This window comes from Paenibacillus sp. FSL W7-1088 (genome assembly GCF_037969855.1).
In the GTDB taxonomy this organism is placed as follows: domain Bacteria; phylum Bacillota; class Bacilli; order Paenibacillales; family Paenibacillaceae; genus Paenibacillus.
The window spans coordinates 6,917,120-7,032,462 of record NZ_CP150216.1; the positions used below are offsets into that span (position 1 = coordinate 6,917,120).

A 115,343-nucleotide genomic window follows, 5' to 3' on the forward strand; every position below is an offset into this window, starting at 1 on the left:
CAGTGAGGTTTACTTTAACCCCCAGCTCGCTCCACTCAGCCTGAATGGTCTCAGCCATCGCTTTCTGAATCGGGTCCGTTTTGTCAAAAATCATCTCGAAATCAAGCTGCTGACCGTCTTTCTCACGAACCGTACCACCAGCCGGCAGCTTCCAGCCCGCTTCATCCAGTAAATCTTTGGATTTCTCCACATCATACGTGATCGGTTCCAGGTTTACATTAGTGTACGGGTAGTTTTTGGATAATACCGTATCGGCTGGTTCTTCCAAACCGGAAGTGACGCCTTCAACCATCGCTTGTTTGTTAAACCCTTGCTGGAGCGCCATCCGTACTCTGACATCGGATAACTTTGGATTGGATGAGTTCAGCAGCAGACTGCGTGTGCCCACCGGATCAGACAATTGGGTCACATATTCATCGTTGTCACGAAGCTGTTGGAATGCATCCAGACTGATCACACCTTCCCCGTAGATCAGGTCGAGATCGCCTTTTTCAAAAGCAAGGACACGGGTTTCACCGTCAGGAATGATTTTGACCGTAATCTGATCTACCTTTGGTGCTGTTCCCCAATAATTCGGGTTACGTTTGAAAACAGCATATTCGTCCTGCTTGTAATCAGCCAGCATCCACGGGCCTGTTCCAATCGGCTCTTTGATACCTTGGGAAGTATCTCCATCATCCGGGAATCCAGCTTCACCCAGGAAGCGGAAAGGACGAACCACCGACAAGTCCTGAAGAACAGGATAATATGGCTCTGTGAGTGTCAGTCGGAAAGTCTGGTCATCCACAACCTCCGTCTTGTCGAGCACGCCTACAATGCCCAGCCAGCTATGTGTGTCTTTATTTTTCATCACAGCATCAAAATTCTTTTTCACGATCTCAGCATTAAATGGCGTACCATCTGAAAATTTCACACCTTGGCGAAGCTTGAATGTATATACCTTGCCGTCATCGGAGATGGTCCATGATTCTGCCAGCGCAGGTTCCAGTTTTCCGTCCTTCTGGTAACTGATTAGCGGCTCATAGAGCATGGATTGGGCAAATAATTGCGAAGGATTGTACGTGTGCGGATTCATTGTACCGATATCACGTGGCCATGACATCGTAATCGACTTCGTAGACGTTTGATCCGAAGCAGCAGATGAGGATTCATCTCCACTTCCTGTATTGCTGCAGCCCACGATAACGAATAGCAACAAGAGCATCGTTGCCAGCGTGAGGGCCGAAGATTTGCGATGTTGTACAGACATGGATGTAGAACCCCTTTTCTCTATTTCATGATAATGATTATCATATTCATCCATTAAGAATAGGCAGGAGTCCTTCTTTTGTCAACAAAATTCGATATTGTATATGTGGTTTATTAAAACAGCCAAAAAACCCTTCCTGCAGGCGGGAGGACGGGCTTCTTGACCTGATTGAGATTCATATTCAGATATGTCTCCTGACTTGCGTTTAAACTTCTACTTAAATGCACTCATAGAACTGGCAAATCACCTGCTCAGCAGGTTTACCGTCAACTTTGTATCCGTCCCTGCAATGAACATCTCAAAATCTCCCCTTCCACACATCCAGTCAAATGTAAATTCCTTAATGCTCGATATGCATTACAGCTTGCCTTCCTCACGGTCTCCTGCAATGACTTCGTCGGTCTCAATGACGTAGTTCACGATCTCTTCGACAGTGGTATAAGCTACTCCAACGTATGTGTCGGCTGCACCATAATAGATGGCAATCCGTCCGGTCTCTGCATCATGCAATGTGGCGCACGGGAAGACGACATTGTCTACAAACCCTTGCTCCTCGTACCACTTTTCCGGTGTCAGTACAAAGTTGGAGGAACGATATTTTACTTTCGATGGCTCCTCCAGATCCAGAATGACCACACCCATGCTGTAGACAAAACCATTACAAGTCCCGGTTACGCCGTGGTAGAACATCAGCCAGCCTTCGGACGTTTCGATCGGTGCCGGACCGCCGCCAATTTTGACCGACTGCCACCAGCCCTGACCGCCTTTGCTCATGACATGACGGTGCTTGCCCCAGTACACGAGATCCGGACTTTCGCTCAGAAAAATATCCCCGAACGGCGTATGTCCACTGTCGCTTGGTCTGGACAACATCACATAGTTATCATTCATTTTGCGCGGGAACAACACGCCATTACGGTTAAACGGCAGCATCGGGTTTTCGAGACGGACAAACGTTTTGAAATCCTCGGTCTTGGCCAGACCCAGCGCAGCACCGTAGAAATCGGTACACCAGATGATGTAATACGTATCTTCCACTTTCACCAGACGTGGGTCGTATGCATAGTTCGGCATGAAGGGATCGCCCTTCTCATCCACAAAAGTAATACGTTCCTCTTCAATTTTCCACTCCAGACCATCCTCACTCGATCCCATGTGCAGGTGTGGGCGGCCATTGATCGTTTCTGCGCGGAATACTCCGATGAATTTCCCTTCATAAGGAATCACTGCACTGTTGAAAATACGGGCAACTCCTTTGATCGGGTTACGCGGCACAATCGGGTTGGCGGAGTGTCTCCATACTGGACCTTCCGTTCCCTCCGGTTTATCCTCCCAAGGCATATTCGGCAATGCCTCTCCAACAATGTGTACATTTTTCATATCGACAACTGTCATTGTTTCATTTCTCCTTTTGTTTTTTTATTTAACTGAGCCTTGTGCGAAGCCGTTGTAGATGTACTTCTGTAGCAGCAGGAAGATGATCATCGTTGGAATGATGGCGATCATGATGCCTGCGCTGATAACTTCCCACTGTGACCCGAATGGCCCCTTGAATTTGAAAAGAGCCGTGGATATGACCTGCAAGTCCGTCTTGGGCATGTACAGGAATGGTGTGTAAAAATCGTTGTAGATGTTGACGCCCTTCACGATAATGACCGTTACAATCGCCGGTTTCAGGAGGGGCAGAATGATTCTCCAATAGATCGTGAAGTAGGAAGCACCGTCCAGCATGGCGGATTCATCCAATGCATTCGAGATGGAACCCAGGAATTGCAGGAAGATATATACCGCGATGATATCTGTACCTAGGTACATCACAATGGCTGCCCAGCGAGTATTGAACAGGTCGAGCGCATTGATGATCTGAAATGTAGCGACCTGCGTTGTCACACTCGGGATGAGGGTAGCGAGCAGAAACGCGGCGACCATGATTTTCTTGCCTTTGAATTTGAACCGGTCCAGCACATACGCGATCATGGAACCCGTTAAAGTGGCACCCACGATGGAGATGATCAGGATGATAATCGTATTTTTAAAACCGACCAGCATGTTGCCGTCCACAAAAGCCTTGGTATAGTTCGCAAAGTTAAGCCAGTTGGCTGGTGGAGCCAGCGGACTGCTGGTCGCGTACTCTGCATTGGTTTTGAGTGATGCAAACAGCACCACAACGATGGGTACAAGCGCAATGAACGCTGCGAGAATGAGTGAAGCATATTTAAATATGCTCGCAAGAGTGTATTTGAATGATTGCACGTTCATTCCTCCCCTTTCATGGTGACACGCTGAACCAGCGTAACAAGAATGACAATAAACAGCAGCACAACAGCCATTGCCGATGCCAAGCCCAGCTTGCCGTACTTGAATGCCAAGTGAACGGTCTGAATCACAAAAGTCTCACTACCGTTGGAACCATCGGTCATAATATATGGAATATCGAACGCACTGATTGCGCCGCTAATCGCCAAAATCAGGTTGAGCTGCAGGATGCGTGTAATACTCGGCAGGATGATATGGCGGAACTGCTGCCAGCGATTGGCCCCGTCAATATCCGACGCTTCATAGACATCTTTTTGAATGGAAGAGATCGCACCCAGGAAGATGATGAAGTTAAAGCCCATGTATCTCCATACCGATGCGCCTGCGAGCGACACGTTAATTATGTTCGGATTCCCAAGCCAGAGCTGGGTGTATTGTCCAAGCCCTACGGCCTGCATGAGTGTATCGAGGGTACCATCTGGTTTGAAGAAAAAGAGGAAGATAAATCCGATGGCTACGCCATTCAGCAGATAGGGGAAGAACAATATGCCTTTGAAAAAGTTTTTGCCGCGGATTTTGAAGCTCAGAATCGTTGCAAAGTAGAGGGCCAAACCCATTTGTACGAATGTGGCTACAAAATAATACAAACTGACAATAAACACTTTAAAATACTCAGGGTCACTGAATATCCGCGTGTAGTTTTCAAATCCGACATAGTCAAACCTTTTGCTGTATCCGTTCCAATCGGTGAAGCTGTATTTGAACATGTTAATGACAGGCAAATAAGCAAACGTGAACAGCAGTGCCAGTGGAATGATCGAGAAGGCACAGATGATAAATATGCGTTGCGCTGAGTAGCCCCAATTCGAAATCTTCAAGTATTTCATACTCTCCACACCTCCAAGCGGTTCTGCCGCTTTTATATCGAAAGACTCCCGTCCAAATAACAAATGCCTGAGTAATCAACCACCGAAGGTGGCATTTCACATCTGATTTTCGCTGCATCCAGATGCAAAATGCCGTATGAAAAGGGAAAACCTCTCCCTTCAGCCAGGGCGTTCTGCCTGGCTTCATTTCAGCGATGGTCGGACATGGGTAGCGCCTTTACAGATCGATGTATACCCATAATCTGCTTATTTCGTCAGTTCTGTCCGCGCTTTAACCCATTTGTCATTCAGATCCTTCATAATGTCGTCATACGATTCACTGCGGTTACCGATGGCAGCTTCGATAATGCGTTTCTTGAAGTCAGGCTGCCAGAGGCCGATCTCGCCTTCGTTGTCGATTTTGTCAACCAGACCTTCCTGTCCTTCTTTGGCAGGAGTCAGCGTGGAGAATGTAACGTCTTTGTATTGATCCAAAATCGGCGGCAATTCCGCATTTTTGTCTGCGCTCATGCCCCCGCCTTGCTCAACCGCGTAATTCGATTTCGCCAGGAACCAATCAATCCAGGCTTTCGCAGCAGGTTTGTTCTCGCTGTTCACGTTCATGCCGATGTTATAGTCTGCTGCGAGCGGAACGACTACATCACTTGCATTCGTAGGGAATGGCAAGAATCCGATGTTGTCTGGTGTATCCGTCAAGCCTTGAATTTGGGTAATCGCCCATGATCCAAGTGCCATCGTTGCAATTTTCCCATTCGCCAGATCAGCCTTGGAGCTTTCCCAGTCGGTTGTAGTTGGATCTTTCTCAATCAGGCCATTCTTGGCTGCATCATAAAGCACTTTGTACAATTCATAGTGCGGCTTGCCAGCCACAAAGTTTTCATCCGTGTTCGGTTGGTCAATGTTTACGTAATCCACACTGCCTGCAACCGTCGGCAGATCAGCTTCCCATTGTGTCAAAGCCCAGCCGGATGCATAGTTGGTATACAGTGGAATGGCGGCTGTATAGTCTTTCACCAGTTGGAGTGCAGCCTGAAATTGCTCAGGTGTTTTGGGAACTTCCGCAATGCCAGCATCCTTGAACACCTGCTTGTTATAGATGATGCCGGAGAACGTGATAACGGTTGGAATACCATAGACTTGGCCGTCAACCATACGCTCTTCAATGGCTGTGTACTTATCTTTCAACTCATCGTACGTGCCCAACGGTTCGAAAAAGTCCGGAATGTCCGCAATCGGTACGCTGGTGGGGATCATCAGCACGTCACCATAATCTTTGGTACTCATACGAATCTTCACTTGTCCCTCATAATCGGCCAGTGCCTGGAAGTTTACTTTGACATCCGGGTATTCCTTATTGAACTCCGCAGCATAGTCTTTGAATACGGTATCCACAATATCGGTACGCTGTGTAAGGACGGTGATTTCTCCCTTGATATCCGCAGGATCTGTGCTAATTTCCTCTCCTGCCTGTGAGGAACCACCTCCAGAAGAGCATGCTGCGAGCAGAGAAGTGATGAGCAGCATGGTGAGCAGCAACATCCAACCTTTGTTTTTATTCAATTGATCCGACCCCTTTCTTAAGTTAATTTAAGTTATCGTTAAGGTTACAAAATGAATTTTATTATGGTAACGCTTACCTGTCAATTAAATTATTTATTACTTAACAACAAGTTTTTATCCCCGGACGCGTTGACAATGCTTTTTCCCGACACTAGTATTATAAAATAAAGTTAACGTTAACTTAATTAAACTTTATCCCTGCACTTTGAAGGAGCGCTCACTTATGACTCACATCAATGACATCAAAACTGAAATAAAAGAACACTGGGAAGGTCATATTCTGCCATTCTGGTCTGCCCTCAAAGATCATAACAACGGCGGATTCTATGGTTGGGTTGGCAATGACCTTCAGGTCGATCCACTCGCTCCCAAAGGCGGAATCGCCACGGCACGACAATTATGGTCCTTTGCAGCTGCCTACCGGGTAACCGGAAATGAAATCTGGCGTGATCACGCTGAACATGCTTACCGTTTCCTTGTGGATCATGTGATGGATACGGAATATGGCGGCATGTACTGGATGGTCCACGCCAATGGAGAACCAATGGACACAAGCAAACATGTGTATACGCAATCCTTCGGCGTCTACTCATTGAGTGAGTACTATCGTGCCACCGGGGATGCAGCTGCTTTGGAACTTGCGAAAACGCTTTTTGCTCTGATTGAGGATCGAGGGCTGAATGCCGAACTACCTGCATATAAGGAACAATTTGACCGCCTTTGGAAGGAACAACCCAATGAAATGCTGAGCGAAAATGGTGTGATTGCGGATTACACGATGAATACGCATATTCACGTGTTGGAGGCCTATACCACGCTCTACCGAGTGTGGCCAGATCCGCAGGTGAAGACGGCGCTGGAACGCCTGCTCGGCATCTTATATGAACGAGTGTATGACAAGGACACAAAGTTTCTCGGTGTATTTTTCAACAAGGATTGGCAATCCATCATCGATCTGCGCTCATTCGGGCATGACATTGAGGCCAGCTGGCTGATTGACGAAACGTTAAAAGTGCTGGGCTTGGACCAACACCCGGAGTATTCCGCGATGGTTACGGATATTGCCTATAACATTTCCAATGTGGCAGTACAGGACGATGGCTCCCTGATGAATGAACAAGAGGGCGATCATGTGGATGAGAAGCGAATATGGTGGGTTCAGGCCGAGGCAATGGTCGGATTTTATAATGCTTATGAGCGTACAGGTGACCCTTTGTTTTTGGAGAGAGTAGAACGCTTGTGGACCTATACGAAGGAACATATTGTCGATCACCGAGCTGGCGGGGAATGGTACTGGTCGGTAGACGGGGACAGCACGCCGGATCAAAGCGAAATCGCCGGACCTTGGAAATGCCCGTATCACAACAGCAGGTTTTGTATTGAACTAATGGAGAGGATGGGATAGTGATGATACACCCCAAATACAATGAATTGTTGGAGCAACAGGAGCAGCTGCTTACACGCCAAAATGAAATTGATCCTTCCTTCTACAACGGCGTATATGATCGGTACCGTTATCCGGTAATCACGCGCCATCATGTACCGCTGCACTGGAGATTTGATCTGGACGAAACGACGAATCCCCACTTCATGGAGCGTCTGGGCATTAACGCTACGCTTAATCCGGGCGCCATCTATTTCAATGGCAAATACGTGATGGTCATCCGTACCGAAGGATTAGACCGTAAATCCTTCTTCGCTCTAGCTGAAAGTGATAACGGCATCGACGGATTTCGCTTCACAGGCAAACCATTAGTGTGGGAAGATATCGATGCTGACGAAACCAACCAGTATGATATGCGATTGGTTCAGCATGAAGATGGCTGGATTTATGGCATCTACTGCTCGGAGCGCAAAGACCCGGGAGCTCCGGCATTTGATACATCCAGTGCCGTAGCCCAGGCTGGGCTTGTGCGGACACGTGATCTGGTCAGCTGGGAGCGTCTACCCAACATCAAGACCAACTCCCCTCAACAGCGAAATGTTGTACTGCACCCCGAATTTGTAAAGGGTAAATATGCCTTCTACACCCGTCCACAAGACGGATTCATCTCCACAGGCAGCGGTGGCGGGATTGCCTTTGGTCTGTGCGATGATATCCTGAATCCAGTGATTGAGGAAGAGACAATCATCGATGAACGGAAATACCATACTGTATACGAAGTGAAAAATGGCCAGGGCCCTGCTCCGCTCAAAACGGATCGCGGCTGGATTCACATTGCCCACGGGGTTCGCAATACGGCAGCGGGCCTTCGTTATGTGCTGTACACGTTCGCTACGGATCTGAATGATCCCGCACGCATCATCGCCAAGCCGGGTGGGCATTTCATTGCTCCTTATGACGACGAGCGTGTGGGCGATGTGTCCAATGTTATCTTTTGCAACGGTGCAGTGGTCAACGAACAGGGTGAGGTTTTCATTTATTATGCATCCAGCGATACGCGCTGTCATGTGGCGGCCACAACGCTTGATCAATTGATTGATTACACCTTCAATACCCCGGCCGATCCGTATCGTTCCCTAGATTGCGCCAGCCAGCGCAGTGACCTGATTGAGCGGAATGAGAAGCTTCTCCAAAAGCAATTGGTATAAACCGACGATCAGCGTTCAGGCGAAAAATGGAGCATGCTGAAAAATTAGCGCAGCGCTAACCAGAATTTCTTTATTCCATGTGGGTAACGATGTATACTAATATGGATTGTTGTTATGTTTGAAGGAAGCGTTAACCATAATGACAGCACATTGTACGTAAACCGGCTTGAAGGAGGCGACCAAAGCTGAAGAACAATATCACCATGCGGGATATCGCCGACAAGCTCGGAGTTAGCAGTGTGACGGTCTCGAAAGCATTAAACGACAAAGATGGCGTCAGTGGCGAATTGAAGGAAAAAATTAAATTGCTTGCCGTTCAGATGGGCTATCGGTATAACGCCGCGGCTCGTTCGATGAAGGAAGGCTTAACTCATAATATTGGTGTTATTATCCCGGAGCGGTTTACCGGACCTACACAATCGTTCTATGTACGTGTATTCCAGCGCATCACCAAACATCTGGAGGATCAGGGATACTACGGCATTCTGCATATTCTGAATGTGGAGGACGAAGAGGAATTAATCCTGCCAAAGCTCTATAGTGACAACAAAGTGGATGGTTTCATTGTGCTTGGACAAGTCAGCAAGGAATATATCGAGCTGGTCCAGTCGATGGAGGTACCTAAAATGTTTCTCGATTTCTACGATGAGCATTCTGATATCGACTCTGTCGTAACCGATAACTTTTACGCTGCCTATGAGCTGACAAACGTTCTGGTACAGCAGGGACACCGCCACATCGCTTATGTGGGGAATCTCTATTCGACAAGCAGCATTCAGGACCGGTTCCTCGGTTATTACAAATCATTGCTGGAGCATCGGTTGCCGATGAATCCGGATCTCGTGCTTAATGACCGCGATGAGCGAGGTACGTTTATTGAAATTGATCTGCCAGAGCAGCTGCCTACGGCTTTTGTATGCAACTGTGATCAGGTGGCCCATCTGCTTGTTCAAAAACTGACTTCACTGGGTATTCAGGTGCCTGCACAATGCTCTGTGGTTGGGTTCGATAATGATATCTATGCCACACTCTCCGAACCCAAATTAACGACGGTTGAGGTCGATGTGGAACAGATGGCGCGTACTGCGGTTCATTCCATGCTCAAAAAGATTGATAACCCGAGTCGCAGCTTCGGCCGCGTACACGTGAAGGGCAATATCATTTATCGTGATTCCGTGAGTGCTGCACCTGCACTTTCGGATGACGAATCTAACTAAAAAGGAACGAAGACTCTCCGTTCCACAAAAAGAGTGCTCCCGGCCATTACGGCTGCAGGAGCACTCTTTGCTTATGAAAAAACGATAACGTGGCTTAAAATCCTTGTAGGCACAGCCATTCGTTTCAACACCCGGATCCTGTTGCTGCCTAGCCTAGTAGCTCGTCTTCAGCCAGTTGTCTTTGGACCAGGATAATTTGCCTGCACCTGCTCCGCTTGAACCGGTGAGGCGTGCATTCAGCGTCGCTGTATCATCGGTAGTGTAGCTGTAAGGAAGTGTCGAGAATCCGTTCCAGGAGAAAGCTTTCACTGCGGCCGGAACCGGGCTGAGCGGACTGCCGGATGCATCACTGTTTCCACGGAATGAGCTTCCATCCAGAGAATACATCGTGTCATTCACCTGAATTTTACCTGTATACGTTGCATCGGCCGGATCGGTCTGGTTATTGCGGACCGGGAACAGTACGTCCTTGATCACGGATTTTTCGACCAGCACTGCACCATCTTCAGTGGAAATCGCTCCGTTGCCGATGATATCAAAATGATACCCTTTGGACGAAATCGCCGCTGCCATCGCAGAAGTGATTCTGGATTTGGCTGCACGCGCCCCTGTCGCATCCATCACAATATTGTAGGCATGCGCATTGCCTCCGCGCAGACGCGGCATGCGATCCTGGATATCTTTGTACAAGTTATGGTGCAGGGTTATGGACAGATTGGCATTGGCCGATTCGAAGCTGGTCGAACCTACCAGATGACCTTTTTTCTGAGGAGATGAAATGGCAATGATATCGGCTTTGCTGAGCCCAACCGCGCTGCTGCGCAGGTAGTTGTACATTGGATAGGAAGCCTTGTTCGCTTCCAACTCGTTAACCTGCTGGGTAACCCAGCTGTTTGAGCTGCCGTCATCGCCCTTGAAGGTAGACCAGGAGATGGTCACGCCGCTTGTTCCTTTTTTCGAATCAACGAGTCCGTCATAGGCTTTGTTAAATGTACAGTGATCAATCCACACACCGCTGCTCTCCTCCAGAGTGATGTAATCCCAGTCGTTCTTATCATAATCACCCTTGGTGGATTCATCCCACTCCCAGAGCTCATCAAATTCGAGGTTACGGATAATGACGTTGGAGCTTCGTTTCACGCTAATGGCAGCATGTTTGATTTTGGAACCGTTAGCGGAGAAAATAGTGAGTCCATTAAAACCGTCAATTGTAATCTTGCTTACGCCAGTCTGTTTCAATACAGGATGCGTTAAGGCATCATTGTGTTTGGCAAAAGGTGATGTCTGCGCGGCACTCGGAATTTCGTTCCACCCTAGATTCAAATCATTCATAATCTCCACCACTTTGACGCCGGAGTTCTTCTTCAACGCCAGTGCCAGGTCAGTCGCATTGTATACCTTCTTATACGTGGACGTGTTCGACTCACTGATGATGCCACCGCCCGTGTTACCTTGGGAGAATCCCGTGAGATTGTAATCTGCATTCCCTGCTGCCTGCACACTTGCAGGACCCGACATTAGTGTGATCCCCAACGTTACAGCCACGGCTGCACTGCACCAGCTTCTTAATTTTGTTTTCATCCCATTCATTCCTTCCATTTCATAATTGATAAGGCTCGTCCCTCGCTGCCATACCGTGTCATGAAGGACATGTCCTCACTGTATATTTTGAAAGCGATTACAACAATAATCTTAATCTCACATCCATGTGAAAAACCAAATCTGGTAAGAGGTTATACTGTAATCAACTATGAATCGTATAGGTTTAACTTGGTTTCAGGATGACTACATTTCCGATATATATAGTTAAGTCCTACTTCCTGTGATAAAGTAAGAGAGCAGCAGGCAATTCCACATTGTGGATAGAGTGTATTAATAGGACAAACAGCCGCTGACTTATCTATAAGTTACATAAAATGGAGTGAAACAGATGAAGTTTAGAAAGATGCTCTTGATATCGTTTATTTCTATTTTTATTTTTGGCAATTTGGGCCTTCACAGCGTAATTGTGCACGCTGCTGATTCCCTTGAATTCAGGGAGCACGATGATTTAATCAATATTCTAAAAGATGGTGATGGAGAAAACCGCGTCTTCGGATTTACAACGAAGAACAAGTTGACCGCATCCAATACCACTTTGCGCTTGTATGTCAATGCGATAGAAGTGGACTCCAAGGACTATGTTGTGGATTATGCCAACTATAGCATCACCTTCAATAAAGCTCCCGACAGAGGTGCCGAGATTCATATTAAATACGGCATTATTCCCGGATTTGAGTGGGAAGAAGGTGCCAATATGGGTTTTGCCTTGCCTGAGGGAGATGGCTCCACACGGAATTTTCCAGTGTCGTTAAACTATACGCTAAATTCAACCAAACAGATCAGTCTTTCCATTGACCTAACGAAGGTAGCCACGTCCCGATTTACCTTCAACGCAACAACGAATACCGTAACCCTATCCGAAAAACAGCAGGTTCCGCACTCCGGTGTCAAAGTCTATTTCTATATCCCTAAGGCTTCTATTTCCAGTAAACCCTCTCCTTCCGAAGAAGTGATTGAGAGTCCGAGTCCGAGTCCGAGTCCAACTCCAAACAAACCATCGGAGCCTCTTGTTCAAATTCCAACAGGAGAGCGCTATCCCGGCAGTATTACGATCAGATCAGGCAATACCATTACCATCAAACTGTCTGAATCGGCCTCCGTTTCCGGGTACACCTCCTATTTAATGGTGAAAAATGCAAGCGGGCAAGTGGTTAGGCAAATAAAGATTGAGCCAGGAAAGACCTTCAGTTTCTCACTAAGAAAGATGGGGCTTCCAACAGGCGGATATTATTTTTACCTAAAATCGGCCAATCAGTCAGGTGAATTGTCTGCTTCTATTCCTCAATTCGTTATAATCAACCATGAGCCTACGAATATTCAGGTGTTTATTGAAGGTGAGAAGCAGGTTTACAAGCAACCCCCGACTAATTTCAAGGGGAGTGTGCTCGTGCCGCTTCGAGGAATCTTCGAATCGTTGGGAGCCGATGTTAAATGGAACAGTTCCACTCAAACGGTTACGGCAATTAGAGAAGGCCGGACTATCGTGCTGACGATCGGCTCTAAAATTGCCTACATTAACGGTGTCGCTGTAACCTTAAGTGCAAAACCACAGATCATTAACGGCGTAACCATGGTGCCACTACGGTTCGTCAGTGAAGCATTCGGAGGAGAAGTAGAGTGGCACGGAGAAGCTGGTTCGGTTACCATTTTTCTAAATAAGCCATCCATTCCTACATCTGCTGAAAGCGAAGAACCGGCTTCGGGAGCAACAAAAACAACAGAATCTGGGTCTTCAAGTACCTCGCCTATTTTAAATAATATATCGAAGGGAATTAATACTCCGTCTGATATTATATTTGTTATAGACGTGACGGCCAGTATGGGTGAAGTAATCGACTATATCAAAGAAACGGTTAAGAGCTTCGTTGATTCCGTACCTGCCGGTTCGAATTTTGCGGTTATCACCTATCGGGACGTTAACATTTACAGAAATGGCGATTACAATTTGAAGTTCTTTGATTTTACCCAGGATAAAGATAAGTTAAAGGGGGATTTGAATACATTGGTGGCTTCTGGCGGAGGGGATATAAGAGAATCGGGACTGGAGGCTATTAACTTAGCTACTAATAAGCTCTCGGAGTTCAGCAGCGACAACGCCAAACGGATTATATTCATTACCGATGCCCCTGTCCATGAGTCACTTCCCTTGTCTTCCTTTAGCATTAAAGAAATAGCTGATAAACTGAAAGCAGACGAGATTGTATTTGATGCCATCGCCCCATCAGACGGTGATGCCTACAGACAGATTATCCAACTCGTTAAAAGTACCCCTGACGGAGTTCTCTATGATATCAAAGATGCTTCGGTACTCTCGCTGAACAAGTGATACGTTAGCTGTGCGATCTCTCCCATTCATAAATGAAACGGAATCCCGGACATGATGTGCCGGGATTCCTTTTTGTTCGCGGTTATGGTAGCACACAAATTTATGGTTATAAATGCACCCTGAAGTGGTACATTAACCATAACATATAACCTACAGGTGTGATAAATAGTGTATCTTATTCAAAAAATTAAAGAAGTGACTATGCAATATAACGATGCCAGAAAAGTCATTGGCGAGTTTTTTGATTCTACCATGTTGCATCATTACAAGTTATCGCTTAATAGAACGTGTCCAGAAGCCACCATGGAATTGTTTTGGCTCCACCGTAATAACGAAGGCTTTGGGGTCTAACCCGAGAATCGTCTGGTAGAGCAGCTTTTGGTTTTTGCGTTTCGCCAAAATCTCCATCACCAGTCTGTCCCCATCGCGCCCACTGCCTACCCATGCGGTAACGCCATATCCTTTGTCCCGCAGAGAATTGGCGACATTGCCATCCATCTGATTACAGATCACCTTCACCGTAACATAGCCAAGCGCAATCTTCTCCTCAATCCAAGCACCTAGTAACACACCAAGTCCATATCCTACTGCATAAACAATGAGTGCAACCGTCTGATCCAGATAGCTCAGCACCAAGTTCAATCCGAGTACATAGATCACAATCTCCCCCGTACTGATCAGTGCGGCGATGTATTTCTGACCTTTAAGCGTCAGTATCATACGCAGCGTGTACGCCGATACGTAAACAATTTGAATCAGAAAAATAAACACGAGTATTTTAAACAATTTGCATCCCTCTTTCCTAGGGCGTGTCTGAAAACTCCGCAGGACGCAGATTTTGCCGAATTTCCGTTCCAAGTCAGGAAGTTTTCCGCAGGCGTGCCGAGGCACATCAAGGGAGACTGACGCAGCAAGGGGCGAAAAGGCGGTGAAAGATACACTTCAGCAAGTTTTGAGACACGTCCTAATGATCAGACCTGTTACTGCCAGCCTAAGTTCCTGATCTTCCGTTTGCTCTCAGACTAACCAAGTATTATTAATTCTTATCTTCATCATTGGACGTTATGGTGTGATTTTAAACGGTCTACTTGCAATCGATATGATGCCAGAACTGCCATTATAGAATTGTTTACTGCGATTATCAACCCGGTAACAGACCTAGGGGCGAAAGGCTCTATCGTTGAATATGCTGAAGCATTAGTAATCGCCGAACACCATGGGATACACCATGCGAACAATCGATACCCATCAATGATACATCAAAAAGGGGGGAGCATCCATGCAGCTATGGCAGGAGATGGAGCAGGAAGGGATGGAAGAACTCCTATTTTGTCACGACCCAAGTAGCGGGCTGAAAGCAGTGGTCGCAATTCATAGTACGGCACTCGGGCCAGCGCTCGGAGGATGTCGCTGCTGGGCATACGCCTCAGAAGAGGATGCAATCCGCGATGCTATGCAGCTTGCTAGAGGTATGACCTATAAATCAGCCGTTTCCGGTCTGCCTTATGGCGGCGGGAAAGCGGTTGTCTGGAATATCCCCACGGAGTGGAAGGTAAACACTTCCCCTGCACAGCCTAAATCCCAAGCTAGTTCTTCATTCCCCATTGAGAACGTCGTGGATTCCGATTCTAGTTCCCATCAACTCACCATTCCCAACACCAACACAGGGCGAGCCCATATCTTTCGAGCCCTTGGACGTTTTCTTGAACGACTGAACGGTCGCTATATTACCGGTCTTGATCTAGGCACCACGTCCACTGACATGGATCAGATCCGATTGGAGACTTCCTATGTGACCGATATGACCGGATCACTGGGCGCACAGGATGACTTCACCGCCGAGATGACCGCTTACGGTGTGTACACCGGCATCGTGACCTCGCTAAGTCATCAAGGCATCGCCACATTACAGGGCATTCCCATTGCTGTCCAGGGACTGGGCAAGGTTGGGTATGCCCTGTGCCGTCACCTGCATGCAGTTGGGGCACGGCTCATCGTGGCAGACGTTGTACCGGAGCGTGTACAACGTGCCCTTCTGCAGTTCAGCGGCGCCACCTCGGCCGATCCGGCCCATATTCACGCCGCTGACTGCAAGGTGTTCGCCCCCTGTGCCCTAGGGGGCGTGTTAACCCCGGCATCGGTGGAGGAGCTGCGCTGCTCCATCGTTGCCGGGGCGGCGAACAACCAGCTCAGCCACCGGGAGCTGGTTGTTCGCCGCTTGCAGGCGCGCGGCATCCTGTACGCGCCTGACTATGTGCTCAACGCAGGCGGAATCATCAGCACCGCCTACGAGCTGGAAGGCGCAGGGCCCGACCTGATCCGCCAAAAGGTGGCGGGGATTGCGGGCACGCTGTCCAAGGTCTATGCGATAGCAGCGCAGTCTGCCCTCTCCACGGCGGATGCAGCCGATCAGCTGGCAGTGGCTGTCCTGCAAAGCGGAAACCCCCATGCTTAACAACCAATGCTACCGATTTAGCACACTAATTCAATCTTCTAATCTTTTAAGGGCTCCAGAATCGAGATCTCTGTTACCGTTCGCCCTATCATTTATTTTCTCCATTTTTAAAATTCAGCGAGTCACATAAAAAATGGGAAATAACGCAAAAAGCCAATCCAGGTCATCAAAACCGGATTGGCTTTAGGCTTTAAGCCACTTTTCTTCACATACACATCTTCTACACTTCACATTCAATCTCAATCTGCTACCGTCCGCCTTACCCTTCAACCGTTACAGAGGCCCGCTTCACCCGATGCAGCATCGCCCAGAACAGCATATTGATCACGACCAGGAGCGCTACATAGATCCAGATGCCTGCTGGTAGGGTGCGGATAAATACATGTAATCCCCATAACAAACCCATGAGCGGAAAGAAGGCAAAGACGAGCCAGCCATCACTCTGCCCGGCCACACTAAAGGATTGGGAGAACGGCGGTTTTCGCATCAACAGCTTTCCAGACAGCGGGATAAGTGCGGTTGCCACTAAAAATATAACGACCAAATCAGGAAGAACTCTTAACCCAAAGGTCCACACAAATACAATAGCGTTCAATATAAATACGGGCAGAAACATATTGCATAAGAAAGCTTTCAGCGCTCCGCTATATAACACATTCTCGTTGGCCAGAGGGGCCGCTCGGAAGGTCCAAAACGCCTTGTATTGGCCGGAATACTTCAGCATGGTCACAACAGACACAATCAGCAAGAGCACAATATATAGCGTGTAAAAGAAGGAGCTTTCCCTGAATTCTGCCCACGAAGAACTCTGCAATTGGGTGAACCAGAATACATAGGGCAATACAAAAGCTAAACCAACTGAAGGGTATACCTTCAGCTTAAACTCCCTTTCACTTCGCATCATACTGGCAGATAAACGAAAGCACGCTTGCTCCTCTCTGGAACGGGAGAATACCTTCGCCATGATGCGATCCCAACCCCCACGTCTTCGTCCAGAGGCCTGACCTGCGTGTGCCATTTTCTCCAAATACAATTCGAACGAAGGCATAAGCTTCACGTACACCAACAAACTGACCAGCGGAACGATCACAGCAAGCGCCGAGAAAGTATACAGCCAGGCATTTCCCTCGCCGCCGAACAGCAGCTCAAATGCTGCTGCATACCATACCGGAGGCAGCAGCAACTGCCACCAGGCAGGTGTGAACACCATATTAAAATCGATGATACTAAATGAACGTATGACCAGCTGATAACCTGCAGCGATCCCGATGGAGAGCAGAATCTGCACCATATTGATCATGTCCTTCAGTTTCTCCCCATCCAGAAACTTCATCATGAATAGATAGATCAGGGACGTGGTCACCAGAATTAACATATTAATCAGAATCAGTTCCACCAGAAAAAGCAGGAAAAAGCCGATTCCGTGGGTAATCAATCCCGCTATCAGCGGTGCAGCCGTCAGGGAGCCTGTCAGCAGCAGCAGATAAACTCCTGCGTGGATGGCACGGGCCAAGCCAACAGTGCGTCCATTTACCGGCTTGGTCATGATAATATTACGATCCCGAATATCGAGCAGCACCGAAGAAAAGTCGGAGATCATGGAGGTCATGATCATAAACATCAGCATGGCAGTCACTAGACCCATCTGGAGCATATAATGTCCCGTATCCCAGACAACAAACGGAACCATAATCAGCCCCATCAGTGCATACAACCAGAGGGAACGCAGATACAGGTTGCCTTCTTTCTGCTCCTTATTGCCATTGCGCGCTGACAATACCGTTGGCACCCTCCGCTGATCCATCTGGAACTTCACCCGTAGAATCAAACGCAATACATCATAATCCGCCCCTGTTTTGACGATGACAGACCGAAAACGATCCAGAATCTTCAGCGTGCGGAAGTCGGAGGATTCCGCCATATCAGTACACCTCCTGCACGATGGACACGAAGCGTTCTGCAATTGCTCGATGCTCATTGAAGCCCGTCAGTTGATTGAATACTTCCTCTAGTGAGCCTTCCATGGATTGCTGCTGAAGCTGCCTGAACGTACCATCAGCCATCACACGTCCTTCGGCAATCAGAACGATTCGGCTGCTGATCTTCTCCACCACATCCATGATGTGTGACGAATAGAATATGGTTGTGCCTTTGGCCGACAGCTGTGTCAAAATCTCCTTTACCACCATTACACTGTTGGCATCCAGACCGCTGAGCGGTTCATCCAGGAACAACAAATCCGGGTCATGCAGCAGCGCGGAGATCAGCAGCACCTTCTGACGCATGCCTTTGGAGAAGGAAGCAATGCGGGAATGATATGATTTTTCCAGTCCAAAACAGTCCATTAACCGCTTTGCCTTATAATCGGCATCTTCATAGGACAGCCCGTACAATTCTCCTATAAAGGTCAGATACTCTGCCGGGGTTAATTGCTCGTATAGCTCCGCGACTTCCGGTACATAACCGATTCTGCGCTTATATTCCGCGTCACCATCCGCGATATCCTTGCCAAAGATGCGGACCGTACCCACATACCCCTCAACCAGTCCGAGCAAAATCTTGACCGTTGTGCTTTTACCCGCGCCGTTCGGACCGATGTATCCGATCATCTCCCCCCGATTCACTTCCAGATCAATCCCATTGAGCACATAACGCCCGTTATACCGCATACGCAAGCCTTCAATTGACAGTACTTGTTTTTCACTCACTTCGTTATCCAGCCCCTGTCTCTATTATTTCTACAATTCTACTAGTTTACCACAGATTGGGATGTTCATGATCGGAAATACATTGCAACACATGAAATCATCTGGATATCTTCTCAGTATCATTATTCACGTAACAGGGGTGAACACACGAAAAAACCCTTGTCTCACCTAGAGGTGCCGGACAAGGGCTTCACAAGATCATCTCGATGAATAATCTCTCACCTTAAAATAAACTCTTCTTGAACCTTAACAATCTGGAAGTGTTGATTCGTACCGCCATTATCGGTCCACTGGATTGCAGCAGCGCCGTCTGCCAGAGATTGTCCTGAAATATCAAGCACCTTGCCTGTGCTGCGGTTTTTCAATTTATAATAACCACCGCCCACACTAACCAACTGCCATTGCTGACTGGCCCAGCCGCCATCGTTCCACTGCTCGATAACAGCTCCATCCGCTGTGGAACCATTTTCTACACCGATCAGCTTGCCGCTGGAACGATTAATGATTTTGACATAACCACCACCTGCATCCGTGATCTGCCACTGCTGGCTGGTTGTGCCGCCGTCTGCCCGCTGCTCCAGATCCGCACCATTATCCGCAGAACCTCCGATGACACTAAGCAATTTATTGCTTTTGCGACTAATCAACTGATACGAGGCGTTCGGGTCCCAGACATCGGGCGTATCCACTCCGGTTACGGAACCCGTGGCTGCATCAATGATAACCGTGCTTGCCCAGTTCATCGCCAGACTGGTTGCACTTGGGAAAGACACCGGCAGCCATACATACTTGGAATCCTGCACTGGCCCGCTCCAGGCGCCAGCCCAGCGATCACCCATATAGAGATAGGATGTTGTCTGTGAGCCTTCGACCGGAAGCACGTATGCGGATTGGGAACCGTAGGTTGTACTATCTCCAAAGTTGCTCAGGCCGCTCCAGGTGCCCGTTATGCTGGTAGCGGTCGCATATTTGGCCTGATTCGGATTCCATCCCGTAGCCCCGGATGTGATCAGGAAGTAGACGCCACCCTTTTTGAACATGGCAGGCGCCTCACGATATTGACCCGGCCACAGCGTCGTTACGAGCGATTCCACACCGAGGAAATCAGGAGTCAGCTTGTAAATATTCAGGTCGGCATTCACTTTGGTCGCGGAGATGAGATAAGCCGTTCCGTTGTCGTTGTACACCGTCATGTCTCTCGAATCATAGCCAAGCGGACGATAGCTGCCCACATACGTATAATTGCCATCCACTGTACTTGAGGTGGCTACAGCCACTCTGGCTTCACCATAGTCGACTCCGTTTTCCTTATGCATCCAAAGAACATACTTACCTGTTGCACTGTTATAGATGACTTTCGGACGTTCGATGTTGGAAATGTTCAACTCGGCAGCCGAGCTGCTGGTGAGCACATCATTGCGATACTCCCAGTTTTTCAGATCTGCTGAGCGGTATACAGAAACCGCCTTGAACGTCCCATTAGGATTGCGATTCTCCCCAAACCAGTAATAATACCCGTTAGCCTTAATCATCCCGCCCCCATGGGCATGAATGACATTGCCGTTTGTATCCTTGAACTGTACCCCGTTGGTCACACTGAGTGGAGCAGCGGAAGCCTGTTGTCCCGGAGCGACCAGCATGCCCAGCGATTGCAGCGCCAGGATTAGAGCAAGCAGATAACATAGACGACGAGTGAAACGATGTGAATTTGTTTTCTTTTCCAACCAACTCTCATTCATGGAATGATACACCTCCGTAATTTACTTATAAAGCGCTTACAATAAAATCGATACGTCTCTTCTTCCTCCGATCGATGATGCATTTCATAGACTACCTATATCTCAGATTGGCTCGGCACTCACCTCCTGATTACGATTGTATCCGCCCTCCTCCTGCTCGAATAGTGAACAATACGGCGGAACATGTACGATTACACACTGAACTTATGGAGTGAACAGTAAAAAGACGCTTCATCCGAAGCGTCCTCTGTTATACATAAGCCAAATCCCTATAATATACGTTATCTCCAGCTAAACTTAGATTAGCTGCAACAACATGTTGTTCATATTCGTTAGCTTGTGTAATAACATTGTCCTATGTGCTAACGCTTTTCTTAATTTTCGTCGTCAAAATCCTGGTCAACCGACAGCACTTTGCCTGTATTGGCATCGATGTCTACATCGGCTTCGCCATTTGCAGTTCTCAGTTCCACTTCATAAACATAACGGCCGTTATCATGATCCAGTTCGATTTCGGTTACTTTTCCGCCTGTCACCTGTTTCAGGGCAATGTTCGAAGCTTGTGCCTCTGTCAGTTTAACCTGTTTTGAAGCAGAGTGATTGGAAGACGTACCTGCCACAGTGCCTTTATAATCATCGTCGTCATCGTAATCTTCATCATCGACTACTGCAAGGATTTTACCTGAGTAAGCATCCAAACGAACGACAACGTCGTTGCTTCCTTTTTTGTCGATTTCAACTTCATAGAACGTTTGGCCGTTTCTGCGCTCCAGATCCACATCATCCACTTTGCCATCCGTTGCTTTCAAGGCTGCTTCTTTTGCCTGTGCGACTGTCAGCAATGTATCTGTGTTCTGGGTCTGTGTTACTGATTGTGTAGTGGACGTTTGCGTAGGCTGAACCGATTGTCCATTTACACTCCCACTGGCCAGAGCGGCTGATCCTCCGAGCAGCACCGCTGCCGACAAGCTGCCAATCCATAGTTTATGTTTGTTCATCATCATTCATCTCCTCGTTGTTGTTCTCGTTCTCGTCTACAGTTATAGATTAACCTGTACGAATGAGAGATCAGCGAGAGTCAGATTAGAATTTGATGAGAAAAGGAGTGAGCACCTCACATTATTCCTTAGAATAGCAATGTGACTGGCTTCATGCAGAGTTTTAAACCATCGTGAAGTCCCTAATCCTCGTCCTCATCCCAAGTAACCGAACGAATCGCGCCTGAAATGGCATTCACCTGCACAATGGCCTCACGACCGTCCTCCAGGTCAATTTCAACCAGATAATACGGATTGCCACTATTCGTTCCACGGAGTTCGATATCATCCACTTCCCCGGGAACCTTAGCCAGTGCCTTCTGCTCTGCTTCTTTCTCGCTCAGAAATGAAGTCTTGGTGCCTTCCCCTGTCGTCGGGTCGGGTGAAGAGGATTCCAGCGTCTTTGAAGACTGTTTCACTCCGGTATACGGATCAATGGTCCATTGCTCCCGAGTATTGTTCTTCATCTTGAATACCGCCAGATACACCGGGCTTCCCTGCTGCTCGACGAGTTCAAGCGACACCAGCGCGGCATCCGTTTGTTTCAGCAATTCCGTCTTGATCTGTTCCCGGCTCCATAACGTCTTCTCCTCGGCTTGCGGGTTGGACTCCAGCCGTTTAATGGAATTCACGGTCGCCGTAACCGCATCAACTTGTACGTCATACAGTCCGGTTTCGGAGCGGAGCTGCATAATATAGGTTCCGTCCTTCAACGTGGAATTCACGATTTCTCCCGGATATTGATCCAAGATCGATTGGGCCGCTGCATCTGCTGTTAACATCACGCGGTCTGATTGCCACGGCTTCCACCACATGATCGCTATAACGGCAAGGAGAGCCAGGAATCCCGCACCCCACCAAAATGAACGTCTCGGCTTCGCCCATCCTTTGCGTCGTTGTTTTTCCCGTTTCATTTCCGGACGCCCCTCATGCTCTTCCATCATGGTTCCCCCTTACGCACTCTCTTATGATCCGAAATCGTACTATGTTTACCAGTATATAAGAGAAGAATGAGATTTTCATGAGAGTGATCCGTTCTGTACGGATGTGGGCAAAATAATCGAAGCCTCGGTTCCTCTGCCCTCGGTGCTGTTCAATTCAATACGCGCGCCCACGGCCTCTGCGATATCTTTGGCAAGGGATAGCCCCAAGCCCGAACCGCTTGCTCCGCCGCTGCGTGTTCTGGCCTGATCTACGCGATAGAAACGGTCAAACACCTTGGACAATTCCTCTTCACGCATGCCGATCCCCTTATCTACAATACGAATTCGGCATTCCTGCCCCTTTGCCTCCAGCCGAACTTCAATGGCATCCTCACTATACTTACGAGCGTTGTCCAGCAAAATAAAAAGCAGCTGCTTCAGCTTGCTCACATCGCTAATCGCCCATATCCTGCCTGGATCATCACAGTGGACTTCCCGATGATAGGCTTCGCGAAATGCACGTGTGGAATCCAGTGTAAGCTGGGTGATATCCACCCGCTCCAGCTGCACATTCCACTGCTCCGGCTGCTTTGCCAGCAATAGCAGCTGCTCGGTCATCTCCCGCATGCGCACGGATTCGGACAGAATGGCTTCCACCGCCTCGTCGAATACTTCGGGTCGTTCCTTACCCCTTCGTTGCAGCAGACTGGCATAACTTTCAATGATGGTTAAAGGTGTTTTCAGTTCATGAGAAGCATCGGAAACAAAGCGCTCCTGCCGCTCGAAGTTGGATTCGAGCAGATCCATCATACGATTAAACGTCTGCCCCATCGTTTTCAGCTCATCCTTTGATTTTTCGTCGAGCGGAAGGCGCTTGAACTGTCCGCTCGACTGAATATCACTCATCGTGCGTGTCATCTGCTGGATCGGCCGTGTCATCCGGTTCGCCAGAATACGGCTGGAGATGATGGCCGGAATCAGCGCGATGATGGTCACGGCAACAAGAACTGTACGAAGCACAGACAGGCGATTCTCGGTATCCTCTATGCTCTCGGTGACTTGTAGATTCACCACTTCTCCGTCCGGCCAGATCACTGGAACAGAGACCCAGACATAGCCGATTGGCCCAACGTGGGTGTATTCGGATTTTTTTTCGCTTTCGTACTTGTAGGACAGCTTGCTCAGCTGCTCCTCTGCCGAGGTCGTCACCGGCGGGGAGCTGGTGCCGTCTTCATTGACGATCCGCAGCATGCCGTCCAGCGGCGCGTAGGCCCGGAGCAAGTCATCCGGCGGAATGGAGCCGGCAGACTGACGCACTCCTTTTACAATAGACTCGGCCTCAGCCTCTACCCGCTTGATCTCGTTATCGATCGACATTCGTTCAAACACGATATACACCGACAGATTGACAGCAATCAGCAGTACGGCGAACAATACGGACGAGTATCCGTAGATTTTGCTGCGCAGGCTCATACTTGCTCCTTCAGGACGTAACCAACACCCCGAACGGTATGTATTAAGGGTGGTGTGAATCCGTTATCGACTTTTTTGCGCACATAACGGATATACACATCCACCACATTGGTATCTCCATAATAATCGTATCCCCATACGGCTTGGACAATCTGGTCCCGGCTCAGCACCTGGCGCTGGTTTTGCAGCAGATACACCAATAGATCGAACTCACGCGGGGTAAGCTCAATCGGTTGACCATCCCGGGATACCTCACGGGTTCCTTCATTCAGCTTCAATCCACCTGCGGTGAGCCAGCCTGTCTCATTATCCGCCGTGTGCTCCGATGATTGCGCTGTGTCCCGTGTGACCGAAGAGGAAGAATGGGCAGCAGCCGAGGCAGCACTCAGGCGCAGTGCAGCACGTACTCTCGCGAGCAGTTCTTCGATCCGGAACGGTTTTGTAATATAGTCATTGGCCCCCAGATCGAGTCCGGAGACTTTGTCTTCCACAGAGTCTTTGGCTGTGAGCATCAGAATGGGCACGGTCGCATCTTTGGCACGTATCCGCCGCAGCACTTCAATGCCACTCAGACCCGGCAGCATAATATCCAGCAGAACCAGATCCCATTGCCCGTTCCCATACATCTCCAGCCCTTCCGTTCCGCTGCCTGCCTTGCCTACCTGATATCCCTCATACTGTAATTCCAGTTCAAGCAGGCGTGCAATTTTGGGCTCATCCTCGATCACCAGCACCGCTTCATTCATGCAAAGCTCCCCCTCATTCCGTCATTCTATTCTCCCGTTATATTACAATACGAATTACAATTTACCTAAGGCATCCTCTACCAAGTCATCCCCGGCGATCAGATCAAAAGCCATTCGATACGTCTTCTCCTCCTGGAGGGAAGCAGCGATGACACGAGCCACATCTTCACGTGGGATACTACCCGGTTTCAAATCTGTTCCTACAGAGATTTTGCCGGTACCCGGCTCATTTTTCAAACCTCCAGGACGGATAATGGTGTAATTCAGATCACTTGCGAATAACGCCCGATCAGCATAATGCTTCGCCACGTAATACGGCTTAATGGCCTCTGACCATTTCTCCCGTTGATCTGCCCCAAACGCACTGACCAGAATATATCTGGTAATTCCCTGCTGCTGCGCCGCCTCCATGGTTTTGACTGCACCATCGAGATCTATGAGCAATGTTTGGTCTGCACCCGTAGATCCACCGGAGCCTGCTGTAAATACAATGGCATTGTGATCCTTCATTGCCTCGGCCAGATCATCCACGCTGCCTTCCAAATCACCAATTACGACATTGGCACCGAGCTGCTTAAGTAGGTCTGCCTGCTCCGGTTTGCGAATCATCGCGGTGACCTGATGTTTCCCTTCCTCCGCCAGTTGCTGCACCAGAAATTTGCCAATTTGTCCGTTCGCTCCAATTACGAATACGTTCATATATCATTCTCCTCCCGGTTTTCCTAATTTATAAACCAGACTTGTCTTTAATTTAAACGAAAGCCGACGCTTCTAAGCGCCGGCTGCTATGTATTACTACCGTTCAGCGCATCTGACAAGATGCGAATAACACGTCTTTCCTTTAATATACCATACACCCTATAGGGTTTATACCGAGCACTTTTTTTAGTAAAACATTTCAGATAACAACGATTACACTTCATATATCACTTCAAGGAGCTTAGTCCCTATGCCAGCCGATGTTGGTTAAAATAAAAAAGGCACCCCAGGAGGGGTACCTTTTGCTGCATGGCGTACAGGTATTAGTAAGCCAGTGCAAACAAACCGTGAATATGAGCAAGGTAACGGATGTTACTTGCTTCTTTCATCATGGTTGCTGGCAGACCTTTCAGACGAGTCTGGTTGCCACCGATCATGCCGACAGCATCCTTACGACCCAGACTTCCCAGTGTACCGGAGAATACTGGTGTGAAGGATTCCATTGCGCCACCTTTGAACATTACGCCCAAGTTGTGACCAATGGTTTCACCCATTTGCCAAGCCAATTGTGCTGTTGGAGGGTATGGGCGAGCGCCTTCGCTAGGGAAGACCACTGCACTGTCACCAGCAACAAACACGTCTTTATGAGATGTGGATTGCAGTACTTCCGTAACTTTCGCACGGCCACGATCCACTTCAATTCCGCTGTTGGCAACAACTGCATTACCTTGAACGCCACCAGTCCATACGAGTGTGTTCGTAGGGATCGAGCTTCCGTCTTTCAGCAGAACTTCATTTTCTTTCATTTCGGTAATCGCTACGCCAACGATGAAGTTAACGCCACGTTTTTCCAGACTCGATTTTGCACGCTCAACCAGTTCTGGCGGGAATCCTGCCAGGATGGAAGGACCTGCTTCAACCGTGTACAGGGAAACTTCTTTGAAGTCGATACCTTTTTCTTGGCATACAGCCGGAAGAAGGTCTGCGAATTCACCAACAAGCTCGATACCTGTCAAACCACCGCCACCGATAACAAACGTAGCGTCTGCTTTGTTGCCGGATTGTTTGTAAGCATCCAAGCGAGCTTCCACGTGTGCACGAATGCGGTTAGCATCACTAACGGATTTCAGCGTGAAGCTGTACTCCTGCAAGCCCGGAATTCCGAAGAATGCCGTTTCACTGCCCAAGGCAACAACGAGTGCATCGTAAGAGTAAGTAGAACCGCTGGTCATGAGAACTTTTTTCTCGTCCGGCTTGATTGTGTCCACCGTATCGATTTTCAAGTTCACATTTTTACCACTCAGCAATTTTTCGAGTGGAAGGGCAACTGCTTTTTCAGCAATGCTTCCTGCTGCAAGACGGTGCAGTTCCGTAATAATTTGGTGCGTAGGGTAACGGTTCACGACTGTAATAGTCGCTTCTTCCGGTGTCAGGTATTGACGCGCAGTCAGCGCAGTCAACAGACCACCGTAACCTCCGCCCAAGATCAAAATTTGCTTCGACATATCCATCCTCCGTTCTTCTAATCTTAACGTTGCTGTTGTTGACGCTCGTTCAGGATGCTCAGGAATGATTGAGCAAAACGCAGCGTTTGTTGTACGTTTGGATCTTTAAGCATTTTGAGCATAGCGAACAAACCAACCGAAGTTTGCTCGGCTTGCGCACGATCATTCGCTTCGATGGCAGCAGAAGCTACACCTTTAGCTTTGTCTACAACAGGTTTAGCAAACTCGCCCATTGCGCTCATTGTGTCGCTGATCAGAACTTTGTCTGTAGCTACGCTTTGTGCAAAGTCATAAGCTTTGGTCATTGCAGTGACCATTTCAGCCAGTTTAGGCAGGTTCTCCACCAGAACGGTCAGAGACTCCTGTACCTCAGGCTTCATCAGTTGATCCAGTACGTCCAAGGACTGGCGTTGGGAAACGTCGGCACCTTCTGTAACCGGCACCTCTTGTTGAGTAGGCGATTGTGACATAAGAGAAAGTCCTCCTTTACTTTGGGATAGAAGTCCGCGACTTTCATGATGCCTGTCAAGCAGAGCCGAACCACAAATACATCCAATACAACTAAATGTACCAAATTTCACACAATAGAATGAGCATAGCCCAAGGGCCGTTCCCACATCGTGTATTGTATCTTGGGTCTATTGCGGACAACATGTGTTGACGCAAAACGACAAGCAGGCCGAAACCGAACTCTATACCCCTATATTACACCTCTTACACATGAACATGAAAAAGAAATTTTTTACACTTGTGAAGATATTGTGAACATTGTAACAAAATCGATTTTTTTGTCAAGCATTGCGGTCGGTTTAAAATCGACTATTCTCCTGTCCCAGATCCGTAATCCTACCACATGTGGTATGAAGACAAGATCCCATATGACCATATGTGCGATATGTACACAAGGAAGGATTTTTTCAACTGAATTTTTCAGGAATTGTTTTCCAAAACCATGAATTTCATGCAACGAAATTGGTCACTGTCGTTATTATGCAGCTAGGGGTGCAGCCTTATTCCTGAAATGACATCATTTCTTGTTCAAGTATGAACCTATCCTGGCATGAAAGCAAAAAAGACACAAAGAAGGCCTGACGAATCGTCCTGCCTCCTGATATTTGCTTTACTATTCGCCCGATTGGATCGTTACTTTAGGTCACACCATAACTATTTCTGGGGAATGCTGAGCCATTCCATCAAGCAACGCTTTTATTACAACGACAGCGGCACGCTCCAATTCCTCCACCTCCAGAAGTATCGAGATAGCCTGATCGGCATGAAGCTTCTCATTAGGCAGTCCTCCATCTGGAAAAGGACATAATTCCGCGAGTATATTTAACTTTTGGGACATGTTTCGATATAACTCTTCCGCCTGAAGACAGAATGGAATCAAGCTGGAATAGCGGGCAGTCGAAGCCCACTTTAGAGAAAGTTCTTTGAAAAACTCACTTGCATAACGTCTTGCATCCCACAAAACCGCAATGTTATAGGCATGACCGTTCGGTCCTACCCGTCTATATTCTAGGGCTTCTCTCCAGACCGCATAGGCAGCCAGACCACTGACTGTGTTCGGCAAGGTATACGGGTCCTCCCCACGATAATGAGCCAAAGCATCTGTCAGTGCCGCGTGCAAGTTCAGTTCTCGTATCATGCCATCTGATTCCGCTGCCAGTACAAATACTTCCTGATTCACACCCCGGCCTACATGATCATAGGCAATTGTTCCTGATTTAATGAAATCTGTACCGTATAGGGTCCGGGCTGCATCATCATAGCCATAGATCAATCCGAACTCGGGAATATGCAGGTCCCATACGACGGCCGGAATTCCCCGATGAATGGAGTAACGTATTAGGGAGAGGGCCCGAACAAGTCTTGGATTAAGCAACCTTTTCCCCTTCGCTTTCTCCTCTAGCATCGAAGGATCGACCAGATTGGCATTGAGTCCCGCTTGGCTCGCCAAAGCCTCAACCGCATGGGAACGATAACCCATATGTTGCAATCCTCTGGTAAGCACCTCTTTGAAGTTATAGGCGGTGGGGCCAGCGATATGTATATCCTGAGGTAGGATGGTTAGACGAAAAGAGAGTCCGCTCATCCCCATAACCATGGGGAGAGACGGAGATGGACCGATATAACCTAACATCTCGTGAATGGATGCTGCTGCCGAGTTCCAGGTTTGGGGAGCCCGAAACGAAAGGGGTTCCTCCAGAATCACTCGATTTTGCCCGAGTGAATTCCACTCTGCCAGCATTTCTTCTACAGATAAATGAATATGAAGCTGAGACACTTTTTTACGTGAACGGGACAGGATTTGATACACATTGGCAATTGTCAGATTGAATTTGCAGGCCATTTCTTGCGGTGACAGCTGCTCCATAGAATACGATGTGAAGACCTGTTGTTCTCTTTCATTCAGACAACCCAGCAGCATGTGGAGATTGTTCCTCATTTCCTGCTGAGCAACAGCTTGATACGGATCATAGCCTGTCTCCTGGGATCTCCGATCGGTGTCATTCAAAAGATGATTCAGCGTCATGTCGAGCGAGTCTTGATCGCTCCATGAAGCGTCATCGGCTCCAAATGCAAGGAACGAAGAAAAATGTTGTTCCCGCTGCTGTTCTTGGCGCTGCATATGTGAGTAAGCCTGATTACGCACAATGCGCTGCATCCAGGCCATGAAACGCTCAGCATTCTGAAGCTGTCCCATATGAATGAACGCACGAATAAGCCCATCCTGTAAAATGTCTTCTGCGAGATAAGAATCATGCGTAAGTGCTCGCACATAACGAAACAATTGCCCACGGTAACGGTGAATCAACTCCCCAAAGGCCTCTGTATCGCCAGTTTGGGCTCGTTGGATAAGCGCGATATCCGGCTCCTTTTGCCGATCCTCTAATGTCTCATCTTCCCCTGGCCTGATATGGCGATTGTCAGTTAATCCATCCATGTATATCTCCCTTTCTTATAGCCTCGCTTTACTTTCATTACTCCATCTTCACTCCATCTTCAAAATAGCAGCTTCGATCATGGCTTCCGTCTCCGCGAGTGCCACCATGATTGTCGCAGCAGCCTCCCAGTTCCGGGAGACAAGACGGGATTGGCATTCCCCGAATTGGCGAGATTGTGCGTATTTCAAAACAGAAAGGTCAGGATGGATTGTTTTAAAAAACAAACCATAATCATGGGCACGACGCGCGCCTACTGGCAGAGCAAAATACACATAATGAGCCCACTCATTACCATCGATTGCTCCAGCACGAACCTGTTCCGCCTTATGCAGAATGGCTGAAGCTCCGGTTCGTCCTTCCTGTGCAGCGATATCATGGAGCTGTTCTGTAAGGGTTGATTTGAACCAAGTAAACGCCCGGCGGTTAATCTCCTCCAGATCAGGCTGTTCAATGCGTTCAGGACTCCACCATCGTCGATACACACCGCTACTCCATGGGAATTCAGACTTCCATGCTTCCTCAAGTTTATCCAGTGTCAGAAAAACATTCGGAAATCCAGCCGGGTCATGCAGGCATATTTCATCGCCCTCCATATTCAGCGCCACTACATAATGATCGCAACCACCCAGGTTGGGAGAGTTGGGATTGTAGACGAGTTTGCCCATATCCAGCGGACCCATCATCACAGGACCCTGCTTCAAAGTCTCTCTTAGCTCATCTACAGGCATCTCTGTACCCCGTGATTGCACACTTTCGCGCACACGAAATCCCAGAATGCTCATCGCCTTGCTGATGGCCAGATCAGGACTAGAAGTACAGTTATCAAAAAAGAGAAGGTCTTCCTGCGTTCGAAAGGCCCCTAGTGAAAAGCCACCGATGGTTTCAAGCAGACCAGGGTCTACCTTTTCTCCAATGGACGACAGCAGCATTGAAGCTGAATTGGCGTAGCAATATGCACCATTTCCGATATAATTGCTCATATCATAACATCCTCTCATTCCTTTGATGAAGCACGCGATTATGCAATGCCTATACTTATACTGACTCTTCGTACAGATCATTTCTGACAGAATATTCAGAACAAATTTCTGCCCGCATAAAATAGCGAACGTTTAGAATGCGGACATCCCGGTTAATAAGAACTACACCAGAAACGAAGGAGATGTTCGATATGAGTAATTCAACTAGCGATAAAATCAAAGCAGGCGTAAACAAGGCTAAAGGCGAAGTGAAGGATCAGATCGGTAATGCAACGAATAACAGATCCCTTCAGGCTGAGGGTAAAAAAGACAAAGCCAAAGGTGCTGTGCAGGACAAAATTGCAGATGTTAAAAAACATCACTAGATCGATTCGTTTCAACGTGAACACGCACGATGATTCGTGTAGTAAATATAGAGTCATTGCCCGACCGTCCATACCGGTTGAAAGCCGGGATTCGACGGGGGCGCAAAAAAGCCAAGGAAGGTGTTATTCACTACACCCTTCCCTGGCTTTTTTTGTCCTGTTTAGATAGCCGGAACTGCATATCTCGCCATATCGATAATAAAGCTGCGTGCTTCTCTTGTCGTGTGGTATTCTCGGCTGAATTGTCTTACCCATTCGGGGTGTTCCTGATACCATCTAAAGGTCTGCTCCAGTCCCTGCTCCAGCGTCGTCTGGGGGAACCATCCCGTCTCTGATCGTAATCTTCCAGAGTGAACGACCAGGCTCGAACCTCTGGATTGGGTGGGCTCCTGCTCCCGAATCTCCGCCGTTCCATTAGAATTTTGCAGTTGTTGCAAAAGCCCTCCGATCTCTTGCATGGTCGTTCCTTGCCCTGTCGAAATGTTATAGATCTGCTGATCTTGTCCATTCAGCATAATCTGTTCAATCGCTCGCAGCGCATCATCCACATACAGAAAATCACGTACAGCCGATCCCTGAATATCCAGAGGAAGGCCATCCATCATTCGCCCAAAATTACGCGGGATAATCCGATCCGGCAACTGCCAAGGACCATAGAGATTGGTTAAACGAAATAATTTCACAGGAAGCTGGTAACATTGAGCGTAGGATCGTGCGAGCATCTCACAGGCTACTTTGGAAGCGGAGTAAGGGGATACCGGAGCATATTCATCGGATTCGTGATACACTCTGCCCATCTCCCCTCCGTATACCTCAACGGATGAAGCCAGCAGCACGGGAATATGGTGATCGGAAGCGTATTGCAGAATAGTCTGTGTACTGAGGGTGTTGTTACGAAACACTTCTCCGGGGTGATGATACGAATAATCTACGTGTGGCATCGCTGCCAGATGAATAATATAGTCTGTTTCGTGCGGCAAGCTGAATCTGTCCTTCGCGAGATCACAACGGATAAAGGCCATTTCATGAAGTGGAGAGCTATGTACAAGCCTCTGACAATAATCATCCTGATCCACCAGGGTGATTCGATGTCCTTTTTGCGCCAAATACTGAGAAAGGTTAAATCCTACAAATCCAGAAGCCCCTGTAATGACAATATTCAAGCACATTCCCCCTTGGATTAATACAACAAGTTCACTGAAGAGAGTCTATGTTCTGATTATAATCTTATAGTGATACATTTTGTATCATTTTACAATTGTTTTTTGTTCTTCTCCATAAATAAATGGGTAATGCCATAGGGAGGTGATACTTACGATGAAAGAGGACATGAACAATGTACAGACAATGTTATTCCAGGACGATGGTGTGATCCCCAATCATTCGAGTCTGCCTGTACTTCTGTATAAGGGAATTTGGGCAACAGATTCCTCTCGTGCGGAGTCGTTGCTGAACCAAAACGGATGGGGAAACAGTTGGATAAACGGCGTGTTTAATTATCATCATTATCACAGCAATGCTCACGAAGTACTTGCGGTGGTGAGTGGTTGGGTTGAGCTCATCCTTGGTGGGGAACATGGAAAGGTTGTGCGGCTTCAGGCAGGAGATGTCGTCGTATTACCTGCGGGAACCGGACATAAACGGCTGAGTGCGAGCCTTGATTTCCGCATTGCAGGGGCCTACCCAGGTGGCATGAGTTATAATACCCGAACAGGTGAACCGGGAGAGCGTCCCAAAGTTCTGCGTGAAATTCAGGAGGTTCCCATCCCGGATACCGATCCGGTCTATGGGCAAGAGGGGCCACTATTGGAGTTATGGAATCAGAACAAGACATGAAAGAATAAATGGACTGCTCCTGGATAAAAAAACTACCGGGAACAGTCCATATTTCGGTTACTGGGGAAGCCTCACACTGTAGAATCGCATGGCATGTGGCTTCCCTTCCATCTCAAGCCGTCCTTGTATGATCAACTGTCGAACACGGTATTCAATGAATGCGTCTCCGACAGCTTGTTCGAGATGGCCCAACACCTCACCTACGAGGCGGGCTGATTTTATAAACTCGCCCGGCTGTCTGGTTAACATAACTTCTCTGGCTTTCTGCATAATGTACTCATCAATCGCGTCTTCGGGCACACTCTGAATCTCGCCATCCTTCATTAATCGCAGAAGTCCAGGCTGTACAGCCAAATCCACCCACTCTTGCTCCATTTGTCTGCGTTCCTCCAAAGACAACGGTTCGGCATTCACACCGTGTTGCCACATCGCTAACAACTTCTCCGAAAAAATTTCACCTGTTCTAAGAACATCATGCTGAACTTCAGAATTATGAAATAATTCCTGATATAATGCACTGGTCTCGATCAAATAGATAGGCCCCAGCCTATCACGCAGCAAATGCATGGCATATAAAAGCCCTGTTCTCTCATGAGCATTATTCGCATACCAGATGATGATTCGGGTATCTTCATTAATTGAACTCACTACGCTGTTTAATTGAATCAGCTCATTCATGCCTTGGACGGCATAACTTCCATTCTCACTCAAATAAAGTTTCTCAAGTAGCCATAGGTGCCTGCGGTGTAAATCCGCCTTGTTCGTCAAATCGCCCAATGGACCGATGGCATAGTAGTCATTCATAGAGAAAAACCGCCGCTCCGAGCGCCCTGGAACCTTGCCCATCGCAACCTTAATGCTACCTAACGGCGATTCTCCAATCGCTATATGAATTTCACGTGGTTTCTGTGCCATCAATGCCTGTTTCTCAGCTTTCTCCCGGTTCCGATTCTCGTCCAATGTATTAAATATCGACTGAATTTTCGTTGCAAAATGATCGGAATGTTCTTTCGCTGACTGAACACTGACTTCCCTTTCTGCAATGAGATAAAGCATACGCAATAGCGAACGCAGCTCATCCTCATTCATAAGGTGCAGCTCCTTTTCAAAATCAAAGACATTGTCAATCATGTTTATCCCCCTCTAAACAGTCTTAACTGACCAGACGGTCTTCTCCGACTAAACCATACAAAATCAAACGTACGTATCTGTATCATCGTAAGTTTACGACGAAATAGACTTTCCAGAGGAGTGACTCAGATCATTCATTTCCTCACGATTGGATGACGAACGGGTGAAGTGCCGCTCCAGCTTCCGACTTGCCCACAGGGATACTACGATAAACAGCAACACGCCGCCCCACCGCACAGGGTGTTCCATAAACTGAGCTACATTGGAACCAATATACGTCACACAGAAGATCATAATGGCTTTGCCAAAACTCACCGCAAGCAGGAAGGACATTAATCTCATTCGTGCAATACCTGCCGCTACATTGATAATGACGAAAGGGCCAACCGGAAAAATACTCAACAAAAACACATAACTGAACGCATTCCGCCGAATCCATACCATGCTGCGCTGCACACGGGGTTTGTTAGCCCAACGTTCCACAAAAGCCGATTTTCCAATCTCTCTTACAATCAGAAATGTAACGGTACAGCCAAGGACCATCCCGATCCATGAATATAAAAACCCTGCCCATAGCCCGTACACGGCTCCGTTAACCCCAACAATGAGCAGCGTAGGCAGCGGGGGCACGAAGGATTTCATAAAGGTAAGCAAAATTCCCGGTAAAGGGCCCAGGGAGCGAAACTTCTCCAGCCAAAAACGAATATTCTCTTCCGTAATATAGGACATGATGTCCAAAGATGCCGGGTTCATCTGCTTCCCTCCAATCTATACAGTTCACATTTTCTAAAGAGGTGGTGCCCATAATAAAATACATCTGGTAAACCGATGTGAAGTTTCACGACTCACTTCCCCCAGTATAACGTACATATGAACGCTGTACCGTTGTCAATTTGAAGAAATTTCACCCGCGACGCTGAATAACAAAAAAGCACACCCGGACCTGTTCAGTCTTGGTGTGCTCTCTATATCGGATACCCCGCTTGAAACCCATGGTGAACAAGCTTAGGGCAGTATTTTGCTTACCGTTTATTCTAGCTGAGCTTCCTGCATTGCCAATTCATTCAGCTCTTCCTGATGCGCAGCATTCCACTCGGGAATACCGGAACGCATGAATTCCTCGGCATCCATCGCTGCTTTGGACTGATTGCACAGATTGCAGGCGCAGACACAGTTAAGTGGGGTAGTATGCCCACCTTTGGCTCGCGGCAGAAGATGGTCAATCGTATCTCCATACGAGCCACAGAAGTAACAGGTATAGTTATCACGGGTCAAAATAAACCGCTTGAAATCCTTGTTGCTAAACAATCGGCGGATCGTGTACCGATTAACCACAACAGCAGCTTTTTCCTTGACCAGCGTGACCGCCAGCTCCATATCTACTTCCTGATGCCAGCGCCGTCCTTTGTCCGTCTTGCCGCGCATGCGCACCATACCCTGCCGGTTCGTCCGAAGTGATGCCGGATCTTCCGGATCAATCGCTACAGGCACCGCCGGCGTATGACGGCGGGGGCGGCTTTCCGTTCCAGCCCCGTGACTGCGGCTGGAATGTGCTGGCGCCCGCTGCCCGGATGATCCGGCGCGGGCTGTGTCTTCGCCGCCCGCCTTAGGCGCACGCTCCTTGCGTGACGGGCGCGGCTTCGACCCGGGCGAGCCTGGCTGGCGCCCGGGTGCAGGAGGCGCAGCCTCCATGGCCGCGCCCGGCGCTTGGCCGGGCGCGGGCTGTGCAGCAGCGGCAGGCTGTGCGGCCGCTGCTGGGGGTCCGGCGACCGAGGCATCGCCACGGTCGCTCAGGCTCGGCGCACTGGCCTCAGCTATGCTGCGGGCCTGTCCTGCGCCGGACGGCAGCGCGGCAGCACGTTTGCGGCGCCGCTTGCGTTTGCGCTTGGCTGCGGTCGGCTGATCCGCAGCCCCTGGCTCTGCTGCCAGGCCTTGCGGCTTGGCGTGCAGCAGAGCCTTGGCCGCCGCAATCTCCTGCTCGGCGGCCTGATCCGTGTCAGCGGCTATACGCGCGCGGGCACGCTTCGCAGATGGATCAGCAATCGCTGTATGCACCTGCGAATCCCTGTCTTGCAGATCAGCCCCCGTCTGCGGCTGATCTACAGCCTCGCTCTCCACCTCAGTTCGGGAGAGCGATTCCTTACCGGTATGCAGCTCTGGTCGCTTCGCCTTTCTCCTCCTTCTCCTCTTCTTGCGGTTGCCCGAAGGGGAAGAGACAGTTGAAGAAGCAACGAAGTCAGCCGTTTCACCTTCCGACGAAGAAGATGAACCTGTGGATGCCTGTGACTCCTCGCGTCTTTGTGAAGTAGCAGCAATAGAAGGTGTTCCATTAACGGCATCGACGATCCGTTCAGCTCTATGATTCGCAGATGCAGAAGGTCTGGCAGCCGCAGCACCTTGATGGCTCTTTATCGCCTCATCCGAAGTCCGGAGTGAGGTGTTATCGTTATCCGCTCGTCCACCGAGCTGACGACAGTGGCGACAAGCGCCACGTCTGGCTCCCGGGCCAGCCCGCTTTCCGGTTCTTCGTCGAAATTCGGACAAAGGTCGCTTTTGCCCGCAATACATACATGTCTTGGTCAGTTGCGCTTCATGTTCCGTCATTTCCTGCCGGAAAGGGGCCGAGCCCGTCTCCATGTTGTCACCTCGGTTCCGTATGAATCCGGTTTCTTTCTATTGTATCACATCTGCTCGTTAACACACTCATAGCCAGATGTCCCATAGTCTTTTGTCTTGTACTCCTGCGTCTGTCCCACGCATTCGTGAAGGATGTGTTCCACATATTCCAATATATCTTGCATCGGTTTCCCGCATTGTTCACATGTTGTCATTGTTCTCACCTTAATCCTGTTCTTAAAGTTCTCTGCTTATAAAAAAATAATTGTGTTCCGCCTTCTCATTACCCTTCGCGTGTAAAAAAGAAACATCCGTTCCCCATATATAAATCAAATTGGGAATCAAAAAACCGTTTCCTGCTCAACCCTAATGGTCGACCAAGAAACGGTTTATTATTCCTGTATTGGTGTAAATCTTTTAACGAACGTCGAATTGTCCCGAGTTTTGTTGCGGTACCAGACGTGGCTTCGGTTTTGGCAAATTGCCGAAAATCACCCATGCAAACGGAATGAATTTTGCCGTGAGTCCAACCACAATCCAGGAAGCGATTAACGCCACACCAAAACCTCCGGCGTACCAAAGGTGAATCAGCCAGGAAACCCCGGTTTGTGGTGGAAAATTCCGATAGACCAACAGGAAGAATGGATGAATCAGATAAATACCAAAGGACAATGCCCCAAGCCGATTGAGCGGCTTAACAATCAGCGATGGTCCTTTGCGATAAAGCAGGTACGCGATTTGAATAAGCACCAACGCACATGCGAACGTATGCAGATTCCAGAAAAACTCGTACCACAGCGTGTTATACGTTGCGATCTTCATGCGAAGCAGATAATAAATGTACACATGACCGAGTCCGGCCAAAATCCATACCGCCCACAGCACAATCCATGAAACTACACGAGCTTTGGTTGCATTCTCCCGACTGATGACAAACCATTGTTTAATCTTCGGAAAATATACCCCGATAAAAGCACCCAGCATGAAATAGGAGAAATACGAGAACGCCCAACTTCCCTTGTTCGGCACCTGGAAACCATATTTATTACTTACGATAAATGCCCACTGAATGAGCAGCCCAATTGGTACCGACCATTTGACGACTGAGGGATATTTCTTGAGCAGCCACAATACCAACGGGAATAACAGATAGAATTGCATATTAATAAATACAAAGTACAGATGCGTATACGCCTTGCCCGTGAACAGTTTTGTTATGAAGCTTACTGTTGATTCTCCGAACGGACGGCCCTGATAATGCGTGAAGTGCAGGATTACAAAATACATTAATGAAAATAGGAAATACGGCAGTAAAATGTAAACAAATCTTTTTTTGTAAAAGTTGCTGACCAGCTTCTTGTCGAGCGGGCGAGAATAATAGTTATAGAACAGTACAAAACTGCTCATAAAAATAAACGTTGGTGTACCATATTTCATAAAAATATTAATAAAATTGTACAGCCAGTAATACCCTGAACTTGTCATGTCCACCGTCGCGTATGAAGTGGAATGTACACACAGCACACCGATGATCGCCATTGCCCGCACGAGATTCAGCTCTGGGATTCGCTCTCTTTTGATTGTTTCACTCATAATTAGCGTTTCTCCTTAATATGTTTCGTTGATATGTCTAAGATGACTTAATATGATAAGCTCTCTATCTATTAAAAAGCATAAAGCTTAAGATGGATAGTCCAAATTCTTAAAAGTTCCTAAATATTCAATATGTTTCATAGTCTTTTCATGTCTATATATGTAAAAAAAGACCGCTATCACGCGGCCTGTGGGCATGTTTCGTACCTGTCCAAAATATTGCTGGTTCACTGGGATGAAAATGGTAAACTTCAATGCTGACGACTGGCCAGAATCTGTTTATAGATCTCTATAGCCGACTGTCTTGATATTTTCAGATCAACAATGGCATTCTGACGAGGCTGATGAATCTCTTTGCTATGCAAATCCTTCAGGTCAGGCAGCCATTTGCGGATATAATCCCCTTGGGGATCATACTTCTCTGACTGTGTCACCGGATTGTTCACCCGAAAGTATGGAGCTGCATTCTCGCCAAGTGATGCACACCACAGCCAGTTGCCCCGATTTTGAATATTATCATAGTCACGAAGCTTGCGCCTGAAATACGCTTCACCCAGCGTGAATGGGCACTGCAGATTTTTGGTAAGGAACATCGCGGTCAGAATACGAAGCCGATTCGGCATATGTCCAGTCTCATTCAGTTCCGTCATCGCTGCGTCGATAATCGGAATGCCCGTATCGGCCTTGCACCATCGTTCAAAGTGGACCTCGCTGAGTGCCGACAGATCATAAACTTTTTCATATGTAAAATAATGACTCTCATATACAGCCCGATACAGATAGAAGTCGCGGAAACATAATTGCCTGATCCATTCATCCGAATGCTCCGTACGTTTTGCAGCATCGTACATCTTGCGAATGGATACAGCCCCCACAGCTACATATGAACTGAGACCACTCGGTTCATATGCTTCATATTCATCCCGATGATCTCCGTAATCGGCAATTCTGTCAGATAAAAAGCCATCCAACAATTGATGAGGTTCATTCAAATCCGAACCATCATATGCCAGCAATTGTTGTGGTACCTGGAATGTCTCTGGCCATTCTATCTGCTGATCACTGACCTTCACCTCTGCAACCGTAGTGGTTGAAGCTGGATTGGGATGCTCATTCATGAATTCCACCCAGCGTCGGTGGAAGGCAGCAAATACTTTATATGGCTCCGACTTGCCCGTAAAATCAGCAAACCCCTTCAAATCCATCAACAGATGATCCGTCAGCTGGGTAAATGTGACTTCTCGTTCCTCGGTTACCTTGCGTATTCCACGATCCCGTTCCATTGCATATGGGGTCATATCCCGATGAACAATAACTTCATCTATACGACCTTGCATCTGTTCGAGGATATAATCAATCACCTCAGCCGGTTTGCCATAAGCTACGTGCAGCTTGCGACCAGAATCGCGATACCGCTTACCAAGATCAACAGCATGCTGTAGAAAATTCACTCCGCTATGTTCCTGTTCACGACCCTGCCGCAGCAGAAATGGATCATAGATGAGCACATGCAGACTCTCTGCATCCTGGTGCCGCAAATAATCGAATGCCACCAGATCATCTGTACGCAAATCTTTGCGATGTATGAATAACTTCATGCTTCATCCCCCTGCCTGAGCTTCTGCCTACTTTGCCGTTAAATCTTCATACAGCCTGCTTGTCTCCGGCTCCGGTTGATGCCCCAGTTCCTCAAGCAGGGTCAGCTTAAATGACTGATATATTCTGAGTATGGCTTGTTGATCATCCATGGATGCACTTACTCTCATCATTAATCGGCAGATTTCTTCGGCGTACGGCTCCCGTTCCTGTAGTTCGCTCAATTTCTCCATCGCTTCCTTGCCCCGTCCATGCTCCATGTCCCATTCAGCGATATCCATAACCAGTGCTACATATTTACGTCTCAGATCTCTCGCTCTGGATTGAGCCCAGTGATAATCATGCTCCTCCAGATAATCACCGCGATAGAGCGAGACGATATCTCTCAGTTGATCCACATTATCTGACGTAACGTCCGCGTATGCCGTTCCTTGCTCGAACTGCTCTACATCACTTACCAGATTACCCGATAACAAACGATAACGGTTCATGTTGTATTCCAGCTTGCCCGTCATGTTCCATTCCCTCAGCAGTTTGCGGATTTGATAAACGGATGTATGCAGATGCGTTAGCCCTTTCTCTTGCGAGACATCCGCCCACAATTTATCAAGTAGAATCTCTTTGCTTACCCAATCTCCTCTATGGTGAAACAAAAAAGCAAACAATTCCTGCGATTTGGCTGTGCGCCACTTGTGCTTCTGTGCTTCCTGATCCAGGCTTCGGTAGATGTCCAGATGTTTAAAAGTAAGCAGTCCAGGCATGCGGGTATCCACCCCCACAGCCTCAGATTCCTGAACCTCGGCAGTTGCTGCAACCAGTGAGGATATGGACATCATTCCTGCGGCAATACGATCGATTGTTTTGCCAAGCCTCGCTGAACTTACCGGCTTGAGCACATAATCCAGCGCCTGGAGCTCAAAGGCTTCAACCGCATGATCAGCGTAAGCCGTTATAAATATAATACGAATACTGCTGTCCAATTGTTGTATATATTCAGCCGCTTCCAGTCCATTCATTTCCGGCATGCCAATGTCCAGAAACACAACGTCCACACGCTCTTTTGCCAGAAAATCCAGACCTGCACGGGCTGTCGAAAAACACTGCACGGGGGTAATCCGTCCATCTGATCGTAACAGACGCTCCAGATGAAGCTGCGCCGGCTTCTCGTCATCGATTACAATGGCTTTCATCGCTCTTCCAGCCTCCTGCCGTGAATTATTCAATAGGAATACCGCTTATATTGGCACCCGCTTATTAATCTGTTAACCAGAATTGCCTAAATCGGCCCATTATTTGGAGTTAATTTCCTTCTCCACAGGTATACGAAACCGTATTAGCGTTCCTTTCCCCGAATGACTCTGAATCTCAAGCCCTTGACCATACAAGGACAGCAGGCGTCGATTTATATTCTGTAGCCCTACACCCCCAGGACCTTCCGTTCGCCCTGAATTCACCTGAGCCAAACGCTCAGGAGGTATGCCTACTCCATCATCCTGTACCACAATGACGATGTGCTCGCCTTCCCTGGTAATGCCAAGGTTAACCGTGCCGCCTGCAGCACGCACCATTACCCCGTGACGAATCGCATTCTCCACAAGCGGTTGAATGCTGAGCGGTGGCAGGTAAAGACGCACATCTGGGTCAATATCATAACGGACCACCAAACGCTCCTCGAACCGTGCTTGCTCCAGATGTACATAGGACTCCACCAACTCCAACTCCTTCGCGAGCGGAACCAGTTGGTCACGGTTCTGGAAGTCGAAGCTCCCCCGCAGGTATTGACTCAGTTCAATAAGCAAATCGGTCGCTTTGTCTGGATTGACCGCGCACGTTGCAATAATGACGTTGAGCGCGTTATATAGAAAGTGCGGTTTGATCTGGGCTTGCAAGAAAGCCATTTCCGTACGAATAACTTCCTGTACGGAGGCACGCATCTCAATTAACGTCCTCACCCGGGCACGCAGTTCACCTGCATCCACAGGTTTGCTCAGAAAATCATTTGCTCCTGCCTGGAAACCCATTCTAATATCCTCAGGCAGCCCGCGAGCTGTCAGCATCAGAATAGGCAGTTCGGACAAGGAACTGTTCTCACGCAGCTTGCGACACAGCTCAAGCCCGGACATTCGCGGCATCATCCAGTCTGTAATAACAAGATCAATGGAGGGGTGTTCTTCACGAAGCTTCAATGCTGCTGCCCCACTATCCGCTGCAATGACACGATAACGTTCCGTCGATAACAAATTGAACAATACCTGTCGATTAACGGGATCATCATCCACAATTAGAATGGTATGCTCTGCTTCCAGGATATCATTCGTCTCATCCCAATCCATTGCTGCTGCCGTATCCTGCGCTCTTCTTTCTTGGGTAGACACATAATGGGCTGCAACAGGCCTCGAACTCGCTTGCAGCAAAGGAAACTGCACAATAGGCAGGGTAAAATGAAAGGTCGAACCCTCACCTGGCTCCGATTCTACCCAGATGGTTCCTCCCCCAAGTTCGACCAGTTTGCGAGTGATACTCAGTCCAAGACCAGTTCCCCCGTTAACCCTCTCACTTGTTCCGTTGCCCTGTTCGTAAGACTGAAATATGTCTTCCAATTTATCTGGGGTGATACCGACACCTGTATCGGCGACAGATACCGTTACCAGAGCTCCATCCACACGAGCATAGAGCCGAATCTCCCCCTGCTTCGTGTACTTATACGCATTGCCCAGCAGATTGTACAGAATCTGTCTCAGCCGATCCTCGTCCGCCTCAACCAGCGGTAACGCTGGAGGCCATTGCTGAATCAGTACAACCGGTTTATCTTCAAAGGTAAAACCAGAGACTTCAACGACCGTTCGGGCAACGGACTCGAGGTCCACAGCACTCCGTTTTAATTCAATTTCACCATTTTTAAGCTTCGAAAAATCCAAAATATCGTTTACCAGCAGTGAAAGCCGCTTTCCAGTTGAGGTGATCATGGACAAATTTTTGGCCTGCTTGGGTGTAACCGCCCCAGCCGCCCCTTCCAGCATCGATTGAGCAATATTAATAATGCCATGCAAGGGTGTCCTCAGTTCATGTGACGTATTCGCCATAAACTCGTCCTTGAGGCTGTCGATGGCAAGCAAACGTTCAGACAACGCTTCAACTTCACGGAATGATTGTGCGAATCGGATCGCAGTTAGAATCATCTGTGCAAAGACAAATAACAACAGCTCATACAGCGCTAGAAATGTCGTATCCACGGTAGTGAAAGCACCCACGGTGTGCAGCACAACCACCATAAATATACTCATCATGCTCATCAGGACAAAATGACCGTCATTCGGTCGATATTTCAGCCAAAGGAGCATAGCTCTCAGCGTGTAACCAATCACCACGAGTGAAATCAGCAGCATGGGCAGCTCCAGCATGGAGAACAGAACAGGAGACAATGTAACACCCACCGTGCATTGGACGAGTACCAGAACTACACCCAAGCGGACAAACCATTGATGAACTGCTCCAGGTACAAGCGCATCCATATAACGGAGCAAGAAATAATACGCAAGAGCCGCGCTGATTAATTGAATCCGCAGAATTTCATTATTCGGTAAAAACGGTAACAGGGTTCCCAGCAACTTCTCGCCATGAGTCAATGCGTACATCGCACCGGACAGGCTGAATAACCCCAAATAGTGAAGCTCTTTTTCACTGCGCCGCAGCCGGAAGAGCATCAGAAAGAAGGCCGCTGGCAGAATAAATCCGAACAGTGTCATCAGATCCTTGAGCCAGTCCTGCTGTTGACCTTTCAGAATGCTGTGCTCGTCTCCGAACAAAATGGATGCGATAATGCCGCCTGACGAGTAGCTGTAATTGGATACCTGAATGATAATATCTGCGATGTCGCCTTCTATAGAGGTAAATCCCGTAAAAGGCAAATTGAGCTGAATATCGGTATTTTCCGTTGCACCTGGCAGCCCTTTGCCGCCAATCTCTTTGCCATCGATGAATAAACGATGGGCCATGCGGATATTTTGCGTACGTATCCCATAATCGTTCTTCTCTAATCTCTGGGGAATGCGAACACGCAAATGATAAGTTCCATACCCGTGCGCCTCTCCAAGAGTGCCATTCCATCGGGATGGGACATGGATAGGGACAGGCTTGGAAAGCGGCTTGCGTCCGGATAAATCCGCCTCAAAGTCAACAGGTGTCAACAATTGGCCCGGATAGAAATCCCATGTACCATCCAGAGAAGCAGCCCCCTGCCTGTCGAAATTCCAGCCGGTCAGGTCCATGACCCCATCCCTCGCATGAGGGTTGCCGCGTTCGGTAAAATACGTTTGTACAATGAAACCCAGAGGAAAAACAACAATACATATAAAGCTAATGGTGAGCATAATCCAGTGTTTTCTCATCTATGTAATCCTTCCGCCTCTATAGCGAGAGACGTCTAATTTTGTCGTTTTATTCCTATAACTCCATGTTACACGTTTCTGTTGCTGACGGAAATAGTTCTCACATGATATTTTAACGCCAAAAAAGCCACAGGCTCTGCTGCCGGAATGAAGACCGGAGTAAGACCCGTGACTTTTTGAATTTGTTGAATATCTATTTTACTTTCTTGTTTCCTTACGCTTGTCCAACGACCTGAGCCAGTTTCTGCACAATTCCAGCCCAGCCCTGCTCCATTCGTTCACGAACCATGGCATGAGCTTGTCCGAATTCAGTCAGTTTGTCCGCGTCCCAGCCACTGTGAATCAAGGTAAAGTTCGTGTCTTGTCCTTGCTCCGTCAGTTCAAACGTAAGCGTCCAGTCCTTACCCCATTGGAATGACAGCTTGTGTAGTGGCTGAACTTCCGTGACTTTGCACGGTGATTTACCGAAGGGGCCTGCTTCCAATATAAATTCATGCCCTTCCACTGGCTCCAGATTGCTTGGCATAAACCACGATTCCAAACCTTTCGATGTCGATACAATCGCCCACACGTTCTCCACAGGTGCGTGAAGCAACAGTTGTTCCCGAATATCTGGCAATGCACTTGAAGATTCCATCATATCTCCTCCTAGATATATATCAGCATTTTGCATCATTCCATTTATATCTCATGGAATTGATGCAAAATCCCCTTTTATCTTATTGTTCGAATTTAAGTGATGAGTGTCAAATATATTCCGCTAACAACAGGTATTATGGCAGGCGCTTTGTTGACCGGCTCTCAACCTCACCCTATAATTGGAACATATTACATAAAAGGTGCGTGATTTCTTATGATAGTCTGCTCTGAAAAATTCAATTCCAACCGTTGCCGGAAGGGATAAACATCTCGTAGCTATTCCCTTCCACGTTCTCATTCTAATTATGTTGTGGAGGAAACGTTACATGTCTTTTAGTTATTATGGTCCATTATGTACCGAGGTTTACAATGCCACCAAGCCCGTTGGTCACTCCCTTGGAGGCGATATTGAATTCTACCGTGATTATCTGAAGAACTGCAATGGACGCATCCTGGAAGCGATGTCTGGCTCAGGTCGAATGCTGATTCCATTACTTGAGGCTGGTTTGAAGGTCGACGGTCTTGATTATTCAAAGGAAATGCTCGATTCATGCCGTGCTCTTTGCGACATACGGGGATTGCCCATGCCTGAATTGTTCGCTGCTGATCTGGAGACACTTGATCTTCCTTATCGCTATGAAGTCATTATCATCGCCGCAGGCTCCCTGCTGCTTATTCAAGACAGACTGGCTTCCATAAAGGCCCTGCGTAATCTGTATCACCATCTGGAACCGGGAGGCCGGCTTGTGCTGGACCTCTTTCTACCCGATGTAATGAATACGACTTCACACTACTCAGGTACCTCGACTGTTCAATTACCGGATGGCGATACGATCACAATGGAGAGCAAAGACATCGAAGTCAATATGCTTCAGCAGTACAAAGTAAGTCTGATTCGCTATGAAAAGTGGCGCCACGGCACCCTCATAGCCACGGAACTGCAACAGCTTGCATTACGTTGGTACGGTGTGGAGGAGCTGCGCATGATTCTGGAACAGATCGGTTTCATTAACGTTGTTGTATATGCAGACTTCGATCCCGAGCAGGCACCTTCGCGTTCTGATCAGAAATTTGTGTTTGAAGCTACACGATGAATACCCTCGGAAGTGGTTTCACTTTCAGATCAAAGCGCTAACAATCGACCGCACCGGGAAAGATCCAAGATCGAGGAAGTAACGTGCCTACGATTCGTTAATACGTAAACCTGTAAAAATTGCAGCTAATAACAGTTGCTCGGTTCGTTAGATTGTAATGATGCTAAAAAAGGGATGTCCTCCGTCATGTTCATGACTTATGGGACATCCCTTTATCATTGCATCTATATAAATGTTCTAATTAAGATCAGTATCCTCGGGAATATGGCTGTGCGATAGCCGCTTGATCTTTGCTAACACCCAGTTCCAGCGCTGCATGAGTCGCCCAGTAAGGATCACGTAGCATACCTCTGCCAACCGCGACCAGATCTGCATCACCGTTGCCGATAACTGCTTGAGCCAGAGCTGAATCCTCAAGCATGCCTACCGCAATGACAGGAACGTTCAGTTCTTCACGGAAACGACGAGCAAACGGCACTTGGTAACCAGGGTAGTTACCCGGTTTACGTTGTCCGGAAGGTCCTTCACCGCCAGAGCTAATGTGGAACATATCCACGCCTGCTGCCTGATAGGCACGAGAAATTTCAATGGTATGATCAATATCATACCCGCCATCAGCGTATTCCACTGCCGAAATCCGCATGATCAGCGGCATATCTTCCGGCATTTCTTTTTTCGCTGCACGAATAATCTCGACACCAAAACGGGAAAGATCCTGCCCATACTCATCCTCGCGATGGTTCATCAGTGGAGAATGGAACTGGTGAATGAGGTAACCATGCGCACCATGCAGCTCAATGGCATCGACCCCGGCAGCTACTGCACGGCGTACACCGTCCGCAAACTTCTGTACCATGGCTTGTGTTTCCTCTGTAGTTAAAGCGTGTGGTGTATTGAAGCTCTCTCCAGGGAAGGTAACCACCGATGGAGCTACAGGTCGAGCTGCATCCTCTGCTTTACGTCCAGCATGCGCGATCTGAATCGCCACCTTGGAGCCATAAGCGTGAATGCCATCCACCAGCTTGGTAAAGGCAGGAATGTGTTCATCTGACCAGATGCCCAGATCATTGTCGGTAATACGTCCGTCCGGATCAACATCCGTCATCTCGATCACGATCAACCCTGTACCGCCAACCGCACGGCTTACATAGTGTACCTGATGCCAATCGTTTGGAATACCGTCTTTGGCAGTAACGGAATATTGGCACATCGGTGCCATGACGACACGGTTATTTAGTTGAAGCCCCTTCAATTGATACGGGGAAAATAATTTCTCTGTCATTCCAGGTACATCTCCTATTCAATATGGTATATGTTAAGGCATTTAATTGTTTTGCTGATCGGAAAATAGCTTTCCATTCTTGCCGTAGTTACTCTTTTCCAGATCCTCAATGAATATGAATACGTTGCTCGGATCGACGTCCAGTGTCTCACAAGCCACTTGGGTCATCCGTTCAATCAACTGGCGTTTCTGCTCCGTTGTCTTGCCTTCCAGCACTTTAACGGTTATAAATGGCATGGCAAAATTCACATCCTTTTATTAGTTATATTATGAACTTAACCTACAGGAAAACAAGTACGTACTTTTTTGTGCGATAGTACCCTTTTTGATACCTAGTCTGCATCCATCTCTGATTGATCCATTACTCGAAACCGTTCCAAAACATGATATGATAGTCATACGGACACTCAGGAAATAATATACCCAACTATAATAAACCGAAGCCAAAGGAGCGATTACTGGTGAAAGATATTTTAATTCAAAGACTGACAACCTATGCTCAAATGGATACGCAATCCGATGAAAATAGTGAAACCTGCCCTTCCACACCAGGCCAGCTGGTTTTGGGTAAATACTTGGTTGACGAATGCAAAGCCATTGGTTTGCAGGAAGTGACCATGGATGATAACGGCTATGTGATGGCTACATTGCCATCCAACACAGACAAGGATGTTCCAGTGATCGGTTTCCTTGCTCATCTGGATACAGCAACCGACTTCACAGGCAAAGATGTCAAACCACAGGTCATCGACAACTATGATGGAGAGGATATTGTACTGAATCAGGAGCTGGATGTGGTGTTATCCACCACGGATTTCCCGGAACTGCGTGAATATAAAGGCCACACTCTGATTACAACAGATGGCACAACACTGCTTGGTGCGGACAATAAAGCCGGCATTACCGAGATCATGACGGCGATGGCCTACCTGATTGAACACCCGGAAGTAAAACACGGAAAGATTCGCGTTGCTTTTACCCCGGATGAAGAGATTGGCCGCGGGCCGCATAAGTTCGATGTGCCTGCTTTTGGAGCCAAATATGCCTACACGGTGGACGGCGGACCGCTCGGCGAGCTGGAATACGAAAGCTTCAACGCGGCGGCTGCCAAAATCACAGTTCGGGGCACCAACGTGCACCCGGGTACAGCCAAAAACAAGATGGTCAATTCTGCTAAAATTGCGATGGAGTTGAACCGCCGATTGCCTGCGGAGGAAGCTCCCGAATTCACAGAAGGGTATGAAGGATTCTATCATTTGTTATCCATCGAGGGAGACGTCGAACTAACCAAGATGAGCTACATCATTCGGGACTTCGACCGGGAGAAGTTCGAGGAACGCAAAGCATATTTGTTAAAAGTCGTGGACGAATTGAAAAGCAAATATGGCGAGAAAAGCATTTCCATTGAACTGAATGATCAATACTATAACATGCGTGAGAAAATCGAACCTGTGCGCCAGATCGTCGATATTGCACATGAAGCGATGACTCGCCTGGATATCGAGCCTGTCATCCGTCCGATTCGCGGGGGTACAGACGGTTCCCAACTCTCATACATGGGGATGCCTACACCCAACATCTTCACGGGCGGAGAGAACTACCACGGCAAATTCGAATATGTATCAGTGGATAATATGGTGAAGGCCACACAGGTCATCGTGGAAATTGCTCAATTATTTGAACAGCGTGGAGATGTTTAGTTCGACATAAACATAAAGCTACAGCACGGCAATACAAATAGACCATCCACCAACAGGTGAAAGCAAGATACCCTCTGGCATAGGACATGCAGAGGGTGTTTTTGTCCTGCTTATAGTGTAGAATGCTGTAGAATAGCACATCTGTCCTTATTTATTCGTACATATTACCTCCCGCAATTTCACGCAGCTGCTCCAGATTGCAGATGACAATGTTACGATTTTCTTTGCGAATGATTTCACGGTCGCGGAGGTCATGGATGACCCGGTTCAAGTGTCTATAGCTCGTGCCCAGCATATCCGCCAGTTCTGTCAGCTTGGAGGTCTGGATTTCTTCCGTGATCTGTTCCCCCTGCTCCATCGTGGACAGCAAATAACTTGCAAAACGGCTCTCGACGGGATATAGCAGGTTGAGACTCGACAGATTCGAGAAGGTATATAATTTGTGGGTCACATGGCTGAGCATAAAATGGAGAAACTTCGGGTTTTCAGCATATGTATTCTTGAGATAGCGATAGCTTACACCGAGCAGCAAACTCTTGTTGACGGATTCCACCGTGTTTTTGGCTTCCTTGCCATTGACCAGCTCCAGATCACCTACCAGCGCAGGCGGCATACTGAAACGAAGCAGCAAAGACTTGCCGTTCGGCAGTGTTGTATAAATCTTGAGCTTACCCTGGACGAGAAAATATAATCGCTCGGGACGTTCACCTTTGGCACATATAATCTCGCCTTTGGAGGCTTCAAGCAGCCTTAATTCAGCAAGCGCAGGTTCGTCGAGCACCTGATCCAGACCATGCTCCCGCGCAAGCTGGCGCAGCAATTCAAAGTCCATGATTTCTCTCATCTCGGATAAACCCCCTTTGTGGTTCTACATATACACTGGACACATGTCCCATAAACGATATACGTCCGTACGAATATCTTGATATAAAAATAGTTACAACTAGAAGTTATATCCAAAACATTAAGCTAAATGGAAAAAATTTTAATATTCAGCCCTAGAACTGACAATATTTTATGAAAAAAGGAGTACATGATAGCGCACTCTTATCCGATGAAAGATAAAGTAATAAGCATAGTTACAACTGCTAATTTCGAATTCAAATCGTGAAAGGATGGTTAGACGTACCATGAACATTGTAGATGCTCTTTTGAAAGTAATGCCTTATATCCGTCTGATTCTTAGAGAACCAGCAAGTCTAACGGTGTATGATCACGAGAAGGTATTGTATTCTGTCTCCACCGATAAGTTTAATCTTGGATTCAGCGAAGGCGATCCTCTTTTGGATGGATATAAGAACTTCACAGCTCTCAAGAACGGAAACGAAGCCTCTCTCACCCACCTGCCGGCAGAATACTACGGTATCGAGCTGGATGTCCTTAATATACCGATCTTTGATGACAATCATCAGGTCGTTGCTATTTTCTGCGTATCGTATGATCAATCGAACCAGAATCAGCTTGAAGCTATTATACAAGAAAACCAAACGATTAATGGAAACCTGGTTGAAATGGTCCAGCACGTTGCCGCTCATGCGGAGGAATTGCAGGCCACCAGCGAACAGATTCTGGAGAATACACGTCTTGCGGTACAGAACTCTTCCCAGATCAACAAGGTTGCCGGATTCATTCGTGAAATCTCGGAACAGACCAACTTGCTTGGGCTGAATGCCGCTATCGAAGCTGCGCGTGTAGGTGAAGCGGGAGCAGGATTTGGTGTGGTCGCAACGGAAGTACGCAAACTTTCTGTCGATGCCAAACAGGCTACCAGCGATATTGATATTAGCTTGAGAGATGTACAACAGGTTATTAAACAGATGGAAGTCGAAGTTTCTCAAATTGCAGCTTCTTCTCAGGAGCAAGCTACGCTTGTATCTTCCTTTACGGATGTCATCGAGAAGCTGAATGAAGCGGGAGAACGCATGAAAGCTCTGTCTGAGCAACTCATCAGTTACTCTGTGAACGAATAAGGGATAACAAGTATAACCTGATGGGATGGTTACCACTCCACCAGAGATACCTGAACCATACTGCTATATATGTAACAAACAGGACTTGGGCGTCCCCTCGTGGAGATTCCAAGTCCTGTTTTCATTTGTCTTTTTATCGTGATGTATGTGGAACTCGTATTGTATCTGATTCCATAATCCCTTCGTTATTTGGCAGATTCATTTAATTTTGTCCCGATTACCTCAGCCTCCGACTCCCAGCATTCCACTTCACCCGGAATGTGAATACGGTCCCGAGTAAAGATCGGGTCACGTCCTTCGGCCTTTTGTTTCTTATAATCCTTCAGCGCATCGAATGTCACCTTGGACAGCATCAGGATGGCAATCAGATTCACCACAACCATCAGCCCCATGAACAGGTCCGCCAAATCCCACACCAGCTGTACCTTGGCAACGGCACCGAACAGCACCATCGCGATAACACTCACACGGTATACCCACAGCCAACCTTTATTGGATTTGATAAACTCAATATTGGTCTCCCCGTAGTAATAATTCCCGATGAGCGTACTAAAGGCAAACAGGAACACCATGACTGCCAAAAATCCGGACGCCCATGAACCCATATGCACACTTAATGCCGCTTGAGTTAATTCAATGCCACCCAGATTGGAACCTTTGTACACGCCTGATAGCAAAATAATCATGGCCGTGCTTGTACAAATGACCAAGGTATCCGTCAACACACCCAACGCCTGAATAAGCCCTTGTTTAACCGGATGTGTTGTATCCGCCGTAGCCGCAGCATTCGGTGCACTACCCATACCGGCCTCGTTGGAGAACAAACCACGTTTGACACCATTCATCAGCGCGGCTCCAAGTGTACCTCCAGCGACCTGTTCAATGCCGAAGGCATTTTTCACAATCAGCGCAATCATAGCCGGAAGCTGTGTGATGTTCGACAGAACAACAAATGCAGCCACGCCAATGTACAGCACAGCAAGAACAACGACGATATATTCGGATGCCTTGGCAATCCGTTTAACACCACCCATAATGATTCCCGCAAACACAACGGCCATAATAATACCTACAGTCAACCGATCAATGCCGAATGAATTTTTGAATGCAACTGTGATCGTGTTGGACTGCACAGCATTAAAGACCAAACCAAACGACAACGTGATGAGAACTGCGAACAATATCCCCATCCAGCGTTTCCCGAGGCCACGCTCCATATAATAAGCCGGACCCCCGCGGAATCCGCCCTTATCTTTGATTTTATAGATTTGAGCAAGTGTACTCTCCACAAAACTCGAAGCCGAACCAAAAATCGCGATAACCCACATCCAGAATACAGCCCCTGGTCCCCCCAGTGCGATTGCCAGTGCAATGCCGGTAATATTTCCGGTTCCCACGCGGGCTGCCATACTGATACAGAATGCCTGAAACGGCGAAATTTTGCCGGGCTCCTTACTTTTCGGCTCCTTGAGCACTTTCACCATATCCCCAATCATGCGGAATTGCATGAACCGGGTCTTGGTCGTAAAATACAAACCACATACGACCAACAAGATGATTAACAGCTTGGACCACAGAAAATCATTGAAAACTGCAATAATATCTTGTATTGTTTGCTCCATTGGCAATGCCCCTTTTCGTTAATGGTTCGTTAAAAAGCGTTCCCAGCTGTATGACTGAGCGAAAAATTCTAATACTACTTCATAAAGGCATGCAGTTCTATCACCTCAGACAGACAACTTCCAGCTGAAGTTCGATAGGTTAAGAGCATCGTTTGTACCATTCTGCATATCTCGGAATCCACACTTTCGGATGTTACCTATACTACAGGGACATCTACGGAAATCGACAAATACCTACACAGAATCATTTAAATTTTTTATAAATAAGCAACGTTTATCCATTCACTGTCACTTTATCTGACATATTGATCAACATACACGGGTCTTCACATCGGGATATACAACCAAGTATGATAATAGGGGACATTACTAGCAGGGAAAGATCATTTATAGATGCAGAGAACGAAATATATAGGCGTAGACTTAATCAGAGAGGAGGACACGGAAATGCGTTATTTTATTGTGGATGATGATCCTGGGGTTCGATCCATGCTGATGGATATTATTGAAGATGAGGGGCTCGGGGAGATCGTGGGGGAAGCCGATGATGGAGCTCATATTCATGCTGAACTGCTGGAGCTGCATAAGGTGGATGTACTGCTGATTGATCTGCTCATGCCGCAGCGAGACGGGATTCAGACGATACGTGCGCTGGAAGGAAGGTTCGATGGCAAGATCGTGATGATCTCCCAGATTGAGTCGAAAAATATGATCGGGGAAGCCTATTCGCTTGGCATCGAATATTATATTACGAAGCCGATTAATCGGCTGGAGATCCTGTCTGTTCTGCGTCTGGTGGACGAACGTCTGCGCATGCAGCAATCCATCGCTGATATTCAGCGTACGCTGCAAGGACTGTCCAGATTGCAATCTTCCGAACGAGCTTCAACACCAGCCCCGGACAAAACGATCACGACCGCAGGACATTTCCTGTTATCCGAGATGGGCATGATCGGAGAAGCCGGCAGCAGAGATCTGCTGGACATGCTGGAATACCTGGAGCAGATTGAAACGGAGGAACACAAGCTCTCTCCATACACGTTCCCGTCACTTAAAGATATCTTCCAGAATGTAGCCATACGCAAACTGGGTTCCGATGCTTCATCGGCTGAAATAACGAAGGAGATCAAAGCTTCTGAGCAGCGCGTTCGCCGTGCCATTTTCCAAACATTAAGCCATGTCGTATCGCTTGGACTCACGGATTACACACATCCGAAGTTCGAAAATTACGCGTCAAAGTTCTTTGACTTTACGGAGATCCGCAAGAAAATGCTGGAACTGCAAAACAATGTGGAGCCCTCCTTGTCCCAAACACGCATTAATACCAAAAAGTTCGTTCAGGTACTGTATCTGGAAGCCAAGCGGCTGCTACATTGAGGAACAAACAAAAAAACATGCGCTCATGATTGAACTGGATTGATACAGCATTCGTTCTTCCTGCTGCCTATTCCAACTATTATCATGTGCGCATGATTGCAAAAAAAAGCTCATCTATATCCATCAAGCCCTCGGCTTGCTTAGATTCATTCGATTATACTCATTGATTAATTCATCCAGTACCATGGACTGCTGAAGCACATCGGGATGTCCAAATCTACCCTCGTTATGCTCTACCAACATATGAAGGTTACGTCTGGCTTTCTCTATTTGATTTTTTAATTCCAAACTCATAACCATCGCACCTGATCCCTCCTTATTTCTGTGTTACATTTTAGGTTTTCCTGTCAATCTATAGTTGGATTAACATATGGCATAGTTCACATGGATGTTTTGTATCCTTCTCCAATTTTTGAAAGTCTCTATAGCTATTCCTAGAAGACGATCCGAAAATGGCTCTGCTATGCCTAATATAAAGAAGAGATTCCAATTCCACGAGCAAATTTCCCCCACTAACTTCATTTTCAAACAAATGTGTCATTATTGTGTATGTTAAAAAAACAAAAAGCACCTCTCCATCTACAGGCTTACCCAAGGGGATACCCTATATCAATAGAGAGGTGCTTAAACGTTAAATCACTTTAATCATGTGTGACCTTCACTGTGATGACTTCACTTGAAACCGATCCACTTTCGTTAGTCCATTCCACAACGTATTCATATTCGCCAGGTGCACGATCTTTGATCACTGCGCTTGCTGTCTGTGCATTCGGAGATGCTGCAGTCAACGGTTGGCTGTCGATCTCTTGACCGTTCTCATACAGACGATAGGAGGTGGCATTTGTGCCCCACCACATGTTCATCGTAATGGTGTAGTTTCCATCCCCATCCCAGTTGTCATGAGAGAGCACCGGCTTCCCTGGTGCTGCATCACGAACGATTACGGTATGCGGAGCGCATTTGGTCGTTCCCTTTGAATTGATCAGTTCGCATGTATATACATACGTACCGTTTACCCGTCCCGAAATATCGGTGGATGCCTTTTGGGCAGCAGGGCTTGAGGCCGTGAGTTTTTGCGTATCGATCAGTTCACCGTTCTCATACAATTTGTACTGTGTACCATTATTCCCCCACCACATATTCATCGCGATGGTGTATGTTCCATCGGCCAAACCGTCGCCATGTTGATTATCGTCGGACAAGGAAGGTACACCCGGTGCACCTGTGGCTTGGTCTGCGGCGATAACTTTCACTTCCACGGAAAGCTCAGTGATGAGTCCCGCGCCGTTAACTGCTTTGGCTGTAAAGGTGTGTTTTCCCACCAGTCCCGTCAGTGCAATCTCATCACCCTGTTCTACGGCCTCGCCATCCCAAGTCAATTCCAGAAGAGTGATTCCCGACTCCGGATCTTCTGCCTTCACTCCAACTTGGAGTACATCCTCTTCACTCATCTGTTCCGCAGGCATGCCGGTAATGACCGGAGGTGTCGTATCTTCTGTTTCTTGCGGAGCACCGACATAACGAATATTCGGTGCCGCTGGCTGCTCCATGCCTACTCCCAGATGGAAGCCGGTATGTGGCGGCTGGTTATAGGCTACATTTTGCCAAGCTACCCCAAGGCGGTAGACCGGATCATGCATCAACGTGTTAATACGCACATCCGTCTCATCTGTCGTCGTATAAATGCGTAATTCCGAGCTGTCCTGACCGCGCCACATCACTTCTTCACGCCAGTCTCCAAACAGATCTGCCTGCAAACTCGGGTTGGCTTTGGTGCCATTGTTTGAAGCAGCACCTGTTGCCGTCAGCAGATTAACTGTCGTTTGGTTCTCATAATCCCATTTGTCGATACGAATATCATCCTGAAGCTCACGCAGCAGGTCACCGTCCCACCAGATACCGAAGTTGGTGGACGATGGAATCTTCGTCGTGATCAGTTCCCCCTGGGCACTGTAGAGCCCGGTGATTGGAATATGCTCGGCATTGGTAATGGTCGCGGCCCACACCTCAGACCCCGGATAATTTGGATCAATATCGGCAGCCATGCCACGTCCGGTATCGACGCCTGTGAACACACCCCAGAGGATTTCACCTGTAGCTGCATCACGCATTTCCATACCGTACTGCGAATCTTTATGTTCGTGTACGTCGAACACTTCCAATCCTGGACGAGTTGGGTCCAGATCACTCAGATGCATGGCATCGCCATGACCGAGTTTCGTATTGTATAGCGGTTTGCCATCATCATCGATGGCCATTGCACCAAATGTAATCTCATCCTTGCCGTCGCCATCCACATCTGCAACCGAGAGGTTATGGTTTCCTTGGCCTGCGTACTCGCCGTAACCATCATCATTGGAGTCAAAACGCCATACTTTGCTCAGCTTGCCATCACGGAAATTGTAGGACGCGAGCACGGTACGTGTATAATATCCACGGCTGAACATCGCACTTGGATGCTCACCGTCCAGATACGCCACCGCTGCCAGAAAACGGTCCACCCGATTTCCATAGCCATCACCCCATGAGGCTACATCTCCACGTGGCGGATCATATTCTACCGTATCCAGTGCTGCTCCGGTTTCACCATCGAACACCGTCAGGAATTCATCACCAAGCAGGACGTAACCGGAACTGTTCCGGTGGTCTGCATTGGCGTCTCCAATGACTTTCCCTTGTCCATCGACGGTACCATCTGCGGTACGCATCATCAGTTCCGCTCTGCCATCGCCATCAAAGTCATAAACCAGGAATGGAGAGTAATGCGCACCCGCACGAATATTCGGTCCCATATTGATGCGCCAGAGTCTTGTTCCGTCCAGTTTATAGGCATCCATATAGACAATACCGGTATATCCGGACTGGGAGTTATCCTTGCCGTTGTTTGGTGACCACATCAGAATAATCTCATATTCGCCATCACCATCGACATCACCCACGCTGGCATCACCCGCATAATACGAATACGGCTGTCCGTCTTTCGTATAAGCATCAGCAGGCTTTTGCAATGGTACAGACAGATACTGCTCCTGCCAAACGCCAAATTCCTTCGTTGCTGCTTTTTCAATACCATTTTCCACCGTCATGACACGGTATCTGGACGCATCGGTGCCTTCGGCATCCGTAAAGTTGGTGCTTCCCGTTATCGGTTCATCGTTAAGCTTCGCACCATCCCGGTACAGATTGAAAGCAATGGTCTCGGCATCCAGGCCCAGCATGCGCCAGCCAATATAGTTGCCGTTTTCTGTTTGTACAGCGACCGGAGCACGGTCCAGATACTCCATTTCCCGATTCAGCGTCGTAGCTACTGGGGTTTCGAGTGCAGCCGAAAGTTCGGATACCCCTCCCGCATTCACAGACGCCACTTTATAGAAATAAGGAATGGTGCTAAGGATGGTTGAGTCTGTGTATGTCGTCTCTTTGGTGCGCGCGATTAAGTCATACGGCCCATCCTGCTTCACAGCACGATAGATTTGATATGCACGTGTTCCTGCTGATTCCGTCCAAGTGAAGGAGACGTCATTTTTGTTAATGCTTAGTAACGACAGACCTGAAGGGACCTGTGCCTTCTCTACAGATGAATCAATCGTCGAAACAGGTAATGCATTGGATGCTACCGATTCCGTACCTGTACGATCTGCAGCCGATACCGTATATACGTAATTCATGCCCAGGTCAATCTTGTTATCGGTATAGGTTGTTGCATCCGTAGTTGCCAGCAGCTCGCCCTTGGCCGCTCCAGTTGACTGACGGTATACCTTATACTGTACGTCATCAGCAATAGCACCCCACGATAATGCAGCGGTGATCGGATCACTCTCCAGATCCAGGCCATTCAGTTTCAGATTGGAAGGGGCCACCAATACAGGTGTAATCTCAAGTCCGTTGAGATGCGCCGTAGCCCCACTGAAGACCAGATTCATCTGCCCGTCCTGCACGGTAATCTGGTTGATCACTTTTTCGGCAATATTCTGAGCACCGGAGGATACGGTCCCATAATCTTTGCCTTCGATGTTAATGTTGGTTTTTGCTGAACCAATCCAGTCCCCAGTGTACGTCTTGACCGAATAGGTACCATTCGGCAGATCCACTTTGAATTCATATGAGCCGTTAAAATAGATCACGAAGTCACGACGCAGGTTATCTGTCGCACTGCCACGATCCCGATCCGCCATATTAGCCGAAGACGTTAATCCATAACCGCGTGCTGGGGTATACAGCGTATTCCGGTTGACTTCCGTATACCCTTCAGCAACCGGAGAACCTACCGGACCAAAGTCATATCGATACGCTGCCGATTTGGTGGTGAAGCTGACTTCATCCGAAGGATCGGATTCGCCGCGGCCATTCACAGCGGTTACTCGAACCGTGTACGACTTGCCTTCGACCAAACCGCTTAGCGTCAAAGTAGGTACAGTTGCCGTTCCTGCCAGCTTGTAGGCAGTTTCCGGCTCTGTTGAAAGCTTACGGTACACTTTGTAGATGTCTGCGGTGTCATCCGCTGTCCATTTCAATACCGCTCCCGCGTTGCTGATGCTACCTGCCTTCAATCCAGCAGGTTTGGCAGGCAATTCAGCCGGAACTTCAGCATCCTGAACCGCTTCTGATAATGGCAGATCCAGTTCACGAACCGCACCAGCAACCAGACGAGCAATCTGAATCGCTCCATATTCCTGGAAGTGGGTATTATCCGCTGCCCCGTTCGGGAATGCCTGATAGATGCCTGGTGATACATGAAGGAAGACAGACAACGTCGCTTCCGGTCCAATGGAATCATAGTACGCAATACTGAGTGCGCTCAGATCGATCAGCTTCACATTTTTCTCCGAAGCCACCTCTTTCATCGCCTGCACATATTCAGGGAAGGACACATTGAACTTGCCTGTGTCTGCGTTGAAGTCCCTGCGACCCATTGGGGTGACCAGAATTGGGGTAGCTCCCCGCTGCTGCACGCCGTCTATGTAGGTTTTCAAATAGTTTTTGTAATCGGCAGGTGAAGCATAGCGGTCAGGAACACTGATTGTTGCATCGTTGTGTCCGAACTGCACGAACAGATAATCTCCCGGACGAATGAGGCGCAGAATCTCATCCAATCGCCCTTCGAAAATAAAGGATTTAGAGCTGCGTCCACCGATGGAATGGTTCTTAATCTCCACGGCATCACTGAAAAAGGACGGGAACATTTGCCCCCAACCCGCTTGGGGCTCCCAGTATGGATTATACGTCTGCATCGTGGAGTCACCCGCAAGGTACACCGCAGGTTTGTTACCTGCCTCGCGTTCCTGTTGTTTGGTGATCACGAGCGCATTGATATTAGCGGCCGTTCCGGAGAATTCAAAGTTCATCTGCCCATCCACCAAGGCAATATCGAAGCTCATCTCCAGATATTCACCCGCGGGCTTAGTATTCTGCTGAACCTTGTTCATGCTCTCCACTTTGATCGCAATATCTGTGCTGCCTGCACTATCGCCAGCGACAAGGGACACGGTATAATCACCGCTCGGCAAATCCACCTTGAATCCGGCCCCATCGGCAATTTTGGCAAAATCGGATTTAATTGGATCACTTGTGCCCCGATCCTGTACCGTTACTTTGGACACATCGGTGAAGCCATAGCCACGTTCCGCCGAATACGCAGACGTTGCGTCCACACCTGTATATCCATTCGCAACAGCTCCTGAACCAAAGTCGAATCTATAAGTGCCTCCACCCGCAGTTTCATCAGCCGATACGGCTGCACTTGCTGCTGGTGTGCCAAACATGGTCCCCCACCCCAGACTGGAAATTGTAAATACCCACAGGAGCATAACCAGGCCAACCCGCCGCGTCTTAGCGATCATGAACACCCATCCTTTCGTTTCCTCATCATTGAATGATTAAAGCCAGAACGATGGTACAACCCATAAGTAAGCGCTTGCATTTCTATTCGATACTATCCCTTCTTTCAGGGAATGAACATGTAATTTTCCGTCTTTTTCCACCAAAAAACCGATCTCTTCGTTCCTGATCTCTAACACAAGCCTTACAAGGGAACGGATCATGCTCCAAAAGGTAATAAAATCCCTTTTCATACGTAATTCATTCAGGTACAATAGGGCGATGTGTGTGTCCGGACCAGGCGGATACGAATTACGAAGTATAGAGGACGGTTCGGTTCGAACGGATCATCCTGATTTGAATATTTGGAGGCTCATCAACACCATGCAAACCGATTCACAGACTAAAGTCAAAATCATAAACGCCGATCCCAGCGCGATGGGATTATTTGGGTTGGCCATCGTCACTCTGGTCGCTTCCTCCCAAAAGCTTGGCATTACAGACGGCCTAAGCTACGCTATTCCTTGGGCGATTTTCCTCGGTGCCTTTGCCCAGCTGTTCGCTTGTATTCAAGATTCCAAACGCAACAATACTTTTGGCACAACTGCCTTCGGCGCATACGCATTCTTCTGGTTCGCGATGGGTGCCAACTGGCTGATCAAAATGGGCGTGTTTGGCTCCACTCTTGCGGAACAGGCAGATGGCAAGCAGCTCGGATTTGCTTTTGCCGGATATCTCGTGTTCACCCTGTTCATGACGCTGGGTGCCGTGGAAGCCAATAAAGTATTGCTCATCATTTTCATTCTCATTGACTTCCTGTTCCTTGGCCTGACCTTTGACGCGTTCGGCGTAGCTCCTCATATCTTCCATACCATCGCAGCTTATGCTGAAATGGGAATCGGAATCGTGTCGTTGTACGGCACAGGCGCTTCCGTACTGAACGCTCACTTCGGCTATACGTTCTTGCCCATCGGCAAGCCGTCTGGCATTTTCAGACCCAAGGCTTAATATACAGCATCAAACCGCCCGCGCGCCGGTCCGCGCCTGGCGGTTTTTTTGAATCACGCTTCACTTGAATAGGGATGGGACCGAAACCTATACTAGAACTAACATATAGAGATGATGGGCGCGACATTTCTTGCAGAGTCCATCAGCCATACTGTCAGGAGGAAGACATATGAGAGAGATACCGAAGCCTACGGAACTGGATCAGATGGAGAAAAAGTACATGCGTGAAACACGTTGTTTCAAGACGTCTCGGGTGTTCCCGACGGACGTGAATAATCACAACACATTATTTGGTGGGAAGCTGATGTCCTATATTGATGATATTGCATCCATCACTGCTTCCAAGCTGTGCCGGGTGAACACCGTTACGGCTTCAACCGACTCGGTCGATTTCTTGTATCCGATTAATCCGACAGATTCGGTGACACTGGAATCGTTTGTTTCCTGGACAGGACGCAGTTCCATGGAAGTTTTTGTGAAGGTCATCCGTGAGGATCTGAAGACGGGGGAGAAGAAGATTGCGGCGACCGCATTCCTTACCTTTGTCGCTTTGGATGAAAATAACCGTAAACTCATTGTTCCTCGCATCATTCCAGAGACGGAAGAAGAGAAGAAATTATACGAGACTGCTCCAGCTCGGGCTGCCATGCGGAAACAACGGCGGGAAGAAAGCAAAAAATTCGCCGACTTCCTCACCGTTAGTTATCCCTGGGAATAAGAGAACCGGGCACGCTATTTAGTCCTGAAGCATGCGTTCATGAATGGTCCGACCCTTCTGCCCTGGTTCAATCAGGAGACGGGTCGGTTTGATGTTAATTAGCGCAGTCAGCTGCTCCCCCATGTAGTGGGCAGAATACTTGAACCCAATCTCTGCCCAGTGCATAATCACACCAACGGTCGCAGATACCAGGTAACTTAGCATAATGTCGTAATTAATGGTGTAGTCGCTGTTTTCGGTCACCAATACAAAGTCTTCGGTTAAATATGTTCTGAACATGTTGCAGAGTCTGGTTCCCATATCCCCGTGCATCGTCATCAAGGCTCGAAAGATGTCTTGGTGCGCTTCGATATATTCAAATACAGGCATCGTTGATGGCAGTAATGCCGTCATATCCACTTCTTTTAACTCCGCGTAAGGTGATGCATAAGCTTGTCCCACGCCCTGCATGAAATCATCCAGAATGAATTGCAATAACTCGGGTTTGCCGGGAAAATGTAAATAGAACGTTCCCCGGTTATAATCCGCCCGCTCCGTAATGTCACGAATCGTGACGGCTTCAGCTCCCTTTTCCAATATCAAAGAAACCGCCGCAGCAATGATGGCATCCTGCGTTCTTCGTGCTCTCCGATCCTGAGGGTGTTCGATAATCAACATTTCCACCTCCTCTGTTCATTATTGTAACCTAAATGAACACCGCTTACATCTCTGTCCGATAGCTGACATTTGCGCTGTCAATGATTATTGTCACATTACTATGTATATCTTAACATTGAGATAGGAACGATAGACCACAGGTTGAACGTTCACACACCGTTCACCTGATTACATTTTATAAGGAGCGAATACATGATGAGTACATCATATACCCAAACAGCCGTTATTACAGGAGCAGCCGGAGGCATCGGTAAAGAATTGGCACGCCGCCTTGCTGAACGCAAAATTAATCTGGTCCTGGTCGACCTGAACGAAGAAGCCATCCAGCAAACCATCACGGATCTGAAACTCGACAAAGAGCACGTCATTGCGGTGAAAGCAAACGTATCTCAGGAAGCTGATGTGAAAAACTATGTGCAGCAAGCACTTGATACATTTGGTCGTATCGATTATTTTGCCAACAATGCCGGCATTGAAGGTCCAACCGGACTGATCGAAGATCTGAGCGTTGAAGCTCTCGACCTCGTATATAACGTCAATGTGCGCGGTGTATTCCTTGGTTTGCAGAACGTCATCCCTGTCATGAAAAAACAAAAATCTGGTGCGATTCTGAATACCTCTTCCCTTGCAGGTCTGATGGGTGCTCCAGCCGTATCTCCATATATTATGTCCAAACATGCCGTTGTTGGTCTTACCCGCACAGCAGCAAATGAACTTGCGCCTTATGGTATTCGGGTTAACGCGGTATTGCCAGGCACCATCAATACCCGCATGATGCGTCAAATCGAAGCAAACTCCGGTAATGTGGAAGATTATCAATCCGCTACCGTATCCGCAATTCCGATGGGCCGCTATGGTGAACCGGAAGAAGTCGCAGCCATCATGAACTTCCTGTTGTCCGAAGAAGCTTCGTATGTCACCGCTTCCCTCTATACTGTCGATGGCGGTATGATGGGTCAATAAGGAAAATGCGCCTAGCCCAACGGGCTGGCTGTTTAAAAGGTAATTCCCAATGCACAATCCAAAATGACCTCAAATTCCACAATAACGTGGAGGCTGAGGTCATTTTTTTAATTGATTGATTTAAATTAATCCACGTAGCCTGCGAGCCCTTTTTCCATCAAATAGTCCATTTCAGCATCCAGAATGCTTTCAACGGTCAGCTCATCCAGCTTCACATCTTTACGGCTCAGAATATAGTCGGCCAGATCGTCACCGTCGATATCCACGTCACCTTTGGCATTTTCATGCGCCTTGTTGATGTACGCCTGCTCATGCTTCAGGACAAGAGCGATATTCGCTTCGCTTGCCTTCGTCTTCTCTGCAATATATGCCTTCATTTCCTGTTCATTGATTGAATTTGTTTCAGTCACGTTAAAGTCAGCTCCTTGATTCTTACGTTCTGTTGCCATTGTAGCATAGGTTAACCCAGAACAGACATGCATTATTCCTTATCCCTAAGATAAACGAACGTAAAATGTTGCACCTTCCCCTACCACACTGCGGGCGTAAATCTCACCTTTGTGCTGTTCCACAATCGACCTTGCAATCGCAAGACCCAATCCATGTCCACCATTTTTCCGTGCTCTGGAGGCATCCGTGCGATAGAAGCGATCGAAGATCCGGTCCAGATGCTCAGGCGCAATGCCCTCTCCCGTGTTGGAAACGGCCAGCAAAACGTCATTGTTCTGTTTCTTCAACGATACGTTGACCGAGCCTTTGGCTCTGGAGTATTTCACAGCATTATCGAGCAAAATCAGAATGACCTGCTTGATCTGTTCGCTGTTGCCATGGACCATGAGCTGCGGCTCAATGCTGTAGTCTAGAGATATATTTTTCTCAAAAATCACGGCTTCCATCGTCAAAATGATCGTCTCCACCGCATCGCTCATATTGAACTTGGTATGAATCATCGAGGATCTTGAATCGTCAATTTGAGTCAGATATAACAGATCATTCGTCAGTCCCGACATGCGTTCCGTCTCCGACTTGATGTAATGCAGCCACTTGGCCTGATTCTCAATCGTATCCTCCCGATTCGCGAGAAGCACATCCGTGTTGGTATTGATGATCGCCAGCGGCGTTTTCAACTCATGTGAAGCATCGGCTATGAACTGCTTTTGCTTCTCAAAGGCTTCCTTGACCGGGGTAATGGAACGATTGGCGAAATAGCGGCTCAGGAAGTAGATGACGATCAGCATGATCAAACCTACGACGGCAAAAGTATAAATCAGATTCGTAAGAATGCCCTGTTGGGCCGTCACATCGATAAACACAATCATGTGCCCTGTGCTGCTCGGGTCGATCACATAAGCCCAGTCCGTTCCATTCAGTGTAAACTGTCCGGTCTTCCGATCCACATCGTCGACTTTATTCACCTTTTGCAAAGCTTCAGTATAGAACGTGTCATCCATATCAAACCTGGAGTGCGCATCGGTGATTTCCCACTCACTATCCGTCTTGACCATGAACGATACCGAGCGTCCTGGCGGTGAATTCGGATCACTCCCCGACGCTCCATTGGCACTGGAATCGGATGGCTGAGATCCTGGCACTGAATCCCTGTCATCACCGCGCGGCATCTTGCTGGAGTTGTACGGACCATGATAGAAATCCGACACTTTGAACAGCTCCATGTTGGTTTCCCGCTGTACATTCTGATACGTAATGATGTAGATCGTGGCAAAGGCAACCAACATCATAAACGAGATGGACACCAGGTTCACGATCAGAAATCGGTTTCTAAGTTTCTTGAACATCAGGACGTCACCTCAAGTACGTACCCCACACCCCGAATCGTATTGATGCGAACCGCGGAGTTCAGGAAGGTTAACTTTTTGCGTAAAAACGAGATGTACACCTCCACATTGTTATACTCCACTTCCGAATCGAAACCCCACAGCTTCTCAATAATCTGCTCTTTGGAAGTAATGGCCTGTTTACGCGTGATTAGCAGCTCCAGCAGTTCATTTTCCTTCAGATTCAGCTTGATCTCCTTGCCCTGAACACTCAGCTTCAGCTGCGTGGTGTTCAGTTCAATGTCACCGAACTTCAGTCCATCCTCCGGAACGACTTCTCCCTTCCTTCTCAGGGCTGCCCGAATCCGTGCGAGCAATTCCTCCGTGGCAAAGGGCTTTGCTATATAATCATCGGCTCCATAATCCAGCCCGGTCACTTTGTCTGAAATTTCTCCTTTGGCTGTGAGCAGAATGACAGGCGTATGATTGCCTTCGCTGCGCAGTTTCTTCAGCATGGTAATCCCGTCCATTTCCGGCATCATGATGTCCAGCAGCAACAGATCATAGATTCCGCTCAGCGCATAATCCAGACCCGATCTCCCGTCATGCACCATGTCTACAGAGTAATTGTTTTTCTTTAATATTTGTGACACGGCTTCCGCCAAATGAACCTCATCTTCCGCAATCAGTATTCTCATCGGTTCTTCATTCCTCTGCATGAATTGGTTTCGATATAAGTCAATCTATTATACCAGCGATTGTATCAACGGAACCTTGAACCAATCTTAATTCATTATTTTTGGAGAACTATTAAAGGAAGGTAAAAAAAGATCAACGGAATGTAAAATCATTTAAGATTCATTCAAGGTTGACGCTCTAAGATACAGACATGGAAGCAATACACGATGCAACAAAACATACAAAACATGGATGAAAGGACTGAACCCAATGGCAATTGAAGTATTCAACCGATATGAGAGCAAGTATCTACTGACAGATGAGCAATACGAGAACTTCTACACCGATCTGCTGAAGTATATGGAGCTGGACGCCTATAACAAGAAACACGAGTTTTACTCCATCAGCAACCTGTACTTCGACACTCCGCAGGATTCCCTGATCCGCGCCAGTCTCTCCAAACCCAAATACAAGGAGAAGTTGAGACTGCGGGCATACGGAGTTCCTGAAGAGAATGCGAAGGTATATCTGGAGATCAAAAAGAAAGTATTTGGCCTGGTAAACAAACGCCGAACTGCCCTGAAGCTGGATGAAGCTTATGAATTCGTTCAGACAGGCAAGGCTCCTGATCTCGCCGATTACATGAACAAACAGGTTGTGGAAGAGATCAAGTACTTCCTCCGGCTGTACGATCTGGAACCAAAAGTGTATCTGGCGTATGAACGCAAGGCGCTGTTCGACAAGAACAGCCGCGATCTGCGCATCACCTTTGATACCAACATCCGCAGTCGCAGATATGATCTGAAGCTGGAGCAAGGAGATTACGGCGAACCTCTGGTGAAAGACGGGCGCTGGCTGATGGAAGTCAAAGCCGAGAAAACCGTTCCGATGTGGCTCTCTCAACTGTTATCCGAACATGGTCTTTACCGGACCGGATTCTCGAAATACGGCAATGAGTACAGACATCTGGCCAGAACAACCAACCTGAACTACCAGACTGAACGAGAATTGCTGCCGGGTACCGATTTCAACCCATCCATAGAACAAGAAAAAACAATCACAGAAAGAGAGCGTGTAGTATATGCTTGATTCCCTTTTCAGCTCAGCTTTAACAGACTCCACCCTAACTTTTAGTAATGCGATTCTAACGATTGGACTTGCCATCATCATGGGGGTCATCATCAGCCTGACATACATGAAGACAAATCAGAGCACATATTCCCAAAGCTTTACACTAACTATGGTCGTCTTGCCTGTCATCGTAGCCATCATCATTCTTCTGATCGGCAGCAACATTGCCCGTGCATTCAGCCTCGCGGGTGCCTTCTCCATCATCCGATTCAGAAGTGCGCCTGGTGACCCGAAAGACATTGCTTATGTTCTGTTCACCATGGCTTCCGGTCTTGCCTGCGGTGTAGGCGCATTCGGTTATGCTGTAATGTTCACCATTATCCTGTGTGTACTGATGTTTGTCCTGAGCCGCTTCAACTTCGGAGGGAAGAAAGCCCAGCAAAAAACGCTGAAAGTAACCATTCCGGAAAACTTGAGCTACGAAGAAGCACTGAACGAAGTGTTCCATAAATTTAACGTACCTTTTGATCTCAAAAAAATCAGAACCACCGAACTCGGCAGTCTGTACGAGCTTGTCTACAGTGTTACCATTCACGAAAGTGTAAGCCAGAAGGAATTCTTGGATGCGATTCGTACACGAAACGGAAATCTAGATATCTCGTTAACGATGAGTCCAACACCAGAATACTAAATTGAATCCGAAGGGAACGATATACTATGAAAAAGAAAATCATAACTGGCAGCAAATTGTGGTCCGTCGCAATGATTACTGCAATGGTTACAGCTTGCAGCGCTCCGGCTGCAACCAGCAGTACCGCAAACGCCGCAGTGTCAACGACAGGGACAACCAAAACCGTATCCGTCAGTGAACAAACCTCGGTGAAATATGCCGATCTGGTCACGATGGATGCAGACGATACCAACGTTAGCTGGAGTGCAACAGATTCCACAACGATTAAGCTGAACGGTACGACCGCTTCCATCACAGGATCGGGTGCAAAAGCAGCAAATGGATCGGTAACCATCTCCGCAGCGGGTACCTATGTACTTAGCGGCAAGCTGACCGACGGACAGATTGTGGTCAATGTTGCAGATAAGGGCACCGTACATCTCGTATTAAACGGAGCCACAATCAATGACAGCGACAGTGCATCCATCTATATCCAGAAAGCGGGCAAAGCCATCATTACGCTGGAAGAAGGAACTGAGAATGCCGTGTCCGATGGCAAAACTTACGTATACGCCGACGATACAACGGATGAGCCGGATGCAGCCATCTTCAGCAAGGCAGACCTGACGTTCAATGGTACAGGCAAGCTGACGGTGACAGGCAACTACAATGAAGGTATTACGAGCAAGGATGATCTGAAAATTGTCAGTGGCACAATTAACGTCAAATCCGCCGATGACGGCATCAAAGGTAAAGATATGGTGGCGATTCAAGCCGGTACCATTACCATTGATTCAGAAGGTGACGGCATCAAATCTACAAACGATACGGATACGACCAAAGGCTTCGTGGCCATTGCTGGAGGTACATTCAACATCCAGAGCGGCAGCGACGGCATTCAAGCGGAAACCGCATTGGTTACGGATGGCGGCACATTTAACATCGTAACCGGAGGCGGCAGTGCCAATGCACCAGAAAAAGTAGAAGAAGGACCATTTGGCGGCGGTGGCGGCGGATGGGGTGGCGGTACACCTCCAACCGATATGGGCACACCACCGGATGGGGAACCACCTGCTGATATGCCGAGCAATAATGGAACGAACGCAGCAGGCGCAGCACCATCCAGCTCTACCAATGCAACAGCACCTACTGATTCCATAGCAGATGCAGACACAAGCACAACGGCTGCAGAAGAAGAAACAACGAGTGCCAAAGCACTTAAAGCAGGAGCAGATCTTACCGTCAATGGCGGTACGTATACGATCAATTCCATGGATGATTCCCTGCACAGCAACAACAATGTAATCGTCAATGACGGCAAGTTCAGCATTGAATCCGGGGATGACGGGATTCATGCAGATCAGGCGCTCACCATTAACGGTGGAACGATCACCATTGCCAAGAGCTATGAAGGTCTTGAAGGTGCAATCATCACCTTGAACGATGGGAATGTGGATGTGACTGCATCAGATGATGGCGTGAATGCTTCCGGAGAAATAACTGCAACTGACGCTGATGCGAATGCGGCAGCCACTGCAGAGGACGGTACTAAAGCAGCCAATACCGATACAACTGCAGTCTCCAACACTTCTGTTACAGAGACGACTGGCACAACATCTACTACGGATCAGTCCAATCAAAGTACAGACACGAATAGCAATACTCGCCCACAAGGCGGTGGGCCAGGTGGTATGCCGGGTGAATCTGCCAGCAACAGTGAGCTTCATATCAACGGCGGCTCTCTCACCGTCAATGCAGGCGGCGACGGACTGGATTCGAACGGCTCCATCTATATGACAGACGGAACCGTCATTGTGAACGGTCCAACAGATAATGGCAACGGAGCACTGGACTATGACGGCAACTTCGAATTGAGCGGCGGATATCTGGTCGCTGCGGGAAGCTCCGGCATGGCTCAGGCAACATCTGAAGCATCGACTCAAAATACCATTGCCATGACGTTCCCTGAAACGCAAAAAGCAGGAACACTGGTACATGTGGAAGATAGCGAAGGAAACAACATTCTGACCTTTGCTCCAGCAAAAGATTATCAAACGGTGGTTGTCAGCTCCCCGGATCTGAAAAAAGACGGTTCTTATGTGATTTACTCCGGCGGATCATCGACTGGTAAAGCAGTGGATGGACTCTATACAGACGGAACGTATAGTGGCGGAACCAAAGTGGTTGCCTTCCAATCCACAAGCAATGTAACTTGGGTGAACGAATCTGGTGTTACAACTGCCAACTCGGGTATGGGTGGTCCAGGCGGAGGCCGTGGCCAAGGTGGATTCGGAGGCGGTAGAAACAGAACAGAATCGGGTACAACAACCGATACCACAGGTACAACGGGCACTACGGATACCACGAAGTAAGTGAAGACTCAGGCCATAAGAGCCAACAAATAAAGGTGATTTAATAACAAGGGATGTCCCATACGTCATGAATATGACGGAGGACACCCCTTGTTTTTGTTAGTTTATTCTAAAGAACCACCTGGTACACGCTATTCGATTCGATTTGCCCAGGTCTGAAATCTAACGAATCACAGTGACGTTATTTCGTCGATTGGGCCGATTTTGTAGGTTCGTTAGCGCTCAAAACGTATATACATACACCTTGGTACGCAGCGTATCCCGGCATGTAATCGTCCGTAGCGGTATCTTGCCTGGCAATGCAAAACAGACGCTAATCACCTTCGCTCCCGGAGGCAGCTCCCGATTGAATTTGTCGACTAGCCGATTCATCGCTCCAGGGAATAAATAACAGATGACGCAATCTGCGTGTTCATATGAACTGGTATAGATGTTGCCACGGATGAATCGCAGCCGCCCCTCCAGAGAGTGGCGTTTCCCCTTCGTTCGCCGGAAACGGACACTTAAAAAAGCAATCAGTTGGGAGGTCCATAAGGGAACAATTGAATTCTCAATACCCGTTAATCTTTTGCCTGGGCATTGCCTCACCACGTCCAGTGCCAGCGTTCCCCACCCGGAGCCTGCTTCAATAACGTCACCGTAACCGGGAATGCGGTTGACCTCCTGAATGACTGTCTGCCTGACGATGCCGGAAGTCGGCATCGGTGAGATTCCATTTTTCCAACTGACCAGCACGATGGATATTACAGATATAAGTGTCACCACAGCAATCAGCCATGGTAGTAGTTGAACTATGAACATAACCTCAACCCTTTGGAGTTTAATTAAGAGGCGGTATTTGCACCTTCATCATAACAAAAGAAGCTTCCCCAGGTCCAAAAAAACCCGGCAGAAGCTTCCTTCTTCTTATTCTATTTAGGCTTCATCCCAATCCATAGCGTAACTCGTTCAATTCATTCAATCCGGCACATGGGACTTCATGTAAACGCCCTTTTTGTACACCGACTTGATTGTAAAATGTACGCCCAGCTTGCGATTCGTCCGGTAGATCAGCGAGTTAATCTCGTCAATGCCCACCGGCTCACTCTCCAGCATGCTTCGCTCCGGCCACACCTGGCCGACAATCTGCTCCCGTGTCACAAAGTGATCCAACTGGCTGTACAGCAGCTTGAACAGTTGGTACTCCTTCTTGGACAGTGGAATCTCCACTTCTCCAATCTGCACGGTTTGCAGGTGATCCTGCAAACGCACACCCTCGCCCAGCAGGTCAGATATCCGATATTCTCTCGTTTCTTCGAGATCCCCTTCTACGCGAAGCTGAATCAAACCGTTGACCAGCGTCAGGCTGTCTCCTTCGGCAAACGGGTATTTCTCATAAGGAACGAGGCGCTGCCCGTTCAATTCCGTTCCATTTTTACTATCCAAGTCCTCAATCCACAGCTGATACTGAGCATCATAATGAATGCGGCAATGCCGCTTCGATATCAACTGATTGTAGACAGACAAGTCCAATTCATCTCCACCCGTATAACGCCCCACTGTAATGGAACGCCCCTGGCTGACATAAGCAAACGAACCGTCACTTTCCTGCCCTGGCGTACGAATGACGATTTTTGCCGTCTCCCGCATGTTATTCTCCCACCTTCAAAATATCACTCTATCTCTATGAGCGCTTTCGTTCATAAATAATGATAAATTCATCAGATTTGTTCCATTGTTTGCATCCATAACAATTTATATAGTGTATACAGGCATCGTCATATGCTTTTCTCTACTATACCAGACGTTGTGCCTTTTTTCTCATAACGGTCGTATGCATACCTTAGCCCAATCAACAAGAGAGGTCCCTCATCATGAACAAAAAAAACATTTTCATATATGTGCTGCTCGCCTTCACCCTGTCCATTACCTTAACGGTGCTCTCCCGCATCAATGATGATCGCGGAGAATCACTGAAAGGTACAACCACAACCGAAACTTCATGGTTGCAACTGAATACCCAGCGGTAAGTATACTCTATTATAACGTGATCAACAGAAAAAACGTTTCACGAATGTCATCTTATGCTGGGTCATGCCATCCTGACTGAGGATCAGATCATAATCCATTCATCAGAATAAGGCCCCTGGACGCTAAAAACCAGCGCTCAAGAGCCTCATTTTAATGTATTTTTACATATGGATACCGATCAGTGCATCCGATAATGAAATTTTGTCAAAAGCGATGTTGCAACGGCATTCTATGCCCTTAGCGCCGCTTTTTCCTGATACCAAGTTTCCTCCACCCATAGACAATGAGCGCTACAGGGCCAGCAATCCATAATAATTGCCATAACATGATACTCAGATCAAATCCCATGTTATATCCCTCCCCAAAGATTGTGAATGCTGTATCAACTATCCTAAAATTGGTTCTTTTCATCCTCCGGCAGATCAGATTCATTAGACTGCTCGGCCTCTCTAGCCTGAATTTCCTCCATCCGGCTCGACACCTTCTGATACAGATAAGAAATTCCAAGCAGCAGTACGCCAAAGCTGAAATAGGCAATGATCTTGCTACCGGATGTAAGCAATCCCACATCATAGAACACCATTTTCCCGGTGGAAAACAACGTCAGTCCCAGACCTAGGCGCCGAATCATTACATATTTTCTGCGGAACCCATAGGCAATGTACAGGATAGCAAGCAGCAGATAGATTAGGCTGAACATCAGCCCTACATCTCCCCATTGGAACTGGACCGTCATGAACACGGTGATGACACCCAGCAGATAGACCCCTGCAATCACCGGATACCATTCAACGCTCTTGAACTGCCCGCGGATTGCCGTGATCAGCAGATCCCTTCCTGCAAAGAACACGCCCACATTAAAGATGATTAATACGAGTAAACCTACGACTTCAGCCGCTGTGTGCTGCTGAACATCCGGCTGAAGTGCCGGCATGGATAACGTTACTGCCAGTGCAATACAACAGCCCACCGCATGCAGGAAGACGATATAACCCTGCACGATCCGATCACGCAAAAGCCTCACTTTACCCAATCCATAGGCCATGGCAATAGTCAGCGCAGCGAACATCAGCCATTTGTAGAACAGGTATAACAGGAATGAGTCATCGACGGCTTTCATATACAATTCATTCGATTCATACAGCACATATAACCACAGATTGGCGAGTGTGACGTACTTGAACGCATTCAAAAAGCCAAGCTCTGTCTGGCTATAATGATATTTCTCCCCGGATAGGGAGCCCTTCCGATCCAAGGCATAATAGAGCGTAATAAGCAGCGCACCAAGCGTGATGCAGGAGTATTTTAACATGAAATAGGATTGCTCCCCCATGATGAACAGCACCAGCACGTCATAGTACACAAAGGTAAACATGCACAGAAGCACGATTCCCCATCCGGCAAGTTCCACCAACTTGAACCGCTTGAGATGTCCGAGCGTAACCAGCAGAACTCCTTCGATCAGCCAGCCCATAGACAGCCACTTCGCACCAAACTGGAACGGTATAATCAGAATGGCAAAGGTCAGGGAAGTCACGTAGAACAATAGAAGGGTCTGCTTTTCCTGAGGCATCCTCTGCTGGATAAAACGGGCGAGCCCGAAATAGACCAGAGCAAAAATCAGAGCAAGCAAGCCCTGTGCGTCATTCCAGCCCGCTGCATCGAACAATACATACAACATCAGACAGCTGATGCTCGTATTCATGGCCAGCAGTGCGAAGTCCAACCAGGTCAACTTCACCCGATGTTTGAAGGGGTACGCCAGGGTGATGCCGAGATATAATGCAAATGTCACAATGGAATACAACATGCCGATCTTCTCACTTGGTGAGAGCCATAACAGGATGAGCATGGACGGTGTGTTGAACAAAAAACTGATATAATGCACAATCGGCCACCGTTTGCCAAATGAAATTAATACAATAATTCCGTTTAAGAGCAACAGATAGATCATGGCAACATACACAGCCGAACCTTGAAGACCGAAATAGGCCATATAGGAGATTAACGGTAGATACCCTCCAACCAAACCAAGTGAGCAGATGGTCCTGGACTGATACCTCAACGATAACAGCACGGATAAGGCCGAAACCAATATCGACAAGGCAAGTCCCGTATATAACCCGATCATATGCAGTAAAAAGTAACTGTAGAAGATCGAGCCAAACAGCACGGAAATCCCGCCTCCCAGCAGTCCCATCGCGAACGTTTGACGTTTGCGCCGGAACAGCCATTCACCCCCGGCAAGCATGAGCACACCAAGCAGGAAAAAAGCGCCGCCTTTCATCTCATCGTTGAACCAGGTCGCGTATGAGTAGCGAAACGCCGCTCCAACGCCAAGAATAATGAGCAGGATGGCGACCTTATTGATCCAGCTTAGGCCAATTTTCATCTCCATCCGGTTCTGGCGAATGCGCCGCTGAATGGTCTCTTCGCTTAAACCTTCCTCCGCCATATGCTCATATCCTTGTTGCAACTGGCCACGTAGCGCCTCTTCTCTCTCCCACAAGGTCTGTCTATGCGCCTCAATTCGTTCCTGCACCTCAGCAGCCAGATAAGCAATTCTCTCCTTCATCTCATTGGCGTCGCCCTGAAGTTCCTCTGAAGCCCTGTTGAATATCGCATTTAAATTCACTTTGGTGCGATGTTCATGCGCTGCGAGCCGATCATTATGTACACTCGTCTTTCCTCGGAAATACGTCTCCATCTTCTCCTGGGATACACGAATGAGATTCAATTTCTCATCCAGCATCTGTTCGGACAGAGCCATGCGAAGACGGGCATTCTCTTCTTCCATTTTGCGTGTGCGTACTTCAAGCTGTTGCAGCTTGAGTTGATGCGCTTCATATTGCGCACGCAGTTGTTCATTCTGCACGATCAGATCATCTGATTGATACTCCTGAAGCAGGGCATTGTACTCCTTTACCAGCTGCTTCTGCTGCTCCTGAACCTGGTGAAGCCGATCCTTGAACTCTTTCATGAGCTTCCTCCGTTGGTTGATGTTGAATTCATTCCCTATATTTTACTATATGTATGCCATAAAATGGGGTTTAAGGAATAGAATCATTTACCGTTCTCTGTGGATTGGAAGTCGTTATGGGATTTATACAAAATGCTTACATAACAAAAAGCCCGGGAAGCATCAGCTCCCAGGACTCTCATTCATTGATATAGTCATTCTGCACACGTATACAACTTCCGGTCATCTTACTGAGCCTCGGATACTTACGCCGGATCTTTCGTATCCGCCGTCTCCGGCTCCATAATTTCGGTGGTATCCGGGTCCAGCCAGTTGGCAAGCAGGGTTCGCACATATTGCAGATCACTCTCTGACAAATCATAGTACCATGTGCCGCTACGCGTTGCGCCCTCACCCTTCAGCATGTAATTGCTGATTGTTGGTGCGTTGTCTTTCATATATAGAGACTCGGCAAATTTCATAATGAAATCCGAGTTCATGTTGGTTGTAAAATTCGATCCAGCGATCTGGATAACGTCCGGGATCTTGGTGAGATTTTTGACCTCAAGCGCACGATTCATGAAGGCACTTAGAAAAAGACGGTGCCGCATCGTCCGATTGAAATCGGAATCTTCCCGGTAACGTACATAGCCCAGCGCTTCCTCTCCGCTGTAGATCGGTTTGTTGGCTTCAACAAACAGCTTCTCATGCGTTTTCAATTTGTTCTCAATATTTTTCTTAATTGGCAATTCAACACCGCCAACCGCATCAACAATATCCTTGAGTCCGTTAAAATTAATTGCGGCATAGAAATCGACTTTGTTTTCCAACAGATGTTCTACGGTATCCATCGCCATCTTGGCTTCACCATGCGCATACGCAGAATTAATCTTCGATTTCACATCCCGGCCGATAATATCGGTATAGGAGTCACGCGGAATCGACAGCAGCAACACTTTATTTTCTTCCGGACGAACGACAGAATAGATGATCGTATCCGAACGACTAGGTTCGTTATCCCGTTGGTCAATCCCTAGCAGCAACAGCGAGAATGGATCGGTATGTTCTACAACGGGTGCATCCTTATCGCCAACCGGCTTGAAGGATTCATCAAGGGCTTCCTTTACAGTACCCGAGGCAAACAGGTTAAATGCCAGCAGGACGAGTTGTTTTTGATAGATAAATCCGACTCCTCCCAGCACAATGAGTGTGCTCAGGATGATAATTAGAGGCTTCTTCCATCTCTTCTTCGGCTTCTTCGGCTTCCGTCGGGTTAAATGTGCAGCATTGTTCTCCATCATATCTCCTTTAATAACGGTCTTAGAATCATTTAACTATATTAATAACACGTTTTCAATAGATTACGTTATAATCTGCTATACAAGAAATGACAGAGAAGGAGCGATGAACGATGGAATATCGACGTTTGGGGAATAGCGGTCTGCGGGTTTCCGCACTTGGACTCGGCACCAATGCCTTTGGTAAACGGGCGGACGAGCCGACTTCTATCCGCATTATTCATGCGGCACTGGATCAGGGAATTAATTTTATCGATACCGCCAACATCTACGCCAGAACAGAATCGGAACGGATTATCGGACAAGCCCTGGCAGGCAGACGGGAAAACGCTGTGCTTGCTACCAAAGCCGGACTTCCCCGGCATGAGGGTCCCAATGGGCGCGGTTCATCCCGCTATCATTTGCAGCAAGAGCTTGAACATAGCCTGCGGCGTCTGCAAACGGACTATGTGGATCTGTATCAGATCCATACCTTTGATCCGCACACACCGCTGGATGAGACGCTGCGCACATTAGACGATATGGTCACTTCCGGCAAAGTCCGCTATATCGGAGCTTCCAACTATGCAGCCTGGGAGCTGATGAAAGCTCTTGGTACCAGCGAGCTGAAAGAATATGTACGTTATATCTCGACCCAAACCAGCTACTCTCTGGCTGATCGCACACCTGAACTTGAACTCGTGCCGATGTGCCTTGATCAAGGTGTCGGCATCATCCCGTATTTCCCGCTGGCTGGTGGCATTCTGACAGGCAAATACAATGGCGAAGCTGGCGTACCTTCCGGTTCCAGAGCGGATACCGATCCGGCCTTCAATCGTTTCCTCCTTGAACACAACATTCAACTGGGTGAGCAGGTCAGTGAAAAGGCATCGGCGTATGGCTGCTCCCCAAGCGTCCTGTCGCTTGCATGGCTGCTGGAACGCCCTGCTGTTTCGACAGTTATCGTTGGGGCAACAAGTACGGAACAGCTGGAGCATAATCTGGCTAGCCTGGACATGAAACTAACCAATGATATGATTGCCGAGCTCGACCAACTTAGCGACTCTTTCCGCCATGGTAAGCCATTTGCGACTTATCGGATTGATTGAAGCAACAGAAATAACCTCCCGGCTAAAAAGTCCGGGAGGTATAACTTCACTACACACTGTAGTCTAATAAAGCATAGAAAAAATCTTTTTATTGAATTAAACATCTGTTTTATATCGAATAAATTCCTGCATGATTTCCATGTATTCGTCCTTACGATCACTTAACACATCAAAGAACACCTTGTCCGCAGTTTCAACTAGATGAATACCTTCAAGGGCCAAGCGGGTTCCTTCCGGCGTTGTTGTAATAATATTCGCACGGGTATCGGTAAGATGACGCTTGCGAGTTATTAGCTCTCTCTTTTCAAGAGCACGGAGCACTTGAGAAGTAACGTTAACATCCACATTGGCAAATTGCGCAAGCTGGACCTGGGTTACTCCCTTACCCTCTGTATCGCGTTCATTGAGCCACACACAAGCATGCAATAATACAAATTGGGGTTGTGTTAATTCCAGAGGTTCGAGCACCCTCCGTATTTCCCTTTGCCACATCGTAGTTACCTGCCATAGCAGATATCCCGGACTTTCCTGAGCATTTTTATACCGTGAGCTTTCCATCTCATATACCTCCATCATTACACCTTGAGCTTCATCTTATCTTATAACGCTTGTCGGAACGCATGCGTTTCAACGTTGTACATTTTCAGGGAAACATTAGCGTGAAGGAATAAATTGCTTGACCCATTGACCAAATCCATGCGGATTACGGCTCTGAATCAGGACTGTCCCTTCACCACGGAATCGGCATACTAATCCTTCTCCACTGGTCACGCTGGATAACCAGCCTTGTGAAGCTTTCTCAATGCGATAATCCATATAATTGGGCCATGCAACCAAGTGGGCATTATCCACGATCACTTCTTCACCCGCAGCCAGATGGATCGCATGGATTGCACCATAGGATGATAGAAACACCGTTCCTCGACCACTGATCTCTATAATAAAGAATCCCTCTCCCGAGAAGAGACCTTTCTTCAGGTTTTGCATTTTGGTATTCACCTGGATGCCTTCCGTTCCGGCCAGGAATCCATCTTTCTGTACGTAGAGCGAATAGGAACCATCCAGTTCAATCGCCTCCACATCCCCCATGCTGGAGGGTGACAACAGAATCTCCGCAGATCCCCCTGCAGCCGTCAATTCCTGAAAAAAGAATTTCTCGCCGCTGATCATTCGTCCGAATCCGGCAAACATGCCGCCTTCAGCAGAGCCCTTCAATTCAACGGTTGGTGTCATGGATACCATGGCCCCACTTTCTGCCTTGAACCGTTCTCCCCGTTGCAACTGCACCTTAAGCATCGCAAATGCACCATCGTATAGAATTTCATAGTTCATGGCTTCATCAGCTCCTTGTTGTCCGTGTTAAAGTCGTTTAACCCATTATCCTCCAAGACTGAGGATTTGTCTCCGTATTCCTTAATAATGTGCTGATCTCCCCAGTTACATAGGGCATTCAGGATCGGTTCCAAACTTCGGCCATATTCACTCAGTTCGTACTCCACCTTGGGAGGTACCTGATTATACACAATGCGGTTCACGATCCCGTCATCTTCAAGCTCCCTTAGCTGCTGGGTTAACATTTTCTGCGTAATTGCGGGCATAATACGCTTGAGATCACTCGTCCGTTTCTTCCCGTGTGTCAGATGGCAGAGAATGACACATTTCCACTTGCCGCCGATGACTTCAAGCGTCGCTTCAACTGAAATATTATATTTCTTTCTGATCATGCTGCATGTCCTCCCTGGGATTGTTATTCATAAAAGCAATGGCTATATAGGCACTAAAAAGTACGTAGGGTACTAAAAAGTACGTACTATTCATTTTATGTCGAATAACTCATAATAGCATTTGCCGGTACGTAAATCTACATTCTGGGGAGTTGAACAAGACATGTTACATGATTCAAAACGCAGTACCTGGGCATTGCTGGCGCTGGCAATCAGTGCGTTTGCCATCGGCACCACTGAATTTATCAGCGTTGGTCTGCTGCCCCTTATTGCAGATGACCTGGGCATTTCCGTAACGACAGCGGGACTGACCGTTACTTTATATGCATTAGGCGTAACCTTCGGGGCACCGATACTGACCTCATTGACGTCAACGGTGTCACGCAAGACGCTGCTGCTTGCCATTATGGTTGTTTTTATCGCTGGTAACACCATGGCGGCGCTCTCAAGTGGAATTACCATGCTGCTCATAGCACGAATCATCTCCGCTCTGGCACACGGCGTATTCATGTCCATTGGTTCTACCATTGCGGCAGACCTGGTTCCTGCAAACCGTCGGGCGAGCGCCATTGCCATCATGTTCTCTGGCCTGACCATTGCGACAGTCACCGGTGTACCCCTGGGTACCCTCATCGGTCAAAACTTGGGCTGGCGCGCGGCTTTCATTCTTATCGTTGTCGTAGGTGTTGTGGCCTTTATCGGCAACATGCTTCTCGTGCCATCCACGTTGCAGCGCGGAACGCGAACTGCATTCCGTGAACAACTGAAGCTGGTCACAGGCGGACGGTTGCTGCTGGCTTTTGCCATTACAGCTGTGGGATATGGGGGAACGTTTGTGGTGTTCACTTACCTGTCCCCACTATTGCACGATATCAGCGGATATTCCGAGAAAACGGTCGCGGGAATTCTGCTGCTGTACGGGATCGCCATTGCTATCGGTAATATTATTGGAGGGAAAGCGGCCAACCGCAATCCGCTCCGAGCACTCTTCTATATGTTTATCATTCAGACCGTCATTCTGGGCATACTGTATTTCACAGTTCCCTTTAAGCTGGCAGCATTACTCACCATACTCGGCATGGGCCTGCTTGCCTTCATGAATGTGCCAGGGCTTCAGATGTACGTCGTGACGCTCGCAGAACGTTATGCTCCACAGGCCAAAGACGTCGCCTCCGCCTTTAACATCGCAGCCTTTAACGCAGGTATCGCAATTGGTGCATATTTAGGCGGTGTAATTACGGACTCCATCGGTCTGATTCATACCACATGGGTTGGTGCAATTATGGTTCTGGCTGCTGTGCTTCTGACTGGCTGGGCAAGAGCGCTGGATCGTAAAGATCCCTACTCTCCATCAGAGACATAAAACAGGTTCAGTCAGAGCATCAGGCTAAACATGGGTCTTTCCAGCATTGAAGCCACAACTCGGAACCGGTTTCGCCTAATATTTCAATCTAGTATAATACGTTAATTCGAATTTAATCTACTATGACTTAATGAAGGATACTAGGATTTATCGTTGTACAACTACCTATTATTTTGATTCATAATATGAGGAGGACTTCACATGACAGCAAAACATTTACAATCTACAGTAGCTTTAAATAATGGCGTTCATATGCCTTGGTTCGGACTGGGCGTATTTAAGGTAGAAGAAGGAGCAGAATTAATTGAGGCCGTTAAACAGGCTATTGCTCACGGGTACCGCAGTATTGATACAGCCGCTATATATGGCAACGAATCCGGAGTAGGCCAAGCGATCGCAGAGGCTTTGAAGGAAAATAATCTGAAACGTGAAGATCTGTTCATTACATCCAAAGTGTGGAACGCAGATCTCGGATATGAAGAAACGCTTGCGGCATATGAGACAACGCTGAACAAACTTGGACTGGAATACCTGGACCTGTATTTGATTCACTGGCCAAAAGCAGGCAAGTACAAAGGGGCATGGAAAGCGATGGAGGAGCTGTACAAAGCAGGCCGCATTAAAGCCATTGGCGTAAGTAACTTCCAGATTCATCACCTTGAAGATCTGATGGAGGATGCCGAAGTGAAACCAGTGATCAATCAGGTGGAGTACCACCCTCGTCTGACTCAGGCCCCGCTTAAAGCATTCTGTGAGAAAAACGGAATTCAATTGGAAGCTTGGTCCCCGCTGATGCAGGGTCAACTTCTGGACAACCCAGTCCTGACCGAGATTGCCACTGCGAAAGGTAAATCGGTAGCACAAATCATCCTCCGCTGGGACTTGCAGAACGGTGTTATCACGATTCCGAAGTCTACCAAGGAGAAACGTATCGTTGAGAACTCTTCCATCTTCGACTTTGAATTGTCCACTGATGATATGGAGCGTATTAGCGCCCTGAACGAAGATGTTCGCGTAGGACCTGACCCGGACAACTTTGATTTCTAATTTGAAAGATAACTAAATAAGCTAACTAATGCCTATACAGGTAAAAAAAGAAGGAAAACCTCCAATCTTCGCTATATGCGAAGTTGAAGGTTTTCCTTCTTTTTGGCTTCAGTAATCCCTTCGTTCCTAAGGTACCCCATCAGCTTGAATAACCTTTTGCCATTTCTATTTTAGAAGGCTCCCATTTCCCATTAACAAATGCATATCTAACGATCGCATCCCCTAAATAATGACTTGTTGAAATCTGAATTGGTAACTCCGCAATAAGCTGGTTATCCTGTATCTCAAATCTCAATATATTCTGAACCATAGGTTGTTTAAACCAATCGTTGGAATCGCTCTCGCTGAACTCAAAGGAGTGCTCCTGACCATCAACGGAAACTGTATACTGTCGAATCTCCTTATGTGTTTTTAGATCAACTTTAATATGACTGAGAACAAATTTTCTCGGGTCCGATACCAGTATTTCTGTAAAATCTGATTGAAGCACATGCACTTCCGAATCATGTACTCCAGTCCCTGTGCCTTTGGTCAGAATAATGACAATTTCATCTTCCCCATCTGCATCTAAATCAACGACCGATATTTGAGGATAAAAGGAAGGATTGGTTACATTGCTCCAATTGAATGTTTTCAATTCCCCGTTTAGTTCTACATCGAAAGATGAAAATATATCTTTTTGTGTTTTATCCCGAACACCATAAATAGCTATTTTCTGATCTGAAGTCTCGGATATTAGTGTATTGAGAGTCGATGTAGCTGGTGGTGTAGCATTTAATCCAGAAGCGGCTTCATATGTATTTGCAGAACTTGAAGACTGATTATTTGCCCCACATCCAGATAACAAAATAGCTCCCACCATTGAGACAATACTGATTTTTTTCAAAAAGTGTACCTCCAGTTCATTTTTTTGCTGTCGATCAACTGTCTCGCTCTTAGACCTGAACCGCGAAGAACCTTGGCTGCCCTTAACGGTACAAGGGATATGTTCACAAGCCTAATTTAGTGCCATCTGGTGTCGACTTTTATGTGGAAGCATTTGGGCAAGAGGGCTGTGGGGATGTAACCATACGTGCTCATTTTCTAAGGAACACAGGCCGTCTTATTTAGAGCCAAAGCCCTCTTTTTCAATCGTAAGGAACACCCGACACGTTATTTTTCTAAAACACCCTATAAAAATGCTAAACACGACCTTAAATTCCGAAATAACGTGTCTCCGATTTCTTAGCCTTCTGCAGGCGCTTCAAATCCCTGAATTAGACGTTTCAGATTCGTTAGCGCTCCACCCACGAGCGAGAGGGGCGACTTCGGATACCCAGCAGAAACGAAGGTCTACAAGAAAGAAAACCAATCTTGCAACGTCTAGATTAATTGCTTACCGTTCAATTCAGTCCGGTCAGGCTGCGTTCTCGCCAAAAATATCAAGAAAAAAACTTTTCCACTTTATAGTGAAAGATTCCTTTATTCAGAAATTAATTGCTTCTTGCTCAAATCGAGTTTATAAAGAGCGTCTTTTGCGTCTTCTTTAGAGGTACCCGCTCCAACGGGCGGATGAACAACTAAACCGTCATTTTCGACACTTGGCAAAGGTTCGGATTCAGAATACAGAAGTTTCTCAGAAACTTGGCCCTCTTTAACGATCTCTAATAGGAATGCATCTCCACTTTGTTTGGTGACCGCGAATAAATAACCTTCCAATCCATGCCCTGTTTGGTATTGTGGGGTGAGGATATAAACATCAGCATCTTCAAAACTCACCCTTTCAAAGGTTAATGTTTTGTCAGATGGCTGAACAAATAAATATGCCGGTAGTTCCAATAAAACTTTATCCTGATCTTCGTGTCTGTAGACAATAGAATAATTACTCTGGAAGGTCTGATCTCCCTCTTGTCCCTGCGTACTAGAAACGTTTAAATGTCCTCTTTCTTCCTTACCATCGGAAACCATAAGCAGGGTTCCCTTCTCCGTTTGTTGTTCTGCCTGAATTGATTGGTCTTCATTAACTGAATCAATGGTAATTGAATCCGTGAGATCCGACTTGGGAAATACACTAGATATATCACCCGAAGAATTTTGTTCTGGTATAGAAGAATTATTGGTGGTTTCTTGATTGGTATTTTTGCCGGGTGTAGTCGCACCACTGTCTTTTTGATTATTACAGGCGAGGAGCCCACTAAACAGCAATACCGATGACGCTAATAACAAAGTATATTTCTTAATTGTAAACTCCCGCTTTCATATACAAATTTTCCTAACATTATACCAATCCATTTATCCAATAAGTTTAAAAAATGTATTTCTTTGTTGAACATTACGTAACATTTTATTCAGCTTCATCACCATTCCGAAGTCTACCAAGGAAAAACGTATCGTCTAGAACTCTTCCATTTTTGATTTCGAATTGTCCAATGATGAGATGGATCGCATTAGCGCCCGAACGAAGATGTTCGCGTTGGACCTGATCCGGACAGAAGATTCAAATTATGTAAGTGCAAATTTCCAGATAAAATAAGTAGGGTAGATGCTTTTGGAGCCTGCTTTGACATACCATAGCCAAAAACCACCGGATCAAGAGCCGGTGGTTTTTTGGTCTTCCCTTTTTCTTATTTTCTTCTGTTTAGCGCCGAGAAACAATCCATGTGTCATATTCTCTTTCCACTAACTAAGCTCGCCAGCACTGCACATTTCAATTAAAAATGTTGTATTTTAATTTTTAACTATTGAAGCTGCCACAAGGCAGGAACGTTGGATGGCTCCCACCCTGTCAAGGACGTGTGGGGCTGCAAACATTTATACGTCTTGCCGTTATATGTGACCAGTTGTCCCGCAGTATAAGCTGTGTTGGCCTGCCAAGCCGATACGCCAGGATTCGTCGTTTCAGCGGCCGTCTTCATGCTTAACGCGTTGCTCGCTGCAGACACATTGCCTGCCGCATCCTTTGCTTTTACCGTAAATGTATACGAGGTATCCGCCGCAAGCCCGCTGATCGTTGCCGTCGTTCCGGTTACCGTTGTTGCCAGTGTCGTTCCGTTGTACACGTCATACCCCGTTACACCCACATTGTCAGTGGATGCTGTCCAGCTCAGCGTTATGCTGGATGTGGTTTGCGCCGTCGACGCCAGGTTCGTCGGTGCAGTTGGCGCTTGCGTATCGCCTCCCGGCTGAGCCGTTGTGCTTACAGTTACAGCATTACTGGCCGCAGACAGATTGCCTGCCGCATCTTTTGCTTTTACCGTGAAAGTATATGAAGTCCCCGCTGTAAGTCCACTGATCGTTGCTGTCGTTCCGGTGACGGATGTCGCAAGATTAGCGCCATTATAGACGTTATAACCGGTAACGCCTACATTATCCGTTGAAGCATTCCAAGCCAGCGTCACAGAGTTTGCCGTCACACCTGTCGAACGAGCATTCCCGGGTACGCTTGGTGCCGTCGTATCTACTGGTGGCACTGTACCTCCAGTAGGCAGATCGGCTTTCAGTTTGTTTTGGAGTGTTTTGTTACGGTCACCGCTGAGCTCCCAGAACATCGCTCCGCCGAGTCCTTTGCTCTTGAGATAAGCCGTTTTATATCCAACGGACTCCGCATCGTCATAGCTGATAAAGCGCTTGTTGGACGCATTATAGAGATATGGCACTTTGGCTGTGTCATTCCAGTAACGCGTATACCCGTTTTTGTTGATGTAATTGGCTTCCAGATCGTAGAAATCAAAAGAGCCTGCTTCCCATGTTCCAACGGAAGAACCACCCGTGCACGTCTGATACTGTCCGTTGCCTGCTTGTGCGCATCCATCCCAGCCACGACCGTAGAATGGAACACCAAGCACGAGTTTAGCGGCCGGTACACCTGCATCCAGATGCCCTTGTGCCCCGGCTGCCACATTAAATGTATTGGCATCTGGCACGCCAGCGGCGGAAGCCGCAGGATCATAGTTCAATGGCGCATTATGTGCGCTGATCTTTTGCCAAGCCCCGTTAAAATCGTATGTCATAATGTTAATCCAGTCGACGATGGCAGCAATTTTTGCAAGCTCCGTATTGGCAGCATAGGTCGCAGACGCACCGCTTGCAATCGTAAGCAAATACTTCTTGCCGTCCACAGCTCCTGCTGCATCCAGCTTTTCACGGATTTTGCTCAAGAGAAGGGTGTAGTTTTGCTTATCTTCAGGACGTTTGCTGTTACCGTCAAGTCCGCCTGAGACCGGGTACTCCCAATCCAGATCTACCCCGTCAAAATTGTACTTCCGCAGGAAATCGACGGCGGAATTCGCAAAGACCTCTCGGGTTGCAGCAGTGGCGGCTACATCAGAGAAACGGTTGGACCACGTCCATCCTCCGACGGAGATGATGGTCTTCAGGTTTGGATTGGTTTGTTTCAGCTTGTTAAGCTGATTGATATTGCCTGCAATGGGCTGATCCCACGTATCCCCTGCAAATGTCTTGCCCGTATCGATCCATGGATCGCCGAGCACGATCGTTCCGTTCGGGACATTGATCGTTTGACTTTTTTCATTCTGACATGTCCAGGTTACAGGATTGGGGCCCGAAGGGTCCGGATTTCCATGAATGCCGTTCCAGCAAATATCAGCAAACGCATAGTTGATATGTGTCACTTTGGTGGGATCGATATCGGCTACATTATAGTTTCTGCCGTACGCAGCCCAGGACGGATAGTAACCAACGATTTTATAAGAATCTGCTGCTTCGGCCGTGGCAGGTTGGAGCGCGAAGGAAGGAACAATGACGGATAAGAGCAGGGACAGACCAAGGAAAAACTTTGCAGTCTTCTTAAAAGCAGTGTGTTTATTTAAATGGATCATTTAATACACAACCTCCTCTGTCTTTTGCGTGCTAAGTCCATTCAGGAATGGACGATGTGCGTTCGAGAACTGGTTATTCGTATACGCGTCCCAGTTGATTGACCAGGTCATAATGCCCTTGAGACCGGCATAGCCCGCAGGCTGGCGCAAGGTATAGGAACCGCCGTATGATACTCCTTTGATCAGATAGTTCAATGCCTTTTGCAGCTCGGCTGGTGCCGTATAGCCGCCTCCAGCCGCCTGCTGGGAAGCTGGTACGCCAATCGCAATCTGATCCGGGCGGAGAGGACTAAAGAATGGACCTGAGCTTCCGCCTACGTTAAACCCTTGAAGCAGCATTTCGGCCATGGCGACATGAAAATCGGCTGTCCCTTGAGCGTAAGAACGTCCATCCAGCCCCACCATCGAACCGGTGTTATAGTGCTGCACATGAAGTAGGGTCAGGTCATTGCGCAAGGCATGAATCACTGGAAGATACGCCCCCCAAGGACCACCATAGTTCAGATATCCGCCCTGTACGTAGGCCGTTTCCGGTGCAGCGGTCAGAACAAAATTGGCACCAAAGTGTGATTTAAGCGCTTTCACGCCGTTAATCAGGTTAACGATCTTCGGAGTCGTTGGACTGCGAAAGTCGGTATCACCCGCATTTAAAGACAGGGAGCTTCCTTCAAGATCGATGTCGAGACCATTGAATCCGTAAGTCGAAATAATGGATTTGAGGGAATTCTCGAACTGTTGTCTCTTGGTCGCATCGGTGAGCTCAATCGTGCCATTGGCTCCCCCCATGGAAATCAGTACCTTCTTCCCTTGGCTTTGAAGGTATGCAATGTCCGACTTGAACTCTTCTACCGTAGCGTTATACGGAGTAAAAGCGAGCGTTCCGCTGCCGGGTGAAATCGGCTCGGCAAAGGAGACATTAATAACGTCATAGGCTGTTGACACGTTGCGCAGTTTAATATTGGTAGAGCCATTGTCGAAGTTGTGCCAGTAGCCGATCAGCCATTTGCTGCCGCTAGGCCCAGGATTCGAAGATCCGGTGGAAGTGGTAACGCTGAGAGAGGTGCTTGCAGCGGACAGATTGCCTGCCGCATCTTTTGCTTTCACTGTAAAAACATATGTGGTGCCAGCTGTCAGTCCTGTGACTACAGCCGTAGTCGTTGAAGTGTTCGCCACGAGAGTACCGTTCCGGTACACTTCATATCCGGTTACGCCCACATTGTCCGTGGATGCGTTCCAGGTAAGATTGACTGATGTCTCTGTGACGAGGGATGAGGTTAAACCTGCAGGAACGGAGGGTGGTGTCGTATCCGGAGTTGGGGTACCCCCTCCAGTACCTTCCCCGACGTATTTCCACAATGCAGGTACATTTGAGGGCTCCCATCCGGTCAAAGCCGTATGGGGCTGAATACATTCATAATCTTTATTTAAATAAGTTACTAGATCTCCTTGTTTGTATGCGGTGCCTGCCTGCCACTGGGCAGCGGCGTCTGCTCTTGGTGCAAACCACGTAATAATCAGAAGAAATGCCAAAGCGAATGTAATGACCGGGCGGAATCGAACAGCTTGATTCAAGCAAAATCCCTCCTGTATTCAGGTTATTTTCACCTTGCAAACAATGCTTCACTGGTGCGCTTACATGTGATCCGCAATCTTAGAGCTTATAAAGCCGTCTGACAATGAGCGTCGCTTCACTCCCTTCCCTTATCAAAAATGGACCTTCCCTCTCGCTTTCTCTTTTTGCAGACACCATCCAAATTTTACAGGGAATTTACAGATCCTCACCCTGTATTTAATCAGTAAAATGCAATTGAGATAAGGGATAAATTATTTCTATGGGGGGCGAAAAATGTAATATACCGCACAAAAAGGCCGTCTACCAAGTCGTTAAGAGACTTGATAGACAGCCTTTATTTTTAATGTAACGGATGTATTACCACGTTTATTTTAACTTCGAGGAAGCAAGTTCAAATGACAGCAGGCCTTCAAAGGGTTGCCACCCATCCTCACCGGATAAAATAACAGGTACAGCGTATTCAGCCGCTTCCTGCTCACTGAGTATTTTCGCCCACGGAACTCTCCCCATCACACTTCCCGCCCCAGGTCCGGCACTATGATATTCAACGTACGCAACTGTTGCTTCCGCATCGGTCTTGTTCCAATTATGCCAGCCCTCCTGCTTCACATGCGCCCCCATCCAGCAGTTCAGGAAGCAGACTTTGGCATGATTTCGCCACGGTCTGCCCAGATATACGGACTGAGCGGGGGCGTTGCTGGTCAGGTCACAATCGATAAACACATAGCCATAACGTGCATCCTCTGGTGTGGAAGCAGCCGTGATCCAGCCATTCACATCTCCCTCTGCAGCAGCAGCATCGCTCAAGCGATTCTTCGCAAAAATCTCACAGCCCTGAAACACAGCCGTAGCCGAGCCAAAAATAAAATCCACATCGCCCTCAATGAAACAGTCCTCATAATATTGGCGCAGCTTCCGCCGCTCTGCCCCGTCACGCGGCCCCCCGAAGAAACTCCGGTCAATGGGCTGCTCGGGCAGCGGTCCGGTAAAGATCGTGTCCTGGTGACCTATAAATCGGCAATGCCGAAAGGCCGCCCGATCCCCATCCACGTAGACAGCCAACGCCTGACCGACCTCACGGCCAGGCCCAGCCGAGTTGATGAAGGAAAGTCCTTCAGCGGTGAAGTCATCTGCCCCGATAAAGGCTGTGTACGAATGAAAGGTATGATACAACTCCCCGTTCGGGAACTTTTTGAGCGCATAATCATCATATGTGATGATGGTCTGATCAGCTCCTGCACCGACGAGGTGAACCCTCGGCTTCTCGATGTGCAGTTTTTCAACATAGGTGCCTGGCTTTATGCGAATCGTATACTTTTCAGTACAGTCGGCCGGAATCGCATCAATGGCAGCCTGAATGGTGGGAAAATCGCCGCTTCCGTCCGCAGCAACCAGGTAACCATTCCTGTACAGATCCATATCTGACCCGCATGACAGAGGTTTGTTCATGGCAATCGCTCCATTTCCAGCGCAGCCAGCAGGAGCGGTGCCACACCCATGAACGAGTCACTCACAATCTGCTCGCCGACATAATAACTGTACGAACCATCCCGATCCAGACTGAGTCCTGCTCCGTGACAGATCGCGTTCAGCTTCACGCCTTTCTCCGTTTCCTCCATCAATCGGGATGTCAGTCCCTGCCATCCCTTCTCTGCAACCTGCCTGAAAAGAGGCTCTAGGTAACGCAGGCGGACTCCCTTCGCCATGGCGTACACAAACATGCTTGAACCGGAAGCTTCCAGATAATTGCCCTTGCGGAATCCCTGATCCAGCACCTGGAACCAGAGTCCGCTCTCCTGCTCCTGTACACGTACCAAAGCATGACACATACGCTCGAAGATGCCAATGATTGTGCCCCGTTTCGGATGATGGATCGGGAAGTGCTCCAGACTATCCACGATCGCCATCGCATACCAGCCCATCGCCCGGCTCCAGAAGTGTGCGGAGCATCCGGTTACGGAGTCGGCCCAGATCTGCTCCTTCGATTCATCCCAGCCATGATAGAGCAGACCCGTGCGCGGGTCACGCGTCTTGCGTTCAATCAGCAAAATCTGATGAGCCACTTCATCCCACAGATCAGGCCGATCAAACATCTTGGCATATTGCGCCAGGAATGGCGACGACATATACAATCCATCCAGCCACATCTGGAAGGGATAGATTTTTTTGTGCCAGAATCCGCCCTCCGACGTTCGGGGCTGTCCTGCGAGCTGGGCTGCGAGCAGATGTGCAGCTTCAGCGTATCGCTGATCCCCGGTAGTTTCCAGCAGTTCGAACAGGTTCTTGCCCTGATTGATCTGATCCAGGTTGTACTCTTCCAGGGAATACGTTCCGATGGAACCATCCTCCTGAACATACAGATCCATATGTCTTTTCATAAAAGAAACATACTCGTCCTTGCCGTATTGCTTACCAGTGCGTGCCATTGCCATTAACGTCATTCCCTGAACATATGCCCACCGTTCCGAAGGAAACACATGATAGCCATCACCATCGCATTGCTGGCAAATCATCTCCGCTATTCGCTCCGACCAAGATAACTGCGTCTGTACTTGCATAAAAGAACCCTCCCTGGACCTTGAATGTTGTACTTAGCCTATCCTTAATGTTCAGACACTTGCTGCCGACAAATCGCCGTCGAATTGCGGTGATTCAGCTTCGGTTGGATAATGACCGGATAATCCACCTGCTCATCACGGATCAAAGATACGATCAGCTCTGCTGCCTGTGCGGCCAGTTCATCCAGGGGCGGGCCAATGGTGGTTAGCGCCACCTCGGCATACTGCATATCCGGCAAATCATCATAACCGATTAACGAAATATCATTGGGCACACTGTAGCCCGCTTCCAGCAAAGCCCGCAGCGCACCTCGGGTCACCAGGTTATTCAAGCCAATAAACGCCGTTGGCGAATCCGATTCAAACGTGTACTGCCGAATGGCAAAATATCCGTCCTCCCAGGAGGAATGTGCAGGCAGCACATGGCGGTGATCAAATTCAAGTCCTGTGCGCTGCAACGCTTCCCGATACCCTTCAAGCTTGATATTTTGAGAGTTTCCAATGAAACCAATTTGGTGATGTCCCAGTGATTTCAGATGTTCAACCGCTTTGTATATGCCCTCTTTCCGGTCAATCTTGATGTAAGGGGAATTCGGGGCTTCATCTGTACCAAGCACGAAACATGGCATGTTTAGTGTTGCAAACTTTTTCCAGAAGGCATCCCGATTATCCAGCGCATAATCCCACAGGATACATCCATCCACGCGAAGCTGGCTAAAAACATCCAGCCCATCATCCGCGACGACCAAAATCATCTGGTATCCACGCTTCTTCAGCTCCGCATGCAGATTGCCCGATATATTCGAGAACAACGGATTGCTCAGTTCATCAAGAACAAAGCCAATAATGTTGCTTCTGCCGGTGGAAAGCTGCTGTGCCATAATGTTTTTTCGATATTGATGCTTCTCCGCAACCGCGAGCACCTTCTGCCGCGTCGCCGGTTTGATGCGGGGATCACCGTTGAGTGCCTTGGATACCGTGCTGTAGCTCACTCCCGCCAGTTTGGCAATGTCCTTAATGGTTATCAAATCAATCAACACCTCTCAACCCTTGGGAAGCTTATTGCTGTGCAGCTTTATACCGGTCATATTGCGCCTGTCTGCCGGCAATAACCTGCTCAATGTTCATTTTTTTCAAAGTCTCGATATAACTGTCAAACTGATCCAGACTGGTATCTCCGCTTATAAATTTGAAGTTCATCTCTTCCACATACGTCGTAATATCCGGCATGGACATACTCTCTACACTCGCTTCATCCGGCAGAGCATATACGAATGGAAACGGCTCGTGGATGTATGGCTCCAATTCCTTGTCGAGCTTGGCATGCCACTCAGCCACAACGGAATCGGCCGAATCCGTAGACTGAATGTTCGGCAGATTCACGGGACCAATGCCGAGTTTCTGGATATAGTCATTGTCCTTGCCTTTGTCCGTGAATGTCTTCACGCCATTTTCTTCGGTATACGTATCACCCTTGATGCCCCACGTATAATACGTCTGCGCTTCTTCACTTACTGCATAATCCAGGAAACGGAAGGCGAGCTCCGGATTTTTGCTGTCTTTGGAGATTCCAAAAATGCCGCTCACAGGCGTACGTCCGATATAAAACTGATCTCCATGCGGGCCTTTCAGTGGCAGAATGCCTTTGAAGATAGGCTCCGCCGGGTCATAATCCTTGAACAGCGGACTGTAGACCATCGACATGTACCAGCTAAAATTAAACGTAGCTCCGGTTACATCCTGCGAGATGCGGGAGGTCACCTGATCACTTGTGGTACTGGCGTAGTCCACCCCGAGCAGGCCTTCTTTGTAAAGTCCATTCAGGTATGTCAGATATTCCTTGTAGGCAGGCTCATAATAGCTGAAATGCACCTTGCCCTGGTCATCCGCATAGAACTGATTGGACAGATCAAGGCCAAAAGCAGGACCAAATGCCATCGGCACAAACTTGGATTCCATGGACAACGGTATTTCATCCGCTTTGCCATTACCGTTCGGGTCGTCTGTCTTGAATTTGCGCAGCATCGCTGTGAACTCATCCAATGTTGTAGGTTCATTCAGTCTCAGCTTCTTCAACCAGCGTTCATTCACCATGAACACCGGCATGTAGTTTTTCGTAAGCGTTTGCTGCGGAACATAATACATTTTACCATCTGGCGTCGTTAAACTGGCTTTGACGGATGGGGATTTGTCGTATATTTTTTTGAGATTCACACCATACTTCTCCACCAGGTCGTTCAGCGGAATAAACAGACCACTGTTAATGTATTTCATGAGCTGATCCTGATCCGGCAGATAGACGATATCAGGCAATCCTGTTCCAGCCGCAAGCCTTGGATTCACCGCATCCGCGTAGTTCTGTGGGGGAATGAGATCCCAATCGACCGTTACCCCGGCATTGCTCTCAATTTTTTTCACAATCTCGGCAGTAGAGAGATCCACGTTGGTCGTCCAGGCGTTGGTCCCGAGAATCGACAGCTTGGCATCTTTCTGGTCCGTTACCGGACCTGCTCCGGTGTAGTTGAACGCTGGCTCCGAGCTTGGTGAAGCACTGCCCTTATCTCCCCCTGCTCCTGTACTGCTGCTGCATCCTGCAAGACTGATGGCAAGTATCACCGCGAGAACACTTTTTCTTCCAGCCCCTCTGATTATCATCCGTTATTCCTCCTTGTTATGAACAACCTTGGGTGGTACATGGTGATCAATAAGGCTATCCTTTCACGGCTCCGAGGGTGATCCCCTTGACGAAGTACCGCTGGATAAAAGGGTAGATCGTAACGATTGGCAGAATGCTGACCACAATCGACACATACCGGACCTGAAGGGTGGACACCGCGAGCGCGCCCGTGGTCATTGTGCCACCCATTTTTTGCATGACCTCCGGCGATGCCATGATCAGCACCCTGCGCAGGAACATTTGCAAGGGCTGCATATCCTGTTTGCCCAGATATAGCAGGGCTGAGAAGAAGTTGTTCCAATGGAATACGGCGTAATATAACGTCAGCACAGCAAGCGTTGGCTTGATAATGGGTATCGCCAGGCGATACAGCATCGTCAGTTCATTGGCCCCGTCTATGCTTGCACTTTCGAAGATTTCATTCGGAATTCCCTCAAAGGCTGAGCGGCAGATCATGACATTAAACGTAATAACCAGCACAGGAAGCACCATCACCCAGCGGGTGTTATATAGCCCCAGCGACGTAATCAGCATGTAGACCGGGATGAGCCCACCCGAGAAATACATGGTGAAGGCGATGAAAAAGTTCAGCTTTCTGCGCAGGAAAAATTGCTGTCTGGATAACGGAAATGCAGCGAGGCACGTAGCTACAATATTCAGCAGTGTACCTATAACGGTGTACCACAGGGTGTTATAGAAGGACACCCACAACTCCCGGTATTGCAGCACCATTTTGTACCCGGACAAGGTGAAGCCTACCGGCCACAACGCAACCTTTTGTTTGTCGATCGCATCAACCGAGCTGAATGAAACGCTGATCACATACAAGAAAGGGTACAGCGTAACGACAACCGCCAATATGGTCAGCAGGTAGACAAATCCGTAGAATAACCGGTCACTTCTCGATTTTTGCATACAGGTCTCCTTTGGGTCGGGATATGGTCTTACCAGAGTGACATCTTGGTCAGGCGCCGGGTCATCGTATTAGCCGCGAACACAAGCATAAAGGTGATGATAGAGTTGAACAGGCCGACGGCTGTCGCAAATCCGTAGTTCTGTCCTTCAATCCCCATCCGGTACACGTAGGTGGATAACACGTCTGCGGTCTCATAAGTAGCACCGTTATAGAGCAGATATACTTTCTCGAAGCCTACGCTCATAATGCCGCCAAGCGACAGGAGCAGCAGGATGACAATCGTTGGTTTGATGCTGGGAAGTGTCAGGTGCCATAGCTCCTGGAATTTGTTGACGCCGTCAATTTTGCCGGAATCGTACATTTCGGGGTCAATGCCCATAATGGCTGCAATGTAGATAATGGAGCTGAAGCCAAAGCTCTGCCAGATATCGGAGCTGGTGAATATCGTTCGGAACCATCCGGCGTCCATCATGAAGTTTACTTTCTCCATACCGAGCTTGGCAATCAGGGTGTTCACGATCCCGTCCGTGGGTGACAGGAAGTTAATAATCATGCCCGCGACAACGACGGTCGAGATGAAATGCGGAAGGTAGGTGACAGTCTGGGCAAACCGTTTGAACGCCTGATTCTTGATCTCCACAATACAGACAGCGAACAGAATGGGAATGGAGAAGCCGAACAGGAGTGGCAGAAAGGCAAGTAAAAACGTGTTGCGCAGCAGCCTCCAGAAGTAGATGGAATTCACGAACTGATCAAACCACCTCAGGCCCACCCATTCCCCGCTGAACATTCCCTGCCCCGGCATGAAATTGCGGAAGGCCAGCAGCATGCCAGGCATGGGAACATACATGAAGATGACGTAATACAGAAAAATGGGTGAGAACATCAGCAGCAAATATTTATCCCGTTTGATCAGGCTGAACAGCGTGGACATGCGATTTTTCACCTTTCAGACACCCCTTCACATTAAAATTACAACGTTTGAATTTTCGGGAACAAACATGCCGCTTCATTCATCATTCGGTAAAATCCACTTGAACATAAAATACATTTGGTCCCTTTAAAAATGGAATATTAAGACAAACAAAAAGCGAATAAAGACGTAGACATAAACACAAAACCATAATTACAACGTTGTAATTTTCCCCTAAATGTATACGCTTACAAAAACTATTTTTCCCATCTTAGCAAAGTCCATCGGGTTTGGCAACAACAAAAATCAGTGTTTGCTTGCGAAGAGATCTGCAAAGTTTTTCCTGTCAGGATGCATATTAGCGGGTAAAAAGGCGAGAAAAAAGGGCAACGAACGAATATCTCCCGTTCTGCCCCGCTTTTGTCATGCCTCCACCAGCGTTCTGGTGCAGCGCAGGATTGTTCTATTTTTGAAACGTGTGCCTGTGGCTTCAACCTCTTCGGATTCTACATCTGGTTCCGATACTCCATCGGTGTTACACCCGTCACGCGCTGAAACGCTCTGTAGAACTGACTGACGTTGGAGAACCCCAACCCAAAGCTGATAGTGGTCACAGAATCTGTTGTATGGCGCAGTCGTCGGGTGGCTTCCTCCACACGCAAATTCAGCACATACTGATACGGCGTTGAACCCGTCAGTGCCTTGAAGGAACGCATAAAGTGATATCGGCTCTGGTGCGCAATCGCCGCCATCGATTCAATATCCATTGGACTTGTATAGTCACTGTGTATATACTCCAGCACGCGCCGCAGATGGGGGTCAATGAACGCTCCGCCGTTGCTGCTTGTTCGCTGAAGCAGATTCTTAAACTGTCCGTAAACCAGACCAGCCCCCACGCTCCCCGCCATACCTGTTCCTGAAGTTGCCAGCGTCAGGTTACGGTTACTCCCATTTGGTTCACCTGTCAGCATCCGTCCAAGATAGGTCTCTACGGCAAGCTCCGTTTCCTGTATCTGCAATGGTTCAGGCGCATCGTCCAGCAAAATGGCATTCCAGCCTCGAAACAATCTGCTAATTTCAGCAGGATCGAAGCTTTGTGTGGTCCGAAATTCGGTCTGCGCCCCTTGCCTCCCTGAATCCTCCAAGCCGCCAACTGGCGGATTACGAAACTTGATCACGATCACCGCGGAATCCGAATCAATCTCGAAAAAGTGCTCCATCCGGGGATGCGCAATAATCCCCAGTCCTGCTTCTAGTGGATAAGCATGCTGTTCCTGCACCAGATGGCATTGTCCTCTTACAGGCAACGTAACCTGATACCAGTCATCATGCACATGAGGTTCATTGGCGAATCCGCCAGAAGCCTTCCACAATTCCAATCCATTCAGCATCATGTATAATTCCATCGTTTCCTCACCTGCTGACATTATAGCAAATCGTGCTCACTTTCCAAGCACTTTTCACAAAGACAATATCTGTCTGTATCTTTTATCATGGTAAAAAAATAATTCGAGGTGATCTCCCGTGGCACAAGCCGCTGTAAGCAAAATGCAAATCAATCACTCCGCCAATTGGGCGCTTGCCGGAGTCAGCTTCGCCCATCTGCTGAATGATGCGATGCAGACTGTTGTCCCGTCTGCTTTTCCGCTGTTCCAGCAAACGATGCAGCTCAGTTTCGCCCAGATGGGCTGGATTGCCTTCACATTGAATATTACCGCATCGGTCCTACAGCCGCTGGTCGGTTATATGTCTGATCGCAAGCCGATGCCGATCCTGCTGCCCGGAGGCATGTTGTTCTCCCTGATCGGTGTTCTCGGCTTTGCCTTGTCTTCCGAGTTATGGATGCTGCTTGTCTCCGCAGCGTTGATTGGCATAGGATCATCCATTCTCCATCCTGAATCCTCACGCGTCGCCCATCTGGCAGCAGGTCGCGGACGCGGAATGGCACAGTCCATCTTCCAGGTCGGTGGCAATACAGGTCAGGCTCTCGCCCCGCTGCTGGTTGCCTTTATCCTGCTTCCGCATGGACAGCTTAGTTTTCTGTGGCTCATGGCTTTTGCTCTAATCGGGATCGTTATCCAGTCTTCCGTTAGCCGTTGGTATAGAGACAAATTGGCGGATAATCGCAGCCGTCAGCAACAGCCTGTACAGGCAAATGGCATTGTGCAGCCTGCTGCCCAGCTTGTAAGTCGGGGATTTGTCGCTTTTACAATGGGTATCCTCATCCTGCTGCTGTTTTCCAAATTCGTGTATATTGCCGGTATGACCGGATACTATGCCTTTTATTACGCCGATGCGTATAACCTGCCTCTTTCGCAGGCCCAGATCTGCCTGTTCGTTCTGCAATTCGCGGGCATGGTTGGAACCCTGCTCGGAGGCCCACTGGCTGACCGTTATGGACGCAAACCGATGATCTGGTTCTCCATCGCGGGTACTGCACCATTTTCACTGCTGCTGCCTTATGCGGGACCTGCTCTCTCCATGGTATTGTGCGGCATCATCGGTTTGATTCTGATGTCCGGTTTCAGTGTCATCATTGTCTACGCACAGGAACTGCTGCCGCGTCATATTGGGACGGTATCGGGATTGTTCTTCGGCCTGTCGTTCGGCATGGCGGGACTCGGCTCGGTTGTGCTTGGTTCCCTGATTGATGTGACCAGCATTTCATTCGTCATCAAACTATGTTCTTTTTTGCCGCTGCTCGGGGTGTGTGCTGTATTCCTGCGCCGGGATCGGCCAAGAAACGCCTAATATACATTGAAACGTCGTTCGTTTTGTGACTACAATAAGGTCAGAATAATGAAGACAGAGGCTAAACAGAAGGAAGGAATAACCCATGATCATTGATGTACAGCATGTTACTTGGAAAAGGGGACCGATCACCCTTCTGAACGATGTCAGCTGGCGTGTAAACGAAGGCGAGCATTGGGCATTGCTTGGCCTGAATGGTTCCGGTAAAACCACACTCCTGAACATGATCACCGGATATCTCTGGCCCACAGAAGGTACGATATCCGTGCTCGGACACCGTTACGGGGATGTGGATTTGCGTGAGCTGCGGAAGTCGATTGGCTGGGTCAGCTCCTCCCTTCAGGAGAAATTGTATGGCACCGACCGCACCCAGTATGTCGTGATCAGCGGCAAACACGCCACGATCGGACTGTACGATAAACTGTCCGACGAGGATTTGGATCAGGCACGAGAATTAATGCATACACTCGGCTGTCAGCATCTGTGGGATCGCGAATATCGTACCTGCTCCCAGGGGGAGAAGCAGAAGCTGCTCATTGCCCGAGCCCTGATGGCTAACCCGCGTGTACTCATTCTGGACGAACCCTGCAATGGACTCGATCTGTTCTCCAGAGAGCGGCTGCTGGAAAGTATCAGTGAGCTGACGCAGAAGCCGGATACCCCTTCGCTCATCTACGTCACTCATCATACCGAGGAAATATTGCCTGTGTTCAGTCACAGCCTGCTGCTCCGGCGGGGTGAGATCGTGAATAGCGGATTAACCAGCGAGTTGATGAACAGAGACGTACTGAGTAACTTTTTTGAATCACCTGTAGATGTGGATCGACATGGAGAACGTGTCTATGTCAGAGCATCGGATAAATAATTTTTATGTTTATATCTATTCACAGTCAGAACAGTCGAAGCAGCCCAAAATCTTATCCACATGTGGACAGGTTTTTGGGCTGTTTGGCTATGTTATGAATTATCCACAGTATTCTGTGTACTATTTCCGGGCAGAGAGGAATAAAAACAACGGAATCCGCTGTCTGCGCAGGTACGTCTCCTCGTTCACAAAATGCTGACGCTGAGGCGCCGATTCCCGCAGATGCTGTACTTGAAATCCTGCCTGCTGTAATGCCATGTAGTAGGATTCGATGGAACGATGCATTTTTTTCACCGTACCCCCAAGCCATTGCTGCTCCCGAAATCCCTCCACAAAATACTGATCGACGACCCAGTTGGTTCGGACCCCCGAAGGCTGCAGCGTTGACGTAATCACAGGATGTTCTACCGAAAATACGAATGTGCCATTTTCTTTTAACGTGTGGTATATTTTGCGAAACAGGCTGTCCACATCCTCAATATAATGAATCGCCAGTCTGGATATGACCAGATCATATGTATCCGCAGGATAGCTCCAATCTTCCATATATCCTTGCTCAATCTGTGCGTTCTGGCCCTTTATCGATTCATGGGCAGCCTGAATCATATTCACTGAACCTTCAATTCCCGTATAACTGCCACCACGGTGGTCGGGACCGAGCAGTTCTGCTCCGAACCTCGCATCCCCACAGCCGAGATCCAATATGCTCTTGCCCTCAACGTCTCCAATCAGCTCCAGCATTACAGGCTTCTCCAACGTATCATTGGCATTCTCCTGCCACTGTCGGCGCTCCATATACTTCTCGAAATTGGCCCCATTTTCGTAAAAATCCGATCCCCGTTCGCTCATTGCACAATCCCTCCATTAAGTGATGAAGTTCAGCTCTCATATCAGCCTGGAAGATTATACACCTTTGGAAGCTATAGTTGAAACCCTTGCCTGATTCAACCTCGGTAGACCTGAAACCAAAAAAAGTACAGCCAGCGCTATCTTGGCGCCGCACTGTACTTCTTTTTTTATAGAAAAGCATGGATCAGGAACAATACAGCAAAAGCGAGACCCGACCTCAGATGCCACTGCCGATCTAGTTTCTTGTAACGGAAAATCCCGGCAATCGGAACAGGAAGCAGAGCAATCCCAGCGAGCAATCCCGTAATATGATTAAAATCCAGCTTGAAGTTAAACAAAAAAGCGCCAATCACATGAAGGGCTATCAATCCCATTGCAACAATGGCTATCGGGACGTGTAACCGCCGGGCTATGCCCAGAAGCTTTACAGCTAGTTTCCTGATTTGCGTCCAGGCGTCAAGCCATTTACGTTTCATTACAAACAGGATCACGTAATAACCCAGTACGATAAAGAGCAATATCCGGGCCTGAGAGCCATAACCCTTATAAGCCTCGCGGATGTGGTGGTCGTTCCAGTTCGGGGTACTGATATATAGATGCAGCATGCTCCACAGGCCGTAAACCAAGATAACTGCTGTCACCACCAGACTGAGCAATACCCATTTACGGTCTTTCTTCGGTATATACGATTTCTTCTTTACGGCTGCTTTGTTCATGATCGTTGTTCCTTCCCCTTCACAATGAATGGTTTATTCCTGATGAGGAGAAGTATAGCACCGCTTTCTGTGAATTTTCTAAGAAAAGCATCTATCGACAAAGAAACCATAACTCTTTTGGCGGATGTTTTCTTGCAATATCAGGAAGCGAATGCTTCGAAGTTTATACTTGCTTAAATTATAAGAATAAGCAGCCCTGCTATGCAAAATCGCCTGGTTTGTGGTTTGTCAGATGACTAGCTCAACCAAAGCGCTGCGTTTTGTACCATTTACTCTCACGTTTCTTGATCTTGTCCATGACCAAAGAGTAAAAGGCTTTGATCGAGATGAGAATAAACAGCTGCGCATACGTAAAATAGGATACACAGGCGTATATGAAATTACGAGTATTACTCTGCCCAATGTCTGCCGCAAGTGCAAGATTGATCTGCAATACATATATAAAGTACATAAACGCCCAGCCAATGACGAGAAAGACATACGCATCTCCGGCAAATTGAAACGGTGAACTCACTCCCGGTTTGAACATCGCAATGATCTGGTAGACCAGATTAACGAGAAAAATGATATCCGATACAATGATGGCGAGCATAAACCAAAAGTAACTGACCGCATAATACAAAACCAACAACTTGTTACGCCAGCTGGACCGGTTGAACAGGTTATGGATATTATCCAAAACAACCTGGTAGTTCCCTTTTGCCCATCGTTCCCGCTGCTTCATGTACACGCTGACCTTTTCCGGCTCCTGTTGATAGGCTTCTGCCTGAGGTGCAAGGGCAACGAACTGCCCTCGATTCAAAATCTCAAAGGATAATGCCGTATCTTCCGTGATCGCCGTGACATCCCAGCCGCCAATCTCACGAATCAGCTCCGTTTTAATAATATAATTAGTCCCCGGAATAGAACCGAGCTGGAATAATTCCCACAGCCCTGTGTGGTAGACTCGTTGAGATGTAATAATCTCCAGATTAATGCATTTGGAAAGGAAGTTCTGCCCCCGGTTCCTTGCTTTATTTCTGCCAAATACGACACCGTATTGCTCCGGGTTTTCCAACGACTTCTGTGTCAGAAACATCAAGGAATTTCGCTCAGGGGCAGCATCTGCATCAAAGATGCAAATCCACTCACCCGTGGATATCTCCAGACCGTCATTTAACGCACCAGACTTGCCTCCCGTACCCTTACGCTCCATAATGGTCACATTCCGATGTACATAACTGGTTTGGCTGAGAAATGTCCGCAGCTTCTCCGCTGTATCGTCCGTGCAGTTATCCGCAATAACGATGACCTGAACCTTATCTTCAGGATAATTCAGACGCAGAATATGCTCCACGGTAGCTACAATTACCAATCCTTCATTATGTGCAGGTACCATGACGGTTACAGTGGGATAATGATCCATGTTCTCAGGAATCTGAATCCCCTTTTTATCCTGTTTTTGAATAAAACGAACGGCTCCAGCCATAATGACTATGGATTCAAATACGGCAATCCATATACTAAATATGGAGAGTAGTAATATAAAATCAGCCACTTACCTTCCTCCGATCATACTTGCGATTGACCTTGGATCGAAAGCGAAGAGTAGCAATCGTTAATACAATTGTAAAAACCGCGAACATACAGCTGACGGCGATACAAATCGGGATGAACCATGACATGTAGTCCACAGAGCATCTCTCCTTTCACGCTAGTTTTATATATACTCTCCAATGAGATCTGTCTCCGTGTTCCGTTCCAGCGCGGCAATAACAGCATCAATATCCTCATACTTGCCGAACTGTTCCTTCTGGAATACCAGTGCACCGGATCGAATAACCGTCTGTAGTTCATTGCCTTTTTTATCAATTATCTGCAAGTCCATCATCGCTTTTTTGATCCGTCCTGTAAGCACTGGCAAGTACCCCGCATCGGTCATCGGGCAAATGATCACAAACCGTCCCCGATCCACATAAAACTTGTAATCCTCATACCGGATTTGCTTCTGGATCGTATTGGACAGCTCCAGCAGAAACTGTGCATATCTTACGGAACCAAGTGACTCCAGTACCAATGGCAAAAATTCAATCTTGAACATAGCCATGCTGAACCCATATTGCTCCGAATAACGTCTGGCAAGATTGCTTTGCTTAATGACCGTATCAGCAAGAGCTTCCTTGTTACCCAAGGATGTATCCGGATCAATCTGCGGATTACGTTCCTGCAGCTCCTGTAGACGTTCCATGACACGGGCACTGCGCACAAGACTTGCCTTAATAAAAGCTGCGACAGCTACATTAGCCGGGATCAATAACCACCATGAGAACGTCAGCACATTCACATCCGCATAGGTAACAAGCCAGACAAAGTAAGAGACCAGATATACAAATCCGGCGACGACAGACACTCCGACAGGTATCACAAAACCAAGAACCAGCGCACCAAGCGATGCAATACTGAACACCACATCCAGTGTGGTATAACTCTGATTCATATAAATTTTAAGATAGACAACGAGTTGCTGGATCACGGCTAGTCCGATCAAACTGGCATATCCCCATGCAATACGACGAATGGGCGCTTTATTCCTCATAAGTGCCTTCTCTCCAGTAGAATTTGATAGTGACAATCAGGATACAACAAAATATGACATGATTAGACAAATATTATGCTAACACAATATTAAACACATAAAATGACGGAATTATCACTTTTCAAGAAATTTTTGTAATTCAGTCTCGCCAAGCAAAGGGAACAGGTTATCAAACATATGGGTATCGCCATCAAATACGTACCCTCCTGGATAAGCGTTATCCAGACTGCGCAAGGTGATCATATGGTTATACAGCTGATTGGCCCATTTTGGATCACTGGATTGAACAGCGAGCAGCAGGGCGAGTCCATAAACAGATGGAGATTCATAGGATACGGCGGGTGTACGACCCATCCGTTTATATTGGCCCGGCAGCTGATGGCGGGTATCGAACTCTTTTTTCAAAAAGGCAATTAGCTTGTCCGGTCTCCGATCGGTTGCCGTTAGATGGTTAGCAACAATTAGCTGATCGATCAGGTTGACCGTGTCATCATATGTATATTCTTTCGTTACAACATTAAAGGCTTTAGGGTAAAATACGCCGTCATCCGGCATGTTTTTCAGCAGGGATTCATATTTGATATAGGTTCCGGGCTCCAGCATTTCATGCTGTTCCATCGCGTGCAGCGCCTGCAGATCAACATAAACCAGACTTAATGTATCCGAGGAAGAGCCGTTAGAGAAATCATGAAAATCGACATAATACCCCTTGTTCTGAACGGATTGCGTCAGTGTACGGACAATATCAGAGGCTGTTGCCAGCTTCTCCTCCCGGCCCTGCTCCCACTGATCTGCCGCCTTCAATAATGCCCCGACGATTCGAACATCATCGCCAAGCGCATTGGTGGTCACATGTGATGTTCCATCCGCGTCCACCTTCCAGGCAATATAGTCTTGCGGCATCAGAAAATAAGTCTTTAAGAGATCATAACTCTGCTCAAATAACACCTGATCGTTCTTGGATACGGCGTATTGCATCCACAGTCCGACGGACTCAGACAATGCCTCTCGACCTGCCACTATATTTGGATCTTGTGACGGAGCATCCTGAAGATAGGTGGCCAGAGTGCCATTCGAGTTGGTCATATGCTTCTGGACAAATGAGACTGTTGGAGATGGATCATTGATCACAAACCTCTCCTTTATGAAAATAATCCATGCTGCTGCTATACTGACTGCCAGTATGACCAACCACATTCGTCTTTTCCGGTTCATGACCTGCATACGTTCCTCCTATGTTGTTTTAAAACTCTGGAAAAATCACTCTTAGCTCATTCAGATTGATCCATATAAGGTCGGCGGCCGCCCTTTTTGACGAATTTCCAATCCACCTCAATGTTGTGCCGCATCCGTCGCAGCAGATGAACGGCTGTCTCGATCTCTTCCTCCGTTAAGCCCTCCAACGTTACCTGATCGGAGTGAACACCCTCCCTGCGAATAAAATCCCACGCTTCAAGACCAGCATCAGTCGGATATAACAGCTTATTCTTCTTATTACCCATTGCCGACTGTTTGACGACAAACCCGTCCGCTTCCAGTTTGCTGATCGCTCTGGCCGCCGTGGTTCGATCCACTTTGATTAGTTCAGCGAGCTGGTTGGGAATGATACCTGGATTCTCACAAATGCGATAGAGATACAAATACTGTCCACGAGACAAGTTTAAATGTTGGAATTCAACGTTGCTGATCGAATCCAGACAGCGGGCAATCATGCCGATTTCACGGAGCACTTCTTTTTTCTTAGTCATTGCATTCACTCCTCTATATAATTGTTGCATTCGCAACATAATTGATGATATAACTGAATTAAATCCGTTTAAATTTTAACCATGATAACACGTGGAACAGGTATACATTTTCAAGCTCTCTACCAGTTTACCATGTCAGGATAAGAATACTATTGACTAAAGGAGAAACATTCATGAATACAACTATTGTTGAAGCGAATAAAAAGGAATTGCTCGACGCCTGCTTCGCCATTCGTACCGCTATTTTTGTTGAAGAGCAGGGGGTGCCGGCGGAGGATGAATTCGATGCCTTTGATGCACTGGATACGGAAGCAAAACATATTCTGCTCTACGTAGACGGCGTTCCTGCTGCTTCATCCAGACTGCGTATAGTCGAAAATGTTGCCAAATTGGAACGGATCTGTGTCATGATCGATTATCGGAAACATGGACTTGGTCGTGTGCTTATCGATAAGCTGGAGCAGATGGCTCTCGCTCAAGGGCTTGAGAAGGCCAAGCTGCACGCACAGGTACAAGCCTCAGGGTTCTATGAACGTCTTGGATACACGGCAGCCTCGGACGTATTCATGGAAGATGGCATTCCTCATCTGCTGATGACCAAGAACTTAAAATAAATACAAAAAGAAGAGCACCCTCAAAGTTCAAGAACAAGACTTGGGGATGCTCTTTTTGGTTTCTAATGAACCCAGTCAGCGCTATGAATGGGGATTTACCCATTTTGAAAATGTAACGAATCCTATACACCTTATTTTCTGTTTAACAGCCTAACCTGCACCTTTTTCTGCTACTTTTACCGTATTAACGTGGCTGAAGTTCCTTAGAATTTCTAATTCGTATCATTTGCCACAATAAGGTGCGGTGTGTTCGTTAAATGTAGCGCCTAGCGCCACATTGGAAGGATGTCTAGCAAATGTGTACTGCTAACGGGCCGGTACCTCGGTACTTCGCCCTGTCGGAAATCAAAAAAACTCGCGCCACCCCATACGCGGATGGGCGACGCGAGTTGCAGGAGCTTCACCACACGCAGGAGCCATGCCCTAACCGAGCGTTGGCTCTTGCATTCTTATCCCAAAGCCAGACGACCTGGCTGAGATTCAGTGGCGTTATTTTTCATCTGTTTACTGCGCAATTGTCCACAGGCTGCATCGATATCGGTACCATGTTCCATGCGTACAGTAGCGTTAATGTTGTTCTTTTTCAATGTATCATAGAAGCCCAGAATAGACTCTTCCGTACTCCGTTGATACTGACTGTGCTCATCCACCGGATTATACGGAATCAGGTTGATACTGACCATACTCTTGCGGCTGGACAACAGTTCAGCCAGTTCGGCCGCATGTTCACGCTGATCGTTAACGTCCCGAAGCAAAATATACTCAAACATAATACGCTTGTTCGTCGTAGCCAGGTAATAATCCACCGCGTCCATCAATTGTTCAATCGGGAAGGCTCGGTTGATCTTCATGATCTGTGTCCGCAGTTCGTTATTTGGTGCGTGCAGGGAGATCGCCAGATTAACCTGCAGATTGCTGTCTGCAAATTCTTTGATCTTGTCAGGCAGCCCACTCGTGGATACGGTGATCCGTTTGGCTGCAAGCGCCAGTCCTTTACGATGCTTGATCACTTCGATGAAGTCAGTCATGTTCTGGAAATTGTCAAACGGCTCGCCAATTCCCATCACGACTACGTTAGTTACCCGCTCGCCTTGACCAGCTGCATCAAGATACTGTTGTACATGCATAATCTGTTCCACAATCTCACCACCGGACAGATCGCGGCTCTTCTTGATCAGCCCGCTCGCGCAGAAGCTGCAACCAATGTTACATCCCACTTGAGTGGTTACACATACAGTGAGACCGTATTTTTGGCGCATTAAGACTGTTTCGATCAAATTGCCGTCCTGCATACGCAGCAGAAATTTCACCGTGCCGTCAGCAGATTCCTGCTTCACATGTTCACTTAGTGAGTTCATCGTAAAATGCTCGGAAATGACATCCAGACATTCCTGACGCACGTCCGTCATCTCTGTAAAATCGTGCACACGCTCCTGATATAACCATTCCCAGATGCGGGAAGCACGGGATTTCTTCTGTCCGTGCTCCGGCAGCCAGTCACGTAATTGCTCTAATGTTAATCCATATATGGATGATTTAATCATGTTATTGTCCTCTTTTCGCAAAAAGCATATGGCTCATCGGTCTATCGAAAAAACCTCTACTCTGTATTGTCCCAAAATTGACGAGCGAACACAAGGGCTTTTGCATTTCTTCCAAGAGGTTTTATCAATGGCAAATCTGCACAGTAACTTATTTCTTCACTTCAATTCCCAGACGTTTAGAAGTGAATAATACCGGAGGTGTGCAGCAGAACCAGAAGCACCAGAATTGGCGCTACATAACGCAGCATGAACAGCCATACCCGGAACCAGCCTGCACGCAGGCCGGATGCTTCGGCAGCCTTTTTCCAGAAGTATCCGGCAAAAATAGTAACCAGCAATCCACCAATCGGAAGTAAAATGTTGGATGCTACAAAGTCCATCCAGTCGAACACACTCTTCGAGCCAATGGTCCATTCAGGGAGCAAGCCGAGCGACAATACCGAAGGAAGCCCAACGATGAAAACGGCAAGCGAAATGGTCCATACCGCGCGGCTTCGGCCCCAGGACAATCTCTCCATGAAATATTTCACCGGAACTTCCAGCAAGGATACCGCCGACGTTAATGCCGCAATCGCCAGAAGCACGAAGAACAACCCGCCAAACACGAAGCCCAGCGGCATAGCCGAGAAGGCTGCCGGAAGAGCTATAAAGATCAGCGACGGACCCTGATCGGGTGCAATTCCGAAGGAGAAGGTCGTTGGGAATATAATAAGACCCGCAATGAACGCATAGATCAGGTCACCCGCACCGACAGCAACGGTTGCTGCACCGAGCGATTGATTTTTATCAACATATGAACCGTATGTCACGAGAATACCCATACCCAGCGATAGGGAGAAAAAGGCATGTCCAAGCGCAACCAGCGCAGATTCAGTCGTGAGCTGTGAGAAGTCCGGATTCAGGAAGAAGGAAACCCCCGCACCAGCTCCTGGCAAAGTCACTGCACGAACCATCAGGATAATGAGCAGAACCAGCATCGCCGGAATCAGCACTTTGTTAAACTTCTCAATTCCATTCGATACCCCTTTGGCTACGATCCAGCCTGTAATCAGAACTGAAATCAGCTGCCACACAATCGGCATATAACCGCCTACAAAGTCACCAAATTGCCCAGCATAATCCGGATTGTTATACAGCGTACCGCTGAATGACGTCACTGCATATTGCAGCGTCCATCCTGCAATGATGACATAAAAGGAAAGAATGATAAACGGCGTCAATACTTGCAGCAAACCAGCCGCAAGCCACCCTTTTTGCCCACCTGCCTTGATAAAGGCTGTTGCCGCGCTTCCTCTGCCGCTGCGGCCAATCGCAAGCTCAGCCAGCAATACGGGTAGACCAATCAACAGGAGACAGACGATAAAGAGCAGGAAAAATGCAGCTCCCCCGTTCTCTCCCGTAATATAAGGAAACTTCCACATGTTGCCGAGACCCACTGAACTACCAATGGCAGCCAGAATGAATCCAGCCTGTGAGAAGCGTTCACCTTTGCCCGGTCCGTCTTGATTCAAATTGGAATTATTGGACTTACTGAAATTCATTATATCTACTCCATCTGTTCTAAGATTTTCCGTTATTATATAACAGTCATCCCCTCAGGTCATTCGAAAATCGAAATTAATCGAAATGTTATTTATTCACAGGAATGTCTACATTAAATATGCTGCCCTTGCCTTCTTCGCTTAACAAAGCAAGCAGCATGTGATATGTAGTCCACTGAACCTCCTCATATGCAGTATGTGATAAAAAAGTCTACGCCAACCCTGTCCTGTATTTTGGAAATTCCGTAGATGGCCGCAAACTCAACTTCCCCTTCGATTAACAAACCTTCAAGAAGCAGGGACCTCTTCACAGGCTCTGCTTCTTAGATGTTAAATCGCCATGTTATTCACTGGTTTTCAGCAAACTTTAAGCTTCTGCAGGGGCGACGTATGCCCAAAAATTCATCCCTTTTTCAGCTTGGTCACCTATACTTGCACCAATCTCAATCGCCATGCTTAGGAGGAGAAGGATGAACACACTGAGCTACAGAGATTCAAACACCCGTTGGAACAGGCATTTCTGGCTGTATGCTGCTCTAATTTTTACTGGCGGTCTATTGCTGCGTTTGTACCTCGGAACACAATTCAGGGGTTATATCGGAGATCAGTCCCTGTTCGTCGATTGGATGAATGCCGTCCACCAATACGGGGTTCGTGAATCATACCTGCATGGAAAAGATCAGAACTATCCACCCTTGTTTATCTTCATTCTGGGGTTGTACCGCTGGATACTGGATGGACTCGGCATAACCGCCTCAGCTGGCCATCTATCCATGAAAACACTGCCTATCGCCTTCGATATGCTGTCCATGGCGGTCTTGACCCTCACATTCAAAAAGCTAAGCTCTGGTGCACGGTTGGTGCTGCTTGCAGTTCTTTCCTTCAACCCCGGTCTGCTGGTCGACAGTGCCATGTGGGGACAGATCGACATCCTGCACAGTACATTAATGGTGCTGTCAACCGTTCTGCTGCTAAGTACTCCTCTATTGGCGGGTGTATTGTTCACCGTTGCCCTGCTGGCAAAGTTTCAGGCGATTGTCATTGCTCCGGTCATCGGTATTGTATTACTACGCCAGCTTTATGACAGACAATTTCGGGCCACGCTTCTATTTGTAGCAGGATTAACGATCGCTTCCCTGCCTGTGCTTCTCTATTTTGCAGCAAATGGAACCCTCGGCACCATGCTGACCAACGCCTACGGAAGCGCCGTTAATATGTATCCGCAGCTTTCCCTGAACGCCATGAATATCTGGTATCACCTGCTTGGTGATCCGGGAACCAGCGATGCTACGGTGTTGTTTGGCATAGTGACGTATAAAATGCTTGGTCTGCTGCTGCTTGCCATTGCCGTGGTTGGAGTAGCGGCCTATCTACTGCTGATTAAGGAAATTCGTATTTCATCTCTGCTCATTGCAGGTGTAGCGGTGAATCTCGCCTTCTTTATGCTGCCAACGGAAATTCATGAGCGCTACAGCATACCTGCTTTGTTATTCTTGATTCTGATTCCGTTCTTTGAACGTAAATGGATGTACGCAGCAATCGCCTTCTCCCTGACGACCTACGTAAATATTGCCATGATCATGAGTACGGGCTCTGGTGGCGACTTTGGAGCCGAGGAAGGACAATCGCGCATCGGTGATGGGCCTGGTAACTTTGGCGGAGGACATGGAGCGAGCTTCAGCATGCACGGTTCAGGACTGAGCAATGATTTGATCATAAGCATAGGCACTTCCATTGCGATGATCCATACCGTGATCCTTCTCTGGGTTGTATATGCCATGACCCGTGAAGTTCTGGATGGACGAAAACGTAGCTGAATATGATCCTACAAGAATAAAAAAGAGGTGTTCCAGCACCCATCTCCATGGTTGCGGAAACACCTCTATTTCGATTAAATTTTAATTTCAAGCAACTCATATTTGATAATGCCCATCGGCGCATTGACATGAATGACACTGCCTACTTCTTTGCCCATCAGTTCTTTGCCAAGCGGGCTTTCGTACGATATTTTGTTATCGGCAACATCCGCCTCGGCCGGACCCACCAGCATGTATTCAATCTTCTCGGCGAATTCGATATCATTCAGCAGAATGGTTGAGCCAATGCTTACTTTGTTCGAGTCGATATTGTCCGAAGTGATGACTCTTGCTTTGGTTAGCATTTTCTCCAGAATCAAAATGCGGGTTTCCATAAAAGCCTGATCATCTTTGGCTGAATGATACTCACTATTTTCCTTCAGGTCACCGTAACTGATCGCGAGTTTCAGACGCGCCGCCAGTTCCTTACGCTTCACCGTCTTTAAATCCCTCAGTTCGTCCTCCAGCTTTTCCAAGCCTTCCTGTGTCAAAATCACTTCATCATTAGCCATTTTTTCCATCTCCTAATCCTGCTTTCTATCTATATTCTAACCTATATCCACTCCAAACGGTTAACATACCAAGAAAAAGAAATAACGCTCCCATTGATGGAAAGATGTGTATGTGTCTCCTTAGACTGTACCGGTACAATTGAAGCAAACCAGTGTATTCATTTCATCCGTTCACTTTTACAATGAATTCAGGGCAGCAGCAATTAATAATACGCCCACTACATGACTCGAGGTGATCTGGATGAATGTTACATTGACTCCGTCTGAAATACAGGCCTACCTGAAACGGATAGGCATTCATAATATCAAGGAACCCACCCTGGAATTCCTATCCGAAATCCAGCAGGCACATGTGCAGTATCTATCCTGGCAAACGGTCGATATTTTTGCAGGTCAGCATGCGGGCATCGATCTTCAAGAATCGGTCCAGCTTATCTTGCAAGGCCGCAGTGGTTACTGTTTTCATCTGAATGGCGCTTTCAGCGTCCTGCTTCGTTCTCTGGGATATACGGTGCACTGGCATCGTGCCGGAGTTCAGCCATATGGAGAGCAGCCACGTGTGAACTCGTTCCATCTCGGTCTGTCGGTCTCTTTGCCAGATGCAGACCCGAATGTGGAACGTTGGATTGTGGATGTTGGTCTGGGTGGCATGCCCTTCGAACCGCTTCCTCTTTGTTATGGAACCTATGGATCGGCGCCGTTTACTTATACATTAGTGCCTTCATCCGTAGCTCCTGGCGGATGGAGACTTGAATATGAACCCAACGGGCCAAGTGAGGGTGTCGACTACGCTCCCGAAGAGCTTACCAGCCTGGAAGAGTTCATTCCCAAGCATGAATTCTACAGCCAGTCAGTCGATTCGCCTTGGCATAACGCATTTTTGCTCCGTCAGAGGCAAGCTCTCCAAAGCAACGAACTACGTGGATGTATGCTCCGGACGCATGACCTTGAAGGTATCCGCAAAAAGGAAATTCAAACCTACACCGAGTGGAAAGACGTATTGGCTGAGAAATTCCACGAACCGTTGGTGAATTACACAGAAGTGGAACGCCAAGAAATGTGGGCACGGGTACAGGCTGCACATGAAGAATGGAAAAGAACACAACAGGTATGAATCGGCAAGGGCAGACCCGATAAACCGATGGAGATAAAGGAAAGTCTGCAATCGATGCCGAATACATCGTCAGGTGATAAATGATGATAACGATTCAAGTTCTTCAAGTTCCGGCAGAATTGCCGGAGGCATACTGGAACCTTTTTCTGTCCCGGGTATCTGAGGAAAGACGAGGACAAGCTTCACGTTTTGTACATCAGGCGGATGCCTATCGCTCTGTTCTGGGTGAAGTGTTGACCCGTGTGACGCTGAGCAAGTTGACTGGCCTAAGGCCAGAAGAACTTTCCTTTACCCGTAACAAATACGGCAAACCTGCACTCAGTCAGCATGCAGATGTTCAATTTAATGTCTCGCACTCCGGCGATTGGATTGCTTTAATCTCTGGCGGTGACGCTGATCTGGGTTTAGATGTGGAAAAAATAGCGCCCACCGATATGAAGATTGCGGAGCGATTCTTCTCTCTCACAGAGAGTCAATTTCTGGATGCGGAGCCCACTGAGATGCAGCTGGAAACCTTCTACCGTCTATGGACACTGAAGGAAAGCTACATCAAGGCCGTAGGCATGGGCCTGTCCATGCCACTTGATTCATTCTCCATGATCCGTAATGCTGACGGAAACTGGCACTCGCCAGAAGCAGCCGCTTATCCATTCCTCAGCCTGCGACTGGATCATGGGCATATGTTAGCAGCTTGTTCCGCAGGAGAAGCTTTACCTACCCAGCCGGATATCATCACAATCGAAGAGTTGTATCAGGCATTATTATGAAGGAGGGGTTACAAACCCCTCTCCTCCAATAACAATCATGCTTAAAAATCCCTGGCGAACCCGCCAGGGATTTTTTCGAAACTTGGGATTCCTGCGTCAATGATGGAGATTTCTTTTGCCTCCGAAAGAGAACCTGACCGCTGTTTTTTCATATCGTTGCAGCCGCGTCAGTATCGCTGATGTACACATTTCGATGTTAGGACTATCCCGTAAAAGGAAAAAAAAGCTAACTGCGTGTTTTGGGCACGAGTTAGCTTTTGATGACGAGTTGCATAATTAAGTTTGCACAAATTTGAAGTAATTAATCCCGGCTCCGCAGCTTCCCGAGCAAACGAATAATTTCAATATACAGCCATACCAGCGTAACCATCAATCCAAATGCACCGTACCACTCCATATATTTCGGAGCACCGTTGTCGGCACCACTTTCAATAAAATCAAAATCAAGTACCAGATTCAGCGCAGCCACAATAACGATGACGACAGAAATGCCGATTCCGATCAGGCTGTTGTCATGAAGATAGGGAACGGTAATCCCGAACAAACCAAGCACAAAACTGAGGAGATACATAATCATAATACCTCCGGTTGCTGCCACAACCCCCAGCTTGAAATTCTCCGTAGCTTTGATCAATCTGGTCTTGTATGCCATCAGCAGAGCAATAAAGACAGCCATGGTCAGCAAAGCGGCTTGCAGCGTAATGCCGTTATACAAGTATTCATACGTAGCCGAGAGTGCACCGAGGAACATCCCTTCCGCCACGGCATAGATCGGCACAAGGTAAGGCGCTGCAACAGGTTTGAACGAAATAATCAATGCGAGAATAAATCCGACGATCGCCCCTCCATATGCAAGAGGAAGCACTTCCTCTCCATTGAAAAACATCATCCAGGATGCAAACGCACTGCCCAGCAGGATGACCAGCGTAATAAACGCCTTGTTTACCGTACCATTGATCGTCATTCTGGTTTGATACCGATCATCTCCATATCCTCTGGAGTCTTCAAACGTACTATCTTTGAGTGTAGGGTTACCGCTACGTCCGATCACAACAATCACCTCTTCTATGTATTTGGTTAATCCTGTATTACCATCTCTACGTTCTACATTGCCATTTCTGCGAACTACATATTAAATTGCATATTGAAAAAAATTCTATTGCTTCCAAGCAGACGTGAGATGCAACCCGCAGATCGCATCCTTGTCTGTTCACGCAAGGTATAGGCTATATGTCCCAAAACTTTGCGAAAAATACGTTACACTTTATTCAGCACATTCGAGATACTTATTTGTACAACACTTTATCTACATTGTATTTCGCACGCATCGTGTTGATGATATAGGTCTCGTAAATTTCGCGGTCCACCGGATCTTCAATAACGCACACTTCAATGGTGGTTACTTCCTCGCGGTGTGACTTCATTGGTGATACCGTATCTTCAAAATGTTTCTTGATGCGCGGTCTTAATTTTCGTGCTTTCCCGACAAATAACAACTCATCATCGGCATTGTAAAACATGAAGATACCACCTTTTTCCCGTGTAATCAGGTGGAAATCGGTGAATCCATAAATGTGGCTAAGCTGTGGATCAGCCTGCTTCGTGATGATGACATCTGGTGTTGGCACAGTAATATTAATCAATAGGCTCACTTCCTCATTATCTATAGGTCTACATCCTATCATATATCCCAAAAGGACACCATTTCATTCTATAAGCAGCACTATTCACGCTTTTTCCAACACTTACGACAAATATTTCAAAAAAAGGTTAACTTTCCTGATTCAAAGTGGTACTATAGGGGTATGAGGAAGAATTTGGGCACTAAGACATATGTCTTTATATCTACTTCCGTCTATTGTACCCTATGATTGATCATCTTTTTCATACTGAATTCTGTTACGTGCGCACGACAAGAGTACAGTTAGCAAGAACCTAGCTTTATAGCTTTACGATTCATCATCTATTCGACCCTTGCAGCAAGCAAACGTAGAAAGATCCTAGATTTTCGAAGATAGTATAGAATTGGATTGACCTAGAAAGCCTGCAATTATAGCCGTACGAGAGTAAATAGACACACGTAGAAGGACAGATAGCTATCGATCCTAGAGAGACTAGTCATGCAACGCCAACCTAGAAAGTTATAGCAGCAGCACTATAAAAGAAATGGATCACGTTTCACCCCAGCCCGGCATGATGCTAGGGCTTTTTTACGTTCGCGCAAACAACCAACCACCTCCGCAGGCAAACAGAGGTATCGTGGTTCTTTCTGCGGGGGTTATAATATGGCAAGATAGCAAAAGAGGGAGTGATGGGATGTATTCCGATCTGCAACTGACGGAGGACCGCCCTGTATATATACAAGTCAAAGATTATATGAAGCGATTGATGCTCAAAGGCGGCCTGCAAGCCAAACAAAAGCTCCCTTCCACCCGCGAACTCAGCACACTCATGAAAGTAAGCCGCAGCACGATTCTGCTGGCCTATGCTGAACTTGAGGAGGAAGGCCTGATCTACGCGGTCAAAGGCAAAGGCAATTACGTAAGTTCCACCATCGATGCACCTGAGGCAACTTCCGGGTGGCAGCTGGACTGGAACGAACGTGTCAGCGACTACGCAATCCAGGCAGAGCAGTATGATCTGATGAAGCATGGCTCTGGCTCGGAGCGCGGTGAGATTTCATTTACCAGCATCGCGCCCGATGAGAAGCTGTTCGACATGCATAATGTCAAAAGAGCCTTCCTCGACCGAATGTCGCTTGAAGGGGAAGTGCTGCTGAATTACGGATATGCGCAAGGCTACAGGCCTCTTATGAAGTATCTGCTGCAATATATGGAAAATAAAGGTGTCGACCTATCCGGCAAGGATATTCTGATTACCAACGGATTTACGGAAGGTTTTGATATGGTACTGGGCGCACTTCGCAAACAAAGCGGCAGGGCTCTGTGTGAAAACCCGACACATCATACCGCTGTTAAAAATCTGAGACTTCATCAATTCCATCTCACTGGTGTGGATATGGAATCAGATGGTCTGGACCTGAAGCAGTTGGAACGGGAACTTGCAGCAAACCCGTATGATCTGGCCTACCTTGTGCCCTCCTACCAC

The 115,343-nt window shown here is 47.8% G+C and carries 94 protein-coding genes and 1 pseudogene (2 of these 95 running past the window's edge); 28 read left to right on the forward strand and 67 right to left on the reverse strand.

The genetic code is table 11. The annotated features are described in order from the left end of the window. The 5 genes from nikA to MKY42_RS31175 form a co-directional block, all read right to left on the reverse strand. Positions 1 to 1,249: the 5' portion of a nickel ABC transporter substrate-binding protein gene (gene nikA / locus MKY42_RS31155; protein ID WP_179262517.1), read on the reverse strand. The gene continues 386 nt to the left of window position 1, outside the view; 1,249 of the gene's 1,635 nt are visible here — the first part of the coding sequence; its start codon is at positions 1,247 to 1,249; the stop codon falls past the left edge of the window. 357 nt (positions 1,250 to 1,606) lie between these two features. Further along, entirely contained in the window at positions 1,607 to 2,644 is a 1,038-nt protein-coding gene (locus tag MKY42_RS31160) for a glycoside hydrolase family 130 protein (protein ID WP_339847304.1), read from the reverse strand. A 24-nt stretch (positions 2,645 to 2,668) separates the two neighbouring features. Then, complete coding sequence (locus MKY42_RS31165; protein WP_310854145.1) at positions 2,669 to 3,502, reverse strand: carbohydrate ABC transporter permease; 834 nt, start codon at positions 3,500 to 3,502, stop codon at positions 2,669 to 2,671. Positions 3,503 to 3,504: 2 nt separating this feature from the next. Further along, on the reverse strand, positions 3,505 to 4,392 hold the full coding sequence (locus MKY42_RS31170; RefSeq protein WP_062323195.1) for a sugar ABC transporter permease: 888 nt from the start codon (positions 4,390 to 4,392) through the stop codon (positions 3,505 to 3,507). Between the two features lie 246 nt (positions 4,393 to 4,638). Continuing rightward, positions 4,639 to 5,952 carry an extracellular solute-binding protein gene (locus MKY42_RS31175; protein WP_339847313.1) on the reverse strand — a complete coding sequence of 438 codons (1,314 nt, stop codon included), beginning with the start codon at positions 5,950 to 5,952 and terminating at the stop codon, positions 4,639 to 4,641. Positions 5,953 to 6,175: 223 nt separating this feature from the next. Between MKY42_RS31175 and MKY42_RS31180 the strand changes: the two genes are divergently transcribed. From MKY42_RS31180 to MKY42_RS31190, 3 genes are all read left to right on the forward strand, one after another. Then, positions 6,176 to 7,357: an AGE family epimerase/isomerase gene (locus MKY42_RS31180; protein ID WP_339847316.1), complete on the forward strand. Its 1,182-nt coding sequence runs from the start codon at positions 6,176 to 6,178 to the stop codon at positions 7,355 to 7,357. A 2-nt stretch (positions 7,358 to 7,359) separates the two neighbouring features. Beyond that, positions 7,360 to 8,544, forward strand: a complete 1,185-nt coding sequence (locus tag MKY42_RS31185; protein ID WP_339847319.1) for a glycosidase — start codon at positions 7,360 to 7,362, stop codon at positions 8,542 to 8,544. A gap of 203 nt (positions 8,545 to 8,747) precedes the next feature. Further along, complete coding sequence (locus tag MKY42_RS31190; protein WP_090903140.1) at positions 8,748 to 9,761, forward strand: LacI family DNA-binding transcriptional regulator; 1,014 nt, start codon at positions 8,748 to 8,750, stop codon at positions 9,759 to 9,761. Between the two features lie 153 nt (positions 9,762 to 9,914). Here the strand turns inward: MKY42_RS31190 and MKY42_RS31195 are convergent, their stop codons facing one another. Then, positions 9,915 to 11,342: a hypothetical protein gene (locus MKY42_RS31195; RefSeq protein ID WP_339847324.1), complete on the reverse strand. Its 1,428-nt coding sequence runs from the start codon at positions 11,340 to 11,342 to the stop codon at positions 9,915 to 9,917. 349 nt (positions 11,343 to 11,691) lie between these two features. On the opposite strand from MKY42_RS31195, the gene MKY42_RS31200 reads away from it, so the two are divergent. Beyond that, positions 11,692 to 13,689: a stalk domain-containing protein gene (locus MKY42_RS31200; protein WP_339847327.1), complete on the forward strand. Its 1,998-nt coding sequence runs from the start codon at positions 11,692 to 11,694 to the stop codon at positions 13,687 to 13,689. Between the two features lie 270 nt (positions 13,690 to 13,959). Here MKY42_RS31200 and MKY42_RS31205 read toward each other — a convergent pair whose 3' ends face one another. Continuing rightward, the gene (locus tag MKY42_RS31205) at positions 13,960 to 14,475 is read right to left on the reverse strand and encodes a DUF2179 domain-containing protein (RefSeq protein WP_090903135.1); all 516 of its coding nucleotides are present in this window, start codon (positions 14,473 to 14,475) and stop codon (positions 13,960 to 13,962) included. 493 nt (positions 14,476 to 14,968) lie between these two features. On the opposite strand from MKY42_RS31205, the gene MKY42_RS31210 reads away from it, so the two are divergent. Then, positions 14,969 to 16,144 (forward strand): Glu/Leu/Phe/Val dehydrogenase dimerization domain-containing protein, encoded by a 1,176-nt coding sequence (locus MKY42_RS31210; protein ID WP_339847332.1) that lies wholly within the window; start codon positions 14,969 to 14,971, stop codon positions 16,142 to 16,144. 259 nt (positions 16,145 to 16,403) lie between these two features. Here the strand turns inward: MKY42_RS31210 and MKY42_RS31215 are convergent, their stop codons facing one another. From MKY42_RS31215 to MKY42_RS31270, 12 genes are all read right to left on the reverse strand, one after another. After that, positions 16,404 to 18,065, reverse strand: a complete 1,662-nt coding sequence (locus MKY42_RS31215) for a hypothetical protein (protein WP_339847335.1) — start codon at positions 18,063 to 18,065, stop codon at positions 16,404 to 16,406. A gap of 1 nt (position 18,066) precedes the next feature. Further along, positions 18,067 to 18,852, reverse strand: coding sequence for an ABC transporter ATP-binding protein (locus MKY42_RS31220; RefSeq protein ID WP_090903130.1), 786 nt, complete (start codon positions 18,850 to 18,852; stop codon positions 18,067 to 18,069). A gap of 218 nt (positions 18,853 to 19,070) precedes the next feature. Then, a complete protein-coding gene (locus tag MKY42_RS31225; protein WP_339847339.1) occupies positions 19,071 to 20,591 on the reverse strand; it encodes an RICIN domain-containing protein in 1,521 nt (506 codons plus the stop codon). A gap of 374 nt (positions 20,592 to 20,965) precedes the next feature. Continuing rightward, positions 20,966 to 21,595, reverse strand: coding sequence for a PepSY domain-containing protein (locus MKY42_RS31230; protein ID WP_339847341.1), 630 nt, complete (start codon positions 21,593 to 21,595; stop codon positions 20,966 to 20,968). Between the two features lie 176 nt (positions 21,596 to 21,771). After that, complete coding sequence (locus MKY42_RS31235) at positions 21,772 to 22,572, reverse strand: PepSY domain-containing protein (RefSeq protein ID WP_339847343.1); 801 nt, start codon at positions 22,570 to 22,572, stop codon at positions 21,772 to 21,774. A 75-nt stretch (positions 22,573 to 22,647) separates the two neighbouring features. Beyond that, entirely contained in the window at positions 22,648 to 24,024 is a 1,377-nt protein-coding gene (locus MKY42_RS31240) for an ATP-binding protein (protein WP_339847345.1), read from the reverse strand. Beyond that, positions 24,021 to 24,770 (reverse strand): response regulator transcription factor, encoded by a 750-nt coding sequence (locus MKY42_RS31245; protein ID WP_179262489.1) that lies wholly within the window; start codon positions 24,768 to 24,770, stop codon positions 24,021 to 24,023. Before MKY42_RS31245 ends, MKY42_RS31240 begins: the two co-directional genes overlap by 4 nt. Positions 24,771 to 24,824: 54 nt before the next feature. Next, positions 24,825 to 25,469, reverse strand: a complete 645-nt coding sequence (locus tag MKY42_RS31250; protein WP_179262487.1) for an SDR family oxidoreductase — start codon at positions 25,467 to 25,469, stop codon at positions 24,825 to 24,827. Positions 25,470 to 25,792: 323 nt separating this feature from the next. Continuing rightward, positions 25,793 to 26,974 (reverse strand): NAD(P)/FAD-dependent oxidoreductase, encoded by a 1,182-nt coding sequence (locus tag MKY42_RS31255; RefSeq protein WP_076287362.1) that lies wholly within the window; start codon positions 26,972 to 26,974, stop codon positions 25,793 to 25,795. 23 nt (positions 26,975 to 26,997) lie between these two features. Beyond that, on the reverse strand, positions 26,998 to 27,444 hold the full coding sequence (locus tag MKY42_RS31260; protein ID WP_090903116.1) for a DUF1641 domain-containing protein: 447 nt from the start codon (positions 27,442 to 27,444) through the stop codon (positions 26,998 to 27,000). A gap of 683 nt (positions 27,445 to 28,127) precedes the next feature. Beyond that, positions 28,128 to 29,921, reverse strand: coding sequence for a sigma-70 family RNA polymerase sigma factor (locus MKY42_RS31265; protein ID WP_339847354.1), 1,794 nt, complete (start codon positions 29,919 to 29,921; stop codon positions 28,128 to 28,130). A gap of 48 nt (positions 29,922 to 29,969) precedes the next feature. Beyond that, on the reverse strand, positions 29,970 to 30,902 hold the full coding sequence (locus MKY42_RS31270) for a hypothetical protein (RefSeq protein WP_090903112.1): 933 nt from the start codon (positions 30,900 to 30,902) through the stop codon (positions 29,970 to 29,972). Between the two features lie 191 nt (positions 30,903 to 31,093). On the opposite strand from MKY42_RS31270, the gene MKY42_RS31275 reads away from it, so the two are divergent. Then, complete coding sequence (locus tag MKY42_RS31275) at positions 31,094 to 31,267, forward strand: CsbD family protein (protein WP_064506464.1); 174 nt, start codon at positions 31,094 to 31,096, stop codon at positions 31,265 to 31,267. Positions 31,268 to 31,428: 161 nt separating this feature from the next. On the opposite strand, the gene MKY42_RS31280 is transcribed toward MKY42_RS31275, so the two are convergent. Beyond that, positions 31,429 to 32,436 carry an NAD-dependent epimerase/dehydratase family protein gene (locus MKY42_RS31280; RefSeq protein ID WP_090903107.1) on the reverse strand — a complete coding sequence of 336 codons (1,008 nt, stop codon included), beginning with the start codon at positions 32,434 to 32,436 and terminating at the stop codon, positions 31,429 to 31,431. Between the two features lie 148 nt (positions 32,437 to 32,584). Between MKY42_RS31280 and MKY42_RS31285 the strand changes: the two genes are divergently transcribed. Then, positions 32,585 to 33,103: a cupin domain-containing protein gene (locus tag MKY42_RS31285; protein ID WP_256222234.1), complete on the forward strand. Its 519-nt coding sequence runs from the start codon at positions 32,585 to 32,587 to the stop codon at positions 33,101 to 33,103. 57 nt (positions 33,104 to 33,160) lie between these two features. Here MKY42_RS31285 and MKY42_RS31290 read toward each other — a convergent pair whose 3' ends face one another. From MKY42_RS31290 to MKY42_RS31325, 8 genes and pseudogenes are all read right to left on the reverse strand, one after another. Beyond that, positions 33,161 to 34,234, reverse strand: coding sequence for a DUF1835 domain-containing protein (locus MKY42_RS31290; protein ID WP_090903105.1), 1,074 nt, complete (start codon positions 34,232 to 34,234; stop codon positions 33,161 to 33,163). Positions 34,235 to 34,327: 93 nt separating this feature from the next. Then, entirely contained in the window at positions 34,328 to 34,987 is a 660-nt protein-coding gene (locus MKY42_RS31295) for a TVP38/TMEM64 family protein (protein WP_090903103.1), read from the reverse strand. Positions 34,988 to 35,263: 276 nt separating this feature from the next. Continuing rightward, positions 35,264 to 35,692, reverse strand: a pseudogene (locus tag MKY42_RS31300) (HNH endonuclease); the annotation flags it as partial. Positions 35,693 to 37,267: 1,575 nt separating this feature from the next. Beyond that, positions 37,268 to 38,443 carry an acyltransferase gene (locus MKY42_RS31305; protein WP_339847364.1) on the reverse strand — a complete coding sequence of 392 codons (1,176 nt, stop codon included), beginning with the start codon at positions 38,441 to 38,443 and terminating at the stop codon, positions 37,268 to 37,270. 251 nt (positions 38,444 to 38,694) lie between these two features. Next, positions 38,695 to 40,041 (reverse strand): deoxyribodipyrimidine photo-lyase, encoded by a 1,347-nt coding sequence (locus MKY42_RS31310; protein WP_339847367.1) that lies wholly within the window; start codon positions 40,039 to 40,041, stop codon positions 38,695 to 38,697. Positions 40,042 to 40,068: 27 nt separating this feature from the next. Continuing rightward, positions 40,069 to 41,229, reverse strand: a complete 1,161-nt coding sequence (locus tag MKY42_RS31315; protein WP_090903098.1) for a response regulator — start codon at positions 41,227 to 41,229, stop codon at positions 40,069 to 40,071. A gap of 99 nt (positions 41,230 to 41,328) precedes the next feature. Beyond that, a complete protein-coding gene (locus MKY42_RS31320) occupies positions 41,329 to 44,427 on the reverse strand; it encodes an ATP-binding protein (RefSeq protein ID WP_339847372.1) in 3,099 nt (1,032 codons plus the stop codon). 214 nt (positions 44,428 to 44,641) lie between these two features. Continuing rightward, positions 44,642 to 45,064, reverse strand: a complete 423-nt coding sequence (locus MKY42_RS31325) for an SRPBCC domain-containing protein (RefSeq protein WP_090903094.1) — start codon at positions 45,062 to 45,064, stop codon at positions 44,642 to 44,644. A gap of 328 nt (positions 45,065 to 45,392) precedes the next feature. Here MKY42_RS31325 and MKY42_RS31330 point away from each other — a divergent pair, with 328 nt between their 5' ends. Then, complete coding sequence (locus MKY42_RS31330; RefSeq protein ID WP_339847375.1) at positions 45,393 to 46,160, forward strand: class I SAM-dependent methyltransferase; 768 nt, start codon at positions 45,393 to 45,395, stop codon at positions 46,158 to 46,160. Positions 46,161 to 46,407: 247 nt separating this feature from the next. On the opposite strand, the gene MKY42_RS31335 is transcribed toward MKY42_RS31330, so the two are convergent. Both MKY42_RS31335 and MKY42_RS31340 read right to left on the reverse strand, forming a co-directional pair. Next, positions 46,408 to 47,442: an NADH:flavin oxidoreductase/NADH oxidase gene (locus tag MKY42_RS31335; RefSeq protein WP_179262479.1), complete on the reverse strand. Its 1,035-nt coding sequence runs from the start codon at positions 47,440 to 47,442 to the stop codon at positions 46,408 to 46,410. Between the two features lie 42 nt (positions 47,443 to 47,484). Then, the gene (locus tag MKY42_RS31340; protein WP_090903088.1) at positions 47,485 to 47,679 is read right to left on the reverse strand and encodes a 4-oxalocrotonate tautomerase family protein; all 195 of its coding nucleotides are present in this window, start codon (positions 47,677 to 47,679) and stop codon (positions 47,485 to 47,487) included. A 224-nt stretch (positions 47,680 to 47,903) separates the two neighbouring features. On the opposite strand from MKY42_RS31340, the gene pepT reads away from it, so the two are divergent. Further along, positions 47,904 to 49,142: a peptidase T gene (pepT, locus tag MKY42_RS31345; RefSeq protein ID WP_339847381.1), complete on the forward strand. Its 1,239-nt coding sequence runs from the start codon at positions 47,904 to 47,906 to the stop codon at positions 49,140 to 49,142. A 151-nt stretch (positions 49,143 to 49,293) separates the two neighbouring features. Here pepT and MKY42_RS31350 read toward each other — a convergent pair whose 3' ends face one another. Continuing rightward, positions 49,294 to 49,986 carry a cyclic nucleotide-binding domain-containing protein gene (locus MKY42_RS31350; protein WP_090903084.1) on the reverse strand — a complete coding sequence of 231 codons (693 nt, stop codon included), beginning with the start codon at positions 49,984 to 49,986 and terminating at the stop codon, positions 49,294 to 49,296. 286 nt (positions 49,987 to 50,272) lie between these two features. Between MKY42_RS31350 and MKY42_RS31355 the strand changes: the two genes are divergently transcribed. Beyond that, positions 50,273 to 51,112, forward strand: coding sequence for a methyl-accepting chemotaxis protein (locus MKY42_RS31355; RefSeq protein WP_090903082.1), 840 nt, complete (start codon positions 50,273 to 50,275; stop codon positions 51,110 to 51,112). Positions 51,113 to 51,297: 185 nt separating this feature from the next. Here MKY42_RS31355 and MKY42_RS31360 read toward each other — a convergent pair whose 3' ends face one another. Beyond that, positions 51,298 to 52,734 (reverse strand): alanine/glycine:cation symporter family protein, encoded by a 1,437-nt coding sequence (locus tag MKY42_RS31360; protein ID WP_339847384.1) that lies wholly within the window; start codon positions 52,732 to 52,734, stop codon positions 51,298 to 51,300. A gap of 447 nt (positions 52,735 to 53,181) precedes the next feature. Here MKY42_RS31360 and MKY42_RS31365 point away from each other — a divergent pair, with 447 nt between their 5' ends. Further along, on the forward strand, positions 53,182 to 54,111 hold the full coding sequence (locus MKY42_RS31365; protein ID WP_110000551.1) for a response regulator: 930 nt from the start codon (positions 53,182 to 53,184) through the stop codon (positions 54,109 to 54,111). Positions 54,112 to 54,234: 123 nt separating this feature from the next. Here the strand turns inward: MKY42_RS31365 and MKY42_RS31370 are convergent, their stop codons facing one another. Further along, entirely contained in the window at positions 54,235 to 54,411 is a 177-nt protein-coding gene (locus MKY42_RS31370; RefSeq protein WP_090903076.1) for an aspartyl-phosphate phosphatase Spo0E family protein, read from the reverse strand. Positions 54,412 to 54,752: 341 nt separating this feature from the next. Continuing rightward, the gene (locus MKY42_RS31375; protein WP_339847389.1) at positions 54,753 to 59,951 is read right to left on the reverse strand and encodes an SGNH/GDSL hydrolase family protein; all 5,199 of its coding nucleotides are present in this window, start codon (positions 59,949 to 59,951) and stop codon (positions 54,753 to 54,755) included. Between the two features lie 361 nt (positions 59,952 to 60,312). Between MKY42_RS31375 and MKY42_RS31380 the strand changes: the two genes are divergently transcribed. After that, positions 60,313 to 60,936 (forward strand): GPR1/FUN34/YaaH family transporter, encoded by a 624-nt coding sequence (locus MKY42_RS31380; protein WP_062322933.1) that lies wholly within the window; start codon positions 60,313 to 60,315, stop codon positions 60,934 to 60,936. Positions 60,937 to 61,141: 205 nt separating this feature from the next. Continuing rightward, a complete protein-coding gene (locus MKY42_RS31385; RefSeq protein WP_090903619.1) occupies positions 61,142 to 61,654 on the forward strand; it encodes an acyl-CoA thioesterase in 513 nt (170 codons plus the stop codon). Positions 61,655 to 61,672: 18 nt separating this feature from the next. Here MKY42_RS31385 and MKY42_RS31390 read toward each other — a convergent pair whose 3' ends face one another. Further along, a complete protein-coding gene (locus MKY42_RS31390) occupies positions 61,673 to 62,311 on the reverse strand; it encodes a TetR/AcrR family transcriptional regulator (RefSeq protein ID WP_090903072.1) in 639 nt (212 codons plus the stop codon). A gap of 195 nt (positions 62,312 to 62,506) precedes the next feature. Here MKY42_RS31390 and MKY42_RS31395 point away from each other — a divergent pair, with 195 nt between their 5' ends. Beyond that, positions 62,507 to 63,274, forward strand: a complete 768-nt coding sequence (locus MKY42_RS31395; RefSeq protein WP_090903070.1) for a glucose 1-dehydrogenase — start codon at positions 62,507 to 62,509, stop codon at positions 63,272 to 63,274. Between the two features lie 125 nt (positions 63,275 to 63,399). Here MKY42_RS31395 and MKY42_RS31400 read toward each other — a convergent pair whose 3' ends face one another. Genes MKY42_RS31400 through MKY42_RS31410 form a run of 3 tightly spaced genes read right to left on the reverse strand, consistent with a single transcriptional unit; the run spans position 63,400 to position 65,747 of the window. Continuing rightward, the gene (locus tag MKY42_RS31400) at positions 63,400 to 63,723 is read right to left on the reverse strand and encodes a hypothetical protein (protein ID WP_090903618.1); all 324 of its coding nucleotides are present in this window, start codon (positions 63,721 to 63,723) and stop codon (positions 63,400 to 63,402) included. A gap of 45 nt (positions 63,724 to 63,768) precedes the next feature. Continuing rightward, complete coding sequence (locus MKY42_RS31405) at positions 63,769 to 65,070, reverse strand: HAMP domain-containing sensor histidine kinase (protein ID WP_090903068.1); 1,302 nt, start codon at positions 65,068 to 65,070, stop codon at positions 63,769 to 63,771. Then, on the reverse strand, positions 65,070 to 65,747 hold the full coding sequence (locus MKY42_RS31410) for a response regulator transcription factor (protein WP_179262473.1): 678 nt from the start codon (positions 65,745 to 65,747) through the stop codon (positions 65,070 to 65,072). The genes MKY42_RS31405 and MKY42_RS31410 overlap by 1 nt, the downstream gene beginning before the upstream one ends. Before the next feature lie 250 nt (positions 65,748 to 65,997). On the opposite strand from MKY42_RS31410, the gene MKY42_RS31415 reads away from it, so the two are divergent. Genes MKY42_RS31415 through MKY42_RS31425 form a run of 3 tightly spaced genes read left to right on the forward strand, consistent with a single transcriptional unit; the run spans position 65,998 to position 69,840 of the window. Then, the gene (locus tag MKY42_RS31415) at positions 65,998 to 66,816 is read left to right on the forward strand and encodes a polyphosphate polymerase domain-containing protein (protein WP_053782888.1); all 819 of its coding nucleotides are present in this window, start codon (positions 65,998 to 66,000) and stop codon (positions 66,814 to 66,816) included. Next, complete coding sequence (locus MKY42_RS31420) at positions 66,809 to 67,489, forward strand: DUF4956 domain-containing protein (protein WP_339847400.1); 681 nt, start codon at positions 66,809 to 66,811, stop codon at positions 67,487 to 67,489. The genes MKY42_RS31415 and MKY42_RS31420 overlap by 8 nt, the downstream gene beginning before the upstream one ends. 26 nt (positions 67,490 to 67,515) lie before the next feature. Beyond that, positions 67,516 to 69,840, forward strand: coding sequence for a carbohydrate-binding domain-containing protein (locus MKY42_RS31425; RefSeq protein ID WP_339847403.1), 2,325 nt, complete (start codon positions 67,516 to 67,518; stop codon positions 69,838 to 69,840). Positions 69,841 to 70,062: 222 nt separating this feature from the next. Here MKY42_RS31425 and MKY42_RS31430 read toward each other — a convergent pair whose 3' ends face one another. Both MKY42_RS31430 and MKY42_RS31435 read right to left on the reverse strand, forming a co-directional pair. Then, on the reverse strand, positions 70,063 to 70,641 hold the full coding sequence (locus tag MKY42_RS31430) for a class I SAM-dependent methyltransferase (protein WP_090903063.1): 579 nt from the start codon (positions 70,639 to 70,641) through the stop codon (positions 70,063 to 70,065). Positions 70,642 to 70,797: 156 nt separating this feature from the next. Further along, positions 70,798 to 71,469 (reverse strand): FHA domain-containing protein, encoded by a 672-nt coding sequence (locus MKY42_RS31435; RefSeq protein ID WP_090903061.1) that lies wholly within the window; start codon positions 71,467 to 71,469, stop codon positions 70,798 to 70,800. Positions 71,470 to 71,693: 224 nt separating this feature from the next. On the opposite strand from MKY42_RS31435, the gene MKY42_RS31440 reads away from it, so the two are divergent. Beyond that, entirely contained in the window at positions 71,694 to 71,849 is a 156-nt protein-coding gene (locus MKY42_RS31440) for a hypothetical protein (RefSeq protein ID WP_177185819.1), read from the forward strand. Between the two features lie 392 nt (positions 71,850 to 72,241). On the opposite strand, the gene MKY42_RS31445 is transcribed toward MKY42_RS31440, so the two are convergent. After that, complete coding sequence (locus MKY42_RS31445) at positions 72,242 to 74,830, reverse strand: DUF2339 domain-containing protein (RefSeq protein ID WP_179262469.1); 2,589 nt, start codon at positions 74,828 to 74,830, stop codon at positions 72,242 to 72,244. Positions 74,831 to 75,075: 245 nt separating this feature from the next. Beyond that, entirely contained in the window at positions 75,076 to 76,110 is a 1,035-nt protein-coding gene (locus MKY42_RS31450) for an LCP family protein (protein ID WP_306459231.1), read from the reverse strand. A 110-nt stretch (positions 76,111 to 76,220) separates the two neighbouring features. Between MKY42_RS31450 and MKY42_RS31455 the strand changes: the two genes are divergently transcribed. Then, positions 76,221 to 77,195, forward strand: a complete 975-nt coding sequence (locus MKY42_RS31455; protein WP_339847411.1) for an aldo/keto reductase — start codon at positions 76,221 to 76,223, stop codon at positions 77,193 to 77,195. A 96-nt stretch (positions 77,196 to 77,291) separates the two neighbouring features. On the opposite strand, the gene MKY42_RS31460 is transcribed toward MKY42_RS31455, so the two are convergent. The 3 genes from MKY42_RS31460 to MKY42_RS31470 all read right to left on the reverse strand — a co-directional run bounded on the left by MKY42_RS31460 (position 77,292) and on the right by MKY42_RS31470 (position 78,919). After that, entirely contained in the window at positions 77,292 to 77,753 is a 462-nt protein-coding gene (locus tag MKY42_RS31460; protein WP_177185818.1) for a MarR family transcriptional regulator, read from the reverse strand. A 96-nt stretch (positions 77,754 to 77,849) separates the two neighbouring features. Then, a complete protein-coding gene (locus tag MKY42_RS31465) occupies positions 77,850 to 78,527 on the reverse strand; it encodes a TIGR00266 family protein (protein WP_090903051.1) in 678 nt (225 codons plus the stop codon). After that, positions 78,524 to 78,919, reverse strand: a complete 396-nt coding sequence (locus tag MKY42_RS31470; protein ID WP_024629739.1) for a winged helix-turn-helix transcriptional regulator — start codon at positions 78,917 to 78,919, stop codon at positions 78,524 to 78,526. The genes MKY42_RS31465 and MKY42_RS31470 overlap by 4 nt, the downstream gene beginning before the upstream one ends. Positions 78,920 to 79,082: 163 nt before the next feature. On the opposite strand from MKY42_RS31470, the gene MKY42_RS31475 reads away from it, so the two are divergent. Further along, the gene (locus tag MKY42_RS31475; protein ID WP_090903049.1) at positions 79,083 to 80,282 is read left to right on the forward strand and encodes an MFS transporter; all 1,200 of its coding nucleotides are present in this window, start codon (positions 79,083 to 79,085) and stop codon (positions 80,280 to 80,282) included. Between the two features lie 201 nt (positions 80,283 to 80,483). After that, a complete protein-coding gene (locus MKY42_RS31480) occupies positions 80,484 to 81,329 on the forward strand; it encodes an aldo/keto reductase (RefSeq protein WP_179262461.1) in 846 nt (281 codons plus the stop codon). Positions 81,330 to 81,468: 139 nt separating this feature from the next. Here MKY42_RS31480 and MKY42_RS31485 read toward each other — a convergent pair whose 3' ends face one another. From MKY42_RS31485 to MKY42_RS31535, 11 genes are all read right to left on the reverse strand, one after another. Further along, the gene (locus MKY42_RS31485) at positions 81,469 to 82,215 is read right to left on the reverse strand and encodes a hypothetical protein (RefSeq protein WP_339847421.1); all 747 of its coding nucleotides are present in this window, start codon (positions 82,213 to 82,215) and stop codon (positions 81,469 to 81,471) included. 575 nt (positions 82,216 to 82,790) lie between these two features. Next, complete coding sequence (locus tag MKY42_RS31490) at positions 82,791 to 83,534, reverse strand: hypothetical protein (protein WP_339847423.1); 744 nt, start codon at positions 83,532 to 83,534, stop codon at positions 82,791 to 82,793. 512 nt (positions 83,535 to 84,046) lie between these two features. Beyond that, positions 84,047 to 86,146, reverse strand: coding sequence for a glycosyl hydrolase family 18 protein (locus MKY42_RS31495; protein ID WP_339847426.1), 2,100 nt, complete (start codon positions 86,144 to 86,146; stop codon positions 84,047 to 84,049). Further along, positions 86,147 to 87,718 carry a glycosyl hydrolase family 18 protein gene (locus tag MKY42_RS31500; protein ID WP_339847428.1) on the reverse strand — a complete coding sequence of 524 codons (1,572 nt, stop codon included), beginning with the start codon at positions 87,716 to 87,718 and terminating at the stop codon, positions 86,147 to 86,149. Positions 87,719 to 88,085: 367 nt separating this feature from the next. Then, positions 88,086 to 89,168, reverse strand: coding sequence for a pectinesterase family protein (locus MKY42_RS31505; RefSeq protein WP_339847431.1), 1,083 nt, complete (start codon positions 89,166 to 89,168; stop codon positions 88,086 to 88,088). Beyond that, positions 89,165 to 90,277 (reverse strand): glycoside hydrolase family 88 protein, encoded by a 1,113-nt coding sequence (locus tag MKY42_RS31510; RefSeq protein ID WP_339847434.1) that lies wholly within the window; start codon positions 90,275 to 90,277, stop codon positions 89,165 to 89,167. The genes MKY42_RS31505 and MKY42_RS31510 overlap by 4 nt, the downstream gene beginning before the upstream one ends. A 44-nt stretch (positions 90,278 to 90,321) precedes the next feature. After that, positions 90,322 to 91,305, reverse strand: coding sequence for a LacI family DNA-binding transcriptional regulator (locus MKY42_RS31515; RefSeq protein WP_179262452.1), 984 nt, complete (start codon positions 91,303 to 91,305; stop codon positions 90,322 to 90,324). Between the two features lie 31 nt (positions 91,306 to 91,336). Further along, positions 91,337 to 92,932 carry an extracellular solute-binding protein gene (locus MKY42_RS31520; RefSeq protein WP_339847438.1) on the reverse strand — a complete coding sequence of 532 codons (1,596 nt, stop codon included), beginning with the start codon at positions 92,930 to 92,932 and terminating at the stop codon, positions 91,337 to 91,339. A 55-nt stretch (positions 92,933 to 92,987) separates the two neighbouring features. Then, positions 92,988 to 93,869: a carbohydrate ABC transporter permease gene (locus MKY42_RS31525; RefSeq protein ID WP_090903005.1), complete on the reverse strand. Its 882-nt coding sequence runs from the start codon at positions 93,867 to 93,869 to the stop codon at positions 92,988 to 92,990. Positions 93,870 to 93,898: 29 nt separating this feature from the next. Beyond that, on the reverse strand, positions 93,899 to 94,816 hold the full coding sequence (locus tag MKY42_RS31530) for an ABC transporter permease subunit (protein WP_339847441.1): 918 nt from the start codon (positions 94,814 to 94,816) through the stop codon (positions 93,899 to 93,901). A gap of 473 nt (positions 94,817 to 95,289) precedes the next feature. Next, a complete protein-coding gene (locus MKY42_RS31535) occupies positions 95,290 to 96,189 on the reverse strand; it encodes a helix-turn-helix domain-containing protein (RefSeq protein WP_339847444.1) in 900 nt (299 codons plus the stop codon). Positions 96,190 to 96,331: 142 nt separating this feature from the next. Between MKY42_RS31535 and MKY42_RS31540 the strand changes: the two genes are divergently transcribed. Continuing rightward, on the forward strand, positions 96,332 to 97,534 hold the full coding sequence (locus MKY42_RS31540) for an MFS transporter (RefSeq protein ID WP_177185840.1): 1,203 nt from the start codon (positions 96,332 to 96,334) through the stop codon (positions 97,532 to 97,534). Between the two features lie 85 nt (positions 97,535 to 97,619). Next, on the forward strand, positions 97,620 to 98,399 hold the full coding sequence (locus MKY42_RS31545) for an ABC transporter ATP-binding protein (protein WP_090902999.1): 780 nt from the start codon (positions 97,620 to 97,622) through the stop codon (positions 98,397 to 98,399). A gap of 120 nt (positions 98,400 to 98,519) precedes the next feature. On the opposite strand, the gene MKY42_RS31550 is transcribed toward MKY42_RS31545, so the two are convergent. The 6 genes from MKY42_RS31550 to MKY42_RS31575 all read right to left on the reverse strand — a co-directional run bounded on the left by MKY42_RS31550 (position 98,520) and on the right by MKY42_RS31575 (position 104,287). Next, positions 98,520 to 99,248 (reverse strand): methyltransferase domain-containing protein, encoded by a 729-nt coding sequence (locus MKY42_RS31550; protein WP_339847449.1) that lies wholly within the window; start codon positions 99,246 to 99,248, stop codon positions 98,520 to 98,522. 167 nt (positions 99,249 to 99,415) lie between these two features. Then, the gene (locus tag MKY42_RS31555) at positions 99,416 to 99,964 is read right to left on the reverse strand and encodes a hypothetical protein (RefSeq protein WP_090902995.1); all 549 of its coding nucleotides are present in this window, start codon (positions 99,962 to 99,964) and stop codon (positions 99,416 to 99,418) included. 241 nt (positions 99,965 to 100,205) lie between these two features. Next, on the reverse strand, positions 100,206 to 101,501 hold the full coding sequence (locus MKY42_RS31560) for a glycosyltransferase (RefSeq protein WP_090902993.1): 1,296 nt from the start codon (positions 101,499 to 101,501) through the stop codon (positions 100,206 to 100,208). A gap of 162 nt (positions 101,502 to 101,663) precedes the next feature. Beyond that, positions 101,664 to 102,539, reverse strand: a complete 876-nt coding sequence (locus tag MKY42_RS31565; protein WP_179262446.1) for a diguanylate cyclase — start codon at positions 102,537 to 102,539, stop codon at positions 101,664 to 101,666. 114 nt (positions 102,540 to 102,653) lie between these two features. Next, the gene (locus tag MKY42_RS31570) at positions 102,654 to 103,754 is read right to left on the reverse strand and encodes a glycosyl hydrolase family 8 (protein WP_339847460.1); all 1,101 of its coding nucleotides are present in this window, start codon (positions 103,752 to 103,754) and stop codon (positions 102,654 to 102,656) included. A gap of 56 nt (positions 103,755 to 103,810) precedes the next feature. After that, the gene (locus MKY42_RS31575) at positions 103,811 to 104,287 is read right to left on the reverse strand and encodes a MarR family transcriptional regulator (RefSeq protein WP_339847463.1); all 477 of its coding nucleotides are present in this window, start codon (positions 104,285 to 104,287) and stop codon (positions 103,811 to 103,813) included. A gap of 173 nt (positions 104,288 to 104,460) precedes the next feature. Here MKY42_RS31575 and MKY42_RS31580 point away from each other — a divergent pair, with 173 nt between their 5' ends. Continuing rightward, positions 104,461 to 104,901 (forward strand): GNAT family N-acetyltransferase, encoded by a 441-nt coding sequence (locus tag MKY42_RS31580; RefSeq protein WP_339847466.1) that lies wholly within the window; start codon positions 104,461 to 104,463, stop codon positions 104,899 to 104,901. A gap of 449 nt (positions 104,902 to 105,350) precedes the next feature. Here MKY42_RS31580 and rlmN read toward each other — a convergent pair whose 3' ends face one another. Both rlmN and MKY42_RS31590 read right to left on the reverse strand, forming a co-directional pair. After that, positions 105,351 to 106,445, reverse strand: a complete 1,095-nt coding sequence (gene rlmN / locus MKY42_RS31585) for a 23S rRNA (adenine(2503)-C(2))-methyltransferase RlmN (protein ID WP_339847469.1) — start codon at positions 106,443 to 106,445, stop codon at positions 105,351 to 105,353. Positions 106,446 to 106,621: 176 nt separating this feature from the next. Then, on the reverse strand, positions 106,622 to 107,986 hold the full coding sequence (locus MKY42_RS31590; RefSeq protein WP_339847472.1) for a sodium-dependent transporter: 1,365 nt from the start codon (positions 107,984 to 107,986) through the stop codon (positions 106,622 to 106,624). A gap of 470 nt (positions 107,987 to 108,456) precedes the next feature. Between MKY42_RS31590 and MKY42_RS31595 the strand changes: the two genes are divergently transcribed. After that, positions 108,457 to 109,803: a hypothetical protein gene (locus tag MKY42_RS31595; protein WP_339847475.1), complete on the forward strand. Its 1,347-nt coding sequence runs from the start codon at positions 108,457 to 108,459 to the stop codon at positions 109,801 to 109,803. Between the two features lie 74 nt (positions 109,804 to 109,877). On the opposite strand, the gene greA is transcribed toward MKY42_RS31595, so the two are convergent. Then, positions 109,878 to 110,354 carry a transcription elongation factor GreA gene (gene greA, locus MKY42_RS31600; RefSeq protein WP_090902976.1) on the reverse strand — a complete coding sequence of 159 codons (477 nt, stop codon included), beginning with the start codon at positions 110,352 to 110,354 and terminating at the stop codon, positions 109,878 to 109,880. Positions 110,355 to 110,595: 241 nt separating this feature from the next. On the opposite strand from greA, the gene MKY42_RS31605 reads away from it, so the two are divergent. Then, the gene (locus MKY42_RS31605; RefSeq protein WP_339847481.1) at positions 110,596 to 111,468 is read left to right on the forward strand and encodes an arylamine N-acetyltransferase; all 873 of its coding nucleotides are present in this window, start codon (positions 110,596 to 110,598) and stop codon (positions 111,466 to 111,468) included. 80 nt (positions 111,469 to 111,548) lie between these two features. Beyond that, complete coding sequence (locus tag MKY42_RS31610) at positions 111,549 to 112,235, forward strand: 4'-phosphopantetheinyl transferase superfamily protein (protein WP_339847484.1); 687 nt, start codon at positions 111,549 to 111,551, stop codon at positions 112,233 to 112,235. A 301-nt stretch (positions 112,236 to 112,536) separates the two neighbouring features. Here the strand turns inward: MKY42_RS31610 and MKY42_RS31615 are convergent, their stop codons facing one another. Further along, positions 112,537 to 113,286: a Bax inhibitor-1/YccA family protein gene (locus MKY42_RS31615; protein WP_090902970.1), complete on the reverse strand. Its 750-nt coding sequence runs from the start codon at positions 113,284 to 113,286 to the stop codon at positions 112,537 to 112,539. A gap of 235 nt (positions 113,287 to 113,521) precedes the next feature. Continuing rightward, a complete protein-coding gene (locus tag MKY42_RS31620) occupies positions 113,522 to 113,878 on the reverse strand; it encodes a nucleotide excision repair endonuclease (protein ID WP_090902968.1) in 357 nt (118 codons plus the stop codon). Between the two features lie 673 nt (positions 113,879 to 114,551). Between MKY42_RS31620 and MKY42_RS31625 the strand changes: the two genes are divergently transcribed. Beyond that, positions 114,552 to 115,343, forward strand: partial view of a PLP-dependent aminotransferase family protein gene (locus MKY42_RS31625; RefSeq protein WP_339847490.1) — the 5' portion only. 660 nt of this gene lie beyond the right edge of the window; the window shows 792 of its 1,452 coding nt (coding positions 1-792); its start codon is at positions 114,552 to 114,554; the stop codon falls past the right edge of the window.

Coding starts and splice junctions, on each gene's coding strand:
- MKY42_RS31160 (WP_339847304.1), bottom strand. CDS start 2,644: ATGACAGTTGTCGATATGAAAAATGTACACATTGTTGGAGAGGCATTG.
- MKY42_RS31170 (WP_062323195.1), bottom strand. CDS start 4,392: ATGAAATACTTGAAGATTTCGAATTGGGGCTACTCAGCGCAACGCATA.
- MKY42_RS31180 (WP_339847316.1), top strand. CDS start 6,176: ATGACTCACATCAATGACATCAAAACTGAAATAAAAGAACACTGGGAA.
- MKY42_RS31185 (WP_339847319.1), top strand. CDS start 7,360: ATGATACACCCCAAATACAATGAATTGTTGGAGCAACAGGAGCAGCTG.
- MKY42_RS31190 (WP_090903140.1), top strand. CDS start 8,748: ATGCGGGATATCGCCGACAAGCTCGGAGTTAGCAGTGTGACGGTCTCG.
- MKY42_RS31195 (WP_339847324.1), bottom strand. CDS start 11,342: ATGAAAACAAAATTAAGAAGCTGGTGCAGTGCAGCCGTGGCTGTAACG.
- MKY42_RS31200 (WP_339847327.1), top strand. CDS start 11,692: ATGAAGTTTAGAAAGATGCTCTTGATATCGTTTATTTCTATTTTTATT.
- MKY42_RS31210 (WP_339847332.1), top strand. CDS start 14,969: ATGCAGCTATGGCAGGAGATGGAGCAGGAAGGGATGGAAGAACTCCTA.
- MKY42_RS31215 (WP_339847335.1), bottom strand. CDS start 18,065: ATGGCGGAATCCTCCGACTTCCGCACGCTGAAGATTCTGGATCGTTTT.
- MKY42_RS31225 (WP_339847339.1), bottom strand. CDS start 20,591: ATGAATGAGAGTTGGTTGGAAAAGAAAACAAATTCACATCGTTTCACT.
- MKY42_RS31230 (WP_339847341.1), bottom strand. CDS start 21,595: ATGATGATGAACAAACATAAACTATGGATTGGCAGCTTGTCGGCAGCG.
- MKY42_RS31235 (WP_339847343.1), bottom strand. CDS start 22,572: ATGATGGAAGAGCATGAGGGGCGTCCGGAAATGAAACGGGAAAAACAA.
- MKY42_RS31240 (WP_339847345.1), bottom strand. CDS start 24,024: ATGAGCCTGCGCAGCAAAATCTACGGATACTCGTCCGTATTGTTCGCC.
- MKY42_RS31245 (WP_179262489.1), bottom strand. CDS start 24,770: ATGAATGAAGCGGTGCTGGTGATCGAGGATGAGCCCAAAATTGCACGC.
- MKY42_RS31250 (WP_179262487.1), bottom strand. CDS start 25,469: ATGAACGTATTCGTAATTGGAGCGAACGGACAAATTGGCAAATTTCTG.
- MKY42_RS31255 (WP_076287362.1), bottom strand. CDS start 26,974: ATGTCGAAGCAAATTTTGATCTTGGGCGGAGGTTACGGTGGTCTGTTG.
- MKY42_RS31260 (WP_090903116.1), bottom strand. CDS start 27,444: ATGTCACAATCGCCTACTCAACAAGAGGTGCCGGTTACAGAAGGTGCC.
- MKY42_RS31265 (WP_339847354.1), bottom strand. CDS start 29,921: ATGGATGGATTAACTGACAATCGCCATATCAGGCCAGGGGAAGATGAG.
- MKY42_RS31270 (WP_090903112.1), bottom strand. CDS start 30,902: ATGAGCAATTATATCGGAAATGGTGCATATTGCTACGCCAATTCAGCT.
- MKY42_RS31275 (WP_064506464.1), top strand. CDS start 31,094: ATGAGTAATTCAACTAGCGATAAAATCAAAGCAGGCGTAAACAAGGCT.
- MKY42_RS31280 (WP_090903107.1), bottom strand. CDS start 32,436: ATGTGCTTGAATATTGTCATTACAGGGGCTTCTGGATTTGTAGGATTT.
- MKY42_RS31285 (WP_256222234.1), top strand. CDS start 32,585: ATGAAAGAGGACATGAACAATGTACAGACAATGTTATTCCAGGACGAT.
- MKY42_RS31290 (WP_090903105.1), bottom strand. CDS start 34,234: ATGATTGACAATGTCTTTGATTTTGAAAAGGAGCTGCACCTTATGAAT.
- MKY42_RS31295 (WP_090903103.1), bottom strand. CDS start 34,987: ATGAACCCGGCATCTTTGGACATCATGTCCTATATTACGGAAGAGAAT.
- MKY42_RS31305 (WP_339847364.1), bottom strand. CDS start 38,443: ATGAGTGAAACAATCAAAAGAGAGCGAATCCCAGAGCTGAATCTCGTG.
- MKY42_RS31310 (WP_339847367.1), bottom strand. CDS start 40,041: ATGAAGTTATTCATACATCGCAAAGATTTGCGTACAGATGATCTGGTG.
- MKY42_RS31315 (WP_090903098.1), bottom strand. CDS start 41,229: ATGAAAGCCATTGTAATCGATGACGAGAAGCCGGCGCAGCTTCATCTG.
- MKY42_RS31320 (WP_339847372.1), bottom strand. CDS start 44,427: ATGAGAAAACACTGGATTATGCTCACCATTAGCTTTATATGTATTGTT.
- MKY42_RS31325 (WP_090903094.1), bottom strand. CDS start 45,064: ATGGAATCTTCAAGTGCATTGCCAGATATTCGGGAACAACTGTTGCTT.
- MKY42_RS31330 (WP_339847375.1), top strand. CDS start 45,393: ATGTCTTTTAGTTATTATGGTCCATTATGTACCGAGGTTTACAATGCC.
- MKY42_RS31335 (WP_179262479.1), bottom strand. CDS start 47,442: ATGACAGAGAAATTATTTTCCCCGTATCAATTGAAGGGGCTTCAACTA.
- MKY42_RS31340 (WP_090903088.1), bottom strand. CDS start 47,679: ATGCCATTTATAACCGTTAAAGTGCTGGAAGGCAAGACAACGGAGCAG.
- MKY42_RS31350 (WP_090903084.1), bottom strand. CDS start 49,986: ATGAGAGAAATCATGGACTTTGAATTGCTGCGCCAGCTTGCGCGGGAG.
- MKY42_RS31355 (WP_090903082.1), top strand. CDS start 50,273: ATGAACATTGTAGATGCTCTTTTGAAAGTAATGCCTTATATCCGTCTG.
- MKY42_RS31360 (WP_339847384.1), bottom strand. CDS start 52,734: ATGGAGCAAACAATACAAGATATTATTGCAGTTTTCAATGATTTTCTG.
- MKY42_RS31365 (WP_110000551.1), top strand. CDS start 53,182: ATGCGTTATTTTATTGTGGATGATGATCCTGGGGTTCGATCCATGCTG.
- MKY42_RS31370 (WP_090903076.1), bottom strand. CDS start 54,411: ATGGTTATGAGTTTGGAATTAAAAAATCAAATAGAGAAAGCCAGACGT.
- MKY42_RS31375 (WP_339847389.1), bottom strand. CDS start 59,951: ATGATCGCTAAGACGCGGCGGGTTGGCCTGGTTATGCTCCTGTGGGTA.
- MKY42_RS31380 (WP_062322933.1), top strand. CDS start 60,313: ATGCAAACCGATTCACAGACTAAAGTCAAAATCATAAACGCCGATCCC.
- MKY42_RS31385 (WP_090903619.1), top strand. CDS start 61,142: ATGGAGAAAAAGTACATGCGTGAAACACGTTGTTTCAAGACGTCTCGG.
- MKY42_RS31390 (WP_090903072.1), bottom strand. CDS start 62,311: ATGTTGATTATCGAACACCCTCAGGATCGGAGAGCACGAAGAACGCAG.
- MKY42_RS31395 (WP_090903070.1), top strand. CDS start 62,507: ATGAGTACATCATATACCCAAACAGCCGTTATTACAGGAGCAGCCGGA.
- MKY42_RS31400 (WP_090903618.1), bottom strand. CDS start 63,723: ATGGCAACAGAACGTAAGAATCAAGGAGCTGACTTTAACGTGACTGAA.
- MKY42_RS31405 (WP_090903068.1), bottom strand. CDS start 65,070: ATGTTCAAGAAACTTAGAAACCGATTTCTGATCGTGAACCTGGTGTCC.
- MKY42_RS31410 (WP_179262473.1), bottom strand. CDS start 65,747: ATGAGAATACTGATTGCGGAAGATGAGGTTCATTTGGCGGAAGCCGTG.
- MKY42_RS31415 (WP_053782888.1), top strand. CDS start 65,998: ATGGCAATTGAAGTATTCAACCGATATGAGAGCAAGTATCTACTGACA.
- MKY42_RS31420 (WP_339847400.1), top strand. CDS start 66,809: ATGCTTGATTCCCTTTTCAGCTCAGCTTTAACAGACTCCACCCTAACT.
- MKY42_RS31425 (WP_339847403.1), top strand. CDS start 67,516: ATGAAAAAGAAAATCATAACTGGCAGCAAATTGTGGTCCGTCGCAATG.
- MKY42_RS31430 (WP_090903063.1), bottom strand. CDS start 70,641: ATGTTCATAGTTCAACTACTACCATGGCTGATTGCTGTGGTGACACTT.
- MKY42_RS31435 (WP_090903061.1), bottom strand. CDS start 71,469: ATGCGGGAGACGGCAAAAATCGTCATTCGTACGCCAGGGCAGGAAAGT.
- MKY42_RS31440 (WP_177185819.1), top strand. CDS start 71,694: ATGAACAAAAAAAACATTTTCATATATGTGCTGCTCGCCTTCACCCTG.
- MKY42_RS31445 (WP_179262469.1), bottom strand. CDS start 74,830: ATGAAAGAGTTCAAGGATCGGCTTCACCAGGTTCAGGAGCAGCAGAAG.
- MKY42_RS31450 (WP_306459231.1), bottom strand. CDS start 76,110: ATGATGGAGAACAATGCTGCACATTTAACCCGACGGAAGCCGAAGAAG.
- MKY42_RS31455 (WP_339847411.1), top strand. CDS start 76,221: ATGGAATATCGACGTTTGGGGAATAGCGGTCTGCGGGTTTCCGCACTT.
- MKY42_RS31460 (WP_177185818.1), bottom strand. CDS start 77,753: ATGGAAAGCTCACGGTATAAAAATGCTCAGGAAAGTCCGGGATATCTG.
- MKY42_RS31465 (WP_090903051.1), bottom strand. CDS start 78,527: ATGAACTATGAAATTCTATACGATGGTGCATTTGCGATGCTTAAGGTG.
- MKY42_RS31470 (WP_024629739.1), bottom strand. CDS start 78,919: ATGATCAGAAAGAAATATAATATTTCAGTTGAAGCGACGCTTGAAGTC.
- MKY42_RS31475 (WP_090903049.1), top strand. CDS start 79,083: ATGTTACATGATTCAAAACGCAGTACCTGGGCATTGCTGGCGCTGGCA.
- MKY42_RS31480 (WP_179262461.1), top strand. CDS start 80,484: ATGACAGCAAAACATTTACAATCTACAGTAGCTTTAAATAATGGCGTT.
- MKY42_RS31495 (WP_339847426.1), bottom strand. CDS start 86,146: ATGATCCATTTAAATAAACACACTGCTTTTAAGAAGACTGCAAAGTTT.
- MKY42_RS31505 (WP_339847431.1), bottom strand. CDS start 89,168: ATGAACAAACCTCTGTCATGCGGGTCAGATATGGATCTGTACAGGAAT.
- MKY42_RS31510 (WP_339847434.1), bottom strand. CDS start 90,277: ATGCAAGTACAGACGCAGTTATCTTGGTCGGAGCGAATAGCGGAGATG.
- MKY42_RS31520 (WP_339847438.1), bottom strand. CDS start 92,932: ATGATAATCAGAGGGGCTGGAAGAAAAAGTGTTCTCGCGGTGATACTT.
- MKY42_RS31525 (WP_090903005.1), bottom strand. CDS start 93,869: ATGCAAAAATCGAGAAGTGACCGGTTATTCTACGGATTTGTCTACCTG.
- MKY42_RS31535 (WP_339847444.1), bottom strand. CDS start 96,189: ATGGAATTATACATGATGCTGAATGGATTGGAATTGTGGAAGGCTTCT.
- MKY42_RS31540 (WP_177185840.1), top strand. CDS start 96,332: ATGCAAATCAATCACTCCGCCAATTGGGCGCTTGCCGGAGTCAGCTTC.
- MKY42_RS31545 (WP_090902999.1), top strand. CDS start 97,620: ATGATCATTGATGTACAGCATGTTACTTGGAAAAGGGGACCGATCACC.
- MKY42_RS31550 (WP_339847449.1), bottom strand. CDS start 99,248: ATGAGCGAACGGGGATCGGATTTTTACGAAAATGGGGCCAATTTCGAG.
- MKY42_RS31555 (WP_090902995.1), bottom strand. CDS start 99,964: ATGAACAAAGCAGCCGTAAAGAAGAAATCGTATATACCGAAGAAAGAC.
- MKY42_RS31565 (WP_179262446.1), bottom strand. CDS start 102,539: ATGAGGAATAAAGCGCCCATTCGTCGTATTGCATGGGGATATGCCAGT.
- MKY42_RS31570 (WP_339847460.1), bottom strand. CDS start 103,754: ATGAACCGGAAAAGACGAATGTGGTTGGTCATACTGGCAGTCAGTATA.
- MKY42_RS31575 (WP_339847463.1), bottom strand. CDS start 104,287: ATGACTAAGAAAAAAGAAGTGCTCCGTGAAATCGGCATGATTGCCCGC.
- MKY42_RS31580 (WP_339847466.1), top strand. CDS start 104,461: ATGAATACAACTATTGTTGAAGCGAATAAAAAGGAATTGCTCGACGCC.
- rlmN (WP_339847469.1), bottom strand. CDS start 106,445: ATGATTAAATCATCCATATATGGATTAACATTAGAGCAATTACGTGAC.
- MKY42_RS31590 (WP_339847472.1), bottom strand. CDS start 107,986: ATGAATTTCAGTAAGTCCAATAATTCCAATTTGAATCAAGACGGACCG.
- MKY42_RS31595 (WP_339847475.1), top strand. CDS start 108,457: ATGAACACACTGAGCTACAGAGATTCAAACACCCGTTGGAACAGGCAT.
- greA (WP_090902976.1), bottom strand. CDS start 110,354: ATGGCTAATGATGAAGTGATTTTGACACAGGAAGGCTTGGAAAAGCTG.
- MKY42_RS31605 (WP_339847481.1), top strand. CDS start 110,596: ATGAATGTTACATTGACTCCGTCTGAAATACAGGCCTACCTGAAACGG.
- MKY42_RS31610 (WP_339847484.1), top strand. CDS start 111,549: ATGATGATAACGATTCAAGTTCTTCAAGTTCCGGCAGAATTGCCGGAG.